This window comes from Prosthecobacter gellanilyticus (genome assembly GCF_007992435.1).
GTDB classification, from domain to species: Bacteria; Verrucomicrobiota; Verrucomicrobiia; order Verrucomicrobiales; family Verrucomicrobiaceae; genus Prosthecobacter; species Prosthecobacter gellanilyticus.
This window is the reverse complement of sequence record NZ_BKAG01000014.1, coordinates 1-115,343: the sequence shown is the minus strand read 5'-3', so window position 1 is coordinate 115,343 and position 115,343 is coordinate 1. Positions and strand designations below refer to the sequence as shown.

The 115,343-nt window shown below is 57.0% G+C and carries 85 protein-coding genes (1 of these 85 running past the window's edge); 46 read left to right on the top strand and 39 right to left on the bottom strand.

Translation table 11 applies throughout. The features are described 5' to 3' along the window. The 3 genes from BGE01nite_RS11860 to BGE01nite_RS11850 form a co-directional block, all read left to right on the top strand. Positions 1–7,176, top strand: partial view of a putative Ig domain-containing protein gene (locus BGE01nite_RS11860; RefSeq protein ID WP_146850676.1) — the 3' portion only. 5,493 nt of this gene lie to the left of the window's left edge; the window shows 7,176 of its 12,669 coding nt (coding positions 5,494–12,669); its start codon lies beyond the left edge, outside the window; it ends in the stop codon at positions 7,174–7,176. 11 nt (positions 7,177–7,187) lie between these two features. Continuing rightward, complete coding sequence (locus BGE01nite_RS11855) at positions 7,188–7,634, top strand: hypothetical protein (protein ID WP_146850675.1); 447 nt, start codon at positions 7,188–7,190, stop codon at positions 7,632–7,634. A 1,098-nt stretch (positions 7,635–8,732) separates the two neighbouring features. Next, complete coding sequence (locus BGE01nite_RS11850) at positions 8,733–9,509, top strand: endonuclease/exonuclease/phosphatase family protein (RefSeq protein WP_246145710.1); 777 nt, start codon at positions 8,733–8,735, stop codon at positions 9,507–9,509. A 198-nt stretch (positions 9,510–9,707) separates the two neighbouring features. Here the strand turns inward: BGE01nite_RS11850 and BGE01nite_RS11845 are convergent, their stop codons facing one another. Beyond that, on the bottom strand, positions 9,708–9,878 hold the full coding sequence (locus BGE01nite_RS11845; RefSeq protein WP_146850673.1) for a YHYH domain-containing protein: 171 nt from the start codon (positions 9,876–9,878) through the stop codon (positions 9,708–9,710). A gap of 293 nt (positions 9,879–10,171) precedes the next feature. On the opposite strand from BGE01nite_RS11845, the gene BGE01nite_RS11840 reads away from it, so the two are divergent. Further along, complete coding sequence (locus BGE01nite_RS11840; protein WP_170266740.1) at positions 10,172–10,606, top strand: hypothetical protein; 435 nt, start codon at positions 10,172–10,174, stop codon at positions 10,604–10,606. Here the strand turns inward: BGE01nite_RS11840 and hxsC are convergent. Genes hxsC through BGE01nite_RS11825 form a run of 3 tightly spaced genes read right to left on the bottom strand, consistent with a single transcriptional unit; the run spans position 10,579 to position 13,585 of the window. Beyond that, the gene (gene hxsC / locus BGE01nite_RS11835) at positions 10,579–11,748 is read right to left on the bottom strand and encodes a His-Xaa-Ser system radical SAM maturase HxsC (RefSeq protein WP_146850671.1); all 1,170 of its coding nucleotides are present in this window, start codon (positions 11,746–11,748) and stop codon (positions 10,579–10,581) included. The genes BGE01nite_RS11840 and hxsC overlap by 28 nt on opposite strands. Beyond that, complete coding sequence (gene hxsB, locus BGE01nite_RS11830; RefSeq protein WP_146850670.1) at positions 11,745–13,196, bottom strand: His-Xaa-Ser system radical SAM maturase HxsB; 1,452 nt, start codon at positions 13,194–13,196, stop codon at positions 11,745–11,747. The genes hxsC and hxsB overlap by 4 nt, the downstream gene beginning before the upstream one ends. Then, positions 13,193–13,585: a hypothetical protein gene (locus tag BGE01nite_RS11825; RefSeq protein ID WP_146850669.1), complete on the bottom strand. Its 393-nt coding sequence runs from the start codon at positions 13,583–13,585 to the stop codon at positions 13,193–13,195. Before BGE01nite_RS11825 ends, hxsB begins: the two co-directional genes overlap by 4 nt. 845 nt (positions 13,586–14,430) lie before the next feature. Between BGE01nite_RS11825 and BGE01nite_RS11815 the strand changes: the two genes are divergently transcribed. Both BGE01nite_RS11815 and BGE01nite_RS11810 read left to right on the top strand, forming a co-directional pair. Next, entirely contained in the window at positions 14,431–15,369 is a 939-nt protein-coding gene (locus BGE01nite_RS11815; protein WP_146850667.1) for a hypothetical protein, read from the top strand. Between the two features lie 18 nt (positions 15,370–15,387). Beyond that, positions 15,388–15,903 carry a hypothetical protein gene (locus BGE01nite_RS11810; RefSeq protein ID WP_146850666.1) on the top strand — a complete coding sequence of 172 codons (516 nt, stop codon included), beginning with the start codon at positions 15,388–15,390 and terminating at the stop codon, positions 15,901–15,903. A gap of 963 nt (positions 15,904–16,866) precedes the next feature. Here BGE01nite_RS11810 and BGE01nite_RS28965 read toward each other — a convergent pair. Both BGE01nite_RS28965 and BGE01nite_RS11805 read right to left on the bottom strand, forming a co-directional pair. Beyond that, positions 16,867–17,142, bottom strand: coding sequence for a hypothetical protein (locus BGE01nite_RS28965; protein ID WP_170266739.1), 276 nt, complete (start codon positions 17,140–17,142; stop codon positions 16,867–16,869). Positions 17,143–17,377: 235 nt separating this feature from the next. After that, positions 17,378–17,581, bottom strand: a complete 204-nt coding sequence (locus BGE01nite_RS11805; protein ID WP_146850665.1) for a hypothetical protein — start codon at positions 17,579–17,581, stop codon at positions 17,378–17,380. Between the two features lie 440 nt (positions 17,582–18,021). On the opposite strand from BGE01nite_RS11805, the gene BGE01nite_RS11800 reads away from it, so the two are divergent. From BGE01nite_RS11800 to BGE01nite_RS11780, 5 genes are all read left to right on the top strand, one after another. After that, positions 18,022–18,477, top strand: a complete 456-nt coding sequence (locus tag BGE01nite_RS11800) for an Hsp20/alpha crystallin family protein (protein WP_146850664.1) — start codon at positions 18,022–18,024, stop codon at positions 18,475–18,477. 69 nt (positions 18,478–18,546) lie between these two features. Next, complete coding sequence (locus BGE01nite_RS11795) at positions 18,547–19,506, top strand: Hsp20 family protein (protein WP_146850663.1); 960 nt, start codon at positions 18,547–18,549, stop codon at positions 19,504–19,506. A 178-nt stretch (positions 19,507–19,684) separates the two neighbouring features. Continuing rightward, positions 19,685–20,197, top strand: a complete 513-nt coding sequence (locus BGE01nite_RS11790) for a hypothetical protein (protein WP_146850662.1) — start codon at positions 19,685–19,687, stop codon at positions 20,195–20,197. A 114-nt stretch (positions 20,198–20,311) separates the two neighbouring features. After that, positions 20,312–20,764: a hypothetical protein gene (locus tag BGE01nite_RS11785; RefSeq protein ID WP_146850661.1), complete on the top strand. Its 453-nt coding sequence runs from the start codon at positions 20,312–20,314 to the stop codon at positions 20,762–20,764. Positions 20,765–20,864: 100 nt separating this feature from the next. Further along, positions 20,865–21,149 (top strand): hypothetical protein, encoded by a 285-nt coding sequence (locus BGE01nite_RS11780; RefSeq protein WP_146850660.1) that lies wholly within the window; start codon positions 20,865–20,867, stop codon positions 21,147–21,149. A gap of 321 nt (positions 21,150–21,470) precedes the next feature. On the opposite strand, the gene BGE01nite_RS11775 is transcribed toward BGE01nite_RS11780, so the two are convergent. The 6 genes from BGE01nite_RS11775 to BGE01nite_RS29890 all read right to left on the bottom strand — a co-directional run bounded on the left by BGE01nite_RS11775 (position 21,471) and on the right by BGE01nite_RS29890 (position 26,921). Beyond that, a complete protein-coding gene (locus BGE01nite_RS11775; protein WP_146850659.1) occupies positions 21,471–21,893 on the bottom strand; it encodes a hypothetical protein in 423 nt (140 codons plus the stop codon). 330 nt (positions 21,894–22,223) lie between these two features. Then, the gene (locus BGE01nite_RS11770; RefSeq protein ID WP_146850658.1) at positions 22,224–23,456 is read right to left on the bottom strand and encodes a hypothetical protein; all 1,233 of its coding nucleotides are present in this window, start codon (positions 23,454–23,456) and stop codon (positions 22,224–22,226) included. A gap of 123 nt (positions 23,457–23,579) precedes the next feature. Next, on the bottom strand, positions 23,580–24,194 hold the full coding sequence (locus BGE01nite_RS11765; RefSeq protein WP_146850657.1) for a helix-turn-helix domain-containing protein: 615 nt from the start codon (positions 24,192–24,194) through the stop codon (positions 23,580–23,582). Positions 24,195–24,311: 117 nt separating this feature from the next. Then, on the bottom strand, positions 24,312–25,682 hold the full coding sequence (locus tag BGE01nite_RS11760) for a DUF5906 domain-containing protein (protein WP_170266738.1): 1,371 nt from the start codon (positions 25,680–25,682) through the stop codon (positions 24,312–24,314). A 113-nt stretch (positions 25,683–25,795) separates the two neighbouring features. Further along, on the bottom strand, positions 25,796–26,587 hold the full coding sequence (locus BGE01nite_RS11755) for a hypothetical protein (RefSeq protein ID WP_146850655.1): 792 nt from the start codon (positions 26,585–26,587) through the stop codon (positions 25,796–25,798). A gap of 121 nt (positions 26,588–26,708) precedes the next feature. Further along, positions 26,709–26,921: a helix-turn-helix domain-containing protein gene (locus BGE01nite_RS29890; RefSeq protein WP_146850654.1), complete on the bottom strand. Its 213-nt coding sequence runs from the start codon at positions 26,919–26,921 to the stop codon at positions 26,709–26,711. Positions 26,922–27,819: 898 nt separating this feature from the next. Between BGE01nite_RS29890 and BGE01nite_RS11740 the strand changes: the two genes are divergently transcribed. Continuing rightward, positions 27,820–28,737, top strand: a complete 918-nt coding sequence (locus tag BGE01nite_RS11740; protein WP_146850652.1) for a hypothetical protein — start codon at positions 27,820–27,822, stop codon at positions 28,735–28,737. A 77-nt stretch (positions 28,738–28,814) separates the two neighbouring features. Here BGE01nite_RS11740 and BGE01nite_RS11735 read toward each other — a convergent pair whose 3' ends face one another. Continuing rightward, the gene (locus tag BGE01nite_RS11735; protein WP_146850651.1) at positions 28,815–30,041 is read right to left on the bottom strand and encodes a tyrosine-type recombinase/integrase; all 1,227 of its coding nucleotides are present in this window, start codon (positions 30,039–30,041) and stop codon (positions 28,815–28,817) included. A 419-nt stretch (positions 30,042–30,460) separates the two neighbouring features. Between BGE01nite_RS11735 and BGE01nite_RS11730 the strand changes: the two genes are divergently transcribed. The 3 genes from BGE01nite_RS11730 to BGE01nite_RS11720 all read left to right on the top strand — a co-directional run bounded on the left by BGE01nite_RS11730 (position 30,461) and on the right by BGE01nite_RS11720 (position 32,323). Continuing rightward, on the top strand, positions 30,461–30,949 hold the full coding sequence (locus tag BGE01nite_RS11730; RefSeq protein WP_146850650.1) for a hypothetical protein: 489 nt from the start codon (positions 30,461–30,463) through the stop codon (positions 30,947–30,949). A gap of 298 nt (positions 30,950–31,247) precedes the next feature. Next, the gene (locus tag BGE01nite_RS11725; protein WP_146850649.1) at positions 31,248–31,886 is read left to right on the top strand and encodes a hypothetical protein; all 639 of its coding nucleotides are present in this window, start codon (positions 31,248–31,250) and stop codon (positions 31,884–31,886) included. 65 nt (positions 31,887–31,951) lie between these two features. Beyond that, positions 31,952–32,323, top strand: coding sequence for a GIY-YIG nuclease family protein (locus BGE01nite_RS11720; protein ID WP_218032968.1), 372 nt, complete (start codon positions 31,952–31,954; stop codon positions 32,321–32,323). 435 nt (positions 32,324–32,758) lie between these two features. On the opposite strand, the gene BGE01nite_RS11715 is transcribed toward BGE01nite_RS11720, so the two are convergent. Beyond that, a complete protein-coding gene (locus BGE01nite_RS11715) occupies positions 32,759–33,841 on the bottom strand; it encodes a pyridoxal-phosphate-dependent aminotransferase family protein (RefSeq protein WP_146850648.1) in 1,083 nt (360 codons plus the stop codon). Positions 33,842–33,973: 132 nt separating this feature from the next. Here BGE01nite_RS11715 and BGE01nite_RS11710 point away from each other — a divergent pair, with 132 nt between their 5' ends. The 3 genes from BGE01nite_RS11710 to BGE01nite_RS11700 all read left to right on the top strand — a co-directional run bounded on the left by BGE01nite_RS11710 (position 33,974) and on the right by BGE01nite_RS11700 (position 37,066). Next, entirely contained in the window at positions 33,974–34,885 is a 912-nt protein-coding gene (locus tag BGE01nite_RS11710) for a ParB/RepB/Spo0J family partition protein (RefSeq protein ID WP_146850647.1), read from the top strand. Positions 34,886–34,936: 51 nt separating this feature from the next. Next, the gene (locus BGE01nite_RS11705) at positions 34,937–35,413 is read left to right on the top strand and encodes a nuclear transport factor 2 family protein (RefSeq protein WP_146850646.1); all 477 of its coding nucleotides are present in this window, start codon (positions 34,937–34,939) and stop codon (positions 35,411–35,413) included. A gap of 117 nt (positions 35,414–35,530) precedes the next feature. Beyond that, positions 35,531–37,066: a fused MFS/spermidine synthase gene (locus tag BGE01nite_RS11700; RefSeq protein ID WP_146850645.1), complete on the top strand. Its 1,536-nt coding sequence runs from the start codon at positions 35,531–35,533 to the stop codon at positions 37,064–37,066. A gap of 225 nt (positions 37,067–37,291) precedes the next feature. Here the strand turns inward: BGE01nite_RS11700 and BGE01nite_RS11695 are convergent, their stop codons facing one another. The 4 genes from BGE01nite_RS11695 to BGE01nite_RS11680 all read right to left on the bottom strand — a co-directional run bounded on the left by BGE01nite_RS11695 (position 37,292) and on the right by BGE01nite_RS11680 (position 40,471). Beyond that, positions 37,292–38,254: an alpha/beta hydrolase gene (locus BGE01nite_RS11695; RefSeq protein WP_146850644.1), complete on the bottom strand. Its 963-nt coding sequence runs from the start codon at positions 38,252–38,254 to the stop codon at positions 37,292–37,294. 54 nt (positions 38,255–38,308) lie between these two features. Next, on the bottom strand, positions 38,309–39,109 hold the full coding sequence (locus BGE01nite_RS11690) for a TatD family hydrolase (RefSeq protein ID WP_146850643.1): 801 nt from the start codon (positions 39,107–39,109) through the stop codon (positions 38,309–38,311). A 166-nt stretch (positions 39,110–39,275) separates the two neighbouring features. After that, the gene (locus BGE01nite_RS11685; RefSeq protein WP_246145709.1) at positions 39,276–39,560 is read right to left on the bottom strand and encodes a hypothetical protein; all 285 of its coding nucleotides are present in this window, start codon (positions 39,558–39,560) and stop codon (positions 39,276–39,278) included. Between the two features lie 125 nt (positions 39,561–39,685). After that, positions 39,686–40,471, bottom strand: a complete 786-nt coding sequence (locus BGE01nite_RS11680; RefSeq protein WP_146850642.1) for an SDR family oxidoreductase — start codon at positions 40,469–40,471, stop codon at positions 39,686–39,688. Positions 40,472–40,611: 140 nt separating this feature from the next. Here BGE01nite_RS11680 and BGE01nite_RS11675 point away from each other — a divergent pair, with 140 nt between their 5' ends. Together BGE01nite_RS11675 and BGE01nite_RS11670 are read left to right on the top strand one after the other, a co-directional pair. After that, entirely contained in the window at positions 40,612–42,447 is a 1,836-nt protein-coding gene (locus BGE01nite_RS11675; protein ID WP_146850641.1) for a hypothetical protein, read from the top strand. Between the two features lie 627 nt (positions 42,448–43,074). Next, on the top strand, positions 43,075–46,017 hold the full coding sequence (locus tag BGE01nite_RS11670) for a delta-60 repeat domain-containing protein (RefSeq protein ID WP_146850640.1): 2,943 nt from the start codon (positions 43,075–43,077) through the stop codon (positions 46,015–46,017). Positions 46,018–46,134: 117 nt separating this feature from the next. Here BGE01nite_RS11670 and BGE01nite_RS11665 read toward each other — a convergent pair whose 3' ends face one another. Further along, positions 46,135–50,292: a S8 family serine peptidase gene (locus BGE01nite_RS11665; protein ID WP_146850639.1), complete on the bottom strand. Its 4,158-nt coding sequence runs from the start codon at positions 50,290–50,292 to the stop codon at positions 46,135–46,137. Positions 50,293–50,393: 101 nt separating this feature from the next. Here BGE01nite_RS11665 and BGE01nite_RS11660 point away from each other — a divergent pair, with 101 nt between their 5' ends. From BGE01nite_RS11660 to BGE01nite_RS11630, 7 genes are all read left to right on the top strand, one after another. Continuing rightward, positions 50,394–52,427 carry a sulfatase gene (locus tag BGE01nite_RS11660; protein WP_170266737.1) on the top strand — a complete coding sequence of 678 codons (2,034 nt, stop codon included), beginning with the start codon at positions 50,394–50,396 and terminating at the stop codon, positions 52,425–52,427. 107 nt (positions 52,428–52,534) lie between these two features. Next, positions 52,535–55,426: an aconitate hydratase gene (acnA, locus tag BGE01nite_RS11655; RefSeq protein WP_146850637.1), complete on the top strand. Its 2,892-nt coding sequence runs from the start codon at positions 52,535–52,537 to the stop codon at positions 55,424–55,426. Between the two features lie 140 nt (positions 55,427–55,566). Next, complete coding sequence (locus BGE01nite_RS11650) at positions 55,567–56,553, top strand: AAA family ATPase (protein WP_146850636.1); 987 nt, start codon at positions 55,567–55,569, stop codon at positions 56,551–56,553. Continuing rightward, complete coding sequence (locus BGE01nite_RS11645; RefSeq protein ID WP_146850635.1) at positions 56,550–57,020, top strand: hypothetical protein; 471 nt, start codon at positions 56,550–56,552, stop codon at positions 57,018–57,020. The genes BGE01nite_RS11650 and BGE01nite_RS11645 overlap by 4 nt, the downstream gene beginning before the upstream one ends. A gap of 9 nt (positions 57,021–57,029) precedes the next feature. Then, positions 57,030–57,494: a PH domain-containing protein gene (locus BGE01nite_RS11640; protein ID WP_170266736.1), complete on the top strand. Its 465-nt coding sequence runs from the start codon at positions 57,030–57,032 to the stop codon at positions 57,492–57,494. 336 nt (positions 57,495–57,830) lie between these two features. Continuing rightward, complete coding sequence (locus BGE01nite_RS11635; protein ID WP_146850633.1) at positions 57,831–58,787, top strand: hypothetical protein; 957 nt, start codon at positions 57,831–57,833, stop codon at positions 58,785–58,787. A gap of 294 nt (positions 58,788–59,081) precedes the next feature. Beyond that, positions 59,082–60,050 (top strand): carbohydrate kinase family protein, encoded by a 969-nt coding sequence (locus tag BGE01nite_RS11630; RefSeq protein ID WP_218032966.1) that lies wholly within the window; start codon positions 59,082–59,084, stop codon positions 60,048–60,050. Position 60,051: 1 nt separating this feature from the next. Here the strand turns inward: BGE01nite_RS11630 and BGE01nite_RS11625 are convergent, their stop codons facing one another. From BGE01nite_RS11625 to BGE01nite_RS11615, 3 genes are read right to left on the bottom strand one after another with little or no spacing between them, the layout of a single operon-like run. After that, the gene (locus BGE01nite_RS11625) at positions 60,052–60,891 is read right to left on the bottom strand and encodes a hypothetical protein (protein ID WP_146850631.1); all 840 of its coding nucleotides are present in this window, start codon (positions 60,889–60,891) and stop codon (positions 60,052–60,054) included. 37 nt (positions 60,892–60,928) lie between these two features. Then, positions 60,929–61,819 carry a hypothetical protein gene (locus BGE01nite_RS11620; RefSeq protein ID WP_146850630.1) on the bottom strand — a complete coding sequence of 297 codons (891 nt, stop codon included), beginning with the start codon at positions 61,817–61,819 and terminating at the stop codon, positions 60,929–60,931. Positions 61,820–61,851: 32 nt separating this feature from the next. Further along, positions 61,852–62,199, bottom strand: a complete 348-nt coding sequence (locus tag BGE01nite_RS11615; protein ID WP_146850629.1) for a hypothetical protein — start codon at positions 62,197–62,199, stop codon at positions 61,852–61,854. Between the two features lie 161 nt (positions 62,200–62,360). On the opposite strand from BGE01nite_RS11615, the gene BGE01nite_RS11610 reads away from it, so the two are divergent. The 7 genes from BGE01nite_RS11610 (at position 62,361) to BGE01nite_RS11580 (ending at position 72,412) form a co-directional block, all read left to right on the top strand. Next, on the top strand, positions 62,361–64,523 hold the full coding sequence (locus BGE01nite_RS11610; RefSeq protein ID WP_170266735.1) for a DUF1549 domain-containing protein: 2,163 nt from the start codon (positions 62,361–62,363) through the stop codon (positions 64,521–64,523). Positions 64,524–64,568: 45 nt separating this feature from the next. After that, positions 64,569–65,858 (top strand): DUF1501 domain-containing protein, encoded by a 1,290-nt coding sequence (locus BGE01nite_RS11605; protein ID WP_146850627.1) that lies wholly within the window; start codon positions 64,569–64,571, stop codon positions 65,856–65,858. A gap of 198 nt (positions 65,859–66,056) precedes the next feature. Next, entirely contained in the window at positions 66,057–67,532 is a 1,476-nt protein-coding gene (locus BGE01nite_RS11600; RefSeq protein ID WP_146850626.1) for a sulfatase family protein, read from the top strand. Positions 67,533–67,694: 162 nt separating this feature from the next. After that, positions 67,695–69,395, top strand: coding sequence for a hypothetical protein (locus tag BGE01nite_RS11595; RefSeq protein WP_146850625.1), 1,701 nt, complete (start codon positions 67,695–67,697; stop codon positions 69,393–69,395). Next, a complete protein-coding gene (locus BGE01nite_RS11590) occupies positions 69,392–71,356 on the top strand; it encodes a hypothetical protein (protein WP_146850624.1) in 1,965 nt (654 codons plus the stop codon). Before BGE01nite_RS11595 ends, BGE01nite_RS11590 begins: the two co-directional genes overlap by 4 nt. Then, positions 71,353–71,634, top strand: a complete 282-nt coding sequence (locus BGE01nite_RS11585) for a hypothetical protein (RefSeq protein WP_146850623.1) — start codon at positions 71,353–71,355, stop codon at positions 71,632–71,634. Before BGE01nite_RS11590 ends, BGE01nite_RS11585 begins: the two co-directional genes overlap by 4 nt. A gap of 16 nt (positions 71,635–71,650) precedes the next feature. Continuing rightward, the gene (locus BGE01nite_RS11580) at positions 71,651–72,412 is read left to right on the top strand and encodes a hypothetical protein (RefSeq protein ID WP_146850622.1); all 762 of its coding nucleotides are present in this window, start codon (positions 71,651–71,653) and stop codon (positions 72,410–72,412) included. Between the two features lie 46 nt (positions 72,413–72,458). On the opposite strand, the gene BGE01nite_RS11575 is transcribed toward BGE01nite_RS11580, so the two are convergent. From BGE01nite_RS11575 to BGE01nite_RS11550, 6 genes are all read right to left on the bottom strand, one after another. After that, on the bottom strand, positions 72,459–73,418 hold the full coding sequence (locus BGE01nite_RS11575) for a type II secretion system minor pseudopilin (RefSeq protein ID WP_146850621.1): 960 nt from the start codon (positions 73,416–73,418) through the stop codon (positions 72,459–72,461). Continuing rightward, entirely contained in the window at positions 73,418–74,200 is a 783-nt protein-coding gene (locus tag BGE01nite_RS11570; protein ID WP_146850620.1) for a prepilin-type N-terminal cleavage/methylation domain-containing protein, read from the bottom strand. Before BGE01nite_RS11570 ends, BGE01nite_RS11575 begins: the two co-directional genes overlap by 1 nt. 3 nt (positions 74,201–74,203) lie before the next feature. Beyond that, positions 74,204–74,635 (bottom strand): type II secretion system protein, encoded by a 432-nt coding sequence (locus BGE01nite_RS11565; protein WP_146850619.1) that lies wholly within the window; start codon positions 74,633–74,635, stop codon positions 74,204–74,206. Continuing rightward, the gene (locus tag BGE01nite_RS11560) at positions 74,632–75,096 is read right to left on the bottom strand and encodes a pilus assembly FimT family protein (protein ID WP_146850618.1); all 465 of its coding nucleotides are present in this window, start codon (positions 75,094–75,096) and stop codon (positions 74,632–74,634) included. The genes BGE01nite_RS11565 and BGE01nite_RS11560 overlap by 4 nt, the downstream gene beginning before the upstream one ends. Positions 75,097–75,120: 24 nt before the next feature. Next, on the bottom strand, positions 75,121–75,516 hold the full coding sequence (locus BGE01nite_RS11555) for a type II secretion system protein GspG (RefSeq protein ID WP_146850699.1): 396 nt from the start codon (positions 75,514–75,516) through the stop codon (positions 75,121–75,123). A 102-nt stretch (positions 75,517–75,618) separates the two neighbouring features. Then, the gene (locus tag BGE01nite_RS11550) at positions 75,619–76,335 is read right to left on the bottom strand and encodes a tetratricopeptide repeat protein (RefSeq protein ID WP_170266734.1); all 717 of its coding nucleotides are present in this window, start codon (positions 76,333–76,335) and stop codon (positions 75,619–75,621) included. A gap of 123 nt (positions 76,336–76,458) precedes the next feature. Between BGE01nite_RS11550 and pbpC the strand changes: the two genes are divergently transcribed. After that, complete coding sequence (pbpC, locus tag BGE01nite_RS11545) at positions 76,459–78,729, top strand: penicillin-binding protein 1C (RefSeq protein WP_146850616.1); 2,271 nt, start codon at positions 76,459–76,461, stop codon at positions 78,727–78,729. 14 nt (positions 78,730–78,743) lie between these two features. Here the strand turns inward: pbpC and BGE01nite_RS11540 are convergent, their stop codons facing one another. The 3 genes from BGE01nite_RS11540 to fdhF all read right to left on the bottom strand — a co-directional run bounded on the left by BGE01nite_RS11540 (position 78,744) and on the right by fdhF (position 83,152). Continuing rightward, the gene (locus tag BGE01nite_RS11540) at positions 78,744–79,769 is read right to left on the bottom strand and encodes a hypothetical protein (RefSeq protein ID WP_146850615.1); all 1,026 of its coding nucleotides are present in this window, start codon (positions 79,767–79,769) and stop codon (positions 78,744–78,746) included. 74 nt (positions 79,770–79,843) lie between these two features. Continuing rightward, a complete protein-coding gene (locus tag BGE01nite_RS11535; RefSeq protein ID WP_146850614.1) occupies positions 79,844–80,332 on the bottom strand; it encodes a hypothetical protein in 489 nt (162 codons plus the stop codon). Between the two features lie 60 nt (positions 80,333–80,392). Continuing rightward, positions 80,393–83,152, bottom strand: coding sequence for a formate dehydrogenase subunit alpha (fdhF, locus tag BGE01nite_RS11530; protein WP_146850613.1), 2,760 nt, complete (start codon positions 83,150–83,152; stop codon positions 80,393–80,395). A gap of 327 nt (positions 83,153–83,479) precedes the next feature. Between fdhF and BGE01nite_RS11525 the strand changes: the two genes are divergently transcribed. Continuing rightward, on the top strand, positions 83,480–84,529 hold the full coding sequence (locus BGE01nite_RS11525; protein ID WP_146850612.1) for an NHL domain-containing protein: 1,050 nt from the start codon (positions 83,480–83,482) through the stop codon (positions 84,527–84,529). A gap of 3 nt (positions 84,530–84,532) precedes the next feature. Here the strand turns inward: BGE01nite_RS11525 and BGE01nite_RS11520 are convergent, their stop codons facing one another. Beyond that, positions 84,533–86,905 (bottom strand): MMPL family transporter, encoded by a 2,373-nt coding sequence (locus BGE01nite_RS11520; protein WP_170266733.1) that lies wholly within the window; start codon positions 86,903–86,905, stop codon positions 84,533–84,535. A gap of 120 nt (positions 86,906–87,025) precedes the next feature. Here BGE01nite_RS11520 and BGE01nite_RS11515 point away from each other — a divergent pair, with 120 nt between their 5' ends. Further along, on the top strand, positions 87,026–88,018 hold the full coding sequence (locus BGE01nite_RS11515; RefSeq protein WP_146850610.1) for a tetratricopeptide repeat protein: 993 nt from the start codon (positions 87,026–87,028) through the stop codon (positions 88,016–88,018). Between the two features lie 25 nt (positions 88,019–88,043). On the opposite strand, the gene BGE01nite_RS11510 is transcribed toward BGE01nite_RS11515, so the two are convergent. After that, positions 88,044–88,661, bottom strand: coding sequence for a DUF1287 domain-containing protein (locus BGE01nite_RS11510; RefSeq protein WP_246145708.1), 618 nt, complete (start codon positions 88,659–88,661; stop codon positions 88,044–88,046). Positions 88,662–88,975: 314 nt separating this feature from the next. On the opposite strand from BGE01nite_RS11510, the gene BGE01nite_RS11505 reads away from it, so the two are divergent. Continuing rightward, positions 88,976–90,451, top strand: a complete 1,476-nt coding sequence (locus BGE01nite_RS11505; RefSeq protein WP_146850608.1) for a sensor histidine kinase — start codon at positions 88,976–88,978, stop codon at positions 90,449–90,451. Next, positions 90,448–91,701: a hybrid sensor histidine kinase/response regulator gene (locus BGE01nite_RS11500; protein WP_146850607.1), complete on the top strand. Its 1,254-nt coding sequence runs from the start codon at positions 90,448–90,450 to the stop codon at positions 91,699–91,701. The genes BGE01nite_RS11505 and BGE01nite_RS11500 overlap by 4 nt, the downstream gene beginning before the upstream one ends. 15 nt (positions 91,702–91,716) lie before the next feature. On the opposite strand, the gene BGE01nite_RS11495 is transcribed toward BGE01nite_RS11500, so the two are convergent. Both BGE01nite_RS11495 and BGE01nite_RS11490 read right to left on the bottom strand, forming a co-directional pair. After that, entirely contained in the window at positions 91,717–92,361 is a 645-nt protein-coding gene (locus tag BGE01nite_RS11495) for a site-2 protease family protein (protein WP_146850606.1), read from the bottom strand. A gap of 98 nt (positions 92,362–92,459) precedes the next feature. Further along, positions 92,460–93,578, bottom strand: coding sequence for a glycerate kinase (locus tag BGE01nite_RS11490; protein ID WP_146850605.1), 1,119 nt, complete (start codon positions 93,576–93,578; stop codon positions 92,460–92,462). Between the two features lie 464 nt (positions 93,579–94,042). Between BGE01nite_RS11490 and BGE01nite_RS11485 the strand changes: the two genes are divergently transcribed. After that, positions 94,043–94,489, top strand: coding sequence for a transposase (locus tag BGE01nite_RS11485; RefSeq protein ID WP_146850604.1), 447 nt, complete (start codon positions 94,043–94,045; stop codon positions 94,487–94,489). A gap of 290 nt (positions 94,490–94,779) precedes the next feature. On the opposite strand, the gene BGE01nite_RS11480 is transcribed toward BGE01nite_RS11485, so the two are convergent. The 3 genes from BGE01nite_RS11480 to BGE01nite_RS11470 form a co-directional block, all read right to left on the bottom strand. Beyond that, on the bottom strand, positions 94,780–95,343 hold the full coding sequence (locus tag BGE01nite_RS11480) for a hypothetical protein (RefSeq protein WP_146850603.1): 564 nt from the start codon (positions 95,341–95,343) through the stop codon (positions 94,780–94,782). 219 nt (positions 95,344–95,562) lie between these two features. Next, the gene (gene secA, locus BGE01nite_RS11475) at positions 95,563–98,820 is read right to left on the bottom strand and encodes a preprotein translocase subunit SecA (protein WP_146850602.1); all 3,258 of its coding nucleotides are present in this window, start codon (positions 98,818–98,820) and stop codon (positions 95,563–95,565) included. Positions 98,821–99,012: 192 nt separating this feature from the next. Then, positions 99,013–100,329 carry an SHD1 domain-containing protein gene (locus BGE01nite_RS11470; RefSeq protein ID WP_146850601.1) on the bottom strand — a complete coding sequence of 439 codons (1,317 nt, stop codon included), beginning with the start codon at positions 100,327–100,329 and terminating at the stop codon, positions 99,013–99,015. Positions 100,330–100,520: 191 nt separating this feature from the next. On the opposite strand from BGE01nite_RS11470, the gene BGE01nite_RS11465 reads away from it, so the two are divergent. The 4 genes from BGE01nite_RS11465 (at position 100,521) to BGE01nite_RS11450 (ending at position 103,924) form a co-directional block, all read left to right on the top strand. After that, positions 100,521–101,207 (top strand): ribulose-phosphate 3-epimerase, encoded by a 687-nt coding sequence (locus tag BGE01nite_RS11465; RefSeq protein WP_146850600.1) that lies wholly within the window; start codon positions 100,521–100,523, stop codon positions 101,205–101,207. 68 nt (positions 101,208–101,275) lie between these two features. After that, entirely contained in the window at positions 101,276–102,595 is a 1,320-nt protein-coding gene (locus BGE01nite_RS11460) for a bifunctional UDP-3-O-[3-hydroxymyristoyl] N-acetylglucosamine deacetylase/3-hydroxyacyl-ACP dehydratase (RefSeq protein WP_146850599.1), read from the top strand. Positions 102,596–102,652: 57 nt separating this feature from the next. After that, the gene (lpxA, locus tag BGE01nite_RS11455; RefSeq protein WP_246145707.1) at positions 102,653–103,447 is read left to right on the top strand and encodes an acyl-ACP--UDP-N-acetylglucosamine O-acyltransferase; all 795 of its coding nucleotides are present in this window, start codon (positions 102,653–102,655) and stop codon (positions 103,445–103,447) included. A gap of 18 nt (positions 103,448–103,465) precedes the next feature. Beyond that, positions 103,466–103,924, top strand: a complete 459-nt coding sequence (locus tag BGE01nite_RS11450) for a deoxycytidylate deaminase (protein ID WP_218032965.1) — start codon at positions 103,466–103,468, stop codon at positions 103,922–103,924. A 32-nt stretch (positions 103,925–103,956) separates the two neighbouring features. Here the strand turns inward: BGE01nite_RS11450 and BGE01nite_RS11445 are convergent, their stop codons facing one another. Beyond that, positions 103,957–110,094 (bottom strand): immunoglobulin domain-containing protein, encoded by a 6,138-nt coding sequence (locus tag BGE01nite_RS11445; protein WP_218032964.1) that lies wholly within the window; start codon positions 110,092–110,094, stop codon positions 103,957–103,959. Positions 110,095–110,206: 112 nt separating this feature from the next. Between BGE01nite_RS11445 and BGE01nite_RS11440 the strand changes: the two genes are divergently transcribed. Further along, positions 110,207–113,653 carry a transglutaminase family protein gene (locus tag BGE01nite_RS11440; RefSeq protein ID WP_146850596.1) on the top strand — a complete coding sequence of 1,149 codons (3,447 nt, stop codon included), beginning with the start codon at positions 110,207–110,209 and terminating at the stop codon, positions 113,651–113,653. 70 nt (positions 113,654–113,723) lie between these two features. Further along, positions 113,724–115,142: a cryptochrome/photolyase family protein gene (locus BGE01nite_RS11435; protein ID WP_146850595.1), complete on the top strand. Its 1,419-nt coding sequence runs from the start codon at positions 113,724–113,726 to the stop codon at positions 115,140–115,142. Positions 115,143–115,343: the final 201 nt, after the last annotated feature.

Below are 115,343 nucleotides of genomic sequence, written 5' to 3'. Positions count from 1 at the left end.
CTGGCTCCTCTAACATTGAGTGTGCCAACTCTGGTGTCTGGATACTTGAACCAGCCTTATCCATCGACGCAATTCCTCACCAACGCAGAATCTCCCGTTTTTCAAATCAAAGGAGGTTCATTCCCGCCGGGTATGGCGTTGTCCGCATCTGGTGTGCTTGGCGGAAGGCCAAGCCAAGTTGGCAGTTTTTCGTTTAGCGTAAGCGTCACGGATGCTTACAAGAGATCTTATTCAATTCCATGCTCGATTCGAATTCGGCCATCTCCGACTCCACCGGTCCCTCCCAATCTTCCTCCTGAGATCCCTGTTCAGCCTGGGGTGTTGCCTGTGGCCGCGGAGCCTGTCGTTCCCTCCGAACTGCCAGTAGGAAATCCAGGAAGTTTTGTTCTGGTGGACGACGTTCCAAAGTATGAGCAGCCTGAAGTGGAGGGCGGCGGTCCGTTCCTGGCAGTGGACAGGTACTTTGTGCCTCAAGGGCCTACCGGTATGTTCACGCGTTCTGACGACGGGGAGGCTAGTGTAGATAACCCTCTGACACGAGTTTTGGAGCATGTGCCTGACAAAGAAGTTCCTGATTTTGCCGGGGACACAACGCCCTGCCGTAATCATCCTGGAGAAACTTATGTGGGTGAGGAGTCCGTCGAAACAGTTCAAGAATATGAGATTATTTCATCCAATGACGCTGATTATGATCCAGATCTTCCCGATCCTCAGATTCGCTGGGGAATATTTAGAACTTTCGTGAACGGGCTTCACTGGGGAGATTTAGAAGAACATCTTCCCAATGAGAACGACCCTCCTCCTCCCAACGGCGGCGGCGACCACCCTAACAGTGACGCATATGCAATGGAGGTCCGCGTCGAGATAGAAGCGGACGCAGTTCAGGTTCTTCCTCCATTCAAGCTGCTCGTCAGGACTTATCGACTCAGGGCGAATGACGAACCTCAATTTCTTACTCAAGAGATTCAGGAGGTAGAGATCCCTCAAGGCCAAAATAAAAGTCAGCCCCTTCAATTCTCGCCTACAGATGGCAAGATGATCATGGTAACTCTTTGGGATTCAGGTGAGGCAGAGGATGGCGAAAGCGACGATTTCCAATTCAACGATGGTGCTGGCTCACGTTACCGCAAGGTTGGACTCAACGGGGTGCCCATGGCTGATTCGAAGCCGCAAGTCCAAGACGAAAGCGGACAACGAGGTGAAGAAACCTATATCGATGCCTATACCACGCAGCTCAGGCACTCGGTAAGCGACGTATTTGTTGAGGCGGAGGGCAGCTTGTTACCGTTGCAGGTGCGTAGAGATCTGGCTCCGAGTTGCTACAATGTCAGATCAGGTCTTCGTCCTTCTGAGAGACCTGATCTCCCTTTCGGGCCAGGCTGGTCATCCAATGTTTGCAGCTACATCACCTTCGAAGGAACCAAAGCGACGGTCGTTGACGAGGCTGGACAATCGCAGGTGTTCCAACATGTGCAGGGACCTTTCTGGTATCATAACTTTGCAGAAAGTGATGACGCCAAATCCAGTCAAAATGTGTTGGTGGGAGACGTCGTTACCGCCCCCGTCGTAGAGCTTCCTGATCAGCCTGGAAACCCAGGATCGGCCATGCGTTATGGCCACGCGTCTCTCCAGACAATGTCGTCTCGCGGCCAATTAACGTTGCATAAGAAATTCGGCACGGTGTGCACCTATGAAGAATTGCTGCCCACGGAGCTTAGCCAGTTCTATTCGAATGACAGAGTTGTAGGCTCCGAGTCAAAGACGCGCCTTCAGTATGCCCGTTTGATCAAGGTTAGGGATCGGCTCGGCAACGAGCTCCATTACCATTATCCATCGTACTCCACGTTGATTCCTTCCTCCATTGAAGACCTCAAGCGACCAGGATATAAAATCACGATCACTCAGGAAGGAGGCAAGGTCGTTGCAGTCAAGGGCCCTGGAGGTGATGTGACGAATTACACGTACTCCCAGTCAGCCGGTCTCTCCATCATCAGACAGGTAAGTGATCAAGCAAAGTTTACTCCTCAGGATGACGTGCTGTTAACGCAGGTGCAGCGTGGCTCTGCGGCAGTCCAGTATGGACATACATTGATTAACGAGGTGGAAGAGAATGACCTTTTGGGAGTCGCGCATCAGCACGTGGCTGTCTCCTCGATCACAGATGAACGCAGTAATACCTATGTTTTCCAGCTGCAGCCGTCTTCCGGCACTTTTGTTTCAGTGGCGGATGTCACAAAAAAGCTGCCGAAAGGATCGCCCTTGGTTCTCACGGCCGTTAGCCCGCCGGAGGGACCGCCTGTGATAATCACAAAGAAGACTGTGGCCGTCGCCCAGGGCGACAGCGAAATCACAACCTCGTTCACTGTCCGTCAGAGTGACGGTAAGGACCGTGTCTACCGATACGAATTTGCGGATCCCGTAAAGCCGATCCCCTATGCAATCACTGTCCCAGATGACGAGACGCCCACATATACATTCACCAAGATGAGGATCGTCGACCCGATGGGTGGAGTGGAGAAGTTCACGTTTCTTCCACAAGCCCATTTTGCGTTATCTGAATCTGAGGATCAAGACGGCCATAAAACGACTTTTGGTTACGGGGACAATTGCGTGGTGAAAGTTAAATACGGTTCAACTGTGGTTTCATTCGGTGTTGGAAAATATGACGATCCGACACTGGAGATCAACGCTATGGGGCACACGAAGAGTTTCACTTATGACCCAGCCACCAGACAGCTGGCCTCAGTGTCGCATCTCGCAGCTTCGGGGGAAGGTGTTGTGACGTCTTATGGGTTTGAGAACATGCCGACTGACCCGTTGACGCAGCCGTATGGGCGCAGGCTTTCTGAAGTTACGGGATACGGTTCACCAATTGCATTCAGCGGTGTTCCACACGCAGGAGGTTCCCGCAAAACAATGGAGTATGAGAACTCGTTGTTCCCGGGGATCGTGACCAGGGAGACTCTTTCGGCACTTCCTAGTTCCAACCCCACAGCCTCACAAGCTCCTTGGGATCAGCATGCACCTCCCGCAGGACTCGCGCCATCCATCGTCACCAAGCGCAATATTGCCGCATTTACGAACCAGAACGACTACTGGTGGCGGACCGTCATCGAAGAGCGGATCATTGATGGCCAGACCAGTACCACGAAGACGATTCATGATTTCAACGGCAACACTGCATCGACCGAAGATGCGCTCGGGCGAATCACACGCTTTTACTATGACTCGCGTAACCGTCTCACGCTGACCCATTTCCCGGATGGGGCTATCAAGCGTATCAAGTATGACCCCCATGGGAACATCATCCAGGAACAAGACGAATGTTTCAGGAATGTTTTCCACGAATACGATGCGCTGAACCGCAGGGTCAAAAGCACAGTGGACCTCAACGGGAACGGCCTCGCTGATGCAGCACCAGCAGACATTGTCACGTCCACTAGTTACAACGATCTCGGTCTGCCCGTTCGGCAAGTGGACGCACGCGGGACAGTGACAGAACTGACCTACGATCTGCTAGGCAGGCCTATTCGCTCGGTGACAAACGCCTCGGCCACAAATCCGGCAGAGCGCATCACGGTCTATTTTACGGACAACCACCTAACCACTCCTTTTGTTGACCCCGATACAGGGCTTTCTAAGAGCCGGTCACAGACCAAGGACTTCGTTGGCGGATCGGTGTTTGATGTTTCTGGATTCAAGCCTCTCCACGCCTTCGATGCTCGCGGGAATGAAACATACATCACCTACGACGCTATTTACAGGCCGCTGACGAAGCGGGCTCCTGATGCGGGTGTGGTTGTGTTCACTTATCGCAACATGTCAGCCTCACCTCAGCCTATCGCTCAGGCGGGGCCGGTAATCGGAGCCAACAAGGCTCTAATCTACGACTGTCAGGATCGCCTGATTGATACCTATTTTGCTGACGGTTCGCATGTTTTGCAAATGCTCACGCCTCATGGGAAACCCTGGAAGAGCATCTCCGAGGACGGTATTGAGACCACCACTCATTTTGATGCATCCGGGATGCCCCTGCGCATCAATGTGCAGAAGAATTCTCTTTCCACATCGGTCTTCACTCACTACGATTTGGTTGGCAATTCCACAAGTGTTACTGACCCTCGGGGTAATACCACCACGACACAGTATGACGCCCGTAACCGTCCGACCAGGGTGACACATCCTCTGGTTGTGGACGCCTCGCAACCAGTCGGATCACCGATGGTGTCGCCGATGATCAGCACAGTTTATGATCCCAGTGGACGTGTCCTTGAGGTGACCGACCCGCAGGGGGCAGTGACGACCAAGTTCTATGACCCTGCGGGCAGGCTCGTCAAAACGGTAGATGACTTCGGCAACGAGTCTGAGCTGACCTTGGACGCCCAAGGCAATGTGTTGACGACCACGAATGCGCTGGATCAAACGGTGACCAACGTTTACGATGCCTTTGGCAGGCTGATCGGCACCACGGACCACTCGGGCATTCAAAATAACTTCGCTTATGACGCCGCAGGTAACAGAACGTCCGTGACCGATGGACGGGGCAAGACGACGACGTTTGCCTATGATGCTCAGAATCGTCTCATTACCCAGACCTTCCAAGGATCACGCCTCAGCTATGGTGCGGACGCAGTTTCTGACGTATGGACTTATCGCTATGATGGTGCCAACAAGGTCTCCGAGACGTCACCGAAGGGTCTAACAACCGATTATGCATACGATCTGCGCAACCGTCTCAAACGAGTGACTTATGACATTGAAAATGCCATGCCCGAAAGTCCACGGCCTTACCGGGACATAGTCTATGACTCTGCCGGTCGTTTGACCATCGTCTATGAATCCAACGCCCCAGACGGGTGCCTGTCTTATGCCTACGATGATCTGGGCAGGATGATCTCAGAAACACGAGGCGGGATCACCTATGAGCCTTTCCGCATGGGGGGCAGGCGCTACATTGCAGGCGAGGGCGTGACCCACCGTTATACCTATGACCTTGCTGGCAACCGCCTGTCAGCAACGTTTGCGCATGGCCGCCGAACGGTGACAAGCTACGATGCGATCAACCGCCCCCTGAGTATCGATGAAGGCCCATTGACAGGCTTTGATGCGGCCAAAAAAACGACACGCTACGGTTATGACCTTGCCGGACGTGCCCTGACATTGTCCTCAGCCAACGGGCAGTCCACCCGCAATACCTATGACAGCCTTGGGCGTCTTACTCATCGTCAGCTTCTTGCTCCAGGAGCTGTGGATCCTCCATCGGCAGAAAGCGTGGTGGCAAGTTTTTCATGGACACATGACGCTCTGGGCAATGTGACCTCCCAATCCGAGCAATGGACAGGCAGTGGTGGCGGAACCGCCAGGGCTCGGATCACCTCGATGAGCTATGACGCGTCCAACCGCTTGTCCAAAGAGGAAGTTCGGGAAGCGGCTTCCCTGAGCCTGGCGGCCACTGCTCCTCGCCTGGTCACCGGTCATGCCTATGACAGCTCCCATAACCGAATCAGCAAAACGGTCACCCATCCAGATGGCACCGTAGCTGATGCCGCCGAGCCAACGAAATGGATTTACACCTACAACAACGCCAATCAGCTCGTCATTGCCGAAGAGCGCAGCCCTGCGGGGGACACATTAAAATGGCAAAACCTGACGTATGACCTCAACGGCAATCGTAAAAGCCTGCACTCCACGAACTACGATACGGGAGGCACGACAACGCATTCCAGTTCCTATACCTGGGACACATTCAACAGACTGGTTCAGGTGCACGATACCAAACCAACGGGAACGCAATTGTGGTTTCATCGTTATGACTATCGCACTCGCCGGATTCACACGACGCTGGCCAAGCCGGGTGAGCCCGTCAAATATACGGCAATCGTATTCTCTGGTGGGTTGAGTGTTTCTGAGCATGTTGCGGACAGTTCCGGAGCCTTTACTGCGACGACATCCGAGGTGGTCTATACACGAGGCCCAGACATGGGTGGGGGCGTGGGTGGACTGCTCTTCACGCAGCGAAGTGGCATTACCAAATTCAACCTCAGCAATGGGCGTGGAGACATCGTAGCACAGACTAATGCTTCAGGCGAGGTAACGTGGACCGCCAGCTATGAAGCATTTGGCAAGCGTACCAAAGAGACGGGAACGAATGCGGACAAACAACGTGGCAACAGCAAGGATGAAGATCCAACAGGCCTTTTGAATGAGGGTTTCCGCTACCGTGATCTGGAGACGGGCGTGTGGTTGAGCCGCGACCCCGCTGGCTTCGTGGACGGCCCCAACCTCTACGCCTATGTGAAGCAAAATCCGTGGACCGCTTTTGACCCACGTGGGCTGGCTCTTAGAGTGCCCCAAAAGGAGAAGTCGGCATTTGCCAGCTACATTACGGGTGCAGGTGTGTCGGGTCATTCCTCCAAGCCTGGCACAGGAACGACACTTAGCGGAGATTCGATCGTCATGATCACAGGAACTGCAAAGGTGACAACGACTCTGCAGTCCGAAATCGTTTCATGTTTAATTGCCTCGCCTCGAGAATTTAGCTTTAGAACAGTCGCTGATCTTGACGCCCACGTGAAGGCGAGAATTGCAACAGTGGAATACCTCGAGAAATTCGCAAAAAATGTTGTATTCAGTAGCGGTCGTGCTGTATATCCAGCTTCGTCTTGGAAGGAAGTTTTCACGGGAGGAAGACGCAAAGATGGTTCACTCAGATCCTACTGGGAACCTACAACGGATTGGAAGACCGCCCTAACTCAATTGAGGGACACACCAGGCGGAGCTATGGATTGTTCGAAGCCCGGAGAATTCGCTAGAATGATGGGGGACTATGCGGACAACAAAGGAACATATGACCCAAGGTCAAATTACAATGGTAACAATTCGAAGACTACTCCTGACGCGGTAGCCGACGATTGGATTCCAGGCGACACAGGAAAGCTTTGGAACAAAAATACGAATCCCCCGCCACCGTCCCATTGGGTTAATGAAAATTTCACATATCTAGGAAAGGACAGATATTATGCGAATGGCACAAGCATTGGGGGTAGTTATATTCATTCCTTTAAAGATGTATGTGACTATACGCAGAATTACCAACGAGCTCCAGGAACTGGAGTCCCTCCAACGATTGACCCGGGGCGTCTTAGCGTGAAAACTGGGCTGGCTGACCAACTTTAATCTCAACGACTATGCAACGTCACATCACTGTCATCATCGCTTCTGTGAGTTTGATTTTATGTGTCTTGTCGTGCGGCAAGTCTCATCCAGTTCCAGTAAAAGCGAACCAAGGGCAAATTGTGGTTGAATGGGACCATGGGCTAACGTTAAAAAGTGCTGAATATCGCCTAAATGGTGAGTTGATTGGACGAGGTAGTAAGGCGTTCGAGGTGTTGATGGCAAAATTGAAAGATCTTCCGAACAATCGGATAATTTTGTTTCGAGTTCCTTATGACATTGCATCGGCGATCAAGGAGTTGGATGGCGATTTTGAATGCTTGCCTCTTCGTCATGATAGTTCAGAAAAGGCCAAATTTGATCAACTTTTTGCGCAAAAGCAGCTGTCATTTGAGGTTGAGATGTACGATCCAATAGAGTTCCTATCTCCCGAGGCAACAAACTGGCTGTCCTCAAAATAGAGCAGGAAAGGGTCGGGCGTGAATGGCACTGGATTAAGGCATGTTTAGGACGCGTGAGCGAGGTCATCTTGGAGGGGGAAAGGTGTCGTGGTCTGGTCATGAACGTGTATTTGTTCTGCCGGTCTTTGCACACACGTGGCTCCTTTCGTCCGTAAGCGTAACGGGAAGCACCTTATGCCGCAGTTTGAAGGCGTGCGGTCACAGGCTTGGACGATGACGATGATCGCCCGGTCGTGTCGCGTGACTTGGCCTTCGCCCATATCTCCGGCATCACTTCCTCAATCTTGTAATGCTCCCCTCAAAGTTGGACAAGAGCCAGTGTTGATCAGGCGGCTTGTTTGTGGGGTGGGTTTTATATGGCTTTCTGCGGATGCAAATGCTTCAGCTCGCGTGGCCGCCTGGGCTTATGAGCGAGAAGGACACCATAGGGTAGCCAACCTTTGTGACACGCATGAAAAGGCAGTCTGAACCCTGACTGGCGTTTTCCTGACGATGAACTAGGTTCTCCAACCTCCCGCGCACCATGAAAACCACAATCCTCCTGATTGCCGCCGTCATAACGTGCCTTGGTCAGTGCCTTGCTGCCGACACACCAATGGGCATCAGCCTTGTAGATGGGTCTAAACTCAAGGGTCGAGTCATGTCCTCAACGGAGGTGGAAGTGACCTTGATGACCGATTTCGGCTTGGTTCGACTCCCGTTGGACAAACTCAGTTCAGAGTCTCGCCAGGCGATAACGGCCGGATCCAAGCCGGATTCTGAAGCTTTGTTGAGAAGGATATCTGAGCTCGAAGCAAAAGTTTCCCAACTACAGCAGGAGAACGAAGCCTTGCGTCGTCAGGTAGTCTCAACGCCTGCACCGACCTATCGACCTTCGACTGGATCGAACTCACTGACGCCCTCATCTCCACAGACGTCTTCGCCAGGAGCTAGTCACGTTATCAGCTCGACTGGAAAGCGACACAATTCCGGCTGCCGTTATTTTGGTTCGGGGAGGCCTTGTGGACCGACTGACGGAATAGCCTGTAAAGTATGCGGTGGTTAATCCTCTTCGCTCTTTTCTTGGGGATCAGTCACGGTGCTGATGTTGTTCGAGTCGTGACCTGGAATCTTGAATGGTACCCAGGAAAAAAGCCAGGTGCGACTCAAGCTGAACGTGATGCCCATGTCGTCGAGGTCTCCGCGGTTCTTCCTCAGTTTCGAGCTGATGTAATCGTTCTACAGGAGGTTCGGAATGCTGAGACTGCTGAACAACTGGCCAGACTTCTTCCCGGCTTCAGCGTCCATGTCACAAGCCGTTTCAAAGACAGCTTCAACGGTTCGATAGGCGAGCAACAGATAGCCATTCTTTCTCGATTCCCGGCTGATGGAGCGTGGGCAGAGTCGTGGAAAAGGGGCTGGGCCAATGCTCCTCGTGGCTATGCATATGCGAAGCTGATGATCTCAGAAAAGCCACTGCACGTTTATGGCCTCCATTTAAAAAGCAATCTTGGCAATCCGGTCGAGAATACGTCTAAACGTGAAGACGCGATGGAGCAGCTCATCGACCACGTGAAGAGCCAGGCCAAACCAAAAGAAAGCGTGGTTGTGGTTGGTGATTTCAATACCTCGAAGGAACAGCTCAATCTAGCCGGCGACAGAACTTTGAAGAAGATCGAGGAAGCTGGATTCTTCTGGGCTTTTGAGGGAATCCCAATAGAGCACAGGGTCACAATACCGGGGAAGGGAAGATATCCAGATGCCTGCCTCGATCACATCTATGTTCGAGATCTGGGTAGGCCTGCGGCAATGGTTCTCAAAGACACGCCTGGCAGTGATCACTTTCCGGTTGTGGTGGATCTTGTCGTGGAAGGAATGCCAGCGCCTAACAAATAGCTGGCTAACAGTCTTCCGGAAGGAGTATGCTTGTGACCTTTGGGCAGTGTCCTAACTTCCATTGTCCGCGAATCCTTTGATCGGCGTGCATCTGGTTATCCATGGAGTATTTACTCAGGATTTAAGATGCGTTTACAGCCCCCAAATATCAGCAAAGCCCCAGTTTTGCGAGCTAGGGCTTCGTTTCGGGATGCTGGATTAACGGTGGTAGTGATACAGACCTGTGCGGCTGTCAGTATGCCCACCGTTTTGATCCAATCCACCGCTATGACCTGCGTCGTGGGTGTGATTGGCCAACAAACTTTTGCCAACAGCGTAGCCAGCGACCGATGCAGTTACTATTGCGATAATGAGGATGATGCGTTTCATGGGAGGGAATGAGATTATGAAGGCACCCTAGCAAGTCAATTGTAAAAGTTGTTATGCATTATTACGCAAGGGTTAATGAACGGTTTCCGGGATATTGCCGGGGCAAATAATAGAACCCACTTTTCGCTTTTGGATTCGGATGGTCCTAAGCCCAACTGATTGTGTGGCGTTATGCTTGGGGGCTTGATCTGTTGTGGCGTGACAAAGATGCAGAATACTTCAATTCATCGTGATGCCACAGCTATAGCTGCCCGAGCTTGCATCTGTGGCAAGTTTCTGGCAGTGATTTCGATATGGCAAAAAAGAATGACGGTTGCTCAAACCTAATGATAGTTGGGATTGTCATGTTTGGCCTCGGACTCATGGCCAAAGGGTGTGGCGGCGACAAACCTTCAGGTCGTCCTCTCAACTATGCACAGCCAAGCAACTATCTCTCCCCGAGTGGCAGCCCGCAACAAGTGCAACCAGCGATTCCCGCATCTGGAGGTATCGCTCATACCCCTGAAAGCTATGTGCCAAAATTTATTACCACTCGACTTCCTGTTGAGGTAAAGCGGTGGGAAGGGAACAAGGCGGTCGGACTCAGGAAGCTTCCAGCAGGAACAAAGCTCGAGTTAAAGCGAATTTCCGGATATGATCTTCTCATTGTTCATGAGGGGCATGATGAAGTAGTCCCGGCAGACGCGACAGATTTGTTAGATCAGATGATCGAAAAGGATGGAAGCTGACTCACTGTATCAAACGGTCTGATATGGTCACTATATTTGAATGAAGCTGACGCGAAGAAGCCTGCACACTGCGCCTTCATTGCGCAGCCAGCACATTCGGGCATGTATATGTTTTTCCAGTCGCTTATAGACTGCTGTGCAAACGGCCAGATTTCCTCGGGAATCAAACACAAGGGCAGGTTATAGACCATCACCCTCATTCCGGCTGCAGCTAACATTGTGACAGCCTCTCTCAAAGCGTCTCGGTATTCCCAGGGATCAATCCATAGAACGCTCAGGTTTGATCGAGTAAAGCCAATGGTCTCCAGGCCCATGAATGCCACCTGTGACGCAAAGGGAAGATTGCGAGCTATGAATTTAGCGGTCTGAACAAGGCGTGAGACCGTCTGACGATGGATCACAAAACGAATTTCGAGTGCGATGTTGAAGCGGGCCAGGTTCATCATTCCCCTGATCGTCTGGTCAAAAGCGTCCCTTGCCTGAACGACAAAGTTATGAACGCTTGCAATGTCTGCATAGAGAGGCACCCCGATCATCAGATCGCGACAGCCTGCCTGGCTAACAGCCTTCGCGGTCGCACGATATGCGAATGCTCTGCCGTTACTGAGCATGTGCAGCGAGGAGTCAGGAAGATACCTCGACACAGCTGTCAGAACCTCGATGAGACGCCAGCCCAAAATGGTGGGCTCTCCGCCAGTGATACACAGCACCTTGGTATCCTGCGACATGAGGGGAATTGCCTCGAGGATGTCATCGATTAGATATTCATCGTCGACGTCCCGTGGAGGTTGCGAGCACATTAGGCACCTGCTGTTGCATCGCTCGGTAAAGAAAAGGACGTTATGATAGGAGCCCTTGCGATAAAGGACCCTGAGCTCACCAGCGAATTCATTGATTCTGACGATGTCACCATCATCAAGGTATGAAAACTCGTCGCCAAGAATCAGTTCCTCTTCCGAGTGGGCGGCACCGGCAATTCGAATCAATCCTTGATAACTTCCACTGGGAGCAGGTTCATCGCCACGCGATACGAGTATCTCGTCATCACAAAGAGGGCTGGGCAGACTTTTATCGTTCGTAAGTCTGGCAACGAAGCTTCGTCCCTCAGGACGCGATTGAAATTTGGCAGCTAAGGGAATCATAGCCAGGATTTGAGAATGGAAGCAGTCTCCTTGTCGTCCTCGAGCAACGTTAGGATGTGCTTGATGATGGCCATGTTTCGCTCACAGAATGAACTTGTTGGACGATGACCGATGAAGTCACCCTGAGTCCGGTGATGAAACACAGGATCTGATCCGCAATAGGGTTGGAGTGCGCAGTCGGTGCACCCTGGAACCCCTTCCAGCATCGATTCGTGAATCATTGGCAGAAGAGGACTGTCGAGAAACAACTTCTCATAGGTGTCATGAACTGTTCCAAGCCGGAACGTTCTGTCTCCCATCTCAGCCAGCATGCGTCCCTCGTCGGAGGAATAAACCTCGCCATTGTAGTTATAAACGATGCCACTTATCCCCATGCCTGCGGGCGATTGCAGGTCGATATAGCCTGAAGCGCCTGGCATCAGGATTTTCTGAAGCACAATCTGTGTATATGTCTCTCGGACAAAGATCCCACGTCTGTTGAGATCGACAATGTAGGCAAGACCTCTCTTGAAAAAGTCCACGAATTTCTTGGTCTCATAGCCAATTCTCGCCGAACTCTTCACGGCGAAGCCGTATGGGCTTATGTATCTCAGAAAGATGCTGTCGAAACCCATTCTGACATACTCGTCGATGATCCGTTCTGGCTGATCAAGGCTCGCTGCGGTCGTCGTCATTAACGCGGAAACCGCGTCCTTGCCCAGACGTTGACGGAGTCTCTCGATTCCTTCCTCTGTCTTTGCATGGCTATCTCGGCCCGGCCTGGGCCTATTTGCATTGTGTAGCGCAGCTGGTCCATCGAGGGATGTGGAAAATGAGATCCCATGCTCCTCTGAAAAGCTGAGGATCTCTTCTGTCAGATTGGCCAGATTGGTCGTGATCACGAACTCAAGCTGCCGGCCATCATTGCGGCGCTTAGCCTCAGAAACAATATACCGAACCAGATCGAAGTTGAGCAAGGACTCGCCACCTTGGAATTCGACCTTCAGACATGCGGAGGGGCTTTGGAACATTAAGCCAATGGCCCTGTCAGCAATGGCTGGGGTCATGTCAAAGCTCTCACGGTCTTCCGACACCCTGGAGACCTGGCAGTATTGGCAGGAATGATCGCATCGAAGCGTCGTAACGAACATGTGAAGCGCAGTCCAAGAGGGAAGCCGCGAGTGCCTAGTTCGATACTTGGCTGCCAGCAGATCCAGATGAGCTGTTGAACTGTCATCGGCGATCAGATGACTGGCCAACAGATCTGGGTATAAAGTGTCTGTCTGTTGAAGCTTGTGAGTGACGATGTCGTTCAGCTTTGTCTGGCTGAGAAACATGTAGTCCCCGCCCATGCTGGTAACTAGATATCTGTCATCCCTAAAGCGCATGAACTTCATAGGCAGGAGCCTGTAACTGCTGCCGTTCCGATACGACTCCGGCCCCTTAAAGCTTCGGTTCAAGCCATTCATGTCTCGTCAGGCGTGAGGAGGCCAACTGGATCTGTGAAAGCTTCTGCAGCCTCATATTCCTTCAAAAGGACTGGGTGTCTTGATAACGCATGAGCGAGGATTACATCCCGTTCCAAGCGAGACTCCTCGGCAATAATCTCCCGAAGCTTGCCGTCCAGAAGCTCGTTGAGAAACCTGCCTTCAAGGGAACTGGGCTCCTCACCTGCTGCTGATTTCGCCTTCAGGAGAATTCGAACATCCGTCCCGTCTGTGGCTTGCACGTCGATGAAATACAGGTCGGAAAAGCGGTGGGCCGTCCGAAGGATGTTATTCATGGAATAGACATCCTTATTGGCCAGCACCGTTACATCGTTTTGATACGTCGTTATTGGTTGGGTGTCCGAAGTCATGCCTCTGAGAGACTCAGCGATTGCTTTTTGGGATTGATTTTAGGTATAAATTAGCGTTTCCTCGAGCGGAACACACTAACAAAAATGCAGAATAGCATCCTCTTCCGCCGCATTTTTTCGCTGACCGGAGCCGTTGCAGCGCTTCTATCTCCTAGCAGCGGGGAAGCTGAACCTTTGGGCCGGACATTGATGTTTACGAGGAGAGATGAGTCTTCAAGCGAAGTAGATCCTCCTGTTGTACTAACTCCCTCAAGGGCGATGGAGAACGGCATTTTTCTTGTGGGACACAGGTCTCATAGTTCTCACCGGTCGCACTCTTCCCATTATTCATCCTCGCGATCAGGTCATTCTTCCCACAGCTCACACACTTCCCACTACAGCTCCTACGGGTCCTCTAGCACGCCATCCCGCACCTACACTTCACCGAGTCCATACTCATCCTCATCGGCTTCGCCATCATCCTATCACTACACGCCAGCGCCTAGCGTCTCGCTGGCCCCAGCGCCCGCGCCACCGCCTGAACCTCCCAAGGTCGAACCAGTAACGATCAAAGCTCAAAAGGTTGATCTTGCTTTCAACAACGGCTTAAAGGTTGCCGGCGAGGTTATTGGTTACACTAGCGACACTTTGCACGTGAGTGTTGAGAGTGGGAAGGTTTACAAGGTGCGGCTTAATTTGCTCACCCGAGAGTCCGCGTTGTCGGTCATCAACCGAATTGTTGCGTTGGTTGCCAACAAATAAGTCGGTTGAACATAGCTAGAATCTCCGCTCCTTGATTGTAATGACAAGTTGCGATTGACGGATGAGCATGACATTCGCCGCCTCATGTTGTTCGATTGGATGCCATGAGATGGATTGATTCCAAATCCAGCGCCCAAGTAGCAAGACACCGAGAGGCTTTTTGGGCGAAGCACCGAGGCGATTTAAAGGATGGTAGTTTCTGGGCCGATGACATTAAAGCGTTGAAGGATACACCCACAGAGCGTCTCGATCTAGCTTTGAGCAACCTTCCGCTCCCCGCAGCGTTTCGTGAGGCCTCTATAGCTCTCAGAGCCTTGATCAGAACTTGTAGAGCTAACGGTGAAGAATGGCATCCGTTTCTTGCGATGCTCTATGATCTCGCTGCCTATGAGTCGTTCATGCTCGATTACTCCCCTCGTCTGCGGCAGCCTGGTTACAATGTCATGGAGAGCATTCCTGGAAATGTGATCACGGCCTTGGAATACTCCTATGCTCGCCTTGGATACAAGAAGCTGCGGCTGCTGAACAAGACTGATGTTAAATGGCTGGTTGAGGCATGGGGAGAACCGCAGAAGCACACAACGTTGAACGCGCTTCACAAGGCTGTGTGGGATAGATTTGAAGCAACACTGCTCGGGAGAGCGGCAAAAGAATCGGACTTGAGCAACCTCCACTATAGCTCTATAATTTCTATAATGGAATCACCTCCACTCCCTAGCTACTACCCGCCGCCTCTGCCCACATCCATCAAACCCAAGTCCTCAGCTGCTAAAGCCGGCTGGATCTGCATAGTCATTGGAGTCCTCACTTTTTGGACTCTCATCGGAATGGTCTTCTTCTCGGTTGCGATGGTTCTAGGCGTGGTTGCGATGTGCAATAATCGGGTCGGTGAAGGCCTTGCAATATTGGTGTCTGCGATTGGTTCGCTTGCTCTGTGCGGCGTGCTTTTGATGACGTTGGTATTCGGCACGGTTCTCGGAGGAATGGCAGACGCGATGGCAAAGAGTCCAAAGACTCAAGTGCAAAGACTTCAGCATCGTTAGTGCTAAAGAGCTGAAGTCATGACCACTGAGCAATTTCGTCGTGAGCTGGATACGGCCGAGGGCTTCATTTCTCTCGGGATGCTAGAGGAGGCAGTGAATGTTCTCGAAGACCTACCGTCACAATTAAAGGTCACCACAGAGGTCATATCGCTGCACATCGCCATCCTGGTAAGGGCTGGAAGCTATCTCAAGGCCTCATACCTGGCTGAGACGTTGAGCTTTTCGGAACCTGGCTCTCTGGAGAAGGCTTTAGACGTTGCCAGCTATCGGAACACTGCTAGCGCCCCAAAGGAAGCCCTGGAGTGGCTAGAATCGATCAGGAAGAGGTGGGAAGGGGAGGCCGGGTTTCACTACTGCCTGGCCCAATGTCATTCCGCCTTGGGTAACGCTGAACAGATGAAGGCAGAGCTGAAGACCGCGTGTGATCTGGATGAAGAGCTAAAAATGAAGGCTGCCTATGATCCGGCGTTTGAGGAGATCTTTGGAGCCGAAAGTCGCTTGAAAACTTTGGGACCGCGACCGTTGGAGCTTTAGCCTAGCAAGCGTGGCCAAGTCATCCAGAATGACCTTGTGGACGTGATCTCGGTTCCTTTGCTTAACTTCAACGATCAATCCCTTGGAACGTGTCGCATGATGTGGAATCGCAACAACACCAAAGCCGACTTGAGTAAGGGGGCGGTCAGTGCCAGGAGCCTCGTGCACTGGTGTGAGATATCCTGTGCATCTTCAGCTCGAAGCCGTGGACCTTTAAGGGCTCGTTCAAATACACCTTCAACGGCCCACAACTGGACGACTTCCAGGTTGTCCCGCCTTCCCGGCCTTGACCTCAATAGATCCGCTGTGGCTCAGCCTTCACCCTTTCGTAGCGCTTGCGAATTTCCACATCGCTTTTGTCCAAGATTTCTTGCTTTCTTCGCACCTCGTCCAGCAGGGATCGCGTGTGCTGGGTGAGGTCGTTGATATGTGCGATGCTCAGCTGTGAATTAGCCAGGAGGGACTTTAGTTCGTGGTTTTGCATAGCGGAGCCTTGATGCATAAAAGTCTGTGCTCGATCAACCTGAAACCCTTATCAGGGCGGTCACGTAGCTTTTCTTTAGTCTGGAGCTTTAACAACCATGACGCTTGAAGGGCGGAGCCTGAAGGCCAAGCCTATGGGGTCCATGTCGCAGGAAATGATAATGGTCTTGCCAACTGAAATGTCGGTCAAGCCTCGGCCTTTTGGTCCCAGGACTGTTGCTTTAGATGAGGTTTGAGTTTTGGACGGATGATGTTGTCGGCAACTTCTCCCAGGTCGCGTTGAAACTGAGCCTTTGTCTTCCAGAACCGCACGCCTAGAGCTTTTCGGCCACTCCTGTCGACCCATTGTTCAGTAAGCTCATCGTAGTGCATTTCTACGGGATGGGGATTTTCTGTGTAAGCTAATACAACCTGTTGGCCCGAAGGCAGAGCGTCGTCAACACAGTGGCCTGGAGGGACGGGGGCCCCCACCTCTTACATTCAAACTCCGTCCTGCTTCGGCTTAGGCTTGGATGACAGGCTCCTATCGCGCTGCAGTTTGCCCGACCTTCGGGTATCACCTATTTTCTCAGAATGGTGTTCTTCCATGTGGTCCATGAACGCTAGCTTGGCCAACAACACGCCAGCTTCTTTGGTATCCCGGACAGCGACGTTAAAGGTTTGGTTACAAAAAGGGCAGGACCACCAAGCCTCGATTGGCCGGTCACTGATATTGATCTGCACATGTTCTCCCCACTGGGCCAAGGTCTTGGTCATTTGACAGAATGTGGGAGCCACTGAGAAAGAATTACGGGTAGCATTGTACCGAATTTGGGTGATGTTCACCCAAACACCGTAGGTGCCTGCAATCTTTCAAAAGTGTGTGCTCTGGAGCCGTACTAGCCACAGCCTGCAAGCGACGACACGAGGGCACGAGCTTACTGCCCGTGAGAGCATCCCTGAAGTAAAAGGCCTGAACTCCGTAGTGCCGCAGTGGCACCTGTAAAGCGGGTCAGATAGCGGCGATGCGAAACACCTGCCCTTCAAGCACCTCTTTTACCGATGAAGATACAGGATCAGCCAGATGAAGAATACTGGTCTGATTGGCGAGCGTAAGGCTCAAAACCTTCTTTTTCGGTTCCCACTTGGCTTGTACGATGTGGTCAATGTTGATGAAAACGGAGTGTCCGGATTGATCGAATTGAATGAATTTCATACGGCGACCAAGCACCGTGTTTACCTCTTATTTCTTGTCAACTATTGGCTCTTGCTTTCTCTCAATTTTGTCTATGGGGGCAGGACGGTCTACAGAGATGAAAACGAGAGTGTCATAACTTGACCCTGCAGCCCCGATAGCCCTTTCCATCGAGCAAAGACTGCAACATCAGGCGGCAACTGTGTTCTAAATTGGGGCGTGCTTGATGAGATATGGTCTTCACAATTGTGACAGATAATGTGCCAATTTTTCTCTCAAAACTTGTCAGGCTGACGGCCTCCTCTGGGGAAAGCTTTTGGCACGCCTTTTGATGAGGGCAGAAAATCGAGTGCCGCTTCCGCGCTCGAGAAAGAGTGCAGGAGGTCAGGTGCCCCCGGATTGCTGGAAGGATAGCCCAGCGGTGCCGGCAACTGTCGCTATCCACATCCCTACCATACAACATGAATAACACATTCGTTCGCTGGAATCCGCTGCGTGAGCTCGAGGAATTCCAGAATCGTATTCGCAGTGCCTTCAACACCACCGCGAACCATCGTGAAAACTCCAATGGTTCATCCTCCGGTCCGGCATGGATGCCTCTAGTGGATATCATGGAAGATGAACAAGAATACCGGATCGCCGTCGAGATAGCTGACGTGAACAAGGAAGATGTCAACGTCACCTTGGAAGGCGGCATGCTCACTTTGAGCGGTGAACGCAAGTTCGAGGCGGGCAGGGAGGACCTTCGCTATCACAGGGTGGAACGCCCTTATGGCGGCTTCTCACGCAGCTTCGCGCTTCCTGACGACGCTGACCCCGAAAGCGTGACCGCCGACTTCAAAAATGGTGTGCTCCGCGTCCGGGTTCGCAAAAGCGAGTCAGCCAAACCCAAACAGATCCAAGTAAAAGTTAGCTGATTGCAAGAATGGGCAGGCCTTTTGTGCCTGCCCTTCACCCATCCCTTTAAACTTTACCAACATCATCCAATGAAAACTCACATCCAACTTACCTTTGTTCGCCACATGGTTGCTGTGCTGTGTGTGGCGGGTTTTGTATCCTTTATTACCCTTCAAGGTCTGGCGGAGGACCCAAAAACTCCTCCCCAAAAAGAGCAGGCTCCGCCCGGCTTTATGGAGAAGATGAAACGATGGCAGGATGAGATGTCCAACATATTCCGTGACTCCTGGGGAACTGTTAAGGGTGCCGCCGAGGAGCAGTCTAGCTCGACGGCCTCGGTGGATCTGAGGGAGAAGCAGGATAGCTACATGGTGCGCTTGCATCTTCCGGGCCGCACCTTGGAATCCGTGGAAATCCGAAAGGACGGCAACTCACTGCACATCAACGCCCCGGCCGAAAGTGGCGCGGGTCGCTATGAACAGGTGATCAAGTTGGAACAGGCCCAATCTGGAAAGCCAATCCAGGTGGAACGCAAACAGGCCGATCACGTCATCGTGGTCACTGTGCCCAAGGGGACTGACGTCGCAGATTCGCTAGAGACGTTAAAACGGCATCCCATTGTGCCCTATGCTCCGTTGGACCAGCGGGAGCAGGACGTCTTTGCCCGCATGGAAAAGATGCGGCGGGAAATGGATCGTATTTTCAACGAATCATTCCACGAATTCCGTTTTGACGATGGCTTGCGAGACTTCTTCGACAGCCCGCGATTTGGAGCAACCGTCGATCTTCAGGAAGAGGCCGATAAATATGTTATCCGCGCTTACCTTCCAGACCGCAATATGGAGAACGTGAATGTGACGGTCGAAGGGGCCACCGTAAGAATCGAGGCAAAAAATGAAGAGGCTGCTAGGAGCGATAACAGCCAGGGCTACACTCAGCAGCGGACCCAGTATGCACAGCTCCTCACGATCCCTGGTCCCTTCAAAGCGGAGAAGATGAAAGTCGACAAGAAAGAAGCTCTCATCGTGGTCACGTTGCCGAAGTCTTGAGCCGAGAGCGTGCCATCGGCGTGAGGTCCAGTGCGGCCTCACGCCCCACACGAGCCATGTCTCAGATGCCACCCAATAGCTGGGCCATGTGAGTGAGGCTTGAACTATTCGCCGCAACATACCCGCATAGTCTCAGAAGTTTCGTCAACCATGTCAGACCCTTCGAAGTAGATTTCAGATGGCCGTGGATAACTTGCGCCATGCCTACGCGGCAAACCACATCGGATCTGAAGGAGCATCGAGAAAAGCGTCAATCCAACCAGTGTTTATCCGTCCGACCATGTCACTTCACATTCAAAAAGAAATCGTCTTGAATGAGGCGAGGCTTACCAGCGCTGAAACAATAGCGGACCAATTTCATGGTCTGCTCCGCGCCGGAAGTTTTAACGGGCCAACGGAGAGTGAGATCATTTTCGTTGTTGCCGATTTAGATGAGAAAATCGCGCTGCTCAAGGCAGCACATTCGCAGCTCTTGACTGCTATGCTTGCAAGGACAGAGAAGCCGCGGCCGCAATCTGATTTGCAAGAAACTATCAATCAATGCCTGACCCTTCGCATCGTGATTCGTGACCTTACTGCGAAGCTAAACGCATTAGGGCTGGATTTAGTCCAAGAAGCCACACGTGTTCCGACCTCTAGCGCCAAGCCAAGCGTCGAGACCGCTACGCCAGGAGCGTGTGAGTCGCGCTAAACCTTACACACGTGGCTATTAGGGGCATGACGTCGGGGCCTCCTACGTATTGGCCAAGCGTGGGGCCATCTGGCTCCTCTACCGCTGATCCGCCAGAAACATTTTTTCAAAACCGTGAACCATAAAAATCTCATCACTTACCTCACCGACCATCTTGCGGGTTCGGTCGCTGCCTTGGAGTTGCTCGACTCACTCATTTCGTCTGCTTCCGGCGACATCGAGCAGCTTACGACGTTGAGAGATCAAATCCGGAATGATCAGTCGACCCTCAAACAACTGAACGAACGGCTAGGCGGAGATGAGAGCGGATTGAAGAATGCGGGAGCGTGGTCTGTCGAGAAATTACTGCTTGGAAAATTGAAAGCCGGAAATGCTGCACTGGGACGCCTTGAAGCTTTGGAAGTGCTGGCATTAGGGATTGAAGGAAAGCTTCGTTTATGGCGATCCCTGCACGTTGTGGATGTTGGTCTAAACCTTCCAGAATTGGAAACAGCTGCGCTTCGACAGATCGAGCTTGTGGAGGCAATGCGTATCAAAGTAGCCCGTGAAGCGCTGGCCGATGAGTAGTAGGAGATCTCAGACGCAGCAGCTCGCAGGATATTGAGTTCAGCCACCTACCTTCAGTAGATCTTGACGCCCCGCGAATGATGCCGGTTAATTAAGGCCTATGGCAAAGAACACCGTGTTATCGTTGGAACAGCTCAAACGTGCTGTTGAAATTCATGAACAGATCGAAAAGTTACAGGCTGAACTTTCCAGTCTGTTAGGACAATCCGCAGGAGCTAAACGTGGTCGCAAGCCTGGTACAAAGGCTTCTGCAAGTAGTGGTGATGCAGTCAAAAGCATCCCTGCCAAAAAGAAGGTGAAGCGAGTTATGTCACCTGAAGCTAAAGAAAAAATTGCCCAGGCGCAGCGGAAGCGTTGGGCAAAATCGAAGAAAGCGACAGACTAAGTTCAAGCAGGGGAGAAGGCATCTGATTGACTTCTCCCCTTTTTATTAAAACTCAGCTAGACGACGATTTCGTGTGGAGCCGGAAAAGTCGCTTTGAATCCTGATGAGGCATGGATCCAGAAATGCCGCTTTTAAAGAAAGTTGAAGCCTATCGATTTGTACATTGACGGGTAGGTGAAAAACTTAGCTTCTCCTGGGCAACTTTGATTCAAGTCGCATCACGAAAAAGCTGTCGGCAAAATGCACCTTCAGAAATCCACGTTCAAGGCCTCTCCAGTGCCCACATTTCATGAGCACTGGAGAACCATTGGTCGATCCCATTTAAAGTCTCGCAAGCAAGGATAGGCTCTCTGATTCAAGTGGTCTCAAGTTGGTGACCTTCCTGAACGGAATAGCAAACCCAGGCCTTTGTTCATGAGTGACATTAAACTTCACTCGCTTTCCTTCCAGCATCGAGAGTTTCGATGAGAGGATATTTCCCTCCTCATCCGTCAGGTTCACTACTTCAGACCCTAGAATCCGAAAGAGATCTTCAAGGAGGCCATTGTTCTGATTTCCCCAGTAGTCAGCCCGAACACGAAAGTCATGGATTGGATCGTGGGGGAGGGGATCTACGGCGATGGTGATGCGGAGGTTTTCTCTCGTCTTCCCATTCTTGAAGTCCTCGTTCAGTGCTGCGCCTACTATTGTGCCTCTGAGACATCCTTCTGGTGCCTCGTATGATATTGCCTTGTTCAGTTTCAATTTAGCTATTCTACTTTTACGCTAGCCGTCACGAATCGAATGGCCTCAAAAGAGAGCCACTCATCCCGCGCTCACTGTGTTGGCAGCGAGTGAATAATCATGAATTATCAACGGTTATTCTATGATATCAAAATTGCCGGCCGATGTACAGCTTTGTCTGCTTTGCCATGAGGATTCTGCAGCTGGATCGGATGGATGATTGGTGGACCTCATTCCAAGTTCCCTGGATGCCGTCTGCTTTGCTCTCAGATGAGTTTTGAGGTGTTCTGGAGAAGGTTGAGGATGGTGACAGCGGAAAGGGGTGTCAACGATTCTAAAGTGCTGGAAACGTCAAGCCTTCAAAAGCTTGGTGTAGTCATAGGCATATCGATCTTTTAACTGTTGCGTGATCGTGTCCAAATGTTTGAAGAGAAAAGATAAGACGGCACCTTTCTCAGCATGCCAAGATGGGTCTTTGTCGTACCCATTTCCGGTCATCATATCAACTTTGACTCGCACGCAGTTATCAATGATGATCAGCAAGTCATTCACGCTTGTGCCGGGATAATCTTTGAACGTCTTCTCTGCTGCCGTCAGATCACCCTCTCTAAAAACAAGGAGAGGACGGAAATTAACTCCCACGCATTGAATTTCCCCCTTTGAGTTGCGATATTTGCGAGTGATTAGAGCTCCTGTCTTCACTCGTTCGATCAAGGCGTTCTTCAGGACTCTACACCTCTGAACTGGGGACAATCTGGCGTCATCCTGTTGATGGCGAGTTGGACTGGCAGACTGATCACGACGGTCCCAATAAATAGTGTGCACCCGAGCCACCAACAAGTCCTCTCGCGCCTTATCGGCCAGTTTTGAATGATCCACAATGGCACCATGAACCAAACTGATATGCCAAGGAGCGAACCCACATTTGCCTTCTGAAGGATCGGTTTGCTGGAACCCTAAGACGAGCAATTCAAGTGCGGCAAAAAATGCACGCTCCTTGGTGAACTCCTCATCGAAATGATCAGATCGAAATCGACGGCTCCAATGCTCAGATAAGTAGTTCAAATAGTCATCTGCAAGGAGGCGAAGTAATTCATCCGGATCACGGCATTTAACCAAGTGCTCAATTAATTCAGGATTTGCCGTCTTGATGAAATCTCTGAGAGCACAGGCAATGTTGGCAGCACGAGGTTCATGAGGTGTGCTGATCAAATCAAAGGCCGGACCGAATTCATCATTAGCCGTCATGACCTGATCCCATGTGTAAGCAGTCTCGGAAATAGTTAGCTCATCAACATTGAAGACTTCATCTTTGATGTCGTCGAGAGTGACGAGATGATCATGCTCTAACCGTAATGCCATGATGACCTCAGTGAGTGAATTATCAATAATTTCGTCTGGAGGAGGGTCTGCATCTATGAGATTGCACTCTGCATCAACGGCGGAGCCAGGCATGGGTTTTGCATCACACAGGATGAGCTCTTGTGACTGATCAACACTGGCATGATGAATGTTATTTTGAAGAGACTCCGCTTCGCGGACTTCTTTTAAATGTGCTTTCAATGGATCTTCCAATGGTTTCACAAAGGTTTACAAGGGGTAATGTCATCCTGATTCTGACTGATTGCGTCCTGATCCTGACCGAACTCATCCTGCATTTGTTAGGGGCATCCAGATTCCAACTGATTCCATCCTGATTCTGACTGGTTAGGTTTTGAGCTTAGCTTCACGTCTCAACTGCTGCATTTCACCCGGCGGCAGAGAATATTCGGACATGTTTTTGGAGGTCCTGATGATGGCTCCAGCCTTTTCCAATGTCTTCAACGCACTCTTGATGGTGGAAACTGAAAATGGGAGATGCCTATTCAGTTCCGATGGAGACATCTCGTGAGCTACATTGGTATCGGTTGCCTTCTTGAGTTCTTTCTTGATCCAATAGCGGAGATTGAATAGAAGCACAGCTGCGGGCACTCCGTGTGTGCGAGCATCATTGGGATCAAAGCTGACCAAGTCCTTATCGACTTCGTTTCTAATATGTGCGGGGACATGAAACCATCGTGTCCTGTCCTGCTTCCACTTATTGTAGCATCCAATTTCCAGGACCTCTTTCGCCTTCAACTTTCTGATATTTGCATCGATGGCGGAAGGGCTAAGGTATGGCATTTTTTTTGCCAGTTCCTGGGTTGAATTATAGCACCATTGCTTCTCGTTTCTCCAATTTTTGCTCCTTCCTACTTTGTATCCAAGGTGCTTGAGAATGATGGCTCCATTGACGGAGTGGCCGCGTGCGAACGACCGAGAGAAAGAGTGTGGTCTGGACATGAGCGTGGGAACGATTTTATTTAGAGGGGCCTGGGGATCATCAATTAGTGGCCCAGGCGTATTAGCCACCTCACTCCTCGGGGTGAAGGAGGTGGCTTTGCTTGTTAGTTTCCGCTGCTAGACATCGATGAATGTAACGTCAGCGTAGGCCTTGTTGCTCCCGCCCCCTTCATTCATTCGCGTGCTCTGGGTGGAGTCGTGAATGTGAAGCATGAGGTCTGGCAGTCGTGCATAGACAACATGAGACGATGCCGGGGTGACGTCATTGCACCGGCAGAACTCAACATACTTGCGGATGATCATGTCGTTCGAGAGAGCCTCGCTTGGAGCTTTAGCCACGTGCAAAGCAACGAAGATATCGAGACTCTTCGACGCAAGGACGATGAGATTAAAGGCGCGGCGAACTTGGTCAGGATTCGTCCGGATAGTTCCGTGTTTTGCGACTTCCCGCAGAAACTCCTGTCCACCTTCAATGAAAAAGTTGAGGATACCCTCGCTCTCTGTTGCAAGTAGTTGATCAGCGTAGTTGGCACTGCGCTTGCAAAGTTGTGCTTTCTGAAAGTCTAAAATTAGCAGGCGATCGAGCCATGCACCTTCATCATTCTCGCAGCTGACGCGCAGTTCACCGTTAGAGGTGATCACAATGAAGAAGCTACCGTGAATGTCGACCTTGCCCTTAAACTTCTGCTCAGCCTGCGTGACGTCTCCCCCACTCAGATGTTTCAGAGCTTTGGCCGACCGACGCTGGAGGGAATCTGCCGGTACATCCTTGGCAGATAGCTGCCGTGCCGACATAAAGAACGATTTTTCAAATCGACTACTAAGGGAGTCGATCCTCAAGTCACCCGTAAACCTGCGACCAAGCAGACTCTCTTGAAGTCGCATCAAAGTAGTTTTGCCGCTTCCTCCCAAGCCTCGAATCAACAGGATGCGACGAGTCGGATTCAATCCCGTGAAGGCACCGCCGAGATAGAGCTTGAGCACTCGTCGATCATCAGAGTTAGGTAGCACCTCCTCCAGGAACTTCTGAAATTTGGGGCATTTAGCTTCCGAATTATATTTCACTGGGCACTGATGGGTAAACCCGTGCTCGACTCGTGATTTCAGCAAACGGACCTTCCTCACGCCGAAGCGAATAACACCGTTCGCCACAGGAAATAGATTTTGGTGCGGATAGGATGGAAACGTGCTTGCTGATTTCACCACGCTCAGGATTGCTCGGATCGCCGAGTCGGTTAAGTTCAGCGAAGCCAGCGATACTTTTTCTCGGGCTGCGAGCGCTGCCACGAAATCACGCAGCAGCGTGATCACGGCCTCGATGGTTGCCGTTTCAAGAATGAACGATGTGTTTGCGACATGGTAGAACTGACTTTCTAGCGGCTCCCAATACAGTTTGGCTTTGCGGCCAAACAGGTGTGCGACGCAGGGGACGTTTAAGCAATATTTGCCTTTGTTAAGAATGAAGGGCCTGCCGTAGCGTCGTAACACGTCACGCGTGTTAGCTGCCACCGAAGCTAGGGGACTTGAAGGAGATTGCATGGTACAATGAGTTGTTAGACGTCTGGGCACAGTTCACCCATGCCCAGACGCTCAGTTTAGGATTAGGCTGCGGGGGCCAGTTTCTTCAGGACGGATACTGCGTTCTTGGTAGCGGTGACGAGATCCTTCCGCTGGTCCTTGGGAAGTTCCGTCAAAGTGCAGTCAGTGAGGAAGGTCGACCATGTTTCAGCCGCTTTGATGGCTGACTTGACCGCGATGACTTTCTTCTTTGCCTTCGAGTTCTTTTTCTGGACCTTAGGCACAATTTTTTCCCTAGCTTCAATAATCCGTTCCGCGGTTGGCTCTCCTCCTTCGATCACCTCTTCAAGGACTTCGGCGACACGATCATTCGGGACTTTCATCAGTTCTCGTGTTGCTCGTTCTGACGTCAGCTTGAGGATGTTGCTGTTTTGCGACGCAAGCGTTGAGTGATATTCGCTTGCTGCCATCAGCTGGTACGCTCGTTGCCGACTAAACCCGAATCTTGCGGTGACATATTCCGCAAAAGTATGGTGAGTGGCGCGAAAGAGCCCGCCACGGCAGATCGCAGCAAGTGCTGCACCCATTTCTCGAAAGCCGTCCATTGCTTTCTCAATGATGTTTTCTTGCTCTGCGAGTCTCGCCTTCTCTTCAGCGTTCAGAGCAGAGAGGCCACCTGGGCCAACTGTAGTAGGCAGGGTTTCGGTGGGCGCTACAGTAGGCAGAGTAGTGGCCTCGCGTGACTGCTCAGTCTCGATCGGGTGCTGATTCTGCACAGTCGCATCGTGTTTGAGCGCGGAGACACTGATCGTTGTAGGCTCACTTTCAGGGCTCGTGACAACCGTGGTTGTCATTTGGTCTAGTGTATTGGTCATGGTAATGATTTTTCGTTTCTGTCGCCAAGTCAAAGGAGGCTTGGCGTGTGTAGTTAACGGAAGCTGATGAGGCCATGGGAGCCGGGGACGGGACTGACCAGTTCTGTCCTCTCTGGACCACTTACCTGGTGGGGTTGTCCCCATTGATCAGTGCCTGGATTTGAATCACGGGAATCCTTAAAATCCGCAAGACACGAGTTGGCTTCAGAACGCCCTTTTCGATGAGCCGCCTCACTGTTTTCTCGCTAACATCAAGTAGTTGGGCAGCGTTTTGGATGGAGACCACCAGGGGACGCAAGCCCCTCTTTGGGTTATTGTTGTTAGGCGTGCTCATGGATGCTGTCCTCGGTCTGATTTTCAATCCAAGACAAAAGGGAGGGTATATTGTACAGACGAACACCCCTCTTTGCGTGCTTGGACGCTTTCAAGGATCTGCTCGCAACCGGCGGCTTGAAGCCATTTGCCCGACAGGGCGTACACAACTCATAAAGTTTTGATCTTGAAAGCGAGGTAATTGGACACCGGGCCGGGGACTTGGGAAATTGTAACCATTCGGGGCGTGAGGTTGCTGGGGGAGTGAGGCAGGATGTGTTTAGAGGTGCCATGTAGGGATGATGGTTCCGCCTGCGCCCTCATGCCATTGTCCTCCGTACCATGTGAAACACTCTCAAGTTGCGAAGCTGTTTCACATTTCGATAAATGGCCTTGACAGTAATTCTCCGAATAATTCATGGAGAAGCATGAGTGAGGCTAACCTAAGAATCATTGCACGTTACCTGGACGGAATGCTCGCGTATGACGAACTGGCCACGCACTGTTCGAAACTGGATGATGGTGCTAGTGCATCCGGTTGGTGTTCCATACCACGTCCAACTACACCAAAAAAGGAGACGTTGACGGTCCGGGGCACAGTTTTGCATTATCCTGGAACAAAACGGGTTTCCCGCTCCGGCACTTTTTTCCTCCAAAGGGCATCTCCTATCCCGGCACCAGGGGTAAGGGTCCTCCGCAACCGAGGGCGATGGGATCTCTGGCCCGTCATAGAGGTAACAGAGAGTCCAGAAGCCTGTTTGCTTCCGTTAGACTGTCCTTGGGTCGAGGTGATGTGCAGGCTGGTAGAACGGACTTTAAAACCACTCCTACATTTTCATTCTGCCAAAGATTGGATCAATACGGCCCTAGCTGCAGAGATTCAGGCGCGACTGTCTTCCTTTCTTTATAATGGACCCTACATGTTCTTTTCGAACTTTGGAGATGCAACTGCGTGGCTTTTTGCGAGCGAATGGGACCATTGGGAACAGAACCATGTCCCAATGTGTGACAGGCCGAAGTTTCTGTCGGAACACGTCAATCTCGAAGTCAAAGATATAGACGTCTTCAAGATGCACCCAGCGGCTATTGCCAGCCAGTTACGAAGCGGGAACGTGTCACTTCCTGTTATGGGAAGACCGGTCGAAAGCCGTGTAAAAAGTCAAGAAAGGGACCAGGTTGCAATGGCGAGTGGCCTGATTCCAAAAGATGCCTTCAATTTGAAGGGCGGAAAAGGATTCAGGTCACTGCCTAGTCAGCCCAAGGAGGACGATCTTGAAGGCAGTGGGCTGTGGTGGTGGCGTTGTCTAAATAGTCCCGAGGGAAAACAAGATCTGAATCTGTTTCTGCGGCAGTGGGAACGGAACGCTTTCTTTTACGAGTTCAGGGCACGCATCCGAAGCCTGACAGTGTATCCAGAGTGGGAGGCCTTTTGCTGTCCCTGGGGTGGTTTGGACACGACCCAAAAGGTAATTTTATACTATTTTTGTCCTCCCAGGGGTTATGTACCTGAAAGTCGGTGGATGTTCCACCATGATCATTCCAGATTTTTGGTTGAGGTGGACTTCGCTCGACCATTGGATGCCGTGCTCAGTGATGTTAAAACGAGGTGGGAGATGTTCGAACCAGAGTTGACCCATCTTTGGGGAATCGCAGAAGGCTATCAGCCGGCAGGTCCTTCTGCTCACGCCCTGACCTTGCCGCCGCGATGGGCGTTATTGGAAGCACTTGATAGGAGGCACTATTTAGGACTCAAACTATTGAATTGCGAACATACTCTACTCAGACGGCAGATGGACCTCTATAAAACCGACTGCGAAGAAGCCGGCATTACACCTTGAGACGCTAACGGGGCGAAGATTGTTACAACTGGGTTCCGTGGCTGCCCGCTATTGGAAAAAAGCTCCATCCACTCTGTTCAAATTGTTGGAATTAAATCAACGGCGTTTTTTAGTGTCTGCTTATCATGATGTGTATAGATCTGATGTGTCTTGTTGTCTAGATGGCCAGTGATCTTCTGTCGGGTCTCAGCTGGCACTCCGGCATTAGCAAGCGCAGAAGTGAAACTGTGTCGGAGGCTGTGAAATGTTAAAGTGTTCCGAGAGCGCCCCTCAACTCCTCCGGCCTTTATCTGCTTTCCTGAGATACCCGCGTTGCGCATTATTGTGGCAAAGCTGGTGCTCAGTCCACTCCTTCCACTGGTGGCCTTTCCATGAACGCTAGGAAATACAGCACTGTTGTCGCTCGGTCTCACTTGTTCCTTCAAATATCGGGTCACCATGGGATGCAAAGGAATCTGGAGTTGTTTGGACGTCTTTCGATCGACGAAAGTTAGCCATTCACATTGGATGTCCACGTTGCTCCACGAGAGTCCGGTGATGTCGCCCAGACGCATACCTGTGTAGTATCCGAAAAGAATCACTCCTTTCCAGTCCCCAGATGCTGTGTCGCGAAGCTTTGCAACTTGTCCTGGCTCGAACACATCTTTTTTCATTTTTGAACTTGTGACCTTATCAAATCCCTTTGCCGGGTTCGTTTTTATGAGACCAAGCTCGAGAGCTCTGTTTAATGCCATAGAAAGAGTCTTGATCGCGAGGTTTACTGTAGTGGAGGATTTGCCTGCCTCTTTGTTTGCTTTTTGAAAGGCGACCAATTCATTCATACCCAAGGTTCCCAGCGGGGAAGCTCTTCTCTCCTGGCTTAACGTATTGAGAAAGCTCTCAACCACTCCTGTGTATCTGACGATCGTTCCAGCGCTTCTATTGATGCTGGATTTGTAGCCAAGCCACTCTCTAAACCAGCTTTCAATAGTATAGCTCACAAGAGGTAAGCCGATGGCTATCTCCATAATCCGGCTTAGGTATGCGGTCGCTGTCGCCTGATTTAGTGTGCCTTTCAGAGCATTCCCATGAGCATCTTCGAGGATGCGCAGGTATTGCTTAGCTTTAATGTCACCTGCGCCAGCTTTGGCTCTGGCGTTTGTCTCCAGGGCTTTCGCCTCAACCATTGCGTCGTCGTATTTCAGTTTTCGCGTGGACTTTTTCAACAGTTTCCACCTTGTTTCGCCGTTCTCCCCAATTCCCACTGGAACGCGGTAGAACGCATAATAGAAATCGGAGCCTTTTTGTCTCGCAACTGAAGCCATACTAGACTAGTAACACTTGAGGTAACATCTGGCAACATTTGTCAATGTTTCGCTATGTTTGAAAACCCTCATTTTTAACAAGTTGTGGGGATCATTGGAGGGCGGAATTGAAACGTGGGTTCGATTCCCATCACCCGCTCTCTTCTGTAAAATCAAGGATTTGAGCCCTTGAGAGGGAATGACCTCAACCATGTCTGTTGAGATCTCTGGACGCGACCAGATGCTCTTGATAACAACTCCGCATGGAGGCTGACGTCCCAAAGATAAGAAGGCGTTGAATGGCAAAGTTGGTCATTGAGATTGCTCTATGAAATACATTTGCTAACCCATGCAAATGTCGTTCAAAGCGCTGGAGCCTCACCAGGATTGAACAGGCTAAACAATATCTCCCTATGCAAAGAGTTTCAAATACCGCCGTCGTGCTGCCTGTCTTCGCAATCATCCTGTGCTTCGTGATGACCTCGTGCGGCGGCATTGAAAAGAACCTCTCAGTGGTGCGTGACACTGACAAAGGATTTGAACTGGCAGGTGTATGGACCAGCAGTGGGCATCCCAAGCCCAAAGTAGTCCAGTCGGCAAAAATCGCGCTCCAAGATTTTGGTGCGGAAGCCGTGACCGTAGCCGCTCGGAAGCAGCGCACTTTGTCAAAGGTGATCCTGGAGCAAGCTGAACCAAGATATATTCTAGGTCAGGGGCTTTGCATCATTCAGATGAGAGGCATCGCTCTTTATGGAACCGGTTACGAAGGAACGGTGGAAGACCATGCTCTTCTTGGTGCTAAAGCGCTTGAAGAGCAAAAGATCAAAAATTCAGGTTGGTGGGCTGCTCAGGTTGGTGTTCGTCCTCCAAGTGCATCCGAACAGGAAGTGGAGAAATCGATACGTGTAAAGGCTAGCTTGTTAGACTGATTTTTGCGTTGAGGCCTACTGCGTATCAATCCCGTCACAGGAGATTTGTCATTTTGGCGATGGCGGTGCCGTGACTACAGATTGGCATCTTGCATGGTACAACGATAGCTATCTTGAGAAAAGATCGGGGCGAGGAGATGCGAATCAGGGCGCCTCGGCGAAGTATTTTGGGGCCAAAGCTTTAGGACTGTTAAGATCAATCGCACTCGATCACCCGTATCCCAGGTTGAACACTCCCGCCGCCTCGTCCATCCAAGACCGCCAGCTTCCAGCTATCCGCATCCTCCTTCTCCCAGCCATGAAACACCTTGGGTTCGCCCTTTCCGCTGCATTCCTTCTCTCGAGCTGCCTTGACGTCCCTCTGGATCACACTCGGCGGTTCTCGGCGGACCTCAATCCCCATACCCGCACCGGGTTGACCTTCCCGGACCGAGTGGGCGAGTTTTACCGCAAGATCGCCTGGGAGCGGGATAACGACATGTATCACATCCGTGCCAGCTATGGATATCACCTGCTGAAGAAACCTCAGGAGACCGTCGTCGTGGAGACCTCGCGTCTCGAGCCCCTGGACGTTCTGCGGACCAAGGAGCACCACTTCATCCACCGTCACCCAGATGCCATCCGTTCCGCCTCCGGCGCTCGCGAGGCGCAGGTCCAGCTTCCCGGCTGGAACATCATCGTCTTCGACTATCAGGACGAATTCCCGGAATACGAGGAGGAGATGCGCTTCCAGCCCGTCCGTACCCTCATGGCCACCAAGACCTTCCACGGCCGCACTGCCATCCTCGAGGCCACCTGTTTTTCTGGCTCCTGGTCCACCGGGTTCCTCTACGAAACCGGTCACTTCGCCCGCTTCATCTTCCCGCACTCCACCTCTTGGGACGGCTTCACGCAGAACTCCATCATCCGGGATCACAGCGGTCACCCGCACAAATAGACCCGTTCTCGAAAAGAATGTCCTTTTGAATCGGCGAGCGCAGCGGCCTCAATGGCAGGGCAGGCATGCCGCTCGCGGCCAGCCGCGCCTTCATGCCCAGTCCCGCCACCCCATCTCCCAAACCCAAGCCTTGGGTCCTCTACGTCCTGCGTTGTGCGGATGACACCCTCTACTGCGGCATCACCAACGACCTGACAAAGCGCCTCAAGCTCCATCACAGCGGCAAAGGCGCCCGCTACACCCGCGGTCGCGGCCCGCTGATCCTGCTCAAATCCTGGCCCGCTGCCAGCGTGTCCGCCGCCCTGAAAGCCGAGTTCGCCTTCAAAAAACTCAGCCGAACAGCCAAGGAGTCCAAACTCAAAAGCCGGTCCCGCAAAGACGACGTCTCCCTGCTACTCGCTGGCAAACCGATCACGAAGAAAGCTAACCGCAGATAACACAGATGGCCGCAGATGCTCAGAATCAAAACCATCTGTGCCCTCTGCGTAATCTGCGGTTAAAACTCTGGGAAACAAGGAGCCTTGAACCGCTGATAAGACGCTAATGAAACGCGAATAAAGAAGGGAAACCCTTCTGAGTATGAGCGTCCTATCAGCGTCAAATGAGCGGTAAAAAACAGGGCTCCGTGAACGAGTTACCCAAACACAAGTCAGCCCCGGCGATTGACCAAAGTAGTGCAGGGCTTTAGCCCGCACCCACCTCGATTAAGCGTGCACCGTGGAGCCGCCCCACCACCCTGCTCATCACGCCCCAAGACCTACCAAAACAATCACGCGCTAAAGCGCATGACGACTTTGCCAAAAAACAATTCAGCCCCGGCGAGATCATCACCGAGGCTGAAAAATGTCTAACAAGATATTATTTCGGACTGATCAGCCCAGCTTCGCCAGACTGTCATCCAGCGCTGCGATCACCGCGTTGATGCTCTCTTCGGTCTCATCACCCATGTTGCTGATGCGGAAGGTCTTGCCCTTCAGCTTGCCGTAGCCGCCATCGATGATCAGGCCGTGGTTCTTCTTCAGCAAGCCGATGAGAGCCGCCACGTCGATGCCCTTGTTGTTCGAAACACAGGTCAGGGACTTGGAGCGATAACCCTCAGGCGCGAAGAACTCGAAGCCATTGCGCGTCACCCAGTCGTGCACCAGGCCGTTCAGCTTGGCGTGGCGGGCATAGCGGTTGTCCAGGCCTTCAGCGATCATCTTCTTCAACTGATGACGCAGACCGTAGATCAGACTGATGCACGGCGTGGAAGGGGTCATGCTCTTCTCGCCGTTCGCCTTGAACTCCAGGAAGTCGAAGTAGTAGCCGCGATCATTGATCGTCGCCGCACGGGCCATCGCAGCCTCAGACGCGGTGAAGAGCGCCAGGCCGGGAGGCAGCGCAAAAGCCTTCTGGCTGCCCGTGAGCAGCACGTCCAGACCCAGCTCATCAAAGTTCACCGGCACCGTGGTGAAGCCGGAGACGCTGTCCGTGATGAACATCACGTCCGGATACTTCTTCTTCAGCGCGGCGATCTCGGCGATCGGGCTGAGCACGCCGGTGGAGGTTTCGTTGTGGATGAAAGTCACCGCATCGAACTCACCTGTGGCCAGGCGCTTGTCGATCTCATCGGCCATGACTGGCTTGCCCCAGTCCACGGTGTAGGCTTCCGCCTGCTTGCCGCAGCGCTTGGACACATCATGCCACTTGTCGGAAAAGGCGCCGTTGCAGCAGTTCAGCACTTTCTTTGCCACCAGATTGCGGATGCAGCCTTCCATGATGCCGAAGGCGGAGGAGGTGCTCAGGAAAACCAGGCCCGTGGTGCCAAAGAGCTGCTGCAGCATCGGATGGATCTCCGCATACATGTCAGAGAATCCCTTGCCGCGGTGCCCGATCATGGGCTGGGACATGGCAGCGAAGGTGTCAGCGCTGACTTCGACGGGACCTGGGATGTAGAGTTTGACGTGTGAGCTCATTTTTTGAGGGGAGGCAGGAAAAGGGAGGCGGAGAGTAGGGGCAAATGGGGGGATGGCAAGGACTGACACAATGTGACAAACGGGATTGCGCCCTTGCACCGGCTGCCGCCCTCACTATACCCTCGCCCTCCTATGGCAAAACCCGCACTCGGCAAAGGACTCGGCGCCCTGATCACCGCTTCACCAGCGGGCGCATCATCATTGCCTCGTATTCCTGCTCTCAGCCAGCCTGCTCCCGGAGACACCGTGCAGAAGGTCGGACTGGACCAGGTGGTGCCCAGCCCTCTGCAGCCTCGTAAAGAATTCGTGGCCGAGCAGCTCACGGAACTCATGGAGTCCATCCGCGAGCACGGCATCATCCAGCCGCTCATCGTCCGCCCCGTGAATGGCAAGCTGGAGCTCATCGCCGGTGAGCGCCGCTTCCGCGCCTCCCGTGAACTGGGTCTTAAAGAGGTCCCCGTCATCGTCCGTCAGGCCAGTGATCGTGATGTGCTGGAAATGGCGCTGATTGAAAACCTTCAGCGCGAAGACCTGAACCCCATTGAAGAGGCGCGTGCCTATGATCGTCTGGCGAACGACTTCCAGATGAAGCAGGAAGACATCGCCAAGCGCGTCGGTAAAAACCGCGCCACCGTGGCAAATGCCATCCGTCTTCTGGATCTGGCCGAGTCCGTGCAGGACCTCGTCTCCCAGGGCAAGATCACCGCCGGTCATGCGAAGGTGCTCCTGATGCTGAAGGAGAAGGAGCAGCAGATCAAAGCCGCGGACGAGGTGCTGAAAAAGAGCCTCACCGTCCGCGCCACCGAGAAGCTCGCGCATAACATCATCAATCCTCCGGCCCCGAAGCCCAAGTTCGATGACGCCGATGTCCTCCGCGCCATCGAAACCTGCGAGCAGCGCATGCTCCAGCACCTCTCCACGAACGTCGCCATCAAGCACAACGAGAAGAAGGGCAGCATCGAGATCGACTACTACGGCGTCGAAGATCTGAACCGCCTGCTCGTCCTCATGGGGGTGCCCGAGGAAAAGATCGAGCAAGAGTGAGTGACGTGACGGGCGCTCTGCGCGGAATAACGAAACCCGAAATCCGATCGAATGAGACACAAAACCCGAAGCGCAAAACTCAAGGCCAGGCATGTCATCCAGGGGCTGCTCTGCGCATTCACTCTCATCATCGCCTCCTGCACCCAGGCTGCTCATCAGGAGCAGGCAGGCGTTGAGGCCTTCCTGAACCGATACTTCTCCACCTGGTCCGCGAAGGACATGGACGGCTACGGCTCCTGCTTCCACCCCACCGCCCGCGTTACCTTCGTGGAAAGCGGCGGCAGCGCCTCCAGCCAGGGCCTCACAGATTTCCTCCACGGTCAAAAGATCGGTCACGAGCGCTCCCCTGAGCCCATGACCGAGGTCCCCACCGGCATGAAGATCTCCGGTGATGGCCGCGTGGCTCAGGCCGAGGTCCGCTGGAAGCTCACCAAGGGCCGCAGCACCGTCACCGGCACAGATTTCTTCACGCTCATCAAGACCTCCGAAGGCTGGAAGATCGGCGCTCTGATCTTCTACAACGACTGATCCTTCCGTCCAAGCCCTCCCCTGGAAACGAAGAACCAGGAACCAAGAACGAGGAACAAACCACTGCTTGGAAAACCGTGAACTGAGAACCGCGAACCGAGAACTTTTTCTGTCCCCATGTCCCGCCCTGCCCCCACTCCCTCTCCGCTACCCACCCGCCTGTATCTCGGAGCCGCCTGCTTCCTCGCCGGAGCCGCCATGATGGTCATTGAGATCTGTGCCTTCCGCCTGCTCGCCCCCATCTTTGGGAATAGCGTCTACACCTGGACCGCCCTTATCGGCGTCATCCTCATCGCCTTCAGCGCCGGTGGTTTCCTCGGTGGTCGGTTGGTGGACAAACACGCGCATCTTGGGTTGTTGGGCTTTTTGTTAGGCGGTTCAGCGCTGCTGACCTTCCTCATTCCGCCGCTGCATCTCGGCTTTGGTCAGAGCTTCTCCTCCAGTGGCATGATCGGCGGTTCCGTCATGCTCTCGCTCTTCCTCTTCGCCATCCCTGGCGCGTTGCTCGGCGCGGTTTCTCCTGCCGCCGTCAGACTCTATAGTCTCACGCAGAAAGACACGCATGTCGGCGCTGCCGCAGGCACCATCTCCATGCTCGGTTCCTTGGGCAGCTTTGTGGGCACCTTCCTCTCCGGCTTTGTCCTGCTCTCCCACTTCGGCGTGCGCAGCATCTTCCTCGGCTGCGGCGTGCTGCTGGTGATCCTGGCCCTCGTCGCCTTCTTCCTGAACAAGAGCACCAAGAAGGCCGGCATCCTCGCTGTACTTGCTCCCATCATCGCGGGCTTCTCTTCTCAGGCGAATGAGCAGCCTGGCAAGGACGTGCTCTTCGTGAAGGAGTCCTTCTATCACCGCATCGAAATCTCCGAGACCGGCGTTAGCCCGCACAAGCAGCGCCTGCTTCGTCTCGACTCCACCCCGGAAGGTGCCATGAACCCGGATGATGGCTCCCTGGTCATGGACTACCAGCACTACTGGCGTCTGCCGTTGCTGAAAGACCAGCCGAAGATCGACAGCGCCCTCTTCATCGGCGCCGGAGCCTTCGGCATGCCCGAGGCCCTCTCCCGCGAGTTCCCTGAAGCCAAGGTCGACGTCGCCGAGATCGATCCCGAGGTCATCGAAGTCGGAAAAAAGTTCTTCAAGCTCGCTGACCATCCCCGCGTGAATGCTCATGCCGGCGATGCCCGCCGCTTCCTCAATGAACAGACGAACCAAAAGTGGGATCTCATTTTTGGCGATGCCTACGCCGGCGTGCGCTCCATCCCATCGCATCTCGTCACCAAGGAGTTCTTCCAGCTCATTGCTGATCATCTCACCCCCGAAGGCACCTTCGTCATGAACGCCATCTCCGCTGCGAAAGGTGAGCGCGCCGAGCTCCTCTCCGGCCTCCTGGCCACGCTGCGCACCGTCTTCCCTCATGTCGAAGCCTTCGCCGTGCACGGCGCGCCTACCATGTCCCAGAACATCATCATCCTCGCCTCCCGCCAGGACTGGAAGCCGCTGCTCACCGACCGCTTCTACGCCAACGGCACCTGGCAGAACCGCGTCACCCGAAGCTACCTCGCCTCCAACCAGCTCCCCCTGAACGGCTCCGTCTTCACCGACGACTTCAACCCCGTCGACCGCATCATCGCCAAAGGCCTCCTCGAAGAATAATCTGCGAGCCCAGAATTTTCCAACCGCTAATTAGACGTTAATGAAACGCTAATAAAGAAGAGAAAACCCCTCTGAGTATTAGCGTCATATCAGCGTCTCATTAGCGGTTCAAAACTCTTGGTTAATCCACAAATCTAGGCACAAAAAAATGGCGGGCACGTATGCCCGCCATTCTGTTTTTCATCACTCCAAAACTCCATCATTCCAGGAGTTCCCTCCCTCAGCTCACTTCACTTCCTTGAGCTTCTTGATGAGATACTCCGTGGAGCTCGCCGGCACACCCGTGACACCGCTGTAGTAGAGGTCACAAGCCACGCCATTCGCCTTGCAGTGTTCCTGCAGCTTCACGCCGAAGTTCGCGGTGTGCGTCGGGTCCTTCTGCTCCTGGCCCAGGGCAGGCGGCGGACCGTAGTTCATGTAGATCGGCGGATCATCCGACGTCACCAGCGCATAGGGTGAATACTCTGCGATCCATGGAAGGATCTTCTCACGAGCCTTCAGGAAGGCCGCGAAGTCATTGCCCTCAGCCTTCGTCAGGAAGGCATGACCACCATACTTGCTGTTAGGGGTCCACTCCTTCATCTGCTGTGGGTCCAGCGTCGTCTGCGCACCGTTCACCGCCGCGCACCAGAGGCGTGTGGACTCACGGGCGATCGGATCTTCGCTCTTCGCATCCGCCAGGTCCGGATGAAAGGCCAGCCAGAGGCTGGAGCAGGCGCCTGCGGAGCCACCGCTCGCGCCGATGCGTGCCTTGTCGATGTTCCACTCACCCGCCTTGCTGCGTACCAACTGCAGCGCGCGTGCCGCATCATGCAGCGGCGCCTTCACCGGGGGCACCACTTCCTGCGCCTGGGAAATGTAGCGGTAGTTGATGGACACCACGGAGATGCCCTCCTTCAAATACGGCTCCACCGAGATACCTGCCTTGTCACCCGCCATCCAGCCACCGCCGTGGATGTAGAAAAGCAGCGGCGTGGGCTTGTCAGACTTCGCCTGCCAGAAGTCGAAGACATTCCGCTCATGCGGGCCATATTTCACATTGGCCGCCGTCGGCGTCGGGTTCTTTGGATAGACCTTTTTGGGGGCAGCCGCAGGCTTCTTGGCGGCTTCCGCGGGCTTCTTCTGAGCCGGGGTTTCCGCCGCAAAGGCGATGCTGGTGAGCAGGCAGAGGGATAAGACGAGTTTCATGCGTGATGTTGGCGTGTCGGGAGGCATTCCCAGACCGCCAGCATCAACGCCGCCTCACAGCGAAAACTTCCCGCCTTGTGCCATGAAAGTGCGCGGATTTTCCCACGCCACCTGCTGGATCATCTCTGGCGACCAGCCGCGCTGGCGCATGGCCTGCATAGTCTTCGGCACGGCCAGTGGATCACTCACACCCCAGTCACACGCGCTGTTCATCCAGATCCGCTCCGCACGGCGATGCTCCAGCATGTCGATCGCCCGATGTGGTGTGCATTTGCTCTCCGGATAAAGCGTGATGCCCGCCCAGAAACCTTGGTCCAGCACATGATCGATCGTGTGCTCTTCCACATGATCAATGATCACACGATCCGGCGTGATCTTCGGGAAGTTCTTCAGCGCCTGCACGATGAGCTTGGTGCCCTTCAGCTTGTCTTCCAGATGCGGTGTGTGGATCAGCACCAGCTGATTGTGATCCTGAGCCAGTTGCACATGCTGCTCAAAGATGCGCAACTCATTGCGGCTGTTCTTGTTCAGCCCGATCTCGCCAATGCCGAGCACATTCGGGAGATGTAAAAACTGCGGGATTAGAGCGATCACCTCGTCCGCCAGCTTCGTGTCCTCGGCTTCCTTCGGATTGATGCACAGCCAGCAGAAATGCTGGATGCCAAACCTCGCCGCGCGCTTCGGCTCATACTCCGTGATCTGGCGGAAGTAGTCGTAGAAGCCATGGGCGGATGCCCGGTCAAACCCGGCCCAGAACGCCGGTTCGCAGATCACCTGGCAGCCCGCCAGCGCCATGCGCTCGTAGTCGTCGGTGGTCCGGCTGACCATGTGGCCGTGAGGTTCGATGTAAGGCATGGCAGCGGGGAAGTTTACAGTGGTTGACGGTTGTTTACGATCGTTGACGGTAGTTTGACCAGGCCGATGAAGAAGATGAGATTTGTTGGTTAGGCCGTCTGGTGGTTTGGGAAACAACGGTCAACAACTGTAAACCATCGTCAACCACCGTGAACGGCTCCCTCGGCTATCCCTTAAAAGCGCCGATCGCCCCCTGCATCGTCGCCTTCTCAATCGGCTCGCTGCTCGGATCACTGAAGCTCAGCAGCACCTCCTTGGCGCGCGTCGGCTGGTCTTGCGAAAGCAGCTTGATCGCGTTCTTCAGAGCCTGCACGCGGAAGTCACCCTCCTGCCCAGCCTTCTGCACACGGTCCAGGAAGGCAGCCAGGTCGATGAGCTTGCTGCGTGAGTCCATGAACCCCAGATCAACGAGGTTCACAGTGTTCGGAGGTGTCCAGGAGGGCGAGTTCACGGTTCTCGGTTCTCAGTTCAGAGTTGATGTAGAAAAATGGGTTGGAAAGAGTGGCTGAAATATTTCTACCCTCATCTTTCTACATTCTTCAATGTTGGTTAACCGTTGGGGCGGCTAAAATCAGATCAGATCGTCATGGAGGCATAACCACCATCCACCACCATCTCATGACCGGTGATGAAGGAGGAGGCTGCGTTGGAGGCCAGCAGCAGCGCCGCACCCACGAGCTCGCGGGACTCGCCGAAGCGGCCCATCGGTGTGTGGCCCATGATTTTCGCCACGCGCTCAGGCACCAGCACCTTCTTGTTCTGCTCCGCCGGGAAGAAGCCGGGGACCAGCGTGTTGACACGGATGTTGTTAGGGGCCCACTCGCGCGCCAGATTCTTGCTCAGGTTGTGCACCGCGCCCTTGGACATGCTGTAGGTGAACACACGGCTCAGCGGGATCAGGCCGGACATCGAGCCCAGGTTGATGATGGACGCCGGGATCTTGTTCTCCACGAAGTATTTGCCAAACACCTGGCAGGCCAGGAACACACCCTTCGTGTTGATGTTCATGATGCGGTCAAACTCTTCCTCAGGGATGTCGAGGAACGGGGTAGGGGAGTTCACTCCAGCTCCATTGACAAGGATGTGGCAGCCGCCGGAGCGCTCCTGCACCTGATCCAGCAGCAGTTGCAGGTCCGCCTTGCGGCCAGCATCAGCGCTCACGAAGTAGCCTTCACCACCGGCGGCATGGATGGCCTCCAGGCGCTTCTCCGCCTTCGCCGGATCGCGGCCCACCAGCACCACCTCCGCACCTGCGGACGCAAAGCCTTCCGCGATGGCGCCGCAGAGTTCGCCCGTGCCGCCGATCACAACTGCGGTCTGGCCTTGAAGAGAAAAGAGCTCAAAAATGGAGGAGGTGGACATGGGGCGGTCAAATGGGGGGATCGCTGAATTTAGAGCAAGCGATACGGCGGTGTCGAATGGAGAAACACAACTGACAGGCAAGGAAGCTTGAAGATCAGTCGTTTTGGTGCATCTACCAGCGCTCCCAATACACCTCTTACATGAAGAACCTGTTAAAACACCTAGTCGTTCTCCTGGTGGCCTCTACCTCTGCATTTGCAGCGGTGGCTCCGGTCCTCCCTGCCTCCCACGTCGGTAGCTATGAAGCCCTCCTCTTCACTGGGGATGAGGCCACTGGCACACCGGCTGGCTTTATCACCCTCACTACAACCAGCACCGGCAAGGCTACTGGCAAGCTGACAATCGATGACAGCAAGGTATATCCGTTTTTGGCCACATTTGGTTATGACGCGGGATCGGATCTCGCTACGACCTCTCCAGCCGTGATCAATATCAGCCGCGGTGCTACTCTGCCCGCCTTTGGACTGTCTCTGGCGATCAAAAACCTGGGACAGGCCCTGGAATCCACCCTCACCCTGACAGGCGCGACCAATCGCGTCGCTACGACGGGCGCGAAGCTGACTCCCCGTGCCAAGACCGCCACAGACAAGTTGCCGGGTAAATACACCCTTGCTTTCACACCTTCTGGAAATGTGGCCGTCGGGCCTTCCGGCTCCGGTTACGCTGCAGGCACCGTGGACGCCGCTGGCGTGCTGAAGCTTGCGGGCAAGCTTTCGGATGGCACCGCCCTCACCGCCTCCCTTCTGCCAGATGCCAATCGTGGCTACCGCCTGTACCTGAATGCCTTGAGAGTGCCGGGCAGCTATTTCGCCGGCAAGATCAGCCTCGTCTCCAATGGTAGTGATGGATTCCATGTGGTCACCGCCACTGCGCCTGCGGCTGATTTCTGGTATGCCAAGCCTGGAAACCGCCCCAAGGACCCGTCTTATCGCGCTGGCTTCGGCCCGCTTCCCCTGCTGCTGACTATGGAGCCCTGGGTGCTTCCAGGCAAAGGTCAGACCCTTGCCCAATTGCTTGGCGTCATGACAGTCGGTGGTAACTTCCAGTTCGGTTTTGATGTGAGCGGTGCTGGTCTCGATCTCGACCAATATCTCGGCACGCTTCCCCTTAAGCTCACGATCGATGCCAAGAATGCTCTCGTCCCTGTCTTTGGTGATAATTCCGCCCCCTCTTCGGTGGCTGAATGGGCCAAAATCTGGACCGGCAAAGTCGATCCTGCGACGGGTGTCTTCAGCGGCACCTTCACGCTGACGGACATCTTTGATCCAGATGGTCCGAGCGCAGAGCCAATCGGCGTAGGGTTCCAGCAGCTCCCGCTCAAGATCGTGAAGCGCAAGGTCGCCTTCCAGGGCGTTCTCCTCAATACGGCCGAGGCCGGGGTGCCCCTTGCCGCTGGTAATTTCATTCTCCCTCCGGTGGATGCCAAGACTCAGACCACCCTCGCTGGCGACATCACTATCCCAGATGTCCTGACGCCACTGGGCACAGGAACTCCTCCTCCAGGACTCATCTCGTCCGGCACCGCGGGCACCTATGAGGTAAATCCGTTTCATCGGATTGAGGAGTTCGACTTGAGTAAACTCCCTTCAGAGGCTTTGGGTATCAAGGTTAACGGCAAGATGAGCGGATTGCCGGTCAACGACACGAAAGTGCCTTTCACCATTTCCCCCGACCTCACCACCCTCACGATCAATGGCCGGAAAGTGCCTCTCGCAGGTGACTCCCGCCCGGTGTCCTTGCTGTTCACTGATGCCACAAAAACGAACTACAAGAACACCCTCACAGTGGTCGTCTACCTCAATACTAGCACGGGGCAGGCCAGCGGAATTTTCGCCCTCTACGTTCAGCACTTGTCTGCCACCTATAACCTTGGCGCTATCCCTGGGCTTCCGTCTTATGTTCCAAAAAGCATTACTGCCCCTTTCCCTGCGCTTGCCATTTATGACAACCAGTCTGCCCCCGTGAAGGTCAAGTAACATCCTTCTGTCGGCAAAGACTTCCAACCCTCCGGCAGCAACGCCGGAGGGTTTTTCATGCTTCAAGAGGCTCTTTTCTTCACGGGCTTTTAGAGCGTCTTGCAAAACAGATTTCGAAACAGGAAGCGCTGAGAGCGGAGGTGCCAGTGGCAAGGAAAGTGAGCCGCCTGCTATTTGAAAATAACAGGCAAGCGCCTGACGCCGCCAATGGCACCTCCCCGCCGGTGCTTTTCGGAAAGGTGTTTTGCAAGATGCTACATCCAGCACTTCCTCCGGTAGTTTGGACACTACTTCTCGAATGGTCGAAGCTGGGTGCTTGACCGTTGTATAGCCGTCTCCCCCCTGAAGATATCGTCCTTCTGGACTCAAGGCGTTGACGCCGGGACCGTGAGCTCCACCTTGCCGGAAAGAATCTTCGTTGTGATGTTCTTCTCACCCACCACCAGCGGATCCGCCAGCTCCGCGAGGTTGAAGAAGCCCACGTTTTTTTGACACCTCTGTTAGGCGTGAACGCTTAACAAATGACTTTCCTGTCGTCATGTTTTGCGGAGTCGCCGACTTAAGCCATAGCAAGCCTTTGATGGCCGCTTGACAAGTGGCGCAACGGGACTACGGCCCCGCCCCCCCATGAAAAACGTACTATTTACTCTACTGGTTCCCTGGATACTGTTATTAACTACCTCGCTGCGAGCGCAGAGCGTGACGTTTGAGGTTGTCGAATTAGGGGGGGCGCAAATTTTCAACCTTGGTACCGCTGATTTTGGCAATGTAAAAACCCCATTCTCACTAGAAAGAAGATACCAAATCAAGAAAACGGCCGGAGGAGCGACTCCGTTAAATGTAGGTTTCTTCGAATTGAAGGTTCAACTTTCAGGTTATGAGAAACAAATGTTTTATCTCTCCGAAGGACTGACCTCAGATCTCAACGGCGGCTACTATTTCAGCATTAAGTTGAAGGCCTCCGCATCTTTGGCGGGAGACCACTGGATCCAGTTTGAGACCAACTCCGTCACTCAGCCCAACTTTCGCTTTGACCTTGTGAGGAGTCACGATCCTGCAACCTCATTCAATGGGGTTTGGATGCATAGTTACAAGAGAAAATATGATGGCTCCGCGCCGTCATCGACAGATGTGGCCTATGAACTGATCGAGTCTGGCCGACCAGCGCTCCGCGACAATCGGACAAACCTTGGCCATGTGGACCGCAACGGCGACGTGGATAATGTATACTATGTAATTAAAAATGACACAGCCTCCGCAGTTCTTGGTTGTAAAGCGACCATCACTAGTGCTCCAGGCGTAAGCCTAGTGTCGAGCTCCCCCGCGACTCTTTATCCAAATGGTGGCGGTCTTCAATTTCAGATCATTATTGATCCCTCAGTCTACGGCGCTCAGTCTTTTGAGTTTCGTATGCATGACTCGAGCAACGCGATCATTTATAGCTTTCCGATTACTTTCGTAGGATCTCAAAGTGAGATTTCGGTCACCTCAAATGGACTCAATTTGGCAGATGGCACGACGACTCCAACGGACGCCCTTGGAACAAATCAATATGTTGTGTATGATGACTACGCCGAGTTTGAGATCAGCGTAAAGAACGACATTTTGGCTGGTACGTCACCTGGTCCTCACGGACCCCTCACGTTATCATCGATATTATTCAGTGGCACAAACGGTGCCAACTTTAATTGCGTGACGCCTCTGCCTGTCATTATCCAGCCGTTGCAGACAGAGAAAATTGTTCTTCGGGGCAACCCGCTTGCAAGTCACCTAGCTAATCCCGCGACGACTAACGTGACAACGACTGTCACGATTGGCAACACCGACTCAAATGGAGGCGCATCCAGCCCCGCATCTCCAGAGGCGTCCTACACATTTGGTATTGCAGTGAAGCCAAGGCCAGCTGGTAAGCCCCTTTTTGTGTCAGACTACAATGTGGCATGGAGTGTTTACCATCAGCAGTATGGTGGCACCTATCCGCTTCTGCATCGGGCTAAATTTCCGACGATGATTGCTCCAGCCTCCAATCAAAGAATGATGTATGGAAGCTTCACGACCATCCAGACGATGGATCCGCAATGGTCAACTTACTACAACAGCTTTGCTGATAATTCGCCTACATGGCTAACGACGTCTGCAATTTGGCCGACTACTCCTCACGGCACGCTACCCAGGCCAGCTTACGTGTACTCTGCCCCTATGAGCATGTGTGTCGCCCAAGAGGGGTTTATACTAATGGGTTGTGGCCAAGGGCCTGGACTCGACGGTACCGGTATGGTGGGAGATTTTTCTAATTTCCGTAATGGTTTAACGATTGCCAACGGCACTTCAGACTCTGCGTTATCATACGGAGCCGCACTTCCGTTCCCTGAACTGCAATTCTCTTCAGCTGGGGCAACATGTATTCGGGAACACGTAAAGCTGGTTACGCCCTCCAACACCTATAAAAAGCGCACTGTCTTTGTGGGCGGATTTACCGCGACTCTGAATGGAAACACTTATCAAAGTATCATGCCAGTCGTCACTGAAGGTGTCGGTGGTTCATATTCCTTTGTACCTGACCCTGAATTCACCCCTCCAACAGTAAACGGATATGTGAGATGCGTCGAGTTTCTCAGAGATGGAGATATGTTAATCGGAGGTACGTTCACTACCGTTAACGGCCAATCGAGGCCATATCTCGCCAGACTTAACTACGATGGAAGTCTGGATACCACGAATGGCACGAATGGTGTGAGCGGCTTAGGAGTAAATATGTTTCCAGATGGAAGGGTTGATATCCTTCAGTGTAATGAGTCTGGTGATGTGCTTATCTGTGGAGAATTCACTTCCTTTTCAGGATCAAATCTCAGGGAATCAGTCGCAGTGGTAAGCCAGGATGGTTCAGGTGGTCCCGTGGTTCTCAATCTCAAACCCTTCCGCCTATCGTTTCTTCAGGGCACTCAACGAGGCGCCGTTTACTGTGCAGCCATCCAGGCTGATGGAAGAGTTTTCTTTGGGGGGGCTTTCACAAAAGTTCTCAGTTATGGGTTGAGTAATTCAGGAACTTTTAATAAAAACAACATCGTTAAAATTTCTGATTACAACCTTGGTAAGGTGGATGACACATTCAAGACATCGTTTAACGACAATGTTATGTCGCTCGCTATCGATCACTACGGACGGCTTCATGTTGGTGGTCTGTTCACAAAGGTAGCCATTTCACCTGGTAGTACTACGACTTACCCTCCGGTGAACGTTTCTTATAATCCTGATGGGTCCGCTTTCGGTTCGGCTGTTCTTGAGTTGACTAGGCCGGTTCTGGAATATTGGACAGCTCCAGCTGCACCGAATTCGCTTGAAACAATTCTATCCTGGCAGCGGTATGGATCAGCACCCTCCGTATCCAGAGTTGTATGTCCTGGGGCGGAGTTTTGGCCAGGTACTTCTCCAGCATCAATGATGCCCGAGTTTGATTCGTATTCGAAAACATGGAGAATACGTGTGAGCAACCCGAGTAATCTTTACCTTGAGGGAAGAGTATTCAGTGGTGGTCTGTTGGGATCGGCTGAAGGTACCATGAGACCTTAAATACGAGGCGATTGGTGTTCTGAAATGGGCGATAGCAGTTACCTGCTGTCGCCTTGGAACAAGTTAGCAGTCGGAAGGAAGCTATATCTTGTCCAAACAAGGTTTGCAAACCTTGTGTTAGGGCGCTGGCACCGGAGCGGTGAGCTCCACCTTGCCGGAAATGATCTTGGTCGTGGTGTTCTTCTCGCCCACCTCGTCAGCCAGCTCGGCCAGGTTGAAGAAGCCCACACCCTTGTTGATGTCCGGATGCGTCACCAGCACGCCATTGAAGGTCGCAGCGCGGCTGATCACCGCGATGGGCGGAGTCGCATCCAGAGGGTCATTGTCCTTGAGGGTGAAGCCACCGCTGATGAGGCCCGTGGCAGCCGCCAGCGTGAGCTTCACCGCCTTGGGATTGTCAGCCACCTTGGTGGGCATCTTCACGGCATTGACGGAGGTGACTTGGAAGAGCTGTTCCAGCGCCGCACTCAGCGGGGCGCTGCTGAAAATTAGCCGCGCGTTCGGCGTCGTGGAGGTGGTGGAGACCGGTGGCGTCAGGCCGAGCACCATCACACCCGTCGCTGGCTTCGAGTATCGTGCGCCGCGGACGTTCAGCGTGTGCAGGGGGATGCCAGCCCTGTAGCTGCGCGTGGTACTGGCGGACTTGAAGCCCTTGTACCAGTCCACCTCGCCCGTCACCTGCGTGTTGGCGATGTTGATCGTTGCCCAGCCCTGCGCGCTGCCGGCGTTGGCGTAGAGCAGCGCATGGTAGCACGTCTGGCCGTCGGAACCGAGCGGCGAGCTTCCCGTGATGCCGGTGCCGTCCGCCAGCTTCCCGCTCCAGGTCACCACGCCGGCTGTGGACAGGCTCAGCACAGCATAGCTGGTGCCTTGGGGGACCGCTGCATCACCCACGAAGCTTCCGGGCAGTTCCAAAGCGCAGTTGTACAGCGTGACAGCATTCACCGGCTTCACCTTGGCGCTCCAGGCGCCCAGCACACCGTTGAAGTTCGTGATGGACACCTGGCGCCCGTCATTGAAGGTTCCCGTGAACGTCTTGTTGGTTAGGCTCAGGGTGAAGGATCCCGTCATCGGAACGACACCAGCTCCCTGCGAGATCGAAAACTCCGTGGTGGGATTCACGCTGCCCGGCAGGGCATTGATATACCCTGAGCACGCCTTCGTCTTCGTGCCATACGTGAGGGTGCCCGAATACGAGCCCGTGCTGGTGACGACGATCTTGACCTTGCCGCCCAGCTGCTGGTTCAAGTCCATGTTCCTTTCAGTGATGCCCTGCCATGTGCCCACGGCGGCCGTCGGGAACTCTTCCACTGTCCAACCGTAGGTAATGGCAGGTCCCGTGCCGGCGCTGTTCGTGGCGGCGATCGTGAGGGAGTAGCTGCCGGGTTTCGTGGCGCGGCCGGTAAGGGTGCCGGTGGTCTTGTTGAGAATCACTCCCGGAGGCAGCCCGGTGACCACATAACCGGTTGGGCTGCCACTGGCACCGAGCTGGATGTTCACTCCCGTGCCCTTGACGGTATTGCCAAAAGTGGGTGTGACGACCTCGGGCTTCAAAACCACACTCACCGCCGTTGAGTTGGTCTCAAAGGTCTGGGCAGTGCCGGTCATGCCCACCACACAGGAGTAAGCGCCGGCGTCGACGATCTGAAGGTTGGAGATGTTCAGCGTGGTAGCCGTAGCACCGCTGATCACTCCCCCGCCCAGGCTCGGCCCGTTGGTCAGAGGGGTGCCATTACGCTGCCATTGATAGGTCAGAGCAGGACCGGTTGTATTGGCGGTGATGGCGAGCGTGGTGCCTTGTTTGAACGCTGCTGTGGGCGGCTGGGAACCGATGACTCCCACGGGGATGTCAGGGGAAGCCTGGTTTCCCGCTCCATTGTAAACGGTCACCCGGTAATTGCCACCCTGGCCGGTGACGATGGCAGGAATGTCCAGCGTCTTGGTGTTGCCGATGCCGTTGATATTGCCGCCATTGCGTGACCAGATGAAGGCCAGCTTGCCACCGCCAGTACCATCCGCCGTCATGGAGAGAGGATCTCCCGCCCTCAGCAGGAAGGGGCCTGGAGAGTGCGCGGTGATTTGCGGCGCCGGGTTTTCGTTCGTCCCGTGCAGGTTCAGGGTGGCGGAGAGGAAGATGCCGGTGATGCCTGGATCAAGGTCCTTGATGGTCAGAGTCCAGATCCCCGTGCCAGCTTCACCCCAATGGCGCACACTGTTGAACAACCAGTAGTCATAGTCATTGCCATCGTCCTCGAACTCCCGGGTGGCCAGGGTGCTGACGACGCCGGAAGGGGACTGCAGGGTGATCTCCAGATCACCACGGTAGCTGTGCGAGACATCCAACTCAAGGGTGGCATGCTCCACTCGCATGAGGCCCAGGGAACTAAAGTCGATGGGGATGCTGACGCCTGTGGTGTTATTGTCAGGAATGACCCGCGATGCAAAAGACGTGCGGGAAGTGCTGACCATGGGGCCCACGTTCACCCAGGTCTCCGCCATGGCCACGGCGGCCTGCGTGTCGATCAGACCTCCGCCGAACTGTTCATGGTGCTTGATCGGGGGCAGGGAAGGATCTCCGCCATGGCGGCTGACCCAGCCTCCTGCAGTCGGAGACAGAAAGGAGGGAACCTGCACCGAACTGCGGAGCAGGATTTCCTTCACATCCCGCCACGTCAGATTTGGATTCGCCTCCAGCATCAGGGCCACAGCGCCGGAAACCGCAGGTGTCGCGGAGGAGGTGCCGCCGAAGCTGCCCGTGTAGTCCATGTTGGCCGGCTCGCCACCGTTGCCAGTGCGGTTGTAGCCATTGTTCCCCGTCAGGTCGGTGGTGCAGACCCGCAGTGTTCCCGATCCACCGCTGGTGGGTGCCGCCACCACGACATGGGAACCGCCCTCGCTGTAGGAGGAAAGATTGCCCTTGTTGTCGATGCCGGAGACCGTCGTGACAAACATGGAGTTGGTGGATCCATCTTTCTGGCCCTGCTCGCCGTCGAGACGGCCATTGCCGGCAGCCCAGACATAGACGGTGCCCTTGCCTCCGCGTCCTGTGGTGGTCCCGGTCTGGCGGGCTGCTTCCAGCAGCGGGCCTGCGGGCGTGGTGACCCAGGCGGGTGCTCCGGAGCCCCAGCTGTTGTTCTTGATGTCGATGATGTTGTTGCCGCGTGACATCGCCTCAGCATCCTCGCTGTCATCCGTGCCGTCAGGGTCCTGGGCGGAGATCAACCGGAAGCCTACCAGGGTGACCTCAGGAGCCACACCGGACACGCCCAGGTTGTTGTTTCCCCGTGCGCCTGCCACACCGCCCACGGCTGTGCCGTGAGAGTCATCCATGCTCGCGTCGAGGGTCGGATTCGGCTGCGGATTTGTGTCGTGGGGCTCGTCATTCCAGTCGTAGTGGTTGTTCCCGCTGTCCACATTCGGAGACAGGTCCGGATGCAGCAGGTCCAGCCCGTCATCCACAATGCCGATGCGCACGCCGTTCCCTTTGTAAGTGCTCCATACATTCTCCGCATGCATGTCCGTGCCGATCTTGCCGCCGCTCAGGCCGGTGTTCTTCAGCCACCACTGCTGGGAGTAGAGGGGGTCATTCGGCGCTGCATACTTCTGATGATGGCGCCCCAGAAGAGGCCCTGCTGAAACGGTGCCAGGAGACTCTGCCAGCGCCGCCAGCGCACGAAAGACCGTCTCAGGTCCCCCGCTCACCGTTTCCACGATCAAACTGCCCGGAGCATAGTCAGGCTCGTCCACCAGCCGCAATCCCAATTGCTGGACCAGGGCCAGTGTGGCCGTGCGGTCTTGAGTCCGCACCTGGATGCGCTGACCTAGATAATGGCGCGCCTTGGGATCGCCCTCGCGGCCCTGGGGATAGAGGACAAGCTTGGTCTTGTCCCCACCTTCCTTGCGTGCTGCCTCCATGAGGCGCCGTGCATCAGGCTGCGGAGAAAGCTTGCGGAAACGTTTGTCGTTAGGCCCCTCGCTCACCACCACCTCGGACAATGACACGGTGAAGCGCTGGGCCTTGCCGTCTGCCACCAGCACAAAAGGCTGTCCGGCCAGGAAGTCCTCCAAAGCATGCTTCTGGGCCTCCGGTCTGGCCCGGTCCAGTTTTTGGGCCGAGGTGATCTTCGCCAGCTTCTGGGCGGACATCTGGGGCACGGCAGTTGCTTCATCGACGCTCTTCTTTTCGTGATCCCAGCACATCCAGGCCAGCAGGCCCAGCGAGGTCAGAGAGATGCTCCATCGAATCAAGGAATGCGCGTTGGGTCTGAGTGCCATACAGTGAGCTTGCGTTAGGACAATATTCCGGTCGGTTGGTACAACCGGTAAATGTTTTACCAGTTTGCACCTTTCTTGACCAGATGCTCTTTTTAATATTGATGCCCTCCCCGCGCCGCCTTCTCATTCTTGTATTGCTCGCCCTGCTGCCTGCACTGCTTCAGGCAGCTCCCAAGTCGGCCAAAACATCGAAAAAGCGCACGCCTAGTGCGGCCGGGAAGCCTAACGTGCTCTTCATCATCGCGGATGATCTGCGAGACTATGTGGGCTGGATGGGCGGGCATCCGCAGGCACGCACGCCAAACATGGACCGCCTGGCGAAGATGGGCATGCGCTTCACCAACGCCCACTGCAACTACGCTCTGTGCAATCCCTCCCGCACTTCCTTGCTCACCGGCATGATGCCCTCCTCCAGCGGTGTCTTTGGCAACGAGCAGGACTGGCGCCGCAGCGTGCAGATCACAGGCAAACCCACTTTGCCGGAGCACTTCAAGTCTCTCGGCTTCCACACTGCGGCCGGTGGAAAGATCTTCCACGCCAACCATGGTGGTCCTGAGGGCAGGCTCTCAGGCTGGCATGGGGGCCGTCGCGGCTTCGAGCAGGATGCCGCCTGGGACACCCGCTTCCCAGATGCCGGAGTGCAGATCCCCGATCTGCCCGTGCACACAGGTCAGAACTTCAATGGCATGAACATCTGGCACTGGGACTGGGGCCAGATCGATGTGCCGGATGAACTCACGGATGATGGTTCTGTCGTCGCCTGGGCTTCCGATCAGCTCGGTAAGAGCAGCAAACAACCCTTCTTCCTCGCCGTCGGTCTCTATCGTCCGCATTCGCCCTGGTATGTGCCCAAGGCCTACTTTGATTTGTTCCCCATCGACTCCATCCAGCTTCCCGAAGTGAAGGCCGATGACCTCGCGGATGTGCCCGAGATCGCCAAAGGCCATGAGAAGCCCGGCGGTCATCACGACGAGATCGTGAAGCAGGGAAAATGGAAGGAAGCCGTGCGCGCCTATCTGGCCAGTGTGGCTTTCTGTGATGCCATGCTCGGCAAGGTCCTGGATGCACTCGAAGCCGGCCCCAATGCCAAGAACACCATCATCGTCTTCACCTCGGATCACGGCTGGTATCTCGGTGAAAAGCAGATGTGGCACAAAGGCAAGCTCTGGGAGGAGACCACCCGCATCCCCCTTTGCATCGTGGCTCCCGGCATCACGCAGCCTGACACCGTCAGCGCCGAGCCTGTCTCGCTCATCGACCTCTACCCCACTCTCTGTGATCTCACCCAAACCAAGGCCCCTGAGCATCTCGATGGCACCAGCCTCGTGCCCATGCTCAAGGACCCGGCCACGAAGAGCGCACGCCCTGCCATCACCATCATGGGCGGTGGCAAGCAGGCTGGCTATGCCGCCCGCACGGACCAGTGGCGCTACATCCGCTATGCCGATGGCAGCGAGGAACTCTACGACCATCAAACCGACCCTCATGAATGGACGAATGTCGCCAACGATCCTGCGAATGCCCTCTTGAAGCAGGACATCGCCGCCTTCTTCCCCACCGAGTTTCGCAGCGCCTCTCGTCCCGTGGCCGAGATCCTTCCTGAGACGAGCTCAGATGGTTCCATCCACCTCAGTCTCGTTCCAGGAGATGCCCTGGATGCCAAAGCCTCACCACCTCTGACGGGCCGCGGCTTCTTCATCGACACCAGTTTCGATTACCACCCTCTTGTGGACCAGGACAGCACCCTCGTCTTCCAGGGCGATGCCAAGCTCGGCTATGCCCTGCATCTTGTGGCAGGCCAGCCCACTCTCTCCGTGTTTCATGACGGCAAAGTCACCACCGTTTCCGGTGATGGCCTCCAGCCCGGCACCTGCCATGTCCGCGCCGGCATGGATGCAGACGGTCTCATGTCCCTCGCCATCCCCGGCCGCAGCGAGATGCTGGCGAATGCCCCCTTCGCCACCGGCTTCCCCGGGCAGCCCGCCACCGGCCTGGCTGCTGGCCGCAGCTTCGGCCCCCTCAGCGTCAAAGACTACCCCAACAGCACCCCCTTTGACGGCACCGTCCACCGCCTCCGCATCACCCTCCTTCCGCCCAGAGAACAGGTCGCCAAGCCTGCCCCTGATCCACAATAGTCTAGTGATGACATTTGATCTCATCATCACTGATGGGTCAGATAAAAAAAACTGGTGCCATTTGTGCTACCTTCGCTATCTCTGCTTTTCTCCTGACCACCCCCGCAATGAATACCCCTCAGACCTTCACGACTGGCAACGGCTCCGCCGGCAAGTTTTACTCTCTTCCCGCTCTCGAATCCGCTGGCATCGGCAAAGTTTCCCGCCTGCCTGTTTCGATCCGTATCGTGCTGGAGTCCCTGCTGCGTAATCTGGACGGCAAGAAGGTCACGGACGCTGACGTCAAGAACCTCGCCAACTGGAACGCCAAGTCTCCTGGTGAGTATGAGATCCCGTTCACCGTCGCCCGTATCGTTCTTCAGGACTTCACCGGCGTGCCGCTTCTCGTCGACCTCGCTGCCATGCGCTCGAAGGTGAAGGAGCTCGGCAAGAACCCCAAGATGGTGGAGCCTCTCGTCCCGGTGGACCTTGTGGTCGACCACAGCGTGCAGGTGGACTACGCTGGCACCCAGGATGCGCTGAACCAGAACCTCGCGCTTGAGTTTGAGCGTAACAAAGAACGCTACCAATTCCTCAAGTGGGGTGAGCAGGCTTTCGATACCTTCAAGGTCGTGCCTCCTGGCATCGGCATCGTGCATCAGGTGAACCTCGAATATCTCGCCAAGGGCGTGCTGGAGAAGGATGGCGTGTACTATCCGGATTCACTCGTCGGCACGGACTCCCACACCACCATGATCAACGGCCTCGGCGTTGTTGGCTGGGGCGTGGGCGGCATTGAAGCTGAAGCCGGCATGCTCGGCCAGCCTGTGACCTTCCTTGTGCCAGAAGTCGTCGGCGTGTATCTCAGCGGCTCCCTCAAGGAAGGCGTGACCGCCACCGACCTCGTGCTCGAAGTCACCCAGAAGCTCCGTAAGCTCGGCGTGGTCGGCAAGTTCGTCGAATTCTACGGCCCGGGCGCTGTCAGCCTGCCCGTCACCGACCGTGCCACCATCGCCAACATGGCTCCTGAATATGGTGCCACCATGGGCTTCTTCGGCGTCGATGAGGAAACCATCAACTACCTGCGCGGCACCGGCCGTAGCGAGGAGAACTGCACCACCGTGAAGAACTACTTCCAGGCTCAGGGCCTGTGGGGCATCCCGACGGAGAAGGGCGTGCTCGACTTCACCACCGAGCTCGAGATGGACATCAGCACCGTGGAGCCTTGCGTCTCCGGCCCGAAGCGTCCGCAGGACCGCATCACCGTCAGCGCTCTCAAGCCCACCTGGAACGAGATGCTCACCAAGCCCACCCCTGGCGGCTACGGCAAGCATGCTGAACCCGCTGAGCCTCTCAACCTTCCGCCGTCCCTCGACTCCGTGCCGGACAATGCCGGTTCCGTGGCCGCCGCCTTCGGTGCCCAGGAAGGTGTGGTCACCGAGCCGAGCGATGACCTTGCTTACCCAAGCTACGAAGTCACTGTCGACAGCAAGGCTGGCGTCAAAGACATCATCTCCCATGGCAGCGTGCTCATCGCCGCCATCACGAGCTGCACGAACACTTCCAACCCAAGCGTCATGCTCGCCGCAGGTCTCCTCGCCAAGAAGGCGAACGCCAAAGGGCTGACCGTGAAGCCTTCCGTGAAAACCAGCCTTGGCCCAGGCAGCCGTGTGGTGACAGATTACCTCACCAAGACCGGCCTCCAGCCTGAGCTGGACAAGCTCGGTTTCCAAACAGTTGGTTATGGCTGCACGACCTGTATCGGTAACTCCGGCCCTCTCGATGCTGGCATCGAAGACGTGGTGAAATCCGAAGACATCGTCGCCGCCAGCGTGCTCTCCGGCAATCGTAACTTCGAAGCCCGCGTGCATCAGAGCATCAAGGCAAACTTCCTCATGAGCCCTCCGCTCGTCGTCGCCTATGCCATCGCTGGTACGGTCGATATCGACCTGAGCAAGGACGAGCTTGTCGCTGGCAGCGGCGTCTATCTGAAGGACATCTGGCCGACCCTCAGCGAGGTGCGTGACGCCATGGCTTCCGCGCTTTCTCCTGACGTGTTCCGCAGGCTCTACACGGACTTCGCTTCGCAGAATCCGAAGTGGAATGAGATCAAGGGCAGCGTTGGCGAAGTGTTCGAGTGGGATGGCAAGTCCACCTACATCCAGCATCCGCCGTTCTTCGCAGATTTCAGCATGACTCCTGTTGACATCACCGAGATCAAGGGCGCTCGTCCTCTCGGCATCTTCGGTGACTCCGTCACGACGGACCACATCAGCCCAGCTGGCAACATCAAGAAGGACAGCCCCGCAGGCCGCTTCCTCCTCGACAACCAAGTCACCCAGGCCGACTTCAACAGCTACGGCAGCCGTCGCGGCAATGACCTCGTCATGACCCGCGGCACCTTCGCCAACGTGCGCATCAAGAACCTCATGGTTCCTGGCACCGAAGGCGGCATCACCAAGGTCTACTCCAGCGCCGTCAACACCACCTCCCAGGCTCCACTCATGGCCCACGCTCATGAGTTGCCGAACGGTTCCGTCAGCGGCATCACGCCTAACAACGGAAGCGAAGTCCTGCCGATCTTCGACGCTGCTGAAGCCTACAAGGCCGCAGGCACTCCCACCATCATCCTCGGTGGTGAAGACTACGGCATGGGCTCCAGCCGCGACTGGGCCGCCAAAGGCACCCGTCTTCTCGGCGTGAAGGCCGTGATCACCAAGTCCTTCGAGCGCATTCACCGCAGCAACCTCGTCGGCATGGGCGTCCTGCCTTGCAACTTCAAGAACAAGGCTGACTACGACAAGGTTAAGGACCTCGGCGATGCCACCTACGACCTCCTGGGCCTGTCCAACGACTTCAAGCCCATGAGCGAAGCCACCCTGCGCGTCCACAAGGCCGACGGCACCAGCTTCGACATCCCCGTCGTCGTCCGCATCGACACCCCCGTCGAGATCGACTACTACCGCGCTGGCGGCATCCTCCCCTACGTCCTCGCCCAGATCCTGCGCGCGAATGCCTAACCATCCGTAAAACGAACTTTCCAGTTCGTTTTCATCAACGTCACGCCCCAAGCGGCTCCTCGGCAAACCTCTTGCCGACATGGCCCTTGGGGCGTTACTGTTTCCTCCAACGTTCCCAAACCGTCCACGGCGAGGTCTACATGATTAACAAGCTCTCCATCCGAAACTTCAAATCCATCCGCGAACTCGATCTCGATTGTCGTCGGGTGAATGTTTTCATTGGTGAACCGAATGCGGGGAAGACGAATATTTTGGAAGCACTTGGGATGCGTTCCAAGGGAGTATTAGCTCATTTTCGAGAGGCTTTGCGCGTTTCAGCAGTGGCCGACTTGTTTTGGGATCAAGATATTACAGGGCGTTTGGTGGTCACGTTGAACGAATCCCCTCTTTTTTTGAAGTTTGAAGCCGAGGAGGTGGTTGCCGTCCTGAATCAAGCAGTTGGAAGCGGTCATCAAGCATATCGAATGTCAAAGGAGCTGAACGTGATTCCGGAGACAATCGGTTTGAATGACCAGCGATTTCCAGACATAGTTCGTTACTATCTTTTCAAGAACCTACTCACGTTTGACGCATCCCAGCTTCGTTTTCTAGCTCCTCCCTTTGGCGACAATCTATTTGATTTGCTGTATTCGAGCAAAGAGGCTCGGTCTACAGCTTCTCGATTTTTCCAGAGTTCTGGATTTAAACTCAATGTAGACGTGTCAGAAAGAAGGATTGCTCTCGCGAAGCAGGTCGATGATTTTCTCATTTCATTACCTTATCATTCATGCTCGGAGACATTGCGCCGCATGGTGTTTTATTCCTTGGCGTTAGACACCAGCAGTGAACATGTGCTGGTATTCGACGAGCCCGAAGCCCACTCCTTCCCGCCTTACACCAAAACTCTCGCCGAGCGCATCGCACTCGATGATCGTGGCAACCAGTTTTTCCTGACGACGCACAGTCCCTACATGCTGGATTCGCTCCTCTCCAAGACTCCAGCGAATGACCTTAGTGTCATCCTCTGTCGCATGGAGAACTTCGAGACCAAGACTTATCCGCTCGATCAGGAGCAGATCGACCAGATCAAAGAGTGGAGCATGGATGCGTTCTTCAATTTCGACCGGCTCCTGCCTGAAGTGAAATGATTCACCTCGAATGCGACAACGATGAAGCTTTGATGCTGGCGTTGGGGAAGCCCATTCGCCAGATCCTTCATCACTCGGGCAAGGGGCGAGTGTCCAAAGGTCTCTCCAACTCCATTCGAGCTGAGGACTTTGGTTTAATTGATCAGGATCCTGGACAGCCAAATCCACCTTATCTGCGCGAATACAGAGTCGTGGAGAGGAACGCGAGTCTCGGCCTTGTGCTCTTCAAACATCCAAGCGAGGGCAAGCATCTGATTGAGATTCAGCCAGATCTTGAACCTTGGCTCTACCGAATTGGACCAGTGGTAGGTATCAAGCCCACGGATCATCGCCTTCCCGAGAAGCACACCGGTCTTCATCAAGAAGCCAAAAAACATCGCCAGCATCTCATCGCCTACCTGCAAGCCTGCCGCAAAGCGGGAAGTCTCCACCTAGCTAAGCTGGCCGAATGGCTTCAACTCCCCTAACAAATGGACATGAGCGCCTCCACCGTTTTCCCCATGATTCCTGCGGCCAGCAAATCGCTCTGGTTCTTCGCCATCATCGGCCTTGTGCTGCTCGGGGCACTCCTGCTGATGGGTTGGCTGGCCTGGTCCATGCAGCATGCGCGCTTTACGGTTTCCAGTGAAGGCCTGCGGGTTCAGGGGGATCTCTACAGCAGGACCATTCCGCTCAAGTCGCTCGTGCTCGATCAAGCGACGGTCACCAACCTCAACACGGACAAGGATCATCAGCCGAAGTGGCGCACCATGGGCACCGGATTGCCCGGTTATTCAGCCGGTTGGTTCAAGCTGCGCAATGGACAAAAAGGCCTGCTTTATGTCACGGACCGGACTCGGGTCGCACGAATCCCAACGACCGAGGGTTACACGGTCCTCCTGAGTGTGGAGGATCCCCAGGCTTTGATCTCTGCCCTGCAAGCACAGCGTTCTCCTCTCTAGTTTGCGAAAACCCGCCGTGAGTGACAATCCCCTTACAACGTCATCACCATCGCCTGACGCATTCATGTCCAGATGTGGCAGAATGCACCCAGGTAACGGAAGCGCCTCGCGGCCCCCTTCCTGCCAAAAATTTCTTCGTGGTGATCCTCCTGGCTGTTGGTAACCTTCGAAACAAGATCAGGGCGGACCGAGTGGTCCGCCCTGACTGTTTTTATGGTGGGAGTGATTGAATGAAAACCCTCACGAAAATCAGCCCCTTCCAGGAAAAGTGGATTGACCTTAGAGGCCCATTCCCGCTAAAGAATTATTTCTGATAATTTCCCTCCCATTTCCCCCATGAGCGAATCCGAAAATCTGCCAACGCCACCGCCTCCGAGCACGCCGAAGACTTCTGCCGTCCCGCTCAAGAAGGAAACGGTCCGCATCACTCTGCGCTCCCGTCCCGGTGAAGGTGCTGTGCAGCCTCGCGAAGCCACGTCTCCGGTGAATCCCGTCACCTCCAGCGTGCCCGTCCCCACGTCCAACGTGCTGCCGGCTCCTTCCGTGACGCCGAAGAAGGCCACGGCTCCGATCCAGCTTCCTTCCGCTCCGCTGCCACCTCCGGCTCCGAAGTCCGCTTCCTCCCCGGTGAAGCTGCCACCACCCGTGGCCCCTTCCGCTCCTCCGGCCCCGAGCGCGCCCATGCCGCCCCCAGCCCGCCCAGGTGCTCCGCCACCTCCGGCTGCCACGGTGCCCATGGCACCCCCATCCCCTCCTTCCGCCCCGCGTCCTCCAGGTGCTCCGACCGCTCCAGGCGCTCCGAAGGTCGAGACCGGCGCTGCCACCAGCCAGATCGCCAAGACTGTGCCTCTGAAGCCCATGCCCGCAGCTCCCCGCACTCCGGGAGCTCCTGGCTCTGGCACCGGCCCCATGGTCAGCGCTCCTGGCGGGGCTCCCGCCGCAGGTGGTCTGCCCAAGGCGACCGTCAAGCTTCAGCAGACGCAGCCCATGGCTCGTCCCAGCATCTCCGCTCCTCCGAGCGCTCCGGTGAAGCGCACTGCTGGCCAGGACTCCGAGCAGTTCTACAACGAGGAGAAGGATCCCGAGGAAGGTTTGGTACCTCTCTCCGTGGTCTGCCTGCTCCTCTCCGCCGTGCTTCTGGCCGTCCAGATGTTCGGCAGCGACCGAGTTTCCTCCAGCGAAGCCTCTCCAATCATGGTTCCGTCCGCCAGCCCGGCCAAGTGGGAGCGCCTGAACGAAGATCACTCCTGGAGCAATGACTTCGGCAAATATCTGCCTCAGGTTCCCCAGTGATTCTGGTGACTGATTGAAACCCTTGTCTTCACCTTTCCTCTAATAGCCGACCCCCATGCCTATCGCCCTTCTGGTTTTCGTCCTCGCTGTTGCCGCCCTGGCTCTGAACTTCCTCGCCAAAAGCGGCGGGGCTGGTTTCTAAGCACCTCCGGCTCTTCGCGTCCGCTCTCCGTCTTGGTGACGAGATGAGAGAACCTCAATCTGTGATCTGCCTGCTGTCTTCCCGATGGCAGGCAGTTTGCTTTTCAGGCATGACGGTAATGCCGACGCCAGGGATTCCCAAGAGACATGGGCATGTTGCATGCCTGCTTCGATCTCGAGCCACCCTTCACCACACCTCATCTCATGGCGGGAAATGACATGAGTGCCAGCTTCCTGTGGGATGTCATCGGTGTCGGCGCCGCCACCTTGGATGATCTCTGGCTTGTCCCAGATTTCCAGGCCACTGAAGGGGTTCACCAAGCCCTGGATCATGTCACCATGGGTGGAGGGCCTGTCGCCACAGCACTCGTCGTTCTGGCCTGGCTGGGCAGCAAAACAGCCCTTGTGGATATCTGTGGGGACGATGTGGCAGGCTTTGCGGTCACGGAGGAATTGGATCGGCTCGGTGTCCACACGGCTTGGGTGCAGCGCTCTCCCGCAGCCACCACCACCCAGGCGGTGGTGCTCGTTCGTGAGCCCGATGGCGCTCGGCAGATCACCTTTCTGCCATGTTCCGCAGGCGAGCCCGTTCTGACGGAAGAACTTGTTCAAGGCCTGCAGTCCGCCCGTCTTCTGCACCTCAATGGCCGGCATGAGAACCTGGCGCGTGAGGCCGTTCATCTCATGCAGGCGGTCGGAGGTGTCATCTCATGGGATGGCGGCGCGGGGAGATACCGTGATTCCATTCGTGAGCTTGTGGAGGCCAGTCATCTGCGCATTGTCTCCCGTGAGTTCGCTGAACGATACACCGGCCTCAAGGATTTGAAGGCGGTGATGCATGCCCTCATGGCGGCTCCCGCCAGACTCGTTGTCATCACGGATGGCATTCGCGGCAGCTATGGCTGGACCGGGGCAGGGGAGATCATCCACCAGCCCGCCCATCCCGTCTCCAGGGTTGTGGACACCACAGGCTGCGGAGACGTTTACCACGGAGCTTTCCTGCACGGCTGGCTGTCCGGCTGGGATCTGTCTCGCTGCATGGAGTTTGCCTCAAGACTGGCCGCTCAAAACGCGTCAGGCCTTGGCGGCAGGTTCGTATGCCACCCGCAACCGGGATCGTGAGCTACGGGCTTCTCGCCGAACCAGGGATCGGTCCGTCCGCACCCACCTTGAGCCAGCCTTGGCCGGGGATGTAGGCGCGTCCAATGGAAGTCCGCTCCACGTTCTTCCAGAGAGCAGGATCACCTTCCACTTTGATGCGGTTGGGATCACGAGGCGGCGGCAGGGCCTTCTTCTTTTTCTGATCGTTGGTCAGGATGGTCGAGTTCATGCCCAGGCGTGTCAGCGAATCACTGGCCGAGGTGTCAATCCTGGTGGCTGTGGGGCGGGAATAGATAGTGTTGCCTGAAGAACCGCTGCTGCTGGTGCTCTCGACGACTGACGGGCTGATTGCCACGCCTTCGGGCTGATAGCCAAAGCGCAGCCGGTCCAGCAAGGTGGACGGCAGGATGGTGGTGGGGACCTTGGACACCCCTTCCGAGTGTTGAAAGACAGTGATCTCAGGATCGATGGATTGGATGCTCGCCTGTTTCAGGGTCGTGCCAGTGGCCAGAGTCACCTCGGCCATCACCCGGCCCAGCAGGTCCCCACGGGCCCGCTCGATGCTGCCCAGAAAGACCTTCGCCACATCCACGCGCTGCTGCTTGAGCACCGCGATTTCATCTCTCAGCTTCTGGTTCTGCTGTTCGATGATGCCTGCTGCGGAGATCTGGGCGGATGCCTCTTTGCGTGCCACGATCCAGGCCTGGCCATGCTTGATGCCATCCTCCACCGCAGACAATTGCTGCCGGGCGAGTTCCACATTCTTGTGCGCCTCGTCGATGTCCATCGTGTAGGTCCAAAAACTGGTCCCGACAATGATGGCGAGCAGGCAGAGGCCGTAGGCAAAGATTTTTCCGTCCATGGGGGGAGTGGGGAAGAGATGTGAACGTGCGAGCGGATTAGAAACCCGTGCGCGTGTTCGTGTTCACGTTATTCATGTTCGGCATCTCCGACCTCTTTTTGACTTTGGAAACGGCATCCGAAGGCTTGGTTGGCATGCCCGTCGTGCTGCTGCTCAGAGATGGTGGAGCGATGTTGCCACCCGCTCCTGTTCTTTCCCAGCCTTTGCCTGGAGTGTAAACACGGCCCAAAGACTCTCGCTGCCCGGTCACCGGCGTGGTGGCAGGAGCTGCTGCAGGCTGGCTTGCCACGACAGGTGTTTCCGAAGGTTCAGGTGTCTGGGGCACGTTCATTCCTGCACGTGCCAGCCGGTCGCTCACCGAAGTGGAGAGGCTTGAGCTGCTGCCGGTGGCACGCGGTGTGCTGCTGGAGCTGGGCTCACCGCCTCCAGGCGTGAAGCCATAACGCAGGCGATCTTGAAAATCTGCAGGAAGACTCGCTGTCGGGACTTTGGAAACCCCTTCAGAATGTTGGAAGACGGTGATCTCCTGGTCCAGGGACTGGATCTTGGCATTCCGGAGTTTTACACCGGTTGTCAGGGTGATCTCGGCCAGCACTTTGCCGTTCATTTCATTGCGGGCGCGTTCGATCGACGACACGAAGACCTTGGAAACGTCTTTGCGTTTCTCCTGCAGTTGCTTGATCTCCGTCTTGATCTGCTCGTTGTCACCTTCGATGACCTTGGCGGCTGCCATCAGAGCGGCAGCCTCTTTGCGCGCTTCCAGCCATCCCTTGGTGGATTTGACACTGTCTTCCACCGTATTGACCTGGGAGCGGGCCAGCAGCATATCTTTTTCGGCTTCGTCGATGCCCATGGTATAGCGCCAGAATCCAGTTCCAGCGATGATGGCAAACAGGCAGAAGCCATAGACGATGATCTTAGCATCCATAGAGGCGTGATTTGAGAGAGAGGAGAGAGCTTTTACTGAAGGTGTCTGGCGCGGTACTCATCGAGCTCCCTTTGCAGGAGTTCGATGTCCTTGGCGGCATGATCTTTCTCTGCGGTGAGGCTCACGGTTTCCTCACGCAGCTGTTTGATGCGCGCGCGCAGCTGATCCATCTGAGCCTGCTGCGGGTAGTTGTAGTGGCCGAGGTTGCCGATCGCGGCAGACTCCGCCTGCAAAGACTTCAGCAGGGCATTTTGTTCGTTCGCGGCACTTTGCACCTGTGCGGCTTCAGCTTCGAGCTGGGCTTTCTTGCCGCAACTGGAGAGAGCAGCCGGGAGAAGGAGGACTGCACACAGGGCAAAGGGCTTTGAAATCGAATTCATTGGGACAGCATCTTATGTATAAGAACACGGGCAAATACGCAAGCATCATTCCTGCCATACAACGTATTTACTTTGAGGAACTTGGGGGACACCCGGGAATAAAAAGTCGCAACTTCATCGTCGCGTTGCCGTTACAGCCGCAACCACCCCGCTTTGAGTCTATGAAAACAAGTATCTCAGGTCTCCTGCTGCTCTCCCTCACTCTCTCCCTGGGAGCTGCCGAGACACCTCCGATCGCTTCCTCGACTCCTCTGCTGGCACCCGATGGCAATGCCAACTTCCGCACCTGGACGAACACCACCGGGAAGAAGGTGGAGGCCTCCTTCCGTGGCATCGAGAGCGGGAACATCTTCCTGCAGACACGGGATGGTTATGTCTACCGTCTCGCCCTGGACACGCTGATTCCCGAGGATCAAAAACTGGCTCAAAGCCTCAAGCCTGAAGGCCTGGGCATCCCCAAAGATCCCGGTCTGGCCCAGGCGGCCGCCATCATCGACAAAGGGGTGCTCATGGGACTGACCAAGGCCGGGCAGAAACCGAACCCGCTGGCCAGTGATGAGCAGTTCATCCGCCGTGTCTACCTCGACCTCGCCGGCCGCATCCCGACTCGTGAGGAGGCCCTCGCCTTCATCAATGACACCAGCTCCTCGAAGCGTGCCTCAGTCATCGACACCCTCATCAATGATGATGGCTTCACCTCACGCATGTACAACTACATGAGTGACATGCTGCGCGTCACGGATGATGCGCAGAAATCCAAGTTCTTCACTTACCAGGAATGGCTGAAGCAGCAGATCGCGGACAACCGCCCATGGAATCTTGTGGTGCGTGAGATGATGACCGCTGACGGCAAGCTGCTGGAGAATGGTGCCACCGGTTATCTGCTGCGGGATCGCGGCATGCGGCTGGACAATCTCAGCCTCACGCTCAGCACCTTCCTCGGTGCCAATGTGGCCTGCGCCCAGTGTCATGATCATCCCTTTGCAGACTGGACCCAGCGCCAGTTCTACGAGATGGCTGCCTTCTTCGGCGCCTCAGACACTTACAATAACCGCAAGGGCGGCGGCGCTCTTGGCATGAACCTGCGCAACCTGCGTGAGGAGCTCGGCCAGCAGGCCTTTGCCCAGGCCCGCAGGCTCATGTATGCGAACCAGCTCAAGATCGCAGACGGCGAAAAGAACGACACGACTCTGCCAGATGACTACAAGTATGTGAAGGACGGCAAACCGGGTGATGCCGTGGCGCCCAAGCTGATCTCCTGGACGAAGGAGGATCATCGCCTCCGCTGCTATCAGAACGTGGAGAGTGCCCTCAAGAAGGCGGATGACGACAGCCACCTGCGCGAGGTGTTTGCAGACTGGATGACCAGCCCGGACAATCCGCGCTTCGCCATGACCATCTCGAACCGTCTCTGGAAGCTCGCCTTTGGTGTCGGCATCAAAGAACCTGTCACGGATCTCGATGATCCCAATGCCAGCAGCAATCCAGCGCTGATCCATCATCTGGCCAACGAGATGGTGCGCCTGAAGTTTGATCTCCGCGCCTTCATGCGCCTGCTGTGCAACACACAGACCTATCAGCGCGAGGCCGTGACCGCCGAGCTCGCCATGGGCCAGCCCTTCTACTTCCCTGGTCCCATCCTCCGCCGCATGACCGCAGAGCAGGCCTGGGATTCCTGCGTCACCCTCGCCATTGGAGACAAGGTGGACCACTTCAAGATGAAACGTGCGGATACTTATGCGCAGGTCATGAACCTCGGCAGCGCGGAGCTTTCCATGGAAGTCCTCAAGGAGAAGCTGGATGCCATGCAGAACATGCGGCAGAGCTCCATGTTTGGAGATGCCCCCAAAGGCAAGGGCGCCAAGAAGAAGGGCAAGCGCGCCGCCATGATGCGTGAGGCCAGCGCAACCAATAATGAGGAAGAAGACTACAGCAAACCGCAGATGATGGGCGGTCTCGTGCTTGCCCGTGCCAGCGAGCTTCGCCAGCCGGAACGCGAAGATCATTTCCTCCGCATGTTCGGCCAGAGTGACCGCCAGATCGCTGACAGCAACAGTGAGGAGGGCAGCGTCCCCCAGGTGCTCATGCTCATGAATGGTGAGGCGCAGGAGGTGCTCAGCAGCCGCCAGGCCATGGCCGTCTCCGCCGCAGAAAAGCAGGAGAGCGCGCAGGGGCAGGTGGAGTCTCTCTACCTCAGCTTCTTCAGCCGTAAGCCGACTGCCGAGGAGCTCAAGTCCATTTACGAGGACATCAACAACGGCCTCAAGCCCGGCGACCTCGCCTGGGTGCTCTTCAATTCCCGCGAGTTCGTTTTCGTGCAGTGATCCTCCCTGTTTTGGCTAACCATTAATACGATCAAATTTGCAGCCATGAATGCTTCTTTCCTCGCCCAGAATCCCATGTCACGCCGCGCCTTCGCTGAGCAGCTTGCGAAAGCCTCCCTCGGCGTGACCTTGCTGCCACATCTGGTTCCGGCGGCGGAAACCGCGCCCGCCGTGGATCCGAAAACGCTGCCCGGCTTTGGCAGGGCCAAGAACGTCATCTGGCTGCAGATGATCGGCGGCATGTCCCATATTGACACCTTTGATCCCAAGACCGGTGACAGCAAGGGCGCGCGAGATGCCATCCAGACCAAGGCTGGTTATCAGCTTGGGGGCTACCTTCCCACCCTGGCCAAGGATCACTCGGACAAGATGGCCATCATCCGCAGCATGACCTCGAAGACCGGTGTGCATGCCTCGGGCCAGTACCTCATGCGCACTGGCTATGAGCAGCGCGGCACCATCAAGCATCCCGTCCTCGGTGCCTGGGCCCAGGAGATCCTCGGCAAGAGCAGCAAGACCCTGCCTTCCTCCGTCTGCGTGAACCGTGGTCCTGAGCATGGCAATGGCTTCTTCTCCGCCGCCTTCAGCCCGCTGCCCATTCATGATCCGGAGGCTGGCCTGCAGTACTCCCAGTTCGCTGCGGGACAAGAGGTGATGACCAAGCGCCTGGCCCTCCTGAACAAGGTGGATGCTGGTTTCCGCTCCAAGTTCCAGGACACGAACTTGAAGGCCTACAGTGACTTCTATGACGACACCTTGAAACTGCTCAGCAGCGAGGACTTGAATGCCTTCAAGCTCACCGACGAGAAGTCAGACGAGCGCGAGAAGTATGGCATGAACAAATTCGGCCAGGGCTGCATGCTGGCCCGCCGTCTGGTCGAGCGCGGCGTGCGCTTCATTGAGGTCACCCAGGGCGGCTGGGACATGCACAATGATGTGGATGACGGCATGGAAGAGAACGGCACCATCATCGACACCGCCATCTCCGCTCTTCTCAGTGATCTGAAGTCTCGCGGATTGCTTGAAAATACCATGGTGGTCCTGTGCTCGGAGTTCGGCCGTGGTCCGAAGATCAACAGCCGCAATGGCCGCGACCATCATCCGAAAGTCTTCTCCACCATGCTGGCAGGCGGTCCCGTCAAAGGCGGCACCATCTACGGCAGCAGTGACAAGGAAGGCTCCTCCGTCGCCGACAAGCAGACCACCATCCAAGACTTCCACAGCACCGTCGGTCACGCCATGGGCATGGACGTGAACCAGATCGTCATGTCCCCCAGCAACCGCCCCTTCACCGTCGGTGACAAGGGCGAGGTCATCAAAGACGTGCTGGCCTAACCGAATTTGAAAAGATGGTTCCTTTCGTTTTGGGCGACTTGCTCCCATTGGGAATGCGGGTGACGTCCGGAGCTGCGCCGTACCATCCCAGTCCAATGGGGTGGTGCCCCGATCCACCTGCCGACATGGCATCTCAAATGATTGGTATCGTGATTTTGACGATAACCCAGGAGCATCTTCAGCGTTCACGCACACTCCATGAAGAAGCTCCTCCTCACCCTCGGCCTGCTGACCGTCAGCACCCTGCTCGGCGCGGCCACGCCTAACGTATTGTTCATCATCGCGGACGACGCCTCGCGGAGCTTCGGTGAAGCCTACGGCTGCACCTGGGCCAAGACCCCCAACATTGACCGCCTCGCCAAGCAAGGGCTCGTCTTCGAAAATGCCTACACCCCCACCTCGAAGTGTGCTCCTTCACGCGCCGCCATCCTTACCGGGCGCAATCCATGGCAGCTTGAGGAGGCCGCGAACCACCAGCCTTACTTCCCCTCCAAGTTCATGGCCTTCACCGAGGTGCTGGTGAAGGCCGGCATCCCCGTCGCCAGCCAGGGAAAAACCTGGGGTCCTGGTGATGCCAGGCTCGCGGACGGCACCCCTCGCACCTTTGGTTTCGCCAGCACAGGTGGCAAAGGCAAGGGCGGTCCTCCCGGGGAAGCCTTCACGGCTTTCCTGAAGAAAAAGGAACCCGGCAAACCCTTCCTCTACTGGTTCGGCAGCGCCAACCCCCACCGCCCCTACAAGCTCGACTCGGGTCTCGCCGCCGGCAAGAAACCTGCTGACGTGACCCATGTGCCTGCCTACTGGCCGGACAACGACACGGTGCGTCGTGACATGCTCGACTACGCCGTCGAGATCGAGGCTTATGATGCCGAGGTCGGCCAGCTCATCGATGCTCTCGATGCGAGCGGCGAAAGCAAAAACACCTTGGTGATTGTCACCTCGGATCACGGCATGCCTTTCCCCCGCGTGAAGGGCCACACCTATGAGGAGGCTCACCACATTCCTCTGGTTGCTCGCTGGCCGGAAGGCATCGCCAATCCAGGTCGCCGTGTGCCAGACCTCGTCAGCTTCATCGATCTCTCGCCGACCTTCCTGGAGCTCTTTGCCATTGACGGCCCTGGCGCGGGCATGTCTCCCATCACCGGCCGCAGTTTCGCGGATCTGCTTGGCGGAGAACCCAAAGTTGCGCGTGATTTCCTCATCATCGGTCGCGAGCGCAATGACGTGCTGACTCGCCCCGGCTCGCCCGCAGGCCTCGGTTATCCCGCGCGCGGCATCCGTGAGGGCACCATGCTCTACATCCACAACTTCGCTCCGGACCGCTGGCCTTGTGGCGATCCCGGCACCGGCTTTAAAGACACCGATGACAGCCCCACCAAGGCTCTCGCGGATTCTCTCGGTGAGTCCTCACCCTTCTGGCAGTATGCCTTCGGCAAGCGTCCGCAGGAGCAGCTCTTCGATGTCAGCAAAGACCCCGACTGCGTGACCAATCTCGCAACGGATCCCGCCCAGGCTGCCCGCATGCAGTCCATGCGTGAAAAACTCATGGCCGAGCTCAAGCGCCAGAATGACCCCCGCGTCCTCGGTCAGGGAGATGTCTTCGACCAATACCTATCCCCCCGCACCAAGACCGCCGACAAGCCCAAGAAGAAAAAGGGCGATCCCGTGCCTTGAGTCACTCTGTCGACTGCCTCCTTGCCAGAACCGGGCGTCTTGGGCATCTTGGCACCCATGCTGAATGCGCGTCTTTTGATCTTCCTGAGCCTCGGAGTGGCATTGTTCGAGGGCTTGTCCCCGGCTCAGGAGCCGTTGATAACCGGGAAGATCAAATGGGACATGGATGCCAAAAGAAAGCCGGTCATTCCCGAGCTGGGATTGACCTCCGTGCTGGACATCGATGTCTCTTATGAGATTGCCGAGGCCGAGCCAGGGCATGTTCCGAAGCCGAAACCTCCAGAGACCGGGGTGAAGAAGTTCGGGAGCAAGTCACAGACGAAAACGATGTTCCGCGATGCCGAGAAGCGGCTCGTCTACGAGTTGACCAGAAGCATGATCTGGTTCCCCCTCGAAAAGAAAGGCCTGCGGATGCTGGATGAGATCAGCCGCAAGGGCTTGTCAGGTGACCTGCAGTTCACCATCAGATACAAGACCAAGTTTGACCCGAAGTCTGGCATCAAAGCCAGACAACTCAGCACTCCCGCTGGCGACAAAGGCGCGCTGGCCCTGGCATTGGTGCCGGGTGATCAAAGCAAGCTTTCAACCGTCTTCCTGATGGGTGGGCTTGATGATGGCTGGTCGCGGAAGATCGATGCCGGTGAGGACTATGTGGAGTGGTCTTACACAGGACGGCTTCAGGAGAACGAGGAGATCTATCTTTTGCATAGTGTCGCCTTCTGCAAGGACGCTGATCCCAAGGACCTGCAGGACACTTTCGATATGCTCATTGTCAACGGCATGCCTTTCGATCCGAGTCTGTCGGACAGGGTGCGTAACAACCTGGTCAACTTTCCTGTCACCATCAAAGCACAGGATGCGCCGGAGCCGCCGGAAGAACCTGTGGCTGAAGCAAAACTTGTTTGGCTGGACCGCGTTCTTGAACTCCTGAAACTGAACAGGAGTGACGACAAGGACCTCCTTCAATTGGAAGGCGGCGAAAGCGTGCAGGGAAGCTTTCACGGTACTACGATGAAGCTCGGTGATCAGGAGTTCAAACAGGAAGACATCGCTGCCATCCTCGGAGAGCAGGGGACACGTGAGTCGAGGGTGTTCCTGCGGGATGGCCGTGTGTGGCGTGGTCGTTTGGAATGGCAGGGCGCCCGGTTTGAAAGCGAGTCACTGGGCACCATTGTGCTGAAGGCAGATGCACCCGGGCGCATCATTCTTCGTCGGGGCAAGAGCGATGGAGTCATCACTCCGAAGCCTCTCGCATGGATGGCAGAAAGCCGTGATGGACAGGTGATTCCTGTGACGGAACTGCCCAAGGGGCTGCTCAACCTCCGCTGGCTCGGCGGGGCGAAATCACTGCCATGGCCGGAAGTGGTCAGCATTCGTGCTCTGCCACCGCCAGCTTTGGAGTCTGAGATCGCCATGGCGAATGGCACCCGCTGGCGTGGCTGGATCGAGAGTGCTGCCTCTTCTGGCATGATCGGCAGCTATTGGGCCAGGGATATGCCTGCCCTGGTGCGGCTTTTCGGAGATGCCCCCGTCCAGCCTGGAGTTCCAAACCAGCCTTCAGTGGTTCTTCAAGATGGCTCCATTTTTGTGGGCGAGTCTGCGACGGAGAAACTTTCCTGGCGCAGGTTCGCCGATGACATTGAGGTCAAGATGGCCGATGTGGCCTCTGTCAAGCGCCTGCCAAGTCGTGATGATGAGGCGGCCCCTGCCTTTGAGTTGCGCATGAAAAACGGCACCAAGCTTGTCGGCTCTCCGCTGGAGGGTTCGCTAGCGTGGAGGCAGGGTCCAGAGGTCTTGCGCATCGTCTGGTCATGGATTCAGAGCATTCAAATCACTCCTCAGGAGGCCGCGAAAAAGTCATGATACGGTTCCTCTCATTTTCTCTGCTGCTCACAGTGTCACTCGTGTTTCCCGCCAGGGCCCAGCAGCCTGCCCTGGTGCCTTACAGCCCGTCCATCATCACCGATGACAAAGGCCACGAATGGTACATCGAGCACAACGGGGCGCTGCAGCGGAACAGCAACGGCCCCTCCATGATCGGGAACTGCATGATCATGCAGTTTGGCGGCCAGCAGTTCTATCCTCAGCAGCCGATGATGTCTCCGGACGGCAAGGAGCTCTCCATGACCTCCCAGCAACCGCTTGGAGGACTGAGCGTCACCCGCCGCATCACCATCATGGAGAAGGAAGGTGTGCTGAGATATGTCGACGAGTTCCTGAACTCCACGAAACGCGATCTGACCGTGACCATCGACATGCGCCACGGTTTGAGCAATACTGCTCGCGAGATCACCAGCAATGCCGGACGTCCGCTGAAGGACTCCCTCGAAGCCGAGGAATTTGGCGTGCTCGCCCTGCCCCAGGAAAGCGAGGGGAATCCTCCGTCGCTGTTCTTCTCCGTCCGTGCTCCGAAGTCAGCCTCGCCACTGAAGCTTCGCATCCAGAACAAGTATCAGATATCCATCCTCCACACGCTCACGATTCCCGCGGGCCAGACTCAGACACTCATTCATGCTGTGTCGCAGATCGAGATCCCGGCCAAGGCCACGCCGGAGGACATCACCAAGGCCTGCGCACCTCTGGCCCTGAGCCGGCTCACCAAAGGCCTATCCAAAAGTGTGATCAAGATGGCGGCGAACCTTGGCCCTGCCACCGGCGGCTTCGGCCTGGCGGACTGGCTTCCGCAGCAGTACTGGGGACTTGCGCCGGCAAACTCGGACCAGCTTGCTCTCGGGAAGGACTCGCTCCTCAAAGGCAGGAGTGTCCTGACCCGTCTCGGCATGGTTCGTGAGGCCGGGCAGGCCTTTGCGAATCTGGAGAGCGCTGCCGCCATCGCCGGACCGGGCTTCACGGGTGATCAGAGCGGCTGGATCTGGCTGCGTGATGGCCAGCGCTGGCGGGGTGTTTTGGAGACACCCGAGCTGAAGTTCATCCTGAACAGCGGCGCCGAGCTTCCCGTGACCAAACTGGACAGGCTGGTGCTCGCCAAAGGCCAGCAGCCACCTGAACCGCTGGCGCATACCATGCTGGAACTCTGGTCCGGCGAGCGCATCGCCATCGAGCCGCAGGGGGATCTGCAGGCCAGCACACTCTGGGGCCGCCTCACGGTCCCGTGGTCAGAAGTCATCGTCTGGCAGAAGGCGGAGGCACAGGCTCTGGGCGGCCTGCTCTGTCTGCGCGATGGCACCCGCGTGCGTGCCCTGCCACAGGCTGGCAAGGTGAAGCTCAAGACCAAAAGCCTCGGCGAGCAGGAGATCGATCTCGCGGACATGCGCCGCCTGATCACACCCCTGGTCACGACGGTGAGTGATGAGGACTCAGAGCCTGCCACCAGCTTCCTCGAACTCGCGGGCGAGCAGCGCGTGGTGGCACGGGTGACCGCCGCCACTCTCACCTTGCTGACAGAGGGCGGACCTCTTTCACTTTCACCGGGCAGCATCCGCGAACTCCGTGACGTGAGTGAGGGTGAAGGCACCGCCGTGCGTGTTTTTGAGGCTGATCTTTGGGGCGGGGGCATCGTCAAAGGCACGCTCGAAAACAGCCGCCTGCATGTCGAGGGGCGCGGCTTGAACTGGGACATCCAGGCCCGGCAGATCCTGCGCATGAGCAATCCCGTGCCCGTGACCGATCACACTCTGATGCGCCGCATCGGCCAGCTCATCCAGGATCTGGGGAACGAGCAGTGGAAGACCCGCGAGGCCGCTTCCAATGCTCTGCGTGAGCTTGGCCCCCTGGCGCGCGCCAGCCTGCAGGAGGCCTTGAAATCTGCCACAGATGCGGAAGTGGTTCGCAGACTGGAAGAACTGATGCAAGATCCCGAATGAGCGACGACGAACACCCCCCTGAGGAACAACCCATCGAAAGAAACTTTGGCACCCAGCCCCTGGATGCCCTGATGTCCGAGCACTGCCTGGGCAATCATGACATCGTCGGTGCCTGTGACGAGCCTCTCACGCACAAGGCCGTGCAGCGCGCCCGCAAAGGCCGCCGTCTGACCAAGCACATGCAGCGCCGCATCGCCGCAGCCCTGAACAAAGCGGTGGCGCAGCAGGGAAAGACGATGGAACGGGAATGGCAGGTCAGTGACCTGTTCACCTACTGATCTCTCTTCCCGCCGCATGTCTGATTCCCCTCCAGTCGCTCCAGGCCGCTTCATCCGTTACGCCCTCGTCTTCCTGCCGCTGGGCTTGATCATCACCAGCATCATCTCGTTCGGCATCTGGTGGACCAAGAAGCAGAGCGTGGAGGAGCGCTCCTATGCCTACGCCACCGCTCTCCGGAGTGAGATGACTTTGCCGTCTCTGGAGCGCTACACCGGCATCCTGCGTGAGGTCATGCAGCCCCAGGGACTGGAGCGCCTGTCCGCCGTGGCCAGTTTCATCGACTCCTCCATGAGCGCGGAGAACATGGGCTACGCGCCGAAGCGTGATCGTTTCTTTGATGGCGGCCTTGAGCAGTCGAATGTCTACGTGGAGCTCACCGGCAAGCAGCGCCCCTATGAAGTGCGCCTGATCCTCGTGCCTTATGGCGCGCAGGGCAGGGGAGATGTGGAGATCCAGGCACTCGCCGGCATGATGTCCCTCGGTCATGCCCTGGCTGGAGCACGTGGAGACACCACTCTGCGCATGGCGGCTGTGCCTCTCGGAGTGAAGGATCCCAGCGGTCGCAATGCACTCGAGCGCCTCGCTGCCAGCATGCTGGACCGTCAGGAGCGCATCATGCAGGTCACCGTGCTCGGCGGTGTGGACGGGCCTTTGCTCGAGGAAGTCAAAAAGGTCTTCAAGACTTCCCAGACCGGAACCGTGATCGAGTCACTCCCTGCCACGCTGACTCACGAAGAAACGCTGAAGTCGATGACCGGACTGAAGGCTCGTTTCTAATCCTTGTTAGGTGGGGGTTGGTCACGCCCCGGCATTTGGTTCTGCATCATCTCCCGTTCTCGGATTCCGAAGGATTGCTCTCTTGCAGAAACAGAATGGTCGTGGCGCCTTTCCCGATGGCTCCACGGATCACCGCGGCCACCTCCCGCTTCAGATCTCCCACCTGCACCCGCACCACTATGCGCTTGGTCGGACTGGTCACGGAGAGGATGCTGCTGAGCTGCGCCGCCGATGTCGTGGGAATCCCCAGGATGTTGAGCGCCTGCTCCAGGCCGATGCTCCCTTCTGGCGGATCATCCTCCGTGTAGCGAATGCCATCAAACCCAGCGAACTGCTTCTGAAGGTTCTGGGTGCGTCCCATGTCAGCGCCGGTGAAGAGGGAGACGATCTCAGGTTTCGCTTCCGAGATGTCCAGCTGGCCGCTGGCATACACGCTGAACCAGCTGCGCCATTCGGGATAGGCTTTTTCCACCAGTTCCATGCCACGCACCATGCCCATTTCCTCCACAGAACGGAACGGCCGGTTGAAGGGCATGCCGTTGTTTCCATACGCCTTGCTCTCCGCGCCATTGATGTGTTTGAAGTCATCTCCGTCCACCCAGTCGAGCAGGCAGTCGATCACCGCGTCACACTGCGGCAGTGAGAGTCCCCAGTTCCGGAAGATGCGGCGGAAGGTTTCCCGATCCTCGCGCTGAAGCAGCATGTTCGGATTGATCAGGCCGTCCTCGCCGGTCATGTGCACCTCATACCTTTCGTCATCGGAGAACTGCCGGCGCAGCAGCGGCTCGTCCGGCTGCACGTCCGGATTCATCGCGATCGCCAGCGCGGTCTCCGCCAGCATGCGCGAACGGAAGATCTGCCTCTTCGAGGCTGCGGCATCCACGTCCTGCGTGATCAGCAGCGCCGTCGCTGCCACCAGCGTGATCAGCAGCGTCACCACCCACAGCACCGCCAGCAAGGCGGCGCCGGACGTGCTTCGGCTAATGGATGGCGGGCGGAGGATCATCACTGCTGGGGCTGCGGTGTTGGAACTGGACTTGGATTGTTAGGATCGTTGGGCAGCGGACCACCTGGACCCCCAGGTGTACCAGGTCCGCCTGGAGTGCCAGGGCCTCCGGGGCCACCTGGAAGACCCATGCCAGCGGTCGGATTCGGAACCACCGGCGGCAGCCAGAAGACGGAGCGGGATTGAAAACCGTCATCGAGCTGCAGGTTCATCTCCGCCAGCACCGGGCGGCGGGCCTGCTTCCAGTTGTTCTCCCAGCGGTTGGTGGCGGCATCGAAGAACTTCCATTCAAAGCGGCTCACGTTGTCCAGCAGAGGCAGGGTGATCTGATCATTGCTGTAGCGCACCGCCTGATTGCTCCGCACGGCCTGCGTCTGCTTCTGGTCCAGCACCCGCAGCATCACCCGCAGATAGCCGCCGGGCCGCTCCTCGGCGTAGAGATCCACACTCGTGTCTGGAGCCAGGGATCGTCCCGGTGTGAAGGAACTGCCACCGTTCACGAAGTTTAGCGTGGGCACATAGGTACCGCCTTTTTGCTTCACCGTCAGCCGCACCTCCGCCTCGCCGGGCAGCGTGCGGAAGGAGCGTCGCATGAACTCGATGAAGTTCTGCCGGATCGATGAGCGGTCCTGCGCTAGCGAGATGCTGTCCGTCAGTTCCAGCGTCGATTGCGCGATGGAGTACATGCCGCCGATCAGCAGTACGAACATGGACAGCGCCACGATCATCTCTAGCAGGGTGAAGCCTGCCTGCGAGCGCGGAGAGATGAATGTGCGCTTCATGGCTCAGTTGATGGGCAGATAGGCTCCTGCATAGCGCAGCGTCTCGGCGGAAAGCTCTGTGGGACCGCTGCCGTCATTCCAGCGGGCAAAGGCCCGGATGTGAAAGGTGTCCTGCAGAAAGCGGCCTTCCTTGTTCTTGAGGTCTTTGACCTGCTCGATCACCACCCGGTAGGCCACACCGTCAGGACCGGGCTTGATCTCCTCCTCCATGTCCCTCATCTGCGGCATCTTGCCATACTCATCGATGAGGGATTCCAGCCCCTGCTCGACCTCGAGGAGCTTTTGGGAATCCGTGGCCGTGTCGGCGATCTTGTTGATCGTGCCCACCAGGGCCAGCGCGGCGATGGAAAAGACCGCCAGGGCGATCACCACCTCCAGCAGGGTCATGCCCCGCGCTGCTTTGCCTAACCAATGATGCTGGTTTGGAAATCTCATCGTGTGATCCCTCCTGTCAGGGCATTGAACTTCACGTCACGGAAGCCTTCCGCATTCTCAAAGCGCACGGTGATCGGCTCGCAGATGCCCTGCTCGCCAAAGTGCCAAAGCTGGCCCTCGGCCTTGCTCCAGCCCTTGTCACCCCAGCGCTTGAGGAAAACCTTGATCTCCTTGCCGTGGCTGTAGCTGCCCAGGTCACCGCCGCCGCCGCCCAGCACGCCGAAGCTCTCCTTGTCAAAACCGATCGTCATGCCCCGGTGCTGGATCACCGCCGTGTTCAGCGCATGCTTGGACATCTGGCCCAGCGTCTGCGCTGGCTTGTCCAGCGGATCCTCCGCCTCAAAGTAGGCAAAGCTGCCCACGCCCACGCCGATGACGAGCACCATCACGCTCATCACCAGGATCAGCTCGAGCAGCGTGAACGCTGCGCGGGTGCTGCGGGTGATGGAGGTGAGCTTCATGGGCGGTTAGCAAAGGTTCTCGGTTCAGTTGTAGACGTCATCCGGAGTTCCGTCTTTGCCATCTTCGCCGAGCGAATAGATGTCATAGGGTTTGCCGTCTTTTCCAGGACTCTTGTACACGTATTTTCGGTCCCAGGGATCCACGATGCCTGTGGGCTCCATCACAGGCGGCGGCTTCACCAGGACATCAATCGAGGCCGGAAGCCGTTTGGTGTTCAGCTTGTAAAGCTGGACCGCGCTTTTGATGGCGCCAAGCTGAGCCCGGGCAGCAACGTTGCCGGTGGGGGTGGTCACATCTCGAAAGGTCGCCGCGCCGATGCCAATGAGAACTGCAATAATGGTGAGCACCAAAATCATCTCCATGAGTGTGAAAGCACGGCGAAGGCCTGGCCTGGCAAAGGGGTGTGGATGAGTCTTCATCGGACACCTTGGATGCCTGAGACCCTAAAAGGGTTCAGAAGTCGTCCTGATTGCAGCGTCAGGCGGCTTTGAGAAGCCTCCGACTGGCTCATGCGGCGAGATTTACTGCCCCGGTTGCTTCGGTGCTTCTTCCGGCAGGCCGATGTTCGGCATCCAGCGAGCTTCCATCAGAGTGTCGATGTAGGAACCGTTCTCCGCAGGCTTGAAGATGCTGGTGGCGCGTCTCACCCAGTCCTGGGCAGCCGCCTCTTCCTTCTTGTGAAAGGAGATCGCCGCCTTGCTGAAGTAGTAGGCCGGGGAGTCGTCCATGAAGGTGAAGTTGTCCGCCAGCGTCTTTTCAGCTGCGGGGAGCTGGCCCTGCTTCGCCTCGCAGACCAGACGCTTGAAGAGCACCATGTGGCGGTAGACCAGCGGCAGCTTCGGGTTGTCATCCAGTAGTTTTTGCAGGGCCTTGGCCGCCGCTGCCCAGTCGTGCTTCACAAACAGCACCTCGGCTTTGTTGAAGTGCAGGGGGAACTCGTTCGGGGCCAGCTTCAGCGCCTTGTCGAACATCTCATCTGCCTTGGCAAAGTCACGCAAAGCGGGTGTCAGGTAGAGAGAACCACGGATGTTGAGCAGCTCAGGCCGGTCAGGATACTTGGCTTCAATGTCGTCCAGCAGGCTCATCGCCTCCACATAGCGCTGCTTGACCTGCAGCTCCTGGATCTCCTGCATCTGCAGCATCACATCAGTCGGCAGCGGCGCTGCGGCCTGCTGGGCCGTGCTGTTGCCAGCCAGGATGCAGAGCGTGGCGAGAAGACAAAGAGAGCGGGACTTCATGCGGGCAGGATGATACGGGGAGCTTTCCAGGCAGGCAAGCGGAGACGGCATACCTCCTTCGGGGGCCAATGAAATCTGAAACTGAAAATTGAAAACTGCCGAAAGCGTAACACGGCTCTTCTTATGAATCGTCGTCGGCGGTGGATCATCGCACTCGGCCTGCCTCTGCTCGGGGCAGGGCTGGGCTGGTACCTGCTGCCCTGGTGCGTCAGCCTGCCGCCAGGGCTGGAGATTCCCAGGACGGCGTCGGTGCGCTACCTCGCTCGTGATGGCGCCCCCCTGCGTCAGCTTCTCACCGCGGAGGGGGATCGTGTCTCGGAGGAGGTGACCTTTGCCGAGCTTCCGAATTTCCTCATTCAGGCCACGCTCGCTGCCGAGGACCGTCGCTTCTTCAGCCATGGCGGCGTGGACCTTCTGGCCGTGGCACGCGCCTTTCGTGACAATGCCAAAACGGGCAGGGTGGTCTCGGGTGCCTCCACCATCCATCAACAGCTCGTCAAGGTGGCTTCCGGCCGCATGACGGGCCGCACGCTGGGAGTGAAGTTCCAGGAAGCCCTGCAGGCGCGGCGTCTCGCCATGGCTTGGTCACGGGAGGAAGTGCTCACAGCTTATCTGAATCGCATCCATTATGGCAATCTGCTGACCGGCTGTGCTTCCGCAGCCTCTGGTTATTTCAACAAGCCGTTGCGAGATCTCACGGTCGCTGAAAGCGCCTTCCTGGCCGCGTTGCCGCAATCTCCCTCGCGCTTCAATCCCTTCCGTGATCGCGATGCCGTGCGGCCCCGGCAGGAACGAATCCTCAAGGCCATGAATGAACTGGGGCACATCACCAGCGAGCAACTGCGTGTGGCGCTGGCCGAACCACTGGTGCTGCAAAAATTCACCGGCGGTTTTGCCGCGCCTCATGTGGTGGAGATGCTCCGCACGGAGCCTTCGGCAGGAACGGTGCGCACGACCCTTGATGCGGCTCTTCAGCGCCATGTGGAGCAGATCATCGCCACACGGCTTGCTGCCTTGAAGGATCGTCACGTCACGCAGGCTGCGGCAGTCGTGATTGACAATGCGACTGGCGAGGTCCTGGCACTCGCGGGTTCGCGTGATTTCTTCGCGGAGGAAGGCGGCCAGATCAATGGCGCCTGGGTGCCGCATTCACCCGGGTCGGCGGTGAAGCCCTTCACCTATCAGCTCGCCTTTGAGCGCGGCTTCACACCCGCCAGCATGCTTGCAGATCTGCCGGTGCAGTATCCCACCTCCAGCGGTGTCTATCGTCCCGAGAACTACGCGCACCGCATCTATGGTCCCGTGACCTGTCGTGATGCGCTGGGGAACAGCTTCAACATCTCTGCGGTGAAGCTGCTCATGAATCTCGGAGGTGCTGAGGTTCTGCTGACACGTCTGCACTCCCTCGGCCTAACCACTCTGACGGAATCCGCCGATCACTACGGTCTCGGCCTCACCATTGGTAATGCGCCTGTCCGCTTGATCGAACTCGCGAATGCTTATGCCTGCCTGGCCCGCCTCGGTGAATGGCGTCCCTGGAGCATGACCCTGGGTGCTGTCTCTGAAAAACCTCGTCGGCTGCTCGATCGCGATGCCTGCTATCTCATCGCTGATGTGCTCAGTGACAACCAAGCGCGCCTGCTCACTTTCGGTGCCAACTCACCGCTGCGCCTGCCATTCCGTGCGGCGGTGAAGACCGGCACCAGCCAGACCTATCGCGACAACTGGACTCTCGGCTTCACCCCTGAATACACCGTGGCTGTGTGGGCAGGGAACTTTGACAACACTCCCATGCAGGAAGTCACAGGTGTCACCGGCGCGGCACCCATCTGGCGGGACATCCTCATGCATTTGCATGAGCATCGCCCCAGCGTCTGGTATGACGAGCCTGCGGAGATCGTCCGTGCCCGCATCGATCCCCGCACCGGCAAGATGCTCACCGCCCAGTCACCACCAGCTCGGCTTAGCCGCGAGGAGGTCTTCATCAAGGGTGAGCTTCCGCCTGCCGCCACGCGCCAGGACTACGATGATCGCGGTCGCGTCATTCTTTCTTCCGAGTATGCCTCCTGGGTGCGCAGTCGTGACAACTGGCTCGGCGACCTCGTCTTCTGCCCAACCAATGATGCTTCTGAGAAGCCCTGGCGCATTGCTCATCCCGTTCCCGGCACCGTGATCCAGCTCGATCCCGACCTCCCCGGTGGTGGTAAACGGCTCCTGCTCGAGGCCGAACCCTCCAATGCCGAGGTCCAATGGTCCTGCGAAACCCTGCCTGTGCAGCATGATGGCCCGCAAGCCTACGTCATCCTCAGTCCCGGTCGTCACACCTTCATCGCCCGTGCAGCGACGGGACTGGTCCAGCGCACGCACGTCATCGTACAGGATGATCCGCCCTGATCAGATCAGCATGCTCACTCCACTGTCAGTGATTCCACGGCTTCCAGCATCTTCGCGGCTTCATCGCCCTTCACGTCATCGGTGAAGATGCTGACAACACTCAGAACCCCGGGTTTCGGCACGATCATGCCGTTGATGAGCGCCTTGGTATTCCCAGCCTCCTTCGGTTTGCCCACGAGACTGGCATCTGTGAAGGCAGCCACAGCGCCTATTCCTCCTTTGAGCTTCAGATCCTGGATCTTGGCATCCTTCTCAACTGTGGATTCTGCGACGACTTTCGTGGCACTCTTGACGGCCTGATGCAGGGCATCGCGATCCTTCGGCGGGTCTGGCACCTTCCCGATGGAGAGCATGCAGTTGGCGTTGGGGTTCGTCGCCGACATGAACGACACGGTGTATTGAGTCACCTCCTTCACACTGATGTCATCCGCCAGCACGTTGCTCATGATCCAGCCCGCAGGTGGAGTGATGCTGACAGAGCCTACGTCAGGCAGTTTGATCGTCTCACGCTTACCCTGCGTGGTTTCCAGCGGACCATAGGCCAGGCTCGCCGCCAGTTTCTTCAGCATGGCCGTGTCCGCAGGTGTCGGCTGGACATAGGACACATGCAAATCCACCCACTTCCCTTCATGCACAAAGTAGCAGTTGATGTTGCCCTGGCTGAAGTGCTCACCTTGGAAATCACCCTCGATCGTGTATTCGACAATCTCGCAGCGATCCAGCGTGCTCAGCTTGACCGACTCCACATCGATCATGGGATTACGTTTGCCCTGGGACCAGTAGTACTGACGGCAGGCACTGTGGCTGGACTCTTTCGCTTCGCCTGGTGGCGGCTCGACAAAGAGACTCATGTTGAAGAGTCCCGAGTTGCCTTTGTATTGAATGGACTCTTCGGTATAATCCAGGGATGCCTTCTTCAACTCTGGCCCTTCAAAGGTGATTTGCCATCCAAACCCGACGAGCGGAAACTTCAGCTCCGAGGCTGCCTGGACGCTGCTGACAAGAAAAAGGCAAAGAAGGGCGAGGGATGAGCGCAACATGACGAAGCCATGTTGTGATGACTTCGGGTTCGATTGGCAATCCAAAAAGGACTAACCTGGAGTGTGGAGTCACTTCAGGGCTTCTGAATCAGCTCAAAGCGATACCAGCGAGAGCCTGACTGGAGGTCTGGGATCTCGATCGAGTATTCCTCACCCGCGAGAGCCGCCTTGATGGCATCCCTCTTTTCAATGCCCGTGCCATCGCGCTTGAAGGAAACCATGACGAGCTTGAACTCGATCTTGGTGGGATCAATGCGGTCCACGCTCCGCGTGGCAGACTTGTCGTTGCCACGGTCGCCACGGGATTCTTTCCAGTTAGGCCGCCATGGCTTGCCATCCACAAAGGTGGGAAATTCCTGACCATTGTGTCTCCCTGGTTTGGCGTTCGGACCATTCACCCAATAAATGCCGTTCTTCTTCACGCGCAGTTCGGAGGGGCCGTCAATCAGGGCTTCGATCACAAAGGTCTGAGGTCCCTTGTCTGCCGCATGAACTGCGGAGGTGAGAAGCAGGGCAAGGAATGCGAGAGTCAGGATGAGTGCGATGGCTGAGGCTGATTTCATGGGAGCGGCAGGCTGCATTGAACTTGAGTTCGATGGATAAACAGAATGACGTTCTCGTGGTTAGGCAATTTCCATCATCCGCTGCTTCTTTGGCATGCTGGAGGCCGGTACCTTCTCCACATCCACGGCCACAACCTTGTATTCCGGGCACATCGTGTCCTCATCGCACTCGCTGCTGGTCACCATGTTCACGAGATTTTCGGGGAAGTGAAAGGTGGTGTAGAGAATGCCGGGCTTCACCTCGGTGGAGATCTTGGCCTTCATGTTCACCTCTCCGCGATTGGAGAAGATGCGTACCATGTCACCACTCTCGATGCCCTTCTTCGCGGCATCATCCGGATGAATGGCTAGAAGGTCTTCTGTGACGATCTGCGCATTGCCCGTGCGGCGGGTCATGGTGCCGCAGTTGTAGTGCTCCAAAATGCGCCCCGTGGTGAGGATGAAAGGGAACTCGTCGTGATGCTTCTCGATCTCCTTCGACTCTTGGAAGCGGAAAAAATGGAACTTGCCGAGGCCGCGCTTGAACGAGTCCACATGCAGGATCTCGGTGCCGATGCCGCCTTCCTTAATCGGCCACTGCGTGCCTTGATCCGTGAGATTCTCCCAGGTCGCCCCTTTGAAGAAGGGCACGATGCGCGCGATCTCCGCCAGCACGCCATCCGGTGTGTAGTCGGCCTGTGGAATGCCCATGCGCTGCATGATATCACAGACGATCTGGCCGTCCGACTTCGTGCCAGGGATCGGTGGGATGACCGCATTCACCCGCTGCACACGTCGTTCACCATTCGTGAAGGTGCCGCTCTTCTCCAGAAAGGAAGCCGCAGGCAGCACCACGTCCGCAAACTCCGCCGTCGGTGTCATGAAGAGCTCCTGCACCACGAGGAACTCGAGCGCATTGAGAGCGCTTTTGACATGCTCGGTGTTAGGATCCGTCTGCACCACGTCTTCGCCCATGATCCACAGGGCCTTCAGCTTGCCGGCGAGCGCCGCATCATACATCTGCGGGATCTTCCAGCCGATCTCATTGCTCATATGAGCGCCGTAAAACTCTTCGTAGAGCTTGTGATTGGCCTCATCATTCACCTGAAGATAACCGGCGCCCTGATGCGGCTGGCAGCCCATGTCGGCCGCGCCCTGCACGTTGTTCTGCCCACGCAGCGGCAGCACACCCACACCTGGTCGGCCGATGTTCCCAGTCATCATGGCGATATCAGCGATGGTCATCACCGTCTTTGAGCCATGACTGTGCTCCGTGACGCCGAGACCATGGAAAGCCATCGCCCCTTTCGCGCTGGCATACTCAATCGCTGCAGCGCGCACCTTCTCACGTGGCACACCATGCGTGCGCTCGGATTCATCGAGGTTCAGATTGCGCAGACCCTGCTCAAACTCCTCCCAGTTCTCGCAGCGCTTCTTGATGAAGTCTTGATCAATCAAGCCCGCCTCAAGAATGTAATACGCGAACATGTCCAGCAGCGCCACGTTGGTGCCGGGGCGCAGTTGCAGATGATGCTTCGCATACGGCACGAGCTCAATCTCGCGTGGATCGATGACGATGAGCGGCACGCCCTTCATCACCCGCTGCTTGATCTTGGAGCCTGTGACCGGATGCCCCTCGGTGGGGTTCGCTCCCGTGATCAGAATGCAGTTCGTGTATTCCAGATCCTCGATGCTGTTCGTGGCCGCACCCGTGCCAAAAGCTTTTTGCATGCCCCAGGCCGTGGGTGAATGACACACACGTGCGCAGGCATCGATGTTGTTCGTGCCAAAGCCTACGCGGATGAACTTCTGCATGAGATAGTTCTCCTCATTCGTGCAGCGCGCGGAGGAAATACCGCCCACCGCATTACCACCATGTTCCTCTTTGATGCGCTGGAGGTTCTTCGCAATGTAGTCGTAGGCTTCCTCCCAGGTCGCCTCGGTGAAATGGCCGTTGTAGCGAATGAGCGGCTTGCGCAGACGGTCCGGATGCTTGACGAACTTGAAGGCATAACGACCTTTGAGACAAGTGTGGCTGTGATTCACCTCGGAATCCGTCGGTGCTTGAATGCTCAGCACTTCACTGCCCTTCGTGGCCACATTGAGATTGCAGCCCACACCGCAATAAGTGCACACCGTTCGCGTCTTCCTCGTGGCCTCGATGGATTTCGAGAAGAACACATCACTGATGGCCGAGGTCGGACAGGCCTGCGAGCACGCGCCGCAGGACACGCAGGTCGAGTCCATGAAGGACTGGTCCAGCCCCTTGATGATGCGCGCATTAAAGCCGCGACCATGCATGGAGAGCACATGCTGCCCTTGCACCTCGTCACAAGCACGCACGCAGCGGGAGCAGTTGATGCACTTCGACAGCTCGCTCGTCATGTAGGGATGCGAGCGATCCTTGCTGCGGTTCAAATGATTCGCGCCCGAAGGATAGCGCACCTGACGGATGCCCACCTTGGCTGCCACCGTTTGCAGCTCGCAGTTGCCACTGACTTCGCAGGTCAGGCAGTCCAGCGGATGATCCGTCAGCACCAATTCGACGATGTTTCGGCGCAGTTTGCGGATTTTCGGAGACTCCGTGAAGACATGCATCCCAGCCGTCAGCGGCGTGTGGCAGGAGGCCACGACGCGGCGTGGTCCGTCCTCCTGCATGGCGACTTCCACGGAGCAGACGCGGCAAGCCCCGTAGGGCTCAAGCTGCGGCGCATCGCACAGCGTCGGCACATGTCCGCGGCCGCGATGCCGGTCGATGAATTTCAGCACGGTGTCGCCATCGTTGAAGCGCATCGGTTCACCATCGATGAAGGCGGTGAGGGTGGAAAGATCCTGGACCATGGGTGGGCGGGGGTGGAGATCTACGGGAGAAAACGGCGCTCACAGGGGCGCGCTTTCGCGGGTTGGAGCATCACGGGTCGGTCAGGCACAAGGCCGGAGAGGCCAGTGCACAGACGGCTGGCTAGGATGGTGCTCACGGGGGTATTTTTCGTGATTCGGCCTCAGTATAACCAGGAAGCCTGTGCCAATGCACTCCTGAAATGAACATCAAGCCGTTCACTGTTCGCCGTTGACGGTTCTCGGTTAAGCGAGAGAGGGCTCTCGAGTGCCTGTCAAAAGTAATGGTGTTGATGGACTCTGGCAGCCATGTTCGTTTTCTATCATTCTATGAAATTGCGCCCCCTCCTTCTTTGCCTGCTTGCTGTTTCCGGTCTGGTTCGTGCGGATCAAATCATCCTGGTGGCAGGAGGCACTCAAGATGCGGTGGACATCCCTGCCACGGAGGCCAAGCTGCTCGAGCCCTTTGCCGCAGAGTTCGACTCCGGTGGGCATCTTTGGATCGTGGAGATGGTCTCGGGAAACCGCCTGCTGCAGGTGGATGGCGGTGGCCAGATCACTCATGTCGCAGGTCAGTTGAAGCCCGGCTTCAGCGGTGATGGCGGTCCGGCGTTGAGGGCGCAGTTCAATGGCCCGCATAACTTCGCCGTGCTTCCCAATGACAATATCCTCATCGCCGACACTTGGAATGGCCGTATCCGCGAAGTGGATGTGAAAGCCCGCATCGTGAAGACCCTCGAAGGCTGGCAGGCCCCTGCGGAAAAAGCCCGTGGCAATGGCCCCTACTGCATCACTCTCACTCCGGACAAAAAGAAGCTGCATATTTCCGACCTGCGCCAGGTGCATGAGCTCGATCTCGCCACCGGCAAAGCCCGCGTTATCGCCGGCAATGGCAAAAAAGGCCTGCCGAAAGATGGCGAGCTGGCCTTGGAGCAACCTTTGGTAGACCCGCGTGCCGCAGCCATGGACCGCCAGGGCAATCTCTACATCCTCGAGCGCGGCGGCAATGCGCTGCGCGTGGTCGACAAAGAAGGCCGCATCAAGACGGTCGTGAATGCCAGCGGCAAAAAAGGTGGGGAAGGGGACGGCGGACCCGGTCTCGGAGCCACGATGAACGGCCCCAAGCATCTTTGCATTGATCAAGACGACAGCGTGCTCATCGCCGATGCGGAAGCCCATCTTGTGCGCCGCTATGTGCCTGCCACCGGCAAGATCGAACGCGTCGCCGGCACAGGCAAGTCCGGCAGCGCCGGCGTGGGCGGTGATCCGCTGAACTGCCAGCTCTCTCGTCCCCACGGCGTGACCATCCACCCCGAAAGCGGCGCCCTCTACATCACCGACAGCTACAACAACCGCATCCTCAAGATTCAGAAGCAGTAAGCGTCACTCCGCCTTCTTCGCACCCAGCCAGGCCCGCCAGTGCGGCAGCAGCCAGAGCACGATCATGAGGATCCACAGCGTGCCGAGGCAGCAGGCGAGGCCGAGGCTGGAGATGCCGCGATTGCCGGCAAAGAAGAGGCTGGAGAACCCGATCACTGTCGTCATGCCGGAGAAGAACACCGCGCGGCCGGTGGTGGCCTGCACGGTGCGGATGTCATTCCCCGTGCGTTGCAGCGCCAGCAGGATGTGAATGCCGTAATCAATGCCCGTGCCGAGCAGCAGCGGAATGGCAGCGAGGCTGGCGAGGTTCCAGCCCTGGCCAAGCAGGCTCATGGTGGCGGCCAGCGCACCCAGGCCACCCGCCAGCAGCAGCACGGACAGCACCAAGTCCCGCCAGCGACGGAAGGTGATGAAGAGCGTCAGGGCGATCAAGCCAACGATCGGCATCAACTGCTTGTTCAAATCCTGCCTAACCAGTGATGACAATGCGCCACCCAGTGTCTCCCAGCCTGCGACCCAGGCTCCCGTGTCCGGCGTCAGGATCTTCTGCAACTCGGCAAGCTTCGCCCGGTCAGGCAGTCCCGGTGTTCCCGGCAGACTGACCGAGGCCAGCACCACGCCCTCCCCCTTCGCCATGTCGGCATTCTCGGCACGTTCGCCGGTGGCCAGGATGCGATGCAGAATGGATGCTGCGGCGGCTTCGGTATCACCGGCCTTCCACACACCGCACACGCCGCGCAGCAGACCCATCGCCGCTTCGGTAAAGCCTGCCTCATCGATCTCTTTTTCCAGGCGCGGTTGCTCCCGCAGCAGCCATTCGATGAAGGCCTTGTTAGCTGCCTGAGCCTGCGGATCACTGACCAGCATGGTCGGCATCATGTGGCGCACAAGCGTGCCTGCCTTTACCGCAGCGTCCAGTTTCACACTGAGGGCCTCGGTCTTCGCGCGCAGATCAGCAGCAGGACCAGTGATCAGGACTGGCACACTGGCCTCAGTGTTTCGTCCCAGTCGTTCCTGCACCCACTGGAAAGTATCCATGGCCTCACTTTTAGTTGGGCGCAGCGCCTCGGCACTGGTCAGGAAGCTTGGCATGCCCTTGACCGCGAAGGTGCCCGCAATGCCAAGCACCAAAATCAGCGTGCCAGCCATCGCGATTCCGCGATTGGAATGCCACGCAGGTCGTGTTGTCACCATTTGCTCCATCTGCTTTCCTGCCGCCAGTTTCGGCGCGAAAAACACCATCACGCCCAGGCCCACGATCACCCCAATCGCGACCAGCAGTCCCATCTCTGCCAGTCCAGGCAAGCCGCTGAAGAGCAGGGAGAGAAACACCACTGCGGTGGTGCAGGCTCCTGCAGCGATCCCTGGTGCCGCAAGCTTTCTCAAAGCCTTCGCATCAAGTTGCGGGTGCTGTCTCGCCTCCTGAATGATCAGCACTGCATAGTCCACGATGATCCCCAGCACGATGGCCGCGAAGCCGAGGGACATGATGCTCAGCTTGCCCACGATCAAGCCACCGAATCCGAGTGTGAGCACCATGCTCAGCATCACCAGTCCCTGAATCCACATCAGCGGTTTCAATCGGCGAAACATGATCCAGAACAGCAGTGCGATGAACACCTCCGTCATGCCAATCGTGCTCGACATGTCCTTTTCAATGCCTGCGCCGATCTCCGCCTGAAAGGCAGGCTCGCCCGTGTAGCGCACGGTCACCGTTTCATCTTTCGTCACCTGCGCGATCTCGCCCTTCATCTGCTCCAGCCAGGCTCCCGCTGCCTTGTAATTGCCCACACCCGTGGCCGGCGTGACCATGAGCACACGAAAAGCCCCGTCTTCAGACACCAGTCCGAAGAGCGAACCTTCCAGCGCGCCCGCTGCCGAGGTGTCCAGACTGTCCAGCAAGCCCAGCGGATCATAAGAGGCACGCTGCACCTTCTCCGCATCCAAAGAGCCGCCCACGGACTTCAGCGCCTTCTGAAGCTGAGCCTTCGCTCCATCGCCTTCCAGGCGCGCTTGCACCTCCTTCAGCTTTACCGGGTCCGCATTCTGCACACACCAGGCTAGCAACGCGGCTCCCGATTCTGCCTGCGCCTCCATCGGCTGCGCCCAGCGCACCTCCTTCACCAGATCCGTGCGCTTCTGCAGACGTTCCGCGAGACTCGTTGTCAGTTCTTCGGACGTCGCTTCATCCTCTGCCTCCAGGGCAATGATCAAATCACTCCCGCCCGCAAACCCATCCCGCAGCAGCTTCAGCGCCCGCACCTCCGGCACCTCGGCAGGCAGTGTCGCCAGAATGTCCGTCTCGAGGCGCAGCCGCATGAATCCAGCGATGACGACTGGAAGAAGAACAAGCGCGGCGAGCCAGGATTTTTTCATGTAAGGGCGATGGGTGGCTGGGGACATGTGGGGATGCAAGCCAATGGTTTTTATTCGAAGCAAGGTCGGCGAGCTTTAAGCTTGCTGGGAAAGCGACGGATCGGCTAGCCTTTGCCGGATATGAAACTCCCCCCGGTGCTTCTTGTCTGCCTGATGCTCGCTTTTCAGAGTCCTGTGCGTGGATGTCTGTGGGATAGTGAGACGCTGGCCTCTGAAACGAAAAGGTTTCCCGATGTGTCTGCCCTGATTGCCGGCACGTTTGCGCGGCACTCGCGTGAGTTTCACCAGTGGCGAGTGGCGAAGAAGCAGACCCTGGTGAATGACAAGAAGGCCGCGGCTCTCGATTATGATGATCTGGCCGTGTCCCAGCATAAGTTAGGCGATCACAAGGCGGCCATTGCCACGATGTATAAGAAGGACAAGCTCATGCCGGGCATCTACGAGACCTATTCGAACCTGGGCACCTTCTACATCTATACAGGCGAGCTTCGCGAGGCCTTGAAACACATTGATCGTGCGCTCAGCATCAATGCCAACGCGCACTTCGGACGTGAGAAGTATCAAAAGTGGCTCGTGCTGTGGATTCTCGAAGAGAAGGGAGCCGTCGAGGATGAAGCCGGATTCAGGCCTGACATGCTTCGCGGTTTTGCCGCCATGGTGGCGCGCATGGAGGCTGGTGGCGTGTCCAAGGAAGCAGGGAAGAACCTGCGGCTTGAGGAGGCCCAGATTCAGGCGGCTGTGCGTGGTGTGACGGGGATGATGTTCTTTGCCGACTTCGACAACCCCATCTTGCTGGAGGCCCTGGGGGACCTGCTGCGGGTGGGAGCGACCAGGCAGGGGCCTTCTTATCTGGCCTCTCTTTGCTACATGCACGCCATGTTCAAGAGCGAGGATCCGCAGGCGAAGAAGCGCTACTCGAAACTCTTTGAGAATGCCAGTTCATCCACCCGCCGGGACGAGGCCTATTATAAGAGCATTCTTCAATCGGCTCTGAACCAGGGAGAAAAGCTCAATGAAAGCATCCGCGCCGAGGAGATGGCCTGGATTGCTGAAGGCAAGGACGCGGCCGTGGAGTTTCAGAAGAAGTATCTCCAGCCTGAGGCCAAGAAATGAATCTTGGTCTGTGGCCGTGAGGTCATTACTTCCCCGGATGCCAGCGATAGTGCCCGGTCAGCGGGAATTCAAAGAGCCGGTCCTCACACTGCGGGCCCTGGCCAATATTATGTACGATCCAGGGGCGCTCGCTGCCGTCCGGTGCTGGCACGACGATGGCGATGTGCGGCAGTTTGCCAGCCACGGTGCAGGTGATGAGATCTCCCGGCTTGTAGTCTGCAGGCTCTTGAGTCACGGGCAGGGAAGCCTTCTGTCGCTTGAAGAAAGCCTGAAGGTTAGGCACGCGACGGTGGTCGATGTTTTTGTCAGTTGTGGTTAGGCCCCAGTTCTTTGGGTAGGCGGAAAAAGCGCGCTTCATGTCCTCATGAACCAGCTTTTGCAGATCAAAGCCGAGCGTGCGGTAGCTGCGGATGACCTCATCCGTGCAGACGCCAGTGTCCGCAGGCACATCGCCTCCCGGATAAGTCAGGCTGACATAGGCCGGGTCATAGCGCACCGCCTTGTGGGGGCGGTCCAGGGCTGCATGAACCAGACGTGAGGCAAAGGAGCCGTCCTGTACCGCGTGCTGCCGTGCCTTCTCCGCAAGTTCACGGGTGTCTCCCCTGACGAAGGTGCTTAGCGCCAGCAGTGAGAGGGCTGGCAAGGAAGCGTAAACCAACCAGCGGTGTGCAGAGAGTCGTCCTCGGGAGATCATGGACTTGCTTCGACAGAGCTCACCGAATATTTGTTCAGCAGCTCTTTGCCTAAGGTTATTGTCGCGTCGATTCGTAGTGTTAACGTGGGCAAAATTCGATTTTGAAGAAACTAGCTATCACATTTTACACCCCTTTTGGAAATCGTTAATGCCCTCATTCAGAGGCAAGTAGCCAGGAAGCTCAGAGAAAAGTTGAGAAAGAATGTCATGTTGTATTTGCGTTTTTGTAAGCCCAGTGTAATTATTGTAAATTCCATAATCGAATGTCAGCCGTTGCCAGTCTCCCTCCTGTCACGACGCCGTTGCACTTCACGGCGGTAAGGGAAGACGTGGAGATAACTCCCCAAGCGGCACCGAAAGTTGATCCCAAGCTCCTGCTGAGAGCCGAGAGTTCCACCCGCTTTGTGGGGGAGATGCAGGGTCTGAACATTCGCAATGCCAGGCTGGGTGCTTGGTTTGTGATGGTGCTGGTGCCGTTTTGCTCCGTGTTGGATTGGTTCGCGTATCCTGATCATTTCTGGGACTTTCTCTTCCTGCGACTGATCTGCTCCCTGCTGTGCGTGCCGCTGCTGCTGGCGCTGGACCGGCCGTGGGCGGCCAAGTATCACCGCGTCTATCCCGTCATCCTGCCGCTGCTGCCAGCCATTGCGATCTGCGTGATGATGTATCTCTCAGGTGATGCCGGTTCAGGTTATTACGCGGGCCTCATTCTTTGTCTCATGGGCACCTCCTTTGTGTTCCATTGGACCTTCAAGGAGATCGGCATCACGGTGGGCCTCGTTTTGATCTGCTACCTCGCAGCCACGGTGCCCAATCTGGATTTCGCGGGTGGTCTGAAGGCCAACGGCCTCTTCATCAATAACACGCTCTTTATCCTGCTGACCTGTGCCATCCTATACTTCGGCGCCCGTCAGCACCACGGCATCCGTCTGCGGGAGTTTGTGCACCGCTGCAAGGTCGAGGCCCAGCGCGAGGAACTCAGGGATCGGAACTACGAGCTGACTTCCACCTTCAAGCGCCTGCGCGAGACTGAGGCCCAGCTCACCCAGAATGAAAAGCTCGCCTCGATCGGCAGGCTCAGCGCAGGCATTGTGCATGAGATCAACAATCCGCTGAACTTTGTGAAGTCGGCGGTCTTTGTACTGAAGAAGAAGAGCAAGACCATGCCGCCGGATGTCACAGAGCAGGTGGAGCAGATCCTGGCGGATATCGGAGAGGGAGTGGACCGCGTGGCGGGCATCGTTTCTGATCTGCGCACTTTTGCCCACCCGGAGGGCAGGGGAAACATGGTGCTCGATCTCAAGCAGGTAGCCGACCGCGCTGCCCGCCTGATGAAGAAGCAGGTGCTGGACTCCAGCGTGGATCTGAAAATCTCCATCCCCCAGGCCATCTACGTCCTCGGCGATGAAAATCATGTGGTGCAGGTCTTCATCAATCTCATCCAGAACAGCCTGGATGCCCTGGAGCGCCGAAAAGACCCCTGCATCGAGGTGAGCTTGATTTCCTACAAGGAAGAAGGCACCATGCTGAGTGTGAAGGATAACGGCACCGGCATCCCGACGGACGTTCTCCAGCGTATTTTTGATCCATTCTTTACCACTAAGGAGGTCGGAAAGGGCATGGGCCTGGGCCTCTCTCTCTGCTATCGCATGATGCAGGGCATGGGTGGCGGCATCGAGGCTCGCAGTGAGCCTGGCCGCTCCACCGAGTTCATCCTGAGTTTCCAACCCCCCGCATGATTCAAGAAAAGGTCAGCCGCTATCACATCCTGTATGTGGATGATGAAGAGAGAGCTTTGCACTACTTCCAGAAGTGCTTTGAGGATGAGTACGTCATCCATACGGCCACGAATGCTGCGGACGGTTACCGCATCATCGAGGAGTTTGGTTCGCGCATCGGCATTCTCATGACTGACCAGCGGATGCCTGGAGAAACGGGCGTGGAGCTCATGGAGCGCGTGCGCCTCCTCCAGCCTAACATGATCCGCATCCTGGTCACCGCCTTCACCGACTACGAGACTGCGGTGAAGTGTGTGAATGACGGCCGGGCCTGGCGCTACCTGCACAAGCCCATGGACCCAGACCACCTCGCCGCGGTACTGGCGGAGGGCATGGAGGCTTATCAGGCCATGCTGCACCGTGATCGCCTGCTCTATGAGAAGGCGGACGACATCCGCACGCAGCTCATGGCGGACAAGGTCAGCGGCATGGGCATCCTGGCCGAGGGGCTGAACCATCACCTGCGCAATGCGCTCACCGTGGTGCGTGCCTTCATTGATCTGGCTCCCATGAAGCTCATGGAGGAGATCGACGCGCGTCATCCCCAGGACCCTTCCTTCTGGATCGAGACCCAGGGGCAGGCCGTGAGCCAGCTGGACCGCATCCAGAACCTGCTCACGAACCTGGCTCATGCCTCTCATGCTCGCAAGCTGGAGCGCAGTGAGGAGGTCAACATGGCGGCGATCTTCAATGAAACGTATGCGGCCTACTCCGGGCACTTCATGGAGAAGCAGATCCGCTTTGATGCCGAGGTCGCGATCGGCATGCCCAATCTCTTTGTGCATGGCGAACGCTTCCGCCAGATGCTGCGTCTGCTCTTCATTGAGGAGATCACCCATCTCCAGCCCGGAGATCAGATCCTTCTGCGCGCCCACATCGAGCAGGATGGTCTCGGAGAGAGTTATGCGGTCATCACCCTCACAGACAATGGCTGCTGGGGTGGTCCGAACGACAGTGGTGCGAACCTCTTTGATCCCTTCTACACCCGCAGCCGCAAGCCGGATGACTTCGGGGTGAACATGATGGCCTGCTATGTCACCATGCATCTGCATGGCGGCACGATCTCCGCCAGGCGCCTGGAACCTCAGGGCCTCGAACTTTCCCTGCGCCTGCCTCTGGACCCGAAGAAGAACTGCCAGGAGGCGGAGCAATTCCTCCGCGGTACTCTGGCGGGAGATTCCCGGTGGAGCAGCCGTTTGCGCGCCGCGTAAAGCTTTGGGGTGGTCTTAGCGGCCACCCATGGGGATCTGTGGCTCGCCCTGGAGTTCCTTCCAGTTGTTGAGCGCCATCATGCCGAAAAAGAGTCCGGAAAGCATGCTGCCTCGTTGAAGGAAATAGATCCCTATTCCCACGGCGCAGACAATGCTGATGATCAGCGCCGTGCGCTTACGATTCGCCAAAAAAGCGCGGCAGATGTGTCCGCCATCCAGCGGAATGATGGGCAGCAGATTCAGCAGCGCCCACCAGATGCTCACATAGTAAAAAGAGTCGGCGAAGGAGAACAGGAAGGCATTGGAGCGACCCACCTTGGCGAACAGCAGATGGAAGACGAGACCCGCTGCGATCTGGACGGCCGGTCCTGCTGTGCTGACGATGATGTCTTCCCAGCGTGAGAACCACTGGCTGCACCGGGCCAGCCCGCCGAAGCCATAGAGCAGGATGTCCACACGCTTTGCCCCGAACCGGCGCATGGCAAAGGCATGCCCCAGCTCATGAATCACGATGGAGACAAAACCTGCCAATACCCAGCCGATCAGCGCCTGCACGCCACGCGGAGTATTGGCGTTCTCCGCGCCGCCCAGGATGGCCATGGTCACCCAGAACATCCAGTGAACGACGATCGGAAAGTCAAAGAGTTGGAAGCGCAGCATGTGCCGCCAATCTGCGGACACGGAACTTCATCTCAAGCCCTGTGTCACGAAAATGCGCTGTTCTTCAAGCAACTGAACTTGCCAAGCCCGCGCCTGGACTACCCCAGCAGCGCGCGAATCTCCGGCATCGCTTTCCGCACAGCCGCTTCCAGCAGTTCCTCCGCACGTGCGATGGCCTCTGCCAGCGGCATCTCCGCCGGCTTGATCGCGTGAGCGAGATCAAAGTGCGCCCGCAGGGCAGGGGACTCATCAATGGCACCGGCAAAGGCCGCCACGCGCCTGCCCATCGCCCTCGCCATCTGCGCCACACCCACCGGCCCCTTGCCATGCAAGGTTTGCGCATCCAGCCGACCTTCACCCGTGATCACGAGATCGGCTGCGGCGATGCGTTGTTTCAGATTCACGGCATCCGCCACAAGGTCAAAGCCGCTGACGAGCTCCGCTCCGCAAAATGCGATGAGGCCGTAGCCCAGACCACCTGCGGCACCAGCGCCTGGCACCTCAGCCGCATCCACACCTAGCTGCCGTTTCACCCCATCAGCAAGTTTGCCCAGGCGATACTCGAAGAAGTCAAAGCAGTTCACGCCCTTCTGCGGGCCATAGACGCGCGTGCAGCCCTGGGGCCCGAGCAGCGGATTATTCACGTCACAGGCCACCTGCACCTTGATCGGCCTAACCGGAGGTGTGGTGATGCTGGCGAGCTGGTCCAGATCCCGCGGCACACACTCCAGGGTCTTGCCTGCTGCATCGAGGAAGTGAAAACCCAGCGCTTGCGCCATGCCCGTGCCACCGTCATTCGTGGCACTGCCGCCGATGCCGATAAGGATTTTTTGCGCACCACGCTCAAGTGCATCCTGCATCATCACGCCCGTACCATAGGTGCTTGCCGTCGTGGGATCGAGCGGCCTGTCGCTCACCATCGCCAGTCCTGAGGCGGCGCTCATCTCCATCACTGCTTCCAAAGCATCTCCTGTTGAGATCAGGCCGTAGCGTGCCGTCACCGCACGACCTTGCGCATCAAACGTCGGCACCTCCACCCATTCGCCACCGAGTGCCGTGATCATCGCCTCCGTCGTGCCTTCACCGCCATCCGCGATGGGGCACACATCACAGACCACGCCGGGGATCTCCTTTTCCAAAACACGCCGCAGCGTGGCCGCCACCTGGGTGGCCGTGAGAGACCCTTTGTATTTGTCACTGGCGAGAAGGATGCGCATGGGCCCTCAAAGTGAACGTGTTTCCCTTGAATGCCAAGCACGGCGAGCTATCCACAATTGGCATTTGGAGGGCGGAACTATCGCGACATGCAGGCGGCCAGTGATCTGTGAGATTGATGTGGGTAGTCTCGCTTTAGGGCCGAAGGCCCGTCCCTCCTCAGCCCAGGGCAACGCCCTGGGATTTGGCGGGAAGATATGCTTTTACACGACATGGAGGCCTGAAAGGCCGATACTCGACGCTGGAGGTTGTGTCGGCGAATGTGCCCGAGGAGTCGAACATCGCACCTTCGGCGCTCTGGATCACACGAGGTGTCGTTATTCCTCGAAACCCAGGGCGTTGCCCTGGGCTAAGGAGTTTCGCCTCTTCGAGGCTTAAGACCACCGCGATATGGCCAGGCACATTTGAAATCAGGGTGCCAGATTCAGGCGTGACGGCGCAGATGGTATTGCTCTAGATTGACTGCATGCCGCAGTCTTTGTCTCAGATCCTGGTTCATGCCGTGTTCAGTACGAAGGATCGTCAGCCCATGGTTATTCCGTCTATGCTTCCGCGTCTCCATGCCTATCTGGCATCTGTGTTGGATGAGCTTGGCAATGTGTCAGTTCAAGTGGGCGGTACGGCTGATCATGTTCACGCTTTCTTTGCGTTATCGAGAACGATGACCGTGGCCGACACTATTGAGAAGATGAAGACGAGCAGCAGCAAGTGGATGAAGAAGGAAACCCGCTGCGGGTTTGGCTGGCAAAGTGGCTATGGTGCCTTTTCGGTGGCGGCGTCACAGAAGCGAACCGTCATCAAATATGTCCAGAATCAGGAATCTCATCATCGTGTGATCACCTTTCAGGACGAGTTTCGCACTCTGCTGACACGCTACGAAGTGCAGTGGGATGAGCGGTATGTCTGGGATTGATGCGGAGCTTTAAAGGGGCGATTCCTGTGAACTCCATGGAGCCTCAAAGAGGCGATGCTCCTTAGCCCAAGGCAACGCCCTGGGATTTGGCGAGTTCATTTCCCGTTAGAGGATGTGGAGGCCTGAAAGGCCGATGCTCGACGCCGGAGGTTGTGTCGGCGAATGTGCCTGAGGAGTCGAGCATCGCACCTTCGGCGCTCTGGATCACACGAGGTGTCGGTATTCCTCGAAACCCAGGGCGTTGCCCTGGGCTAAGGAGTAGCAGGCCGTTGGCCCTGGGAGACGGTGCCCTACTTCTTCTCCTCGATGTCCAGAATGCGGATAGGCGCCTTCATGTCTTGTTCGACGGCGTGACGGAGCTTGGCGGGCAGTGTCAACGCGCCCTTCTCACGCACGAGCTTCTCAAGGGTCACCGTGTGGTCGAGGCGCCCGATGATGATCTTGTCTCCTAACCACGTGCGGCCTCGCACAGGCTGCTTCTGCTTGTCCATCCGCCATGTCAGGGGCCAGGCGGGGTTGAGCGTGTTTTCAAAGACAAATGGAGCGTTGGTGGCAAGCGAGTCATTGTTAAGTCCGGCCATCATCATCCAGTGATTCTCTCCAGGTTGAAGTGCCTGGGCAAAGTTCGGCGCCGCACCGATTTGACCATCCGGCTTGAAAGGCGTGAGACGTGCTCCGAAAATCCTTTCATCGTGGATGATTTCATCGCGGATCAGAGTGCGGAAGACGTCATTGACAGTTGCCGTGGCGGGAAGCTTGGCATCAGGAAACACACCCTTTTCATCGGCTGCCCAGATTTTCATCGCCATGATGATTTGCAGGCAGTTGTTGATGGCGCTGGTCTGCTCAGACATGTGACTGATCATTCCACACGAAGGATAGATGAGAGCCCAGGCGAGCAGGAGGCAAACAATAACGACACCCCATTGGAGGCATACCCATCTTTGGCGAGGTGGCTGTGGATCATCATTCATGCGTGAATGCTAAAGGACAGCATCACCGCGAGACAAGCCCACAAACAAAAACGCGGACATCACTGTCCGCGTCGTTGTTCATGAATGGTTGGGCTAGGCTCACGCCATGCGTCCGCAGCACTGCTTGTACTTCTTCCCGCTGCCGCAGGGGCAGGGATCGTTGCGGCCGATGTTTTGTGGCACGGCGCGGCGCTGGGTCTGAGGGACACCTGTCGGCAGGATGAGCTTCGGCCCTTCGCGACCTGGATCAAAGGGCTTGGGGGCTTCTTCTTCCTGGGGCTTCGGCGCCTGCTGCTGGGGCTGGATCTGCACGGGCAGCTGGCCACCATCAATGCTGCTGCTGCTCTGCATCATGGCGAGCTGGGCCAGGAACTGCTCAAACGCGGCGAGCTGCTGGGTGCTCTTGAAGAGGTTGTTGACGATCTCGCCGTTGATGTTGCGCATCAGTTCGGAGAAGATGGAGAAAGCCTCCTGCTTGAACTCGATCAGCGGGTCCTTCTGACCGTAGCTGCGCAGGCTGATGCCTTCCTTCAAGGCATCCAGCGCATACAGATGCTCCTGCCAGAGGCGGTCGATGGCATTGAGAAGAATCATCTTCTCGATCTCCTGAAGCGCCTGTGGATTGGCGCCGCTGATCTTGAGATCATAGGCGGCCATCACCTTGTCCTTCACCCAAGTAGACTGCTCTTCGAAGCTGAGGCTCTTGAACTCCTCGGGGATCTCGCGCAGGCCGAGAGGGAAGGTACTGTTCAACCACTGAAGCAGGGCTTCGTAGTTGGGCTCTATGTCACTGCCCTTTTCGTTAGGCACGAACTCGCTCAGGCGCTCGGTGATGCCCTCTTCGACGGCGTCATTGATGAGCAGGCGCGGGTCATTGCTTTCCAGCGCATCGTTACGGCGCTCATAGATCACCTCACGCTGCTGGTTCATCACGTCATCATATTCCAGCACGCGCTTGCGCCAGACGTAGTTGCGCTGCTCCACACGCTTCTGCGCGGTTTCCACGCTGCGGTTGAGCCAGGGATGCTGCAGTTCCTCACCCTCGGCCATGCCGAAGCGCTCCATGATCTTGGTCATGCGCTCGGCAGCACCGAAGTTGCGCATGAGATCATCTTCAAAGCTGAGGAAAAACTTGCTCTCACCCGGGTCACCCTGACGGGCACAGCGTCCGCGGAGCTGACGGTCCACACGACGGGACTCGTGACGCTCCGTGGCCAGCACCATGAGGCCGCCGAGTTCGGAGACTCCCGCGCCCAGCTTGATGTCCGTGCCACGACCCGCCATGTTGGTGGAGATGGTCACAGCGCCTTTCTGACCGGCACGGGCCACGATCTCGGCCTCCTGGAGGTGATACTTGGCATTCAGCACCGCGTGCGGGATCTTCTGCAGCTTCAGCATGCGGCTGACCGTCTCGGAAGCTTCCACGCTGGCTGTGCCCACCAGCAGCGGCTGGCCCTTGGCGTGGCGCTCGCGGATCATCTCGATCACGGCATTGTACTTTTCACGGCGTGTCTTGTAGATGCTGTCGTTCTGGTCAGCGCGCAGCACGGCGCGGTTCGTCGGGATCGTCAGCACATCCAGGCCATAGATGTCATGGAACTCGGCTGCGTCCGTTTCAGCGGTACCCGTCATGCCGCCCAGCTTCTGATACAGGCGGAAGTAGTTCTGAATCGTGATGGTGGCGAGAGTCTGCGTCTCGGCATCGATCTGCACGCCTTCCTTGGCTTCCACGGCCTGATGCAGACCATCACTCCAGCGGCGGCCGGCCATCTTACGACCTGTCTGGCTGTCCACGATGATGACCTTGTTATCTTCGACGACGTACTCGACGTCCTTCTCATAGAGGCAGTAGGCACGCAGGAGCTGGCTGATCTGGTGGATGCGCTGGCCCTGGAAGCTCAGGCGGTCCTGCAGCTCGGCTTTCTTCTCCTGCTTCTGCTGCTCCGTGGTGGAGGCATCACCATCGATCTCGGAATACAGCGTGGCCAGATCTGGCAGCACGAAGGCATCTGGATCATCAGGGCTGAGGAAATTGCGGCCCTTCTCGCTGAGGTCAGCGTCGTGGCTCTTCTCTTCCATGAAGTAGTAGAGGTCTTCTTTGAGGGCAAAGAGGTCCTTCTTCTGCGTGTCTTCATAGGTGCGCAGCTCGGCCTTCTCGGTGGCGCGGCGCAGTTCGTGATCTTCCATGGCGCGCATCAGCGCGCGGTTCTTCGGCTGACCCAGCTTCACCTGGAAGAGCTTCTTGCCGGCCTCTTCCCACTCACCCTTCTCACCATGGGCCTTGGCCTCGCTGGCGAGCTGGTTGCAAAGAGTGTTCTGACGGCGCACGAGCTGGTCCACCAGCGGCTTGTAGCGCTCATACTGGTGATTGCTCTCCGCGGCGGCCACAGGGCCGGAAATGATCAGGGGTGTACGAGCTTCATCGATGAGCACGGAGTCCACTTCGTCCACGATGGCGAAGTAGTGGCCGCGCTGCACCTGCTGGTCCTTGCTGGAGGCCATGCCGTTGTCACGCAGGTAGTCGAAGCCGAACTCGCTATTCGTGCCGTACGTGATGTCACACTGATACTGCTGATGGCGGACGTGGCTCGGCTGGTCGTTCTGAATCACACCCACGGTTAGGCCGAGGAACTTGTAGAGGTAACCCATCCACTCCGAGTCACGACGGGCGAGGTAGTCGTTCACCGTGATCACGTGCACGCCGCGTCCGGTCAGTGCGTTCAGCGTCACCGGCAGAGTGCCGACGAGCGTCTTGCCTTCACCCGTGGCCATTTCAGCGATCATGCCGCGATGCAGGGCAATGCCGCCGACGAGCTGAACGTCGAAATGGATCATGTTCCACTTCAGCGGTGTGTCACAGACGGTGTGCTCCTGGCCACAAAGACGACGCGCGGTGTTTTTCACCACGGCGTAGACTTCCGGCAGGATGTCATTGAGCATCTTGGACTCGATGGCCGCGAACTTCGGCTGGATTTCGTTCCAGGCTTCGCGGGCGCGGTCGATGCGTGCTTTTTTGTCATCCAGGCTGGCGCTGCTCCAGGCGCTCTCGGCCAGATAGTCGCTCTCCAGGGAAGGGAAGTGGCTCTTCAGGCCGCCAAAGTAACCCGCGACATGCTTCAGGCAGGCGTCCACCGTCTCCTCATCCGCGATGCGCAGCGACACACCGCCCAGGAACTGCGGGGTGTGAAACACGCGGAACTGGGCTTTCCAGTTCGCGCAGCGTTCACGCAGAGCCTCGTCAGACTCGTTTTGGAGCTGCTGTTCGATGCGGTTAATCTCGGCCACGACCGGCTGCAGACGCTTCACAGTGCGCTGATTCTTGGTGCCGATGATTTTTCTAATGATCCAGTCAAACATGATAGGGAGGAGGCGGGGTCTGCCGCCACGGGGGGCGGGATAGTGGGCGGGATGGGGGCTTTGGCAAGCCCAGGAGGGGTGTTTACCGTGGTTTAGGGTTCTTTGATCCTGTGGCCGGGGGATGAACGAATCGTTAGTCAGGCTGGTTCAGGTTCTTTGGGGAACCGCTTTCAGCCCGGCCATGAGGCCTGGTCAGGGCGTCACCGTGATCTTCACACCGATGGTCTTGTAGCCATCCACGATCTCCTGCGCGAGCTTCTGATACGGTCGCTCGGCAACGAGAATACTGAGGTTTTTGAAGGGGGCGGTTTCGGAATTCATATCAGGCGGAGGGAAGTCGCGGGGGTAAGAGAAGCGGCCGCCGTCCATGCGTTTTACGCGTGGATCGGCAAAGAAGGCGCGCAGTTCGGCCACCTGGCCATACGCAGCCTCCATAAATTGGATGAGCCGGGTGCCTTTTCCGTCACCGTCCAGGTGGCAGAAGAAGTAGACCAGCAGTTGAGAGCGGTGGTACATGTCCCGCATCTTCTGGGGCGTGGAGCATTCAGCATCCCAGGCGTCCCGGCTCATGGTCATCATCTTCTCCAGGTTCGGGATCTGGAGGCTGAAGTGCTCCCGCTCTTCCCAGAGCTTGGTGTCTTCCTTCAGACCGCTCTTGTGAGCATCAGCCCGGAAGGTCCCGGACTTGTAAGGCAGCATTTCGGTATACTCAGCCGTGCCCTCGATGATCCACTTCGGCAGGAAGGCCAGGTAGTCATCCATGAGCTGGTGCGTGATCTCATGGACCAGCGTGCCGTTGCTATAGTTGTCGTCCTTGAAGTAAGTCTGCCCCCGCTTTTCCATGCCGAGGCTGGGGAAGGGGATCTTAAAGGTCTTGTCCCCGCTGCTGTAGACGCCGCCCGAGTTTTCCGGACCACCTGCGGCGATGTAGTCATCCCTCGTTTCGTAGAGGGCGGCCAGGAAGCGCGGCCTGCCCTGCGGTGGTTTGCAGACGATGCCCCAAGGCAGCGCATCGACCAGGGAACGAGTGGCTTCAAAGGTGCGGGCCACTTCCTTCATCACACTGCCCGCCAGCTTGGCCTGGGAAGTGAACTCGAAGGCTTCGGATTGATACAGATACTTCCGCTCAGCGGCATTTTCCGACACCACCGCAATCTCGATGGAGCGTGCAGGCACCTCGACCTGCTGCGGCCAGACTCGCTTCTCGATCGGCACGCGCTTCACATCCGCTGCAGGCGGTGCCGCAGGTGCTGTGGGGGACGCAGGAGCGCTCTCTCCGGCGGCCTGGGTTTGAATGAAAGCCTGATCTTCGGCGCTCAGTTTGGACAACGGATAAGGCACCGTCTGACCCGAGGGCAGCTTCAGCATCACGCTGTCTCCTCGCATGCCGGCGAACTCGGCGTCCACCTTTCGTCCCGTGACATCCGTCCATGACCGTGTCGCCGCATCACAGAGTGAGCAGGCGAGACCAATCGCGAGGACGGTCAGGCATGGAGTGGGGGAGGGCATTTAGAGGGGGAAAATGCGGGTTTACCATAACCTTACAACTCGTGGCAAGCATAGGGTTAGAATTTTAAGAACATGCTATTTTGTCAGCGAGACTGATCAACGATGGCTGCAGTTGGTCCTCGTCACCCTTCATGCAAGGCATGAAAACTTCGTCATTGCGCGGCCCTCGGGCTGCGTGCTTGATCGACCTCATGCCCACCGTCACTCACGAAACGCCCCTGATCCTTCCCTCCCTCCTCGCTGCCGACTGGTCCAAAGTAGGCTCTGAAGTGGCCCGGGCTGAGGAAGCTGGCGCCCAGTGGCTGCACCTGGATGTGATGGACGGCGCCTTTGTGGACAACATCTCCTTCGGTCCTCAGATGGTCGGCGTGGTGCGGAAAGCCTCTCCCACCATGTTCTTGGACGTGCATTTGATGATCCATCGCCCAGATCACTACCTGGAGCGCTTTTTGAAGGCTGGTTCGGATAATATCACCATCCACGTCGAGGCCCGTTACGACACCTCCGTGGCTGACACCCTGAAGCGCATCCGTGCTGCCGGGAAGCAGTGCGGTCTGGCCCTGCATCCGGACACCCCCTTTGATGCGGCGATCCCTTACGCCCACATGATTGACCTCCTTTTGATCATGACTGTGGTCCCAGGTTTTGGCGGCCAGCCCTTCATGGAGAAGGAAACCATGCCCAAGCTCGAGGCGGCGCGTGATTACCGCGATGCCCACGGCCTGAAATATCACCTGGAGGTCGATGGCGGCATCTACGCCAGCACCGCCCCCATCGCCAAACGCCACGGTGCCAACCTTTTCGTCTGCGGGACCTCGTTCTTCGGCCCTTCGGATGCCCGGACGGCCATGACGGATCTCACGGCGTCTGTGGCCTGAGAGGGGAGAGAGCCATCCTTTCTCTTTGACCCCGGGAGTGCGCCCGGCTAAAACCAGAGGCCCGAACCATGTCCGCCTCTGAACGCCAGCACACTCTCGCCAAGCCAGCCTCCATCACCGGCATCTCCCTCCATACGGGAGAGCAGGTGACCCTCACGCTCCAGCCAGCGCCTGAGGACTTTGGCTTCAAGTTCCGCCGCATTGATCTGGAGGACAAACCTTTCATCCCGGCCCTGGTCGAGAAAGTGCAGAAGGTCGAGCGCGCCACCACCATCGCCGAAGGCGGGGTGAACGTGCACACCGTGGAGCACGTGATCAGCGCCCTGACCGGCATGGGTGTGGACAATGCCATCATCGAGATGGATGCCAATGAGCCGCCGATCGTCGATGGTAGCTCGCAACCCTTCGTGGAACTCATCAAGAAGGCGGGCATCGTGGCCCAGAATGCTCCGCGCAAAGTCTTTGAGATCCGCGAGCCGATCTACCAGGAGACTCGTGACGGCACCATCCTGACCATCGTGCCTGACAAGAAGTTCCGCATCAGCTGCACGAACGTGGGCCCTGGCGGCCGCTTCACCCAGTTCATCTCCCTGGAGATCAATCCCGAGGTGTATGAGAAGGAGATCGCCCCGGCGCGTACCTTTGTTTACTATGAGGACATCGCTCCGCTGATGGAGAAAGGCCTGATCAAAGGCGGCACGCTGGAAGCGGCGGTCGTCGTTCGTGGTGAGACGCTGCTTTCCAAGCAGCCGCTGCGCTTTGATAATGAATTCGTTAGGCACAAGATCCTGGACATCATCGGTGACCTCATGCTCTGCGGTCGTCGCATCACGGGTCACGTGATCGCCGTGCGCCCAGGCCATGGTCCGAACACGGAGCTCGCGCGCTCCATCGATGCTCAATACAAGCAGATGCGCAGCATGGTGCCGCCGCCGCTGGCCATCCCGACGGGCGAAGCCGTGCTGGATGTCACGCAGGTGATGAAGCTGCTGCCGCATCGTTATCCCTTCCTTCTTGTGGACCGCATCATCGGTCTCGAGGGCGAGACCAAGTGCACCGGCGTGAAGAACGTCACCATCAACGAACCCTTCTTCCAGGGCCACTTCCCGGGGCATCCGGTCATGCCGGGTGTGCTGCAGCTCGAGGCCATGGCGCAAGTTGCCAGCATCGTGCTGATGAAGATGCCGGAGCATCAGGGCAAGATCGGTTACTTCATGAGCGCGAACAACGTGAAGTGGCGCAAGCCTGTCTTCCCGGGTGACACCCTCATCATCGAAACCGAGATGTTGAAGGTGAAGCGCAGCATCGCCCAGGCCACCGCACGCATCACGGTGAATGGTGTGGTCGTCTCTGAAGCCGATCTCATGTTCAGCGTCGTTGACCGCTGATCGTTGATTGTCCCAGCTAACCGTGAACTGAGAACCGATACACTGCGCATGTCGAGCATGATCCACCCCACCGCCATCATCCACCCCACCGCCAAGATCGGCGCCGACTGCGAGATCGGTCCTTACTGCATCATCGGCGAAAATGTGGTGCTCGGAGATGGCTGCTGGCTTCAGCATCATGTGACGATCATGGGCCCGAGCCGCATCGGCAAGGCTAACAAATTTTATGCTTACGGCTCCATCGGCCAGCAGACGCAGGACCTGAAATACAAGGCCGAGCCGACCTGGCTGGAAGTGGGTGACAACAACACCTTCCGTGAGTTTTGCACCGTCCACCGCGCCACCGCTCCTGAAGCGAAGACCATCATCGGCAGTCACAACAACTTCCTCTCCTACGTGCACATCGCGCATGATTGCGTGGTCGGGAACCATGTCATCTTCTCGAATAACGGCACGCTTGCCGGTCATGTGACGGTGGATGATCACGTGATCCTCGGTGGCCTCAGCGCGGTGCATCAGTTCTGCCGCATTGGCGCCCGTGCCATCATCGGTGGCTGCTCGAAAATCGTTCAGGACGTGCCGCCTTATTGCACGGCGGATGGCAATCCGGCCCGTGCCCGCGGCTTGAATCTCGTGGGCCTGCAGCGCGCGGGTTACACGCGTGATCAGGTCCGCGCACTGCGTCTCGCCTTCCGCAAAGTCTACCGCAGCGGTCTGAACAATGCGCAGGCGGTCGAGGAACTTCGCGCTGGCGAGCTCACACCTGACGCCAAGGTCTTTGTCGACTTCGTGGCCAACACCCAGCGTGGGATCGTCGCCGGTGGAAAAAATGTCACGGACGACGAGGATTGATCTGCCTTTCATAACTCCATGTCCCAGCCTCCGAAGAACCGCCTCAGCATCCCCGAGTATGCCATGGCGCTCGCCCATGTGGCCAGTCTGCGGTCCGAGGATCCTTATCGCAAGGTTGGCGCGGTGGCTTTGGATGCAGACAACCGTGTCATCGGCACGGCCTACAATGGCCTCGCCCCTGGCTACAATGCGCCTGAAGGTTTTTGGGATGATCGCGAAGCCCGGCGGAAGTACATGCTTCATGCCGAGGTGAATCTCTGCAGCCTCTTCACCCGAGGCTCGGCCAAGCTGATCGCCTGTACCACCATGCCCTGCACAAGCTGCATGCAGATGCTCTGCTCCTACGGCATCAAGGAGGTGTATTACCGTGACGTGTATCCAGATTCTGAATCTCCGCTCATCGCCGAGCGCTATGGCATCAAGCTGCTGCAGATGACCGACTATCCGCAGCTTTTGATGACCCCGGGACAGGCTTGAGGCGGGACCTCAAGCCTGCGTGCTTGGGGTGATCAGAAAGCGCCCGGCCCAGGCATGATCTCGACGAAGCCTGTGTAAATGGGAGCTGTGGTGACCGTGGTGACGCCGGGTTCAGGAAGCTGCCTCAAGGTGAAATAACCTCGACCGAGCTTGCTGCCATCAGGACGCTGAATGAACACACCCTGGAAGGACACACTGCGCGTGAGCTGGGTTGTGCCGGTCAGCGGATTGGTATCCTTGAGCGTCAGCGAACCGCTGAACTCTGAGGTGGCCGGCTTGATGGTGACTGAAACCTTGGCAGGGTTTTCCTCACCCGTTTTCATGGTGGTGCTCCCATTGGGCTGAATGCGGAAGATGGTGCCCGGCGGCGTCCCCGACCCCTCGATGCCGGCCGCTGCGAAATTGATGGCGGCGTTGTCAGCCTGATTGGCCAGGTCGAGAATGACCTGACCTGCTACAGGAGGTGTGAGGGAACGCCCGCCTTCAATCACGACCAGCGAGGGGCCGATGCCATTTCGATAAAGCGTTTCGCTGGTATCTGTTTGAGACGGCTTGTAGAGGCTGCCCTCTCCCAGCACAAAAACGGGCCCGTCGGCTGGTGCGTCGGGTTCGACACCCAGGCGCAGCCCGGCCAGGACGCTGCCCGGACGGGCATAGAGACTCTGGTAGATCACAAACTGGCCCTGTGGTCCCAGCAAGGTGCAGGAGGCAAAGGGTGTTCCATCTGACAGGCGGCCTTTCACTTCAAAAGGCGATCCATTTGCCGGTACCGTGCAGGTGGCATAGCCGACTCCGCCAGGGGAGCGGTCGGTGCTTTCCGTCTGAAGGGTGAAGGTATAGCTGCCTGCGTAGGCGGTGGCTTGACGGCTGGCGGACCAGGTTTGTTTCCACCCTTGAACTGGGACGGATGTGTCGAGCGTGCTGGAGATATCCAGTGCGCCACCCAGAGTATTGCTCAGCTCATCGAGCGAGAACTTGAAGAACAGCGGCTGTTTGCCAGTGCGCTGGATGATCGCGTTTCCTTCCTGCTGCATGCCGTGGGCGTTAAACAGGCCGCCCGTGAAGTTGTGTGTGCTGGTACCGTAAGTGAGCTTGCCACTGAAGTTGCCGCTGGCTGTCGTGGTAAGCTCGATGAGACCGCCAAACTCGGCGTCCGCCCAGGGCGCACGGAACTCCACCGGGATGCTGCTCACCTGCTCGCCCACATTCCGCTCCACATAGCCGCGGAAGGTGCCCACCGCGTAGGCTGGCAGCGCATCGATGGTGATCGTGGTGGTGCTGGTGTCCTGACCGGCGGGGTTGGTGGCCGTGATGGTGATGCTGCGGTTGAGCGCGGCCGCGGTCGGGGTGCCTGAGATAAGGCCTGTGACGGCATCAATGGTTAGACCTGCGGGCAGGCCGGTGGCGCTGAAGCTGGCCGGGCGGCGGTAGGAGTCTGTCTGGTAGTCTACCTGGAAGGCGAAGGGCCGCGCGACGGCTCCTGATGATTCCGGGAGGTTCAGCGGCGGAAGATCGACCAGCTCCGGCGCCTCTGTGACGATGAGCAGATGGTGCATAGGACTGTAAAACACGGTCTCCGGAATGGTGCCGATGGGGATGCCATTCTCCCACGCGATCTGCTCGGGTTGTCTGACCTCGCAGACATAGTCCCCCTCGTCATCAATGTCGGCATTGTTAATCTTGAGGGTCTTCGTGCTGGTTCCGGAGATGCGGGTGCCGTCAGACAGAGAGATGCCTGACGGATACTTCAACCACTGGAAGCTCACCGCGCCCGCAGGAGCGGTGATGCTCAGTGATAGGCTGGCATTCGCACCGCTGGCAATCGGGATGAATTTCTCACTGCTGTCGACGACGCTGATGTTGCTGGCCTTGGTCGTCACGCTGTTGACGCGATTCGTCACGACGACGTCATAGCGGCCGCCATCCGTCATTTTGAGCGGGGAGATGTTCAGCTCAGGCTGGATGGCACCCGGGATGTCCGCTCCATCCCGACGCCACTGGTAGGTTAGAGGCGTTGAGCCCGTCGCTTCTACCCGCAGGCCAACGCCCCCCTCAGTCTGTTCGAGGAAGCTTCGCGGCTGCTGTGTGATCTGCACAGCGGTGTCGTCATCCATGATGACGACGGGCAACCGGCCGGGCGAGACATTGTAACCCGGGCCGCCAGACAGCTTGAGGTAAAAGAACTCGTCCAGTTCATCGAGATTGTCGTTGATGGCAGTGAGCATCACGATGGCCTCCGTCATGCCGGGTTCAATGACGACTGAGGTGGAGGCAAGCGAGACATCTGAGGCGGAGCTCGTGACGTGCTGGATGCTCAGCGTGAAGCTCCGGCGCGTGGTCTGCGGCTCGGTCAGCCGAATCGCCACAGGAACTCTCACGGGACCGATGTTTTCATGCTCTGCCAGAACCATGACGCCGCCCTCTCCCACGGTGACCATCAGCGGTTGTGGTGCCTCAGGATTACGCAGCAGGGTGATCCGTCCTGAGATCGTCTTCGCATTCGCCACGGTCACCGGTGGAAACAGATCGGGACTGGGCATCTCCGGTATCGTGAAGAATCCCCGGCCGGCCATGGACTCGGGTCCGCCGCCCAGTGACGGGCTGCCGATGATGATGCCGAAGAAACGTGCACTGCGGGTGATGTAGCCCTGGGCACGAATAAGCCTGCCTGTGAAGTCATCATACAGAGGCGGCTTCGCAGGATCCTCATCCCGGCGGGTGAAGGCGCCATTGAACTGCCCGGTCGCGGCATTCAGGGTGAAGGTCAGCTTCATGGGGTTCGCCTCAGAACCGCTAGGCATCACGGCTTTGCCTGCCGAGGTGAGAGTCAGGTTTTGCGGCATGAACTCCGTCCCGCCGGCGGCAGCATAAAAGCTTAGCTGCGCGTTCAGTGTCACATCCGGAAGATCCATGACCACCGCACCTGCCTCCGGCGGGGTATACAGGCCGCCTTCCACGGTCAATGAGCTGATCCCGAAACCCTGCGGATAGGATTTGTCCTTGGGGTCTGCCTGCATCGGTTTGTTCCAGGTGCACTGAAGTTCATCGGGAGATGTCGGACCCGGCTGCAGGGACGTGACCACGCCAGGCTGCAGGAGGGTTTCAGGCGGGCCGGCCTGATCGGGCAGGACGACCTGGACGGCACCGTGAAGGCTGCCAGGAATCTTGAAGATCGGCTGGTAGAGCAGGAGCTGGCCATTGGGGCCGAGGAAAGTATTGCAGACAAACGCGGTTCCGTCTGGCAGCATGCCGGTAATGTTGAAGCTGCCGGATGCCGGGATGATGAAGGTTCCGTAACCAGTGCCTTCCGGAATCTCGCTGGGATCTCCCTGGCTGCCGAGGGTGAAATTGAAGCGCCCCAGATAGCGTGTGGCCGGGGTGGTTTTGGACCAGGCATTCCGCCAGCCTTGGAGCGGCAGGTTCACCCCGATGCCAAGTTCCAAGCCGTCGCGAACCTCGGAAAGATAACCGGAGAAAGTCTGCGTCCCGGGATCGAAGTGCAGAGTGAGATAGGACGGAGGCCCGCTCTTTCCGGCCAGCTGCACGGTGGTCAGCCCGTGCAGCAGCCCTGCTTCATCCATGCTCAGTTGACCGCTGAAAGGAAAGCTGGCGCCGTTCAGCAGCTTGCCGCTGAAGCCGCCTGTGTTGGAGACTTGCATTTCGATGCGTGCGCCCATTTCCGCTTTGGGGATGATGCTGAAACCCACTTCATCTCCCGCCCGACTCACGATCCCATGGAAGGTGCCGAGGGCACCGCTGGGGTAGGGCAGGATGGTGATCGTGGTCTGCACGCTGGTGGTGCCAACTGGATTGGTGGCGGAGATCGTCACGGCGGCATTCGTGACCACCGCCGTGGGAATACCGCTGATGATACCGGTGTTGAGATCGATGCTCAGGCCTGCCGGCAGTCCTGTGGCGCTGAAGTTACCCGGGGCTGACTCATACTCGGTGGCATAGAGGACGTCATAATGGTAGGGGCGCATGACCTGTCCTCCCGGAAGGGAAAGATCATCCAGGTCAGGCTTGGTAACGGGGAGGCGGAGACGGAATTCTCCCGAAGACAGCTCACCGCCGGAAGCTATCTGACGAACGACGCACACATAGTCTCCAATGTCTGCGTCCGAGAGGTTCTTGATGGTCAGGGTGGCGGTCGTGGCACCGGAAATGCGAGGTGTGGGGCCTGTGTCGTCTTCCACCTGCGAACCTTGGAGGATCCACTGATAGGTCAGTGTGCCTGGAGGTGCTGCGGCAGAGGCAGTCAGGGTGGCCGTGCCACCTGGGGCTAGTGCCATCAGTCGCAGACTTGTGGTGTCAACCACCGCGAGTTCGCCGTTGGCTGAGATTCCCGCGTTGATGTCATTGGACACCTTCAATTTATAGAGCCCGGCATGGGAAAGCTGGACGTTGTCGAGTTTCAGAGGATTGCTGGTGGCGCCTGAAAGGTTGGCGTTATTCTTCTGCCACTGGAAAACCAGATCACTCCCATCCGCCTCGGCCATGAGGGAGACACTGCTGCCCAGGGGAACGATCTGATGTGCCGGGTCTGAATAGATAGCGACCTCGTAGTCGTCATCATCAATGGTTATCTCACAGTAAGGCGGATCGGCAAGATCATAGCCAGGGCCGTCCACCAGCTGAAGACGGAAGGTCTCAGGCTCCTCATCGAGTCCGTCGTCTTTCACCGGCACAAGCACAGTGGCGAAAGTTTCACCTGCGGGGATGGTGATGTTGATCTTGGTGGAAGTGACGTCGGCGGCTGTGGCGGTGCCTGGGATGACATTGATGGTTAGCTTGTAGTCCTGATCCATCACGTCTGGAAGCATCAGGGGCAGGCTGGCCACGTCCCCCTCCGTGACGCTGATGCTGACGGCTGAAAAACCGAAAAACGCAGCAGGCGGTGCCAGGGGATTGGGGCCGATGGAGACGGGACCCATGGATAACCGGGAGTTTGTCAAGAGCACCGGAGGGCTCTCCTGTGCGTTTGGCATGCCAGGCAGGAGATAGAAGCCGCCGTTGCCTCCGATGGAATTGTTGTTGTCCACGATGAGGCCTTCATACTTCACACTGCGTCTCACCTTCTTGTAGATCGGATTGCCATCTCGATCGACCCCGGTTTCCTGGCTGTAGTCATAGTCGGTGAGAGTGAAGGAGCCGCTAAACTCCCCGGTGGCGATTTTGACGGCCAAGGCGGTCTTGGTGAGGTTGGCAGCGCCGGCGGCCATCGTCAGCTTGCCAGCTGAGGTCAGGGTGAAATGAGTGCTGGGCGGTGTTTCGGAGCTGCCTGCATCACCCAGGATTTCCACACGTCCGTTGCTGCTCACGTCATACAAGCCTGCGGCGATGTCTCCCGATGCCGGAGGTTGGTAAAGCGCGCCGTAAACCTCGCATCTCATATTGAAGCCTTCAGGGTAAAATCGATCACTGGTTGAGCCGGTGTCCGGCTTGTACCAACTGAGCGGGATAGAGGCATCCAGCCGGGGAAGCATTCCGTCTTCGGACGGATGCAGCCAGAGCGCGCCAGTCATGCTGCCGGGCTTTGCGTACAGCGGCTGGTACAGCAGCACCTGTCCCTGTGGTCCCACGAAGGTTGTTGTGCTGAAAGTGCTTCCGTCAGGCAGCTTTCCGCTCACCGTCACGGCACCGTTGGCTGGCACGGTCAGGGTGCCAAATCCCTTTCCCTCGCCCAGCTCCGTGCTGATCAAGAAGTTAAATCTGCCCAGGTAGGGCGTGGCGGGGCGCGCGGTCGCATGCCAGACGTTGCGCCAGCCGCTGAGAGACGCCATGCCCCCGTCCGGATGTGAAACGGCGCCTGTCAGCTCATCACTCGCAAATCCCAGATCCAGCGTCAGGGCAGGCAGGCTGCCACGGTTGATCGTCGTCGTGCTAGAGCCTTCTCCAGGACTTATCTCAACGATCGTGCCACTGAAGGTTAGAGGCGTTCCCTGGCTGATCAATTTTCCCGTGTAGGTTTTGTTGGCGGCCACGATGAGCTCAATCCTCGCCCCGAGGGTGGAGTTGGCCCAGACTTCGCTGGCTGTTCGATCCACCAGTCCATGGAAAGTCCCGATGAAGCTAGGGGCAGGGTCCTGCGCGGAGGCGGTGAGCACCGCGAAGCAGGACATCAGTGCCCGTAAAAGACGTGAGAACGCAGGGCTTGGGAGAGAGCTCATCGTAGTCATTACATGGAATTTACATGTGTGTTACGAGACTTTTTTCTTTTTTATGGGGGAGGCGCGCTGGCACGCGCTTTGCTTTGGAGATAGGTTACCAACCTCCCCCAGCATGGCCATTCACGTCGCTCTCCGTCACGTCACACGGTATAAATACGATCGTCCGGTAACTCTTTCCCCGCAGGTCGTCCGACTGAGGCCCGCTCCGCACTGCCGAACCCCGGTGCTCAGCTACTCGCTGAGCGTCACTCCAGAAAAACATTTCATCAACTGGCAGCAGGATCCGCAGAGCAATTACCTCGCGCGTCTCGTTTTCGAGGAGAAGACGACGGAGTTTGCTATCGAGGTCGATCTGGTGGCGGAGATGGCGGTCTACAATCCCTTCGACTTCTTCCTGGAGCCTCAGGCGGAGACCGTGCCCTTTCAGTATGATCCGGTGCTGCTGCATGAGCTGGAGCCCTTTCAGCGCAAATCTCCGGTGACCCCGCTGCTCAGCGCGTATCTGCGTCAGATCCGGCATGATGTGCTCAAGGACGGTAGCGTTCCTGTGCGCACCATCGACTTCCTCGTGGGCATCAATCAGATGCTTTGGAAGGACATGCGCTACACCATCCGCATGGAGCCGGGCGTGCAGACCCCTGAGGAAACTCTGGAACTGTGCAGCGGCTCCTGCCGTGACTCCTCCTGGCTGCTGGTGAACCTCTTCAGGCACCTCGGCATCGCCTCACGTTTTGTCAGCGGTTATCTCATCCAGCTCAAGCCGGACGTGAAGTCGCTGGATGGCCCCAGCGGCGCGGAGCAGGACTTCACCGATCTGCATGCTTGGTGTGAAGTCTATCTGCCAGGCGCAGGCTGGGTGGGCCTTGATCCCACATCTGGATTGCTGGCGGGTGAAGGCCACATCCCTCTCGCGGCCACTCCGGACCCTCAAGGTGCCGCGCCGATCAGTGGTGGCGTGGACAAGTGCGAGGTCGAGTTCGTCCATGAGATGGCGATCACGCGCATCTATGAATCACCGCGTGTCACGAAGCCCTATACGGAGGAGCAATGGGCCGAAATCGAGAAGCTCGGGCACCGCATTGATGATGATCTCGTCAAAAGTGACATCCGCCTAACCATGGGTGGTGAGCCGACTTTTGTGAGCATTGACGATGTGGAGGGCGACGAATGGAACACCGCCGCGGTCGGTCCCAAAAAGCGTCTGCTTTCGGGCGAGCTCATCAAGCGTCTGCGTGATCGCTTTGGTCCTGGAGGCCTGCTGCATTATGGCCAGGGCAAATGGTATCCTGGCGAGTCCCTGCCACGCTGGGCGCTCGGCTGCTACTGGCGCAAGGATGGTGTGCCCATGTGGACGGACGACTCGCTTATCGCGGATGAAGCCATCGACTATGGCTTCGGCGAATCTGAGGCGAAGAAGTTTGGTCTCGCCACGGCTGCTGCGCTCGGTGTGAATCCACGCTGGCTGAAGCAGGCCTATGAGGACGTCTACTACTATCTCTGGAAAGAAAAGCGTCTGCCAGTGAACGTGGATGTTTTTAAATCCAACCTCAGCAACAAGGAGGAGCGTGCCCGTCTGGCGCGCCTCTTTGAGCAAGGACTGGACAAGATCGTGGGTTACATCCTGCCGCTGGAGCGTGTGACTTATGGTGATCAGGAACGCTGGAAAAGCGGTCCGTGGTTTGTGCGGGATGACTCCTTGCATCTTATTCCCGGTGACTCGGCCATGGGCCTGCGTCTGCCGCTGGACAGCCTGCCATGGGTGAGTGCCACGGACTACCCGTGGATCTACCCCACCGATCCTGCCAGCGACTGGCCTGATCTCCCGACCCGTCCGGACAGCCGTCAGCATTATTTGCGTGAGGTCGCCGGATGGCTTCAGGACATGCCTGGATCCCCTGAAACACCTTCCAGTTACGCGGCCACCCGATACGCTGGCCAGGGCAAGCCCGAGCGTCGCAAGCTCGACCCGCTTGAGGCCTTGGAGGACGATGTCAATGTCGATCCATCAGCTCGCATGCCGCTGCCGCAGGAGTCGGCCTCGGCGGTGATCCGCACCGCCATCTGCTTTGAGCCGCGCAACGGTCGCCTGCATGTGTTCATGCCACCCGTCACCACCACGGAGGACTACATTGATCTCGTGGCGGCGATCGAAGACGTGGCCACGGCCATGAAGATGCCCATCATCATCGAGGGCACACCGCCGCCGTTTGATCCACGCCTGGATGTCATCAAGGTCACTCCTGATCCTGGCGTGATCGAGGTGAACATGCACCCGGTGAAGACCTGGAAGGAGCTCGTGAACAACACGACCATTCTTTATGAGGAAGCCCGCCTCACCCGCCTCGGCACGGAGAAGTTCATGGTGGATGGCCGTCACACTGGCACCGGTGGTGGCAACCACATCGTCTTCGGTGGTGAGCGTCCGAAGGATTCGCCCTTGCTGCGCCGTCCTGATCTGCTGAAAAGCTTGTTAGGCTTCTGGCATAATCATCCGAGCCTCAGCTATCTATTCAGCGGACTCTTCATCGGCCCGACGAGCCAGCATCCACGTGTTGATGAGGCGCGCAATGACGGCCTCTTCGAGCTTGAGCTGGCCTTCAAGGAGTTGGACCGCCACACAGCGGAAAAAGGTTTCACGCCACCCTGGCTCGTCGACCGCCTTTTCCGCAACATCCTCACCGATCTCACCGGCAACACTCACCGCAGTGAGTTCTGCATCGACAAGCTTTTCGACCCTTCCAGCAGCACGGGAAGGCTCGGTCTCGTTGAGTTGCGCTCCTTTGAGATGCCTCCACATGCGGAGATGAGCCTCGCGCAGCATCTTTTGTTACGCGCTGCCATCGCGCGGTTCTGGAAGGAGCCCTATGAGCAGAAGCTCGTCCGCTGGGGCACGGATCTGCATGACCGTTTCCTGCTGCCGCATTTCGTCTGGGATGACCTTTGCGATGTCCTTTCGGACATGCAGGACTTCGGTTATGACATCAAGCCCGAGTGGTTTGCGCCGCACTTCGAGTTCAAGTTCCCGGCCATCGGAGCCATCACCCAGCGCGGTGTGCATCTTGATATCCGCACGGCTTTGGAGCCCTGGCATGTGTTGGGTGAGGAAGGGACCTCCGGCGGCACTGCACGCTATGTGGACAGCAGTCTTGAGCGTGTGCAGGTCAAGACCAGTGGTCTCGTCCCTGGCCGCTACGTCATCACCTGCAATGGCCGTCAGGTCCCCCTGCATCCCACCGGCACCAATGGCGAGTTCGTGGCGGGCATCCGCTACCGCGCCTGGCAGCCCGGCGAGTGCCTCCAGCCCACCATCGGCGTGCACAGCCCGCTCACCTTTGACATTGTGGACACCTGGAACCAGCGCAGCCTCGGCGGCGCCACCTACCACGTGGTACATCCAGGCGGTCGTAGCTATGACACCTTCCCCGTGAACAGCTATGAGGCCGAAAGCCGCCGCCTGGCGCGCTTCTTCACCAATGGTCATACTCAGGGCAAGTTCACGCCGCTTCAAATCCCTCAGATACCCGAGTTCCCGCTCACGCTGGATCTGCGCTTGGGTTAAACCGAGAGGATTTTATCACTGTTCTCTCAATGTTGTCGCCCTCCTTCACTGGAGGGCGTAGCCTTGCCAAATGCCCAAACACGACACCGTCATCCATTGGTTCCGGCGCGACCTCCGCCTCACGGACAATCCTGCGCTGAGCGCAGCCGCGAAGGCGAGTGAGCAGGTGGTGCCCGTGTATGTGCTCAGTGACTGGAAGAAGGACCACGCCTGGACCGGCAGCATCCGTCAGCAGTTTCTCTGCGGGTGCCTTGACTCCCTGGCGAAGAACCTGCACGCCATCGACAGCCGCCTCATCCTACGCACGGGCCGGGCGGATCTGGAGATCGAAAAGCTGATCAAGGAGACCAAAGCGACGGCGGTTTACTTCAATCGCGACTACGACCCCTACGGTCGTGAAATGGAAAAGAAGGTGCAGGCGGTTTGTGCGCGGCATCATGTGGAATGTCTCAGCTTTAAGGACCGCGTGCTGCATGAGGCAGAAGAGGTGCTCACTGGCGATGGCGGACCTTATCGCGTCTTCACACCTTACTCACGGAACTGGCTCACGAAGGAGAAAACGGAGGCTCATGGTCGCTTGAAAAGCCTGGGCCCGGCGAAGCGAATCCCAAGTGATGAGCTGCCGACCTTGGAGCATTGGAAACTGCCCGCCACCGATGCCGATCTGCCCGCTCCCGGGGAGAAAGCAGCGCGCGAGCGCATGAAGGACTTCATCGAGAACGGCAGGCTCATGAGTTACCTCCAGAGGCGCGACATCCCTGCTGGATTGTCAACCTCCCGGTTAGGTCAGGATCTGCGCTTCGGGCTCATCTCGATCCGTGAGCTTTACACACGCTGCTCCGCTGCCATGGCCGAGGCGAAGACGCCGAATGCTCACAAGTCCATCGAGACCTACATCAAGGAACTGGCCTGGCGTGAGTTTTACATGGCCATCCTGTGGAAGTATCCCGAAGTGTTTGAAGAGGAGTTCGCGCCCGAGTTTCGCGGCATGCCCTGGCCGGGAACGGACAAGGACTTCGAAGCCTGGAGTCAGGGCAAGACTGGTTTCCCCATCGTGGATGCCGGTATGCGCCAGATGCTCGCCACCGGCTTCATGCACAACCGCGTGCGCATGATCGTCTCCATGTTCCTCACCAAGGACCTTCATTGCTACTGGAAGCAGGGCGAGAGCTTCTTCATGCAGCATCTGGTGGATGGAGAGAACGCCAGCAACAACGGCGGCTGGCAGTGGAGCGCTGGCACGGGCGCTGATGCGGCCCCTTACTTCCGCATCCAGAATCCCTGGACCCAGACCAAGAACTACGATCCCGAAGGTCTCTACATCCGCCAGTGGGTGCCCGAGCTGCGCGAAGTCTCACCCGCGCGCTTCCTGGCTCCGCCCAAGGATGGCAAGGCCCTCGCCAAAGGCTATCCGCTGCCCATCGTGGATCATAGCGAGGAGCGTGATCGGACGCTGGCCATCTTTGCGAAGCATCGCGGCAAACACTAGCGGGACTGTGACGCAATGAGCGTTGACGTCTGGAGGTCTGCCTGTCTAGGCTCTTCCGCCCAACTGTCCCTCGCTCATGGAGTTGTTTCCTTACTTCTTCGGCTTCTCACTCATCTGTTTCATCCTCAGTTACGGCATTCAGTGCCGTCAAGTCTGGGCATGGTATAGCAAATCACAGAAAGGATTTCCGGATGGAGCAAA

Coding starts and splice junctions, on each gene's coding strand:
- BGE01nite_RS11855 (WP_146850675.1), top strand. CDS start 7,188: ATGCAACGTCACATCACTGTCATCATCGCTTCTGTGAGTTTGATTTTA.
- BGE01nite_RS11845 (WP_146850673.1), bottom strand. CDS start 9,878: ATGAAACGCATCATCCTCATTATCGCAATAGTAACTGCATCGGTCGCT.
- BGE01nite_RS11840 (WP_170266740.1), top strand. CDS start 10,172: ATGGCAAAAAAGAATGACGGTTGCTCAAACCTAATGATAGTTGGGATT.
- hxsC (WP_146850671.1), bottom strand. CDS start 11,748: ATGATTCCCTTAGCTGCCAAATTTCAATCGCGTCCTGAGGGACGAAGC.
- hxsB (WP_146850670.1), bottom strand. CDS start 13,196: ATGAATGGCTTGAACCGAAGCTTTAAGGGGCCGGAGTCGTATCGGAAC.
- BGE01nite_RS11825 (WP_146850669.1), bottom strand. CDS start 13,585: ATGACTTCGGACACCCAACCAATAACGACGTATCAAAACGATGTAACG.
- BGE01nite_RS11815 (WP_146850667.1), top strand. CDS start 14,431: ATGAGATGGATTGATTCCAAATCCAGCGCCCAAGTAGCAAGACACCGA.
- BGE01nite_RS11810 (WP_146850666.1), top strand. CDS start 15,388: ATGACCACTGAGCAATTTCGTCGTGAGCTGGATACGGCCGAGGGCTTC.
- BGE01nite_RS28965 (WP_170266739.1), bottom strand. CDS start 17,142: ATGACCAAGACCTTGGCCCAGTGGGGAGAACATGTGCAGATCAATATC.
- BGE01nite_RS11805 (WP_146850665.1), bottom strand. CDS start 17,581: ATGAAATTCATTCAATTCGATCAATCCGGACACTCCGTTTTCATCAAC.
- BGE01nite_RS11800 (WP_146850664.1), top strand. CDS start 18,022: ATGAATAACACATTCGTTCGCTGGAATCCGCTGCGTGAGCTCGAGGAA.
- BGE01nite_RS11795 (WP_146850663.1), top strand. CDS start 18,547: ATGAAAACTCACATCCAACTTACCTTTGTTCGCCACATGGTTGCTGTG.
- BGE01nite_RS11790 (WP_146850662.1), top strand. CDS start 19,685: ATGGCCGTGGATAACTTGCGCCATGCCTACGCGGCAAACCACATCGGA.
- BGE01nite_RS11780 (WP_146850660.1), top strand. CDS start 20,865: ATGGCAAAGAACACCGTGTTATCGTTGGAACAGCTCAAACGTGCTGTT.
- BGE01nite_RS11765 (WP_146850657.1), bottom strand. CDS start 24,194: ATGTCCAGACCACACTCTTTCTCTCGGTCGTTCGCACGCGGCCACTCC.
- BGE01nite_RS11755 (WP_146850655.1), bottom strand. CDS start 26,587: ATGACCAATACACTAGACCAAATGACAACCACGGTTGTCACGAGCCCT.
- BGE01nite_RS29890 (WP_146850654.1), bottom strand. CDS start 26,921: ATGAGCACGCCTAACAACAATAACCCAAAGAGGGGCTTGCGTCCCCTG.
- BGE01nite_RS11740 (WP_146850652.1), top strand. CDS start 27,820: ATGTTCTTTTCGAACTTTGGAGATGCAACTGCGTGGCTTTTTGCGAGC.
- BGE01nite_RS11735 (WP_146850651.1), bottom strand. CDS start 30,041: ATGGCTTCAGTTGCGAGACAAAAAGGCTCCGATTTCTATTATGCGTTC.
- BGE01nite_RS11725 (WP_146850649.1), top strand. CDS start 31,248: ATGAAACACCTTGGGTTCGCCCTTTCCGCTGCATTCCTTCTCTCGAGC.
- BGE01nite_RS11720 (WP_218032968.1), top strand. CDS start 31,952: ATGCCGCTCGCGGCCAGCCGCGCCTTCATGCCCAGTCCCGCCACCCCA.
- BGE01nite_RS11715 (WP_146850648.1), bottom strand. CDS start 33,841: ATGAGCTCACACGTCAAACTCTACATCCCAGGTCCCGTCGAAGTCAGC.
- BGE01nite_RS11710 (WP_146850647.1), top strand. CDS start 33,974: ATGGCAAAACCCGCACTCGGCAAAGGACTCGGCGCCCTGATCACCGCT.
- BGE01nite_RS11705 (WP_146850646.1), top strand. CDS start 34,937: ATGAGACACAAAACCCGAAGCGCAAAACTCAAGGCCAGGCATGTCATC.
- BGE01nite_RS11700 (WP_146850645.1), top strand. CDS start 35,531: ATGTCCCGCCCTGCCCCCACTCCCTCTCCGCTACCCACCCGCCTGTAT.
- BGE01nite_RS11695 (WP_146850644.1), bottom strand. CDS start 38,254: ATGAAACTCGTCTTATCCCTCTGCCTGCTCACCAGCATCGCCTTTGCG.
- BGE01nite_RS11690 (WP_146850643.1), bottom strand. CDS start 39,109: ATGCCTTACATCGAACCTCACGGCCACATGGTCAGCCGGACCACCGAC.
- BGE01nite_RS11680 (WP_146850642.1), bottom strand. CDS start 40,471: ATGTCCACCTCCTCCATTTTTGAGCTCTTTTCTCTTCAAGGCCAGACC.
- BGE01nite_RS11675 (WP_146850641.1), top strand. CDS start 40,612: ATGAAGAACCTGTTAAAACACCTAGTCGTTCTCCTGGTGGCCTCTACC.
- BGE01nite_RS11670 (WP_146850640.1), top strand. CDS start 43,075: ATGAAAAACGTACTATTTACTCTACTGGTTCCCTGGATACTGTTATTA.
- BGE01nite_RS11665 (WP_146850639.1), bottom strand. CDS start 50,292: ATGGCACTCAGACCCAACGCGCATTCCTTGATTCGATGGAGCATCTCT.
- BGE01nite_RS11660 (WP_170266737.1), top strand. CDS start 50,394: ATGCCCTCCCCGCGCCGCCTTCTCATTCTTGTATTGCTCGCCCTGCTG.
- acnA (WP_146850637.1), top strand. CDS start 52,535: ATGAATACCCCTCAGACCTTCACGACTGGCAACGGCTCCGCCGGCAAG.
- BGE01nite_RS11650 (WP_146850636.1), top strand. CDS start 55,567: ATGATTAACAAGCTCTCCATCCGAAACTTCAAATCCATCCGCGAACTC.
- BGE01nite_RS11645 (WP_146850635.1), top strand. CDS start 56,550: ATGATTCACCTCGAATGCGACAACGATGAAGCTTTGATGCTGGCGTTG.
- BGE01nite_RS11640 (WP_170266736.1), top strand. CDS start 57,030: ATGAGCGCCTCCACCGTTTTCCCCATGATTCCTGCGGCCAGCAAATCG.
- BGE01nite_RS11635 (WP_146850633.1), top strand. CDS start 57,831: ATGAGCGAATCCGAAAATCTGCCAACGCCACCGCCTCCGAGCACGCCG.
- BGE01nite_RS11630 (WP_218032966.1), top strand. CDS start 59,082: ATGTTGCATGCCTGCTTCGATCTCGAGCCACCCTTCACCACACCTCAT.
- BGE01nite_RS11625 (WP_146850631.1), bottom strand. CDS start 60,891: ATGGACGGAAAAATCTTTGCCTACGGCCTCTGCCTGCTCGCCATCATT.
- BGE01nite_RS11620 (WP_146850630.1), bottom strand. CDS start 61,819: ATGGATGCTAAGATCATCGTCTATGGCTTCTGCCTGTTTGCCATCATC.
- BGE01nite_RS11615 (WP_146850629.1), bottom strand. CDS start 62,199: ATGAATTCGATTTCAAAGCCCTTTGCCCTGTGTGCAGTCCTCCTTCTC.
- BGE01nite_RS11610 (WP_170266735.1), top strand. CDS start 62,361: ATGAAAACAAGTATCTCAGGTCTCCTGCTGCTCTCCCTCACTCTCTCC.
- BGE01nite_RS11605 (WP_146850627.1), top strand. CDS start 64,569: ATGAATGCTTCTTTCCTCGCCCAGAATCCCATGTCACGCCGCGCCTTC.
- BGE01nite_RS11600 (WP_146850626.1), top strand. CDS start 66,057: ATGAAGAAGCTCCTCCTCACCCTCGGCCTGCTGACCGTCAGCACCCTG.
- BGE01nite_RS11595 (WP_146850625.1), top strand. CDS start 67,695: ATGGATGCCAAAAGAAAGCCGGTCATTCCCGAGCTGGGATTGACCTCC.
- BGE01nite_RS11590 (WP_146850624.1), top strand. CDS start 69,392: ATGATACGGTTCCTCTCATTTTCTCTGCTGCTCACAGTGTCACTCGTG.
- BGE01nite_RS11585 (WP_146850623.1), top strand. CDS start 71,353: ATGAGCGACGACGAACACCCCCCTGAGGAACAACCCATCGAAAGAAAC.
- BGE01nite_RS11580 (WP_146850622.1), top strand. CDS start 71,651: ATGTCTGATTCCCCTCCAGTCGCTCCAGGCCGCTTCATCCGTTACGCC.
- BGE01nite_RS11575 (WP_146850621.1), bottom strand. CDS start 73,418: ATGATCCTCCGCCCGCCATCCATTAGCCGAAGCACGTCCGGCGCCGCC.
- BGE01nite_RS11570 (WP_146850620.1), bottom strand. CDS start 74,200: ATGAAGCGCACATTCATCTCTCCGCGCTCGCAGGCAGGCTTCACCCTG.
- BGE01nite_RS11565 (WP_146850619.1), bottom strand. CDS start 74,635: ATGAGATTTCCAAACCAGCATCATTGGTTAGGCAAAGCAGCGCGGGGC.
- BGE01nite_RS11560 (WP_146850618.1), bottom strand. CDS start 75,096: ATGAAGCTCACCTCCATCACCCGCAGCACCCGCGCAGCGTTCACGCTG.
- BGE01nite_RS11555 (WP_146850699.1), bottom strand. CDS start 75,516: ATGAAGACTCATCCACACCCCTTTGCCAGGCCAGGCCTTCGCCGTGCT.
- BGE01nite_RS11550 (WP_170266734.1), bottom strand. CDS start 76,335: ATGAAGTCCCGCTCTCTTTGTCTTCTCGCCACGCTCTGCATCCTGGCT.
- pbpC (WP_146850616.1), top strand. CDS start 76,459: ATGAATCGTCGTCGGCGGTGGATCATCGCACTCGGCCTGCCTCTGCTC.
- BGE01nite_RS11540 (WP_146850615.1), bottom strand. CDS start 79,769: ATGTTGCGCTCATCCCTCGCCCTTCTTTGCCTTTTTCTTGTCAGCAGC.
- BGE01nite_RS11535 (WP_146850614.1), bottom strand. CDS start 80,332: ATGAAATCAGCCTCAGCCATCGCACTCATCCTGACTCTCGCATTCCTT.
- fdhF (WP_146850613.1), bottom strand. CDS start 83,152: ATGGTCCAGGATCTTTCCACCCTCACCGCCTTCATCGATGGTGAACCG.
- BGE01nite_RS11525 (WP_146850612.1), top strand. CDS start 83,480: ATGAAATTGCGCCCCCTCCTTCTTTGCCTGCTTGCTGTTTCCGGTCTG.
- BGE01nite_RS11520 (WP_170266733.1), bottom strand. CDS start 86,905: ATGAAAAAATCCTGGCTCGCCGCGCTTGTTCTTCTTCCAGTCGTCATC.
- BGE01nite_RS11515 (WP_146850610.1), top strand. CDS start 87,026: ATGAAACTCCCCCCGGTGCTTCTTGTCTGCCTGATGCTCGCTTTTCAG.
- BGE01nite_RS11505 (WP_146850608.1), top strand. CDS start 88,976: ATGTCAGCCGTTGCCAGTCTCCCTCCTGTCACGACGCCGTTGCACTTC.
- BGE01nite_RS11500 (WP_146850607.1), top strand. CDS start 90,448: ATGATTCAAGAAAAGGTCAGCCGCTATCACATCCTGTATGTGGATGAT.
- BGE01nite_RS11495 (WP_146850606.1), bottom strand. CDS start 92,361: ATGCTGCGCTTCCAACTCTTTGACTTTCCGATCGTCGTTCACTGGATG.
- BGE01nite_RS11490 (WP_146850605.1), bottom strand. CDS start 93,578: ATGCGCATCCTTCTCGCCAGTGACAAATACAAAGGGTCTCTCACGGCC.
- BGE01nite_RS11485 (WP_146850604.1), top strand. CDS start 94,043: ATGCCGCAGTCTTTGTCTCAGATCCTGGTTCATGCCGTGTTCAGTACG.
- BGE01nite_RS11480 (WP_146850603.1), bottom strand. CDS start 95,343: ATGTCTGAGCAGACCAGCGCCATCAACAACTGCCTGCAAATCATCATG.
- secA (WP_146850602.1), bottom strand. CDS start 98,820: ATGTTTGACTGGATCATTAGAAAAATCATCGGCACCAAGAATCAGCGC.
- BGE01nite_RS11470 (WP_146850601.1), bottom strand. CDS start 100,329: ATGCCCTCCCCCACTCCATGCCTGACCGTCCTCGCGATTGGTCTCGCC.
- BGE01nite_RS11465 (WP_146850600.1), top strand. CDS start 100,521: ATGCCCACCGTCACTCACGAAACGCCCCTGATCCTTCCCTCCCTCCTC.
- BGE01nite_RS11460 (WP_146850599.1), top strand. CDS start 101,276: ATGTCCGCCTCTGAACGCCAGCACACTCTCGCCAAGCCAGCCTCCATC.
- lpxA (WP_246145707.1), top strand. CDS start 102,653: ATGATCCACCCCACCGCCATCATCCACCCCACCGCCAAGATCGGCGCC.
- BGE01nite_RS11450 (WP_218032965.1), top strand. CDS start 103,466: ATGTCCCAGCCTCCGAAGAACCGCCTCAGCATCCCCGAGTATGCCATG.
- BGE01nite_RS11445 (WP_218032964.1), bottom strand. CDS start 110,094: ATGAGCTCTCTCCCAAGCCCTGCGTTCTCACGTCTTTTACGGGCACTG.
- BGE01nite_RS11440 (WP_146850596.1), top strand. CDS start 110,207: ATGGCCATTCACGTCGCTCTCCGTCACGTCACACGGTATAAATACGAT.
- BGE01nite_RS11435 (WP_146850595.1), top strand. CDS start 113,724: ATGCCCAAACACGACACCGTCATCCATTGGTTCCGGCGCGACCTCCGC.